This is a genomic window from Salibacterium sp. K-3 (genome assembly GCF_054052005.1).
This window is the reverse complement of record NZ_JBSVZE010000001.1, coordinates 401,460-516,802: the sequence shown is the minus strand read 5'-3', so window position 1 is coordinate 516,802 and position 115,343 is coordinate 401,460. Positions and strand designations below refer to the sequence as shown.

General features: G+C 47.1%; 99 protein-coding genes (2 of these 99 cut by a window edge). 31 read left to right on the top strand and 68 right to left on the bottom strand.

All coding sequences use genetic code 11. From position 1 onward, the window contains the following. Positions 1–507 carry the 5' portion of a nucleoside hydrolase gene (locus tag ACW9JV_RS02385; protein ID WP_457330979.1) on the bottom strand. It extends 447 nt beyond the left edge of the window, so the window shows 507 of its 954 coding nt (coding positions 1–507); it begins with the start codon at positions 505–507; its stop codon lies off the left edge, out of view. 111 nt (positions 508–618) lie between these two features. Between ACW9JV_RS02385 and ACW9JV_RS02380 the strand changes: the two genes are divergently transcribed. Continuing rightward, on the top strand, positions 619–1,236 hold the full coding sequence (locus tag ACW9JV_RS02380) for a Crp/Fnr family transcriptional regulator (protein ID WP_457330977.1): 618 nt from the start codon (positions 619–621) through the stop codon (positions 1,234–1,236). A gap of 967 nt (positions 1,237–2,203) precedes the next feature. Here the strand turns inward: ACW9JV_RS02380 and ACW9JV_RS02375 are convergent. The 5 genes from ACW9JV_RS02375 to ACW9JV_RS02355 all read right to left on the bottom strand — a co-directional run bounded on the left by ACW9JV_RS02375 (position 2,204) and on the right by ACW9JV_RS02355 (position 6,577). Then, on the bottom strand, positions 2,204–2,650 hold the full coding sequence (locus tag ACW9JV_RS02375) for a DUF2188 domain-containing protein (protein ID WP_457330975.1): 447 nt from the start codon (positions 2,648–2,650) through the stop codon (positions 2,204–2,206). Positions 2,651–2,761: 111 nt separating this feature from the next. Beyond that, positions 2,762–3,949, bottom strand: coding sequence for an S-layer homology domain-containing protein (locus ACW9JV_RS02370; RefSeq protein WP_457330974.1), 1,188 nt, complete (start codon positions 3,947–3,949; stop codon positions 2,762–2,764). Next, positions 3,939–4,814 (bottom strand): S-layer homology domain-containing protein, encoded by an 876-nt coding sequence (locus ACW9JV_RS02365; protein WP_457330972.1) that lies wholly within the window; start codon positions 4,812–4,814, stop codon positions 3,939–3,941. Before ACW9JV_RS02365 ends, ACW9JV_RS02370 begins: the two co-directional genes overlap by 11 nt. A gap of 54 nt (positions 4,815–4,868) precedes the next feature. Next, positions 4,869–6,311 (bottom strand): sodium/pantothenate symporter, encoded by a 1,443-nt coding sequence (gene panF, locus ACW9JV_RS02360; protein WP_457330971.1) that lies wholly within the window; start codon positions 6,309–6,311, stop codon positions 4,869–4,871. Then, complete coding sequence (locus tag ACW9JV_RS02355; protein ID WP_457330969.1) at positions 6,308–6,577, bottom strand: YhdT family protein; 270 nt, start codon at positions 6,575–6,577, stop codon at positions 6,308–6,310. The genes panF and ACW9JV_RS02355 overlap by 4 nt, the downstream gene beginning before the upstream one ends. 161 nt (positions 6,578–6,738) lie before the next feature. Between ACW9JV_RS02355 and ACW9JV_RS02350 the strand changes: the two genes are divergently transcribed. Beyond that, the gene (locus ACW9JV_RS02350; RefSeq protein ID WP_457330967.1) at positions 6,739–7,980 is read left to right on the top strand and encodes a hemolysin family protein; all 1,242 of its coding nucleotides are present in this window, start codon (positions 6,739–6,741) and stop codon (positions 7,978–7,980) included. A 220-nt stretch (positions 7,981–8,200) separates the two neighbouring features. On the opposite strand, the gene ACW9JV_RS02345 is transcribed toward ACW9JV_RS02350, so the two are convergent. Next, positions 8,201–9,376: an ROK family transcriptional regulator gene (locus tag ACW9JV_RS02345; RefSeq protein ID WP_457330965.1), complete on the bottom strand. Its 1,176-nt coding sequence runs from the start codon at positions 9,374–9,376 to the stop codon at positions 8,201–8,203. Positions 9,377–9,576: 200 nt separating this feature from the next. On the opposite strand from ACW9JV_RS02345, the gene xylF reads away from it, so the two are divergent. The 3 genes from xylF to ACW9JV_RS02330 are packed head-to-tail and all read left to right on the top strand — an operon-like array spanning position 9,577 to position 13,314. Further along, positions 9,577–10,650 (top strand): D-xylose ABC transporter substrate-binding protein, encoded by a 1,074-nt coding sequence (gene xylF, locus ACW9JV_RS02340; RefSeq protein ID WP_457330964.1) that lies wholly within the window; start codon positions 9,577–9,579, stop codon positions 10,648–10,650. 32 nt (positions 10,651–10,682) lie between these two features. Then, on the top strand, positions 10,683–12,197 hold the full coding sequence (locus ACW9JV_RS02335; protein WP_457334539.1) for a sugar ABC transporter ATP-binding protein: 1,515 nt from the start codon (positions 10,683–10,685) through the stop codon (positions 12,195–12,197). After that, positions 12,187–13,314: a sugar ABC transporter permease gene (locus tag ACW9JV_RS02330; RefSeq protein WP_457330962.1), complete on the top strand. Its 1,128-nt coding sequence runs from the start codon at positions 12,187–12,189 to the stop codon at positions 13,312–13,314. Before ACW9JV_RS02335 ends, ACW9JV_RS02330 begins: the two co-directional genes overlap by 11 nt. Positions 13,315–13,397: 83 nt before the next feature. Here the strand turns inward: ACW9JV_RS02330 and xylB are convergent, their stop codons facing one another. The 11 genes from xylB to gnd all read right to left on the bottom strand — a co-directional run bounded on the left by xylB (position 13,398) and on the right by gnd (position 26,127). Continuing rightward, the gene (xylB, locus tag ACW9JV_RS02325) at positions 13,398–14,897 is read right to left on the bottom strand and encodes a xylulokinase (RefSeq protein WP_457330960.1); all 1,500 of its coding nucleotides are present in this window, start codon (positions 14,895–14,897) and stop codon (positions 13,398–13,400) included. A gap of 13 nt (positions 14,898–14,910) precedes the next feature. Beyond that, on the bottom strand, positions 14,911–16,233 hold the full coding sequence (gene xylA, locus ACW9JV_RS02320; protein WP_457330958.1) for a xylose isomerase: 1,323 nt from the start codon (positions 16,231–16,233) through the stop codon (positions 14,911–14,913). Positions 16,234–16,381: 148 nt separating this feature from the next. Next, positions 16,382–17,950: a glycoside hydrolase family 43 protein gene (locus tag ACW9JV_RS02315; protein WP_457330956.1), complete on the bottom strand. Its 1,569-nt coding sequence runs from the start codon at positions 17,948–17,950 to the stop codon at positions 16,382–16,384. A gap of 21 nt (positions 17,951–17,971) precedes the next feature. Continuing rightward, on the bottom strand, positions 17,972–18,793 hold the full coding sequence (locus ACW9JV_RS02310) for a carbohydrate ABC transporter permease (protein WP_457330954.1): 822 nt from the start codon (positions 18,791–18,793) through the stop codon (positions 17,972–17,974). 1 nt (position 18,794) lies between these two features. Further along, positions 18,795–19,724 carry a carbohydrate ABC transporter permease gene (locus ACW9JV_RS02305; RefSeq protein WP_457334537.1) on the bottom strand — a complete coding sequence of 310 codons (930 nt, stop codon included), beginning with the start codon at positions 19,722–19,724 and terminating at the stop codon, positions 18,795–18,797. Positions 19,725–19,797: 73 nt separating this feature from the next. Further along, positions 19,798–21,108, bottom strand: coding sequence for an extracellular solute-binding protein (locus ACW9JV_RS02300; RefSeq protein ID WP_457330952.1), 1,311 nt, complete (start codon positions 21,106–21,108; stop codon positions 19,798–19,800). 610 nt (positions 21,109–21,718) lie between these two features. Continuing rightward, entirely contained in the window at positions 21,719–21,976 is a 258-nt protein-coding gene (locus tag ACW9JV_RS02295) for an HPr family phosphocarrier protein (RefSeq protein ID WP_457330950.1), read from the bottom strand. Between the two features lie 32 nt (positions 21,977–22,008). Next, positions 22,009–23,289 carry a TRAP transporter large permease gene (locus tag ACW9JV_RS02290; protein ID WP_457330949.1) on the bottom strand — a complete coding sequence of 427 codons (1,281 nt, stop codon included), beginning with the start codon at positions 23,287–23,289 and terminating at the stop codon, positions 22,009–22,011. Between the two features lie 11 nt (positions 23,290–23,300). Beyond that, a complete protein-coding gene (locus ACW9JV_RS02285) occupies positions 23,301–23,879 on the bottom strand; it encodes a TRAP transporter small permease (protein WP_457330947.1) in 579 nt (192 codons plus the stop codon). A gap of 142 nt (positions 23,880–24,021) precedes the next feature. Further along, positions 24,022–25,140 carry a DctP family TRAP transporter solute-binding subunit gene (locus ACW9JV_RS02280; RefSeq protein WP_457330945.1) on the bottom strand — a complete coding sequence of 373 codons (1,119 nt, stop codon included), beginning with the start codon at positions 25,138–25,140 and terminating at the stop codon, positions 24,022–24,024. Positions 25,141–25,227: 87 nt separating this feature from the next. Further along, positions 25,228–26,127: a phosphogluconate dehydrogenase (NAD(+)-dependent, decarboxylating) gene (gene gnd / locus ACW9JV_RS02275; protein WP_457330943.1), complete on the bottom strand. Its 900-nt coding sequence runs from the start codon at positions 26,125–26,127 to the stop codon at positions 25,228–25,230. Positions 26,128–26,313: 186 nt separating this feature from the next. Between gnd and ACW9JV_RS02270 the strand changes: the two genes are divergently transcribed. The 8 genes from ACW9JV_RS02270 to ACW9JV_RS02235 all read left to right on the top strand — a co-directional run bounded on the left by ACW9JV_RS02270 (position 26,314) and on the right by ACW9JV_RS02235 (position 34,511). Then, entirely contained in the window at positions 26,314–27,177 is an 864-nt protein-coding gene (locus ACW9JV_RS02270) for a MurR/RpiR family transcriptional regulator (RefSeq protein ID WP_457330942.1), read from the top strand. Between the two features lie 29 nt (positions 27,178–27,206). Next, a complete protein-coding gene (locus tag ACW9JV_RS02265; RefSeq protein WP_457330940.1) occupies positions 27,207–28,706 on the top strand; it encodes a gluconokinase in 1,500 nt (499 codons plus the stop codon). A 45-nt stretch (positions 28,707–28,751) separates the two neighbouring features. After that, on the top strand, positions 28,752–29,726 hold the full coding sequence (locus ACW9JV_RS02260) for a C-terminal binding protein (protein WP_457330938.1): 975 nt from the start codon (positions 28,752–28,754) through the stop codon (positions 29,724–29,726). Positions 29,727–29,741: 15 nt separating this feature from the next. After that, a complete protein-coding gene (gene rpiA / locus ACW9JV_RS02255; protein WP_457330936.1) occupies positions 29,742–30,437 on the top strand; it encodes a ribose 5-phosphate isomerase A in 696 nt (231 codons plus the stop codon). 106 nt (positions 30,438–30,543) lie between these two features. After that, the gene (locus tag ACW9JV_RS02250) at positions 30,544–31,689 is read left to right on the top strand and encodes a helix-turn-helix domain-containing protein (RefSeq protein ID WP_457330934.1); all 1,146 of its coding nucleotides are present in this window, start codon (positions 30,544–30,546) and stop codon (positions 31,687–31,689) included. Positions 31,690–32,083: 394 nt separating this feature from the next. Then, complete coding sequence (locus ACW9JV_RS02245) at positions 32,084–33,121, top strand: amidohydrolase family protein (RefSeq protein WP_457330932.1); 1,038 nt, start codon at positions 32,084–32,086, stop codon at positions 33,119–33,121. A 21-nt stretch (positions 33,122–33,142) separates the two neighbouring features. Beyond that, on the top strand, positions 33,143–33,499 hold the full coding sequence (locus tag ACW9JV_RS02240; RefSeq protein WP_457330930.1) for a Rieske (2Fe-2S) protein: 357 nt from the start codon (positions 33,143–33,145) through the stop codon (positions 33,497–33,499). Between the two features lie 16 nt (positions 33,500–33,515). Further along, the gene (locus ACW9JV_RS02235) at positions 33,516–34,511 is read left to right on the top strand and encodes an NAD(P)/FAD-dependent oxidoreductase (protein ID WP_457330928.1); all 996 of its coding nucleotides are present in this window, start codon (positions 33,516–33,518) and stop codon (positions 34,509–34,511) included. Positions 34,512–34,675: 164 nt separating this feature from the next. Here ACW9JV_RS02235 and ACW9JV_RS02230 read toward each other — a convergent pair whose 3' ends face one another. Next, positions 34,676–35,614, bottom strand: a complete 939-nt coding sequence (locus ACW9JV_RS02230) for a helix-turn-helix transcriptional regulator (RefSeq protein ID WP_457330926.1) — start codon at positions 35,612–35,614, stop codon at positions 34,676–34,678. Between the two features lie 87 nt (positions 35,615–35,701). Here ACW9JV_RS02230 and ACW9JV_RS02225 point away from each other — a divergent pair, with 87 nt between their 5' ends. After that, positions 35,702–36,145 (top strand): VOC family protein, encoded by a 444-nt coding sequence (locus tag ACW9JV_RS02225; protein WP_457330924.1) that lies wholly within the window; start codon positions 35,702–35,704, stop codon positions 36,143–36,145. Between the two features lie 63 nt (positions 36,146–36,208). On the opposite strand, the gene ACW9JV_RS02220 is transcribed toward ACW9JV_RS02225, so the two are convergent. The 4 genes from ACW9JV_RS02220 to ACW9JV_RS02205 form a co-directional block, all read right to left on the bottom strand. Continuing rightward, the gene (locus tag ACW9JV_RS02220; protein WP_457330922.1) at positions 36,209–36,619 is read right to left on the bottom strand and encodes a DUF6220 domain-containing protein; all 411 of its coding nucleotides are present in this window, start codon (positions 36,617–36,619) and stop codon (positions 36,209–36,211) included. Between the two features lie 18 nt (positions 36,620–36,637). Next, positions 36,638–37,147: a hypothetical protein gene (locus ACW9JV_RS02215; RefSeq protein WP_457330920.1), complete on the bottom strand. Its 510-nt coding sequence runs from the start codon at positions 37,145–37,147 to the stop codon at positions 36,638–36,640. A gap of 331 nt (positions 37,148–37,478) precedes the next feature. Further along, positions 37,479–38,165, bottom strand: a complete 687-nt coding sequence (locus ACW9JV_RS02210) for a response regulator transcription factor (RefSeq protein WP_457330918.1) — start codon at positions 38,163–38,165, stop codon at positions 37,479–37,481. After that, positions 38,143–39,594, bottom strand: a complete 1,452-nt coding sequence (locus ACW9JV_RS02205; protein WP_457330916.1) for a sensor histidine kinase — start codon at positions 39,592–39,594, stop codon at positions 38,143–38,145. Before ACW9JV_RS02205 ends, ACW9JV_RS02210 begins: the two co-directional genes overlap by 23 nt. Before the next feature lie 176 nt (positions 39,595–39,770). Between ACW9JV_RS02205 and ACW9JV_RS02200 the strand changes: the two genes are divergently transcribed. Next, on the top strand, positions 39,771–39,977 hold the full coding sequence (locus tag ACW9JV_RS02200) for a hypothetical protein (RefSeq protein WP_457330914.1): 207 nt from the start codon (positions 39,771–39,773) through the stop codon (positions 39,975–39,977). 179 nt (positions 39,978–40,156) lie between these two features. Here ACW9JV_RS02200 and ACW9JV_RS02195 read toward each other — a convergent pair whose 3' ends face one another. The 9 genes from ACW9JV_RS02195 to ACW9JV_RS02155 all read right to left on the bottom strand — a co-directional run bounded on the left by ACW9JV_RS02195 (position 40,157) and on the right by ACW9JV_RS02155 (position 48,442). Then, positions 40,157–40,711: a DJ-1/PfpI family protein gene (locus ACW9JV_RS02195; RefSeq protein WP_457330912.1), complete on the bottom strand. Its 555-nt coding sequence runs from the start codon at positions 40,709–40,711 to the stop codon at positions 40,157–40,159. An 89-nt stretch (positions 40,712–40,800) separates the two neighbouring features. Next, complete coding sequence (locus tag ACW9JV_RS02190; protein WP_457330910.1) at positions 40,801–41,478, bottom strand: YesL family protein; 678 nt, start codon at positions 41,476–41,478, stop codon at positions 40,801–40,803. Positions 41,479–41,511: 33 nt separating this feature from the next. Further along, positions 41,512–42,480 carry a sugar phosphate isomerase/epimerase family protein gene (locus ACW9JV_RS02185; protein ID WP_457330908.1) on the bottom strand — a complete coding sequence of 323 codons (969 nt, stop codon included), beginning with the start codon at positions 42,478–42,480 and terminating at the stop codon, positions 41,512–41,514. After that, positions 42,477–43,538, bottom strand: a complete 1,062-nt coding sequence (locus ACW9JV_RS02180) for a Gfo/Idh/MocA family protein (protein ID WP_457330906.1) — start codon at positions 43,536–43,538, stop codon at positions 42,477–42,479. The genes ACW9JV_RS02185 and ACW9JV_RS02180 overlap by 4 nt, the downstream gene beginning before the upstream one ends. Before the next feature lie 16 nt (positions 43,539–43,554). Further along, complete coding sequence (locus ACW9JV_RS02175; RefSeq protein WP_457334535.1) at positions 43,555–44,577, bottom strand: Gfo/Idh/MocA family protein; 1,023 nt, start codon at positions 44,575–44,577, stop codon at positions 43,555–43,557. 12 nt (positions 44,578–44,589) lie between these two features. Next, on the bottom strand, positions 44,590–45,309 hold the full coding sequence (locus tag ACW9JV_RS02170) for a ThuA domain-containing protein (protein WP_457330904.1): 720 nt from the start codon (positions 45,307–45,309) through the stop codon (positions 44,590–44,592). A gap of 42 nt (positions 45,310–45,351) precedes the next feature. Further along, positions 45,352–46,176 (bottom strand): carbohydrate ABC transporter permease, encoded by an 825-nt coding sequence (locus ACW9JV_RS02165; RefSeq protein WP_457330902.1) that lies wholly within the window; start codon positions 46,174–46,176, stop codon positions 45,352–45,354. Continuing rightward, positions 46,177–47,037, bottom strand: coding sequence for a carbohydrate ABC transporter permease (locus ACW9JV_RS02160; protein ID WP_457330900.1), 861 nt, complete (start codon positions 47,035–47,037; stop codon positions 46,177–46,179). Between the two features lie 94 nt (positions 47,038–47,131). Next, a complete protein-coding gene (locus tag ACW9JV_RS02155; RefSeq protein WP_457330898.1) occupies positions 47,132–48,442 on the bottom strand; it encodes an ABC transporter substrate-binding protein in 1,311 nt (436 codons plus the stop codon). 478 nt (positions 48,443–48,920) lie between these two features. On the opposite strand from ACW9JV_RS02155, the gene ACW9JV_RS02150 reads away from it, so the two are divergent. Next, positions 48,921–49,964, top strand: a complete 1,044-nt coding sequence (locus ACW9JV_RS02150; RefSeq protein ID WP_457330896.1) for a LacI family DNA-binding transcriptional regulator — start codon at positions 48,921–48,923, stop codon at positions 49,962–49,964. Between the two features lie 491 nt (positions 49,965–50,455). On the opposite strand, the gene ACW9JV_RS02145 is transcribed toward ACW9JV_RS02150, so the two are convergent. Further along, positions 50,456–52,483 carry a methyl-accepting chemotaxis protein gene (locus tag ACW9JV_RS02145; protein ID WP_457330894.1) on the bottom strand — a complete coding sequence of 676 codons (2,028 nt, stop codon included), beginning with the start codon at positions 52,481–52,483 and terminating at the stop codon, positions 50,456–50,458. A gap of 167 nt (positions 52,484–52,650) precedes the next feature. On the opposite strand from ACW9JV_RS02145, the gene ACW9JV_RS02140 reads away from it, so the two are divergent. The 11 genes from ACW9JV_RS02140 (at position 52,651) to ACW9JV_RS02090 (ending at position 65,781) form a co-directional block, all read left to right on the top strand. Continuing rightward, entirely contained in the window at positions 52,651–53,454 is an 804-nt protein-coding gene (locus ACW9JV_RS02140; protein ID WP_457330892.1) for a TIGR00266 family protein, read from the top strand. A 966-nt stretch (positions 53,455–54,420) separates the two neighbouring features. After that, positions 54,421–55,500, top strand: coding sequence for a TRAP transporter substrate-binding protein (locus ACW9JV_RS02135; protein ID WP_457330890.1), 1,080 nt, complete (start codon positions 54,421–54,423; stop codon positions 55,498–55,500). Between the two features lie 89 nt (positions 55,501–55,589). Beyond that, the gene (locus ACW9JV_RS02130; RefSeq protein WP_457330888.1) at positions 55,590–56,111 is read left to right on the top strand and encodes a TRAP transporter small permease; all 522 of its coding nucleotides are present in this window, start codon (positions 55,590–55,592) and stop codon (positions 56,109–56,111) included. Further along, positions 56,108–57,385 carry a TRAP transporter large permease gene (locus tag ACW9JV_RS02125; protein WP_457330886.1) on the top strand — a complete coding sequence of 426 codons (1,278 nt, stop codon included), beginning with the start codon at positions 56,108–56,110 and terminating at the stop codon, positions 57,383–57,385. The genes ACW9JV_RS02130 and ACW9JV_RS02125 overlap by 4 nt, the downstream gene beginning before the upstream one ends. A 22-nt stretch (positions 57,386–57,407) precedes the next feature. Continuing rightward, entirely contained in the window at positions 57,408–59,015 is a 1,608-nt protein-coding gene (locus ACW9JV_RS02120; protein ID WP_457330885.1) for a PucR family transcriptional regulator, read from the top strand. A 137-nt stretch (positions 59,016–59,152) separates the two neighbouring features. After that, positions 59,153–60,415, top strand: a complete 1,263-nt coding sequence (locus tag ACW9JV_RS02115; protein ID WP_457330883.1) for an allantoate amidohydrolase — start codon at positions 59,153–59,155, stop codon at positions 60,413–60,415. After that, a complete protein-coding gene (locus tag ACW9JV_RS02110) occupies positions 60,412–61,200 on the top strand; it encodes a dihydroorotate dehydrogenase electron transfer subunit (RefSeq protein ID WP_457330881.1) in 789 nt (262 codons plus the stop codon). Before ACW9JV_RS02115 ends, ACW9JV_RS02110 begins: the two co-directional genes overlap by 4 nt. After that, the gene (locus ACW9JV_RS02105; RefSeq protein ID WP_457330879.1) at positions 61,197–62,111 is read left to right on the top strand and encodes a dihydroorotate dehydrogenase; all 915 of its coding nucleotides are present in this window, start codon (positions 61,197–61,199) and stop codon (positions 62,109–62,111) included. The genes ACW9JV_RS02110 and ACW9JV_RS02105 overlap by 4 nt, the downstream gene beginning before the upstream one ends. A 200-nt stretch (positions 62,112–62,311) precedes the next feature. Beyond that, on the top strand, positions 62,312–63,736 hold the full coding sequence (gene allB / locus ACW9JV_RS02100) for an allantoinase AllB (RefSeq protein ID WP_457330877.1): 1,425 nt from the start codon (positions 62,312–62,314) through the stop codon (positions 63,734–63,736). Then, positions 63,723–64,469: an oxygen-insensitive NADPH nitroreductase gene (nfsA, locus tag ACW9JV_RS02095; RefSeq protein ID WP_457330875.1), complete on the top strand. Its 747-nt coding sequence runs from the start codon at positions 63,723–63,725 to the stop codon at positions 64,467–64,469. The genes allB and nfsA overlap by 14 nt, the downstream gene beginning before the upstream one ends. A 13-nt stretch (positions 64,470–64,482) precedes the next feature. After that, positions 64,483–65,781, top strand: a complete 1,299-nt coding sequence (locus tag ACW9JV_RS02090) for a CapA family protein (RefSeq protein WP_457330873.1) — start codon at positions 64,483–64,485, stop codon at positions 65,779–65,781. Between the two features lie 23 nt (positions 65,782–65,804). On the opposite strand, the gene ACW9JV_RS02085 is transcribed toward ACW9JV_RS02090, so the two are convergent. The 4 genes from ACW9JV_RS02085 to ACW9JV_RS02070 all read right to left on the bottom strand — a co-directional run bounded on the left by ACW9JV_RS02085 (position 65,805) and on the right by ACW9JV_RS02070 (position 70,288). Next, a complete protein-coding gene (locus tag ACW9JV_RS02085) occupies positions 65,805–65,996 on the bottom strand; it encodes a hypothetical protein (protein ID WP_457330871.1) in 192 nt (63 codons plus the stop codon). A 422-nt stretch (positions 65,997–66,418) separates the two neighbouring features. Further along, entirely contained in the window at positions 66,419–67,507 is a 1,089-nt protein-coding gene (locus ACW9JV_RS02080; protein WP_457330869.1) for an ABC transporter ATP-binding protein, read from the bottom strand. Then, on the bottom strand, positions 67,504–69,243 hold the full coding sequence (locus ACW9JV_RS02075) for an ABC transporter permease (RefSeq protein ID WP_457330868.1): 1,740 nt from the start codon (positions 69,241–69,243) through the stop codon (positions 67,504–67,506). Before ACW9JV_RS02075 ends, ACW9JV_RS02080 begins: the two co-directional genes overlap by 4 nt. A 13-nt stretch (positions 69,244–69,256) precedes the next feature. Further along, entirely contained in the window at positions 69,257–70,288 is a 1,032-nt protein-coding gene (locus ACW9JV_RS02070) for an ABC transporter substrate-binding protein (protein WP_457330865.1), read from the bottom strand. Positions 70,289–70,691: 403 nt separating this feature from the next. On the opposite strand from ACW9JV_RS02070, the gene ACW9JV_RS02065 reads away from it, so the two are divergent. Genes ACW9JV_RS02065 through ACW9JV_RS02055 form a run of 3 tightly spaced genes read left to right on the top strand, consistent with a single transcriptional unit; the run spans position 70,692 to position 74,196 of the window. Further along, a complete protein-coding gene (locus ACW9JV_RS02065; RefSeq protein WP_457330864.1) occupies positions 70,692–71,660 on the top strand; it encodes an AAA family ATPase in 969 nt (322 codons plus the stop codon). Continuing rightward, the gene (locus tag ACW9JV_RS02060; RefSeq protein ID WP_457330862.1) at positions 71,657–72,886 is read left to right on the top strand and encodes a DUF58 domain-containing protein; all 1,230 of its coding nucleotides are present in this window, start codon (positions 71,657–71,659) and stop codon (positions 72,884–72,886) included. The genes ACW9JV_RS02065 and ACW9JV_RS02060 overlap by 4 nt, the downstream gene beginning before the upstream one ends. Continuing rightward, the gene (locus ACW9JV_RS02055) at positions 72,883–74,196 is read left to right on the top strand and encodes a DUF4129 domain-containing protein (RefSeq protein ID WP_457330860.1); all 1,314 of its coding nucleotides are present in this window, start codon (positions 72,883–72,885) and stop codon (positions 74,194–74,196) included. The genes ACW9JV_RS02060 and ACW9JV_RS02055 overlap by 4 nt, the downstream gene beginning before the upstream one ends. A gap of 33 nt (positions 74,197–74,229) precedes the next feature. Here ACW9JV_RS02055 and ACW9JV_RS02050 read toward each other — a convergent pair whose 3' ends face one another. Next, a complete protein-coding gene (locus ACW9JV_RS02050) occupies positions 74,230–74,523 on the bottom strand; it encodes a hypothetical protein (protein ID WP_457330858.1) in 294 nt (97 codons plus the stop codon). On the opposite strand from ACW9JV_RS02050, the gene ACW9JV_RS02045 reads away from it, so the two are divergent. Continuing rightward, positions 74,498–74,947, top strand: a complete 450-nt coding sequence (locus ACW9JV_RS02045) for a putative holin-like toxin (RefSeq protein ID WP_457330856.1) — start codon at positions 74,498–74,500, stop codon at positions 74,945–74,947. The two genes, ACW9JV_RS02050 and ACW9JV_RS02045, sit on opposite strands and share 26 nt — an antisense overlap. A gap of 148 nt (positions 74,948–75,095) precedes the next feature. Here the strand turns inward: ACW9JV_RS02045 and ACW9JV_RS02040 are convergent, their stop codons facing one another. The 30 genes from ACW9JV_RS02040 to ACW9JV_RS01895 form a co-directional block, all read right to left on the bottom strand. After that, positions 75,096–76,019, bottom strand: a complete 924-nt coding sequence (locus tag ACW9JV_RS02040) for a SurA N-terminal domain-containing protein (protein ID WP_457330854.1) — start codon at positions 76,017–76,019, stop codon at positions 75,096–75,098. Between the two features lie 219 nt (positions 76,020–76,238). Continuing rightward, positions 76,239–79,001 carry an S-layer homology domain-containing protein gene (locus tag ACW9JV_RS02035; protein WP_457330852.1) on the bottom strand — a complete coding sequence of 921 codons (2,763 nt, stop codon included), beginning with the start codon at positions 78,999–79,001 and terminating at the stop codon, positions 76,239–76,241. 521 nt (positions 79,002–79,522) lie between these two features. Beyond that, positions 79,523–80,425: a nuclease-related domain-containing protein gene (locus ACW9JV_RS02030; RefSeq protein WP_457330850.1), complete on the bottom strand. Its 903-nt coding sequence runs from the start codon at positions 80,423–80,425 to the stop codon at positions 79,523–79,525. 383 nt (positions 80,426–80,808) lie between these two features. Then, positions 80,809–81,246: a hypothetical protein gene (locus tag ACW9JV_RS02025; protein ID WP_457330848.1), complete on the bottom strand. Its 438-nt coding sequence runs from the start codon at positions 81,244–81,246 to the stop codon at positions 80,809–80,811. Positions 81,247–81,328: 82 nt separating this feature from the next. Next, positions 81,329–84,466, bottom strand: a complete 3,138-nt coding sequence (locus tag ACW9JV_RS02020; protein ID WP_457330846.1) for an efflux RND transporter permease subunit — start codon at positions 84,464–84,466, stop codon at positions 81,329–81,331. Then, complete coding sequence (locus tag ACW9JV_RS02015; RefSeq protein ID WP_457330844.1) at positions 84,463–86,073, bottom strand: efflux RND transporter periplasmic adaptor subunit; 1,611 nt, start codon at positions 86,071–86,073, stop codon at positions 84,463–84,465. The genes ACW9JV_RS02020 and ACW9JV_RS02015 overlap by 4 nt, the downstream gene beginning before the upstream one ends. A 344-nt stretch (positions 86,074–86,417) precedes the next feature. Further along, entirely contained in the window at positions 86,418–87,728 is a 1,311-nt protein-coding gene (locus tag ACW9JV_RS02010; protein WP_457330842.1) for a TolC family protein, read from the bottom strand. 196 nt (positions 87,729–87,924) lie between these two features. Further along, a complete protein-coding gene (locus ACW9JV_RS02005) occupies positions 87,925–88,221 on the bottom strand; it encodes a DUF4282 domain-containing protein (RefSeq protein ID WP_457330840.1) in 297 nt (98 codons plus the stop codon). Between the two features lie 57 nt (positions 88,222–88,278). Then, the gene (locus ACW9JV_RS02000; RefSeq protein WP_457330838.1) at positions 88,279–89,787 is read right to left on the bottom strand and encodes an S-layer homology domain-containing protein; all 1,509 of its coding nucleotides are present in this window, start codon (positions 89,785–89,787) and stop codon (positions 88,279–88,281) included. A 180-nt stretch (positions 89,788–89,967) separates the two neighbouring features. Continuing rightward, the gene (locus ACW9JV_RS01995) at positions 89,968–90,915 is read right to left on the bottom strand and encodes a D-2-hydroxyacid dehydrogenase (protein WP_457330836.1); all 948 of its coding nucleotides are present in this window, start codon (positions 90,913–90,915) and stop codon (positions 89,968–89,970) included. Between the two features lie 48 nt (positions 90,916–90,963). Next, the gene (locus ACW9JV_RS01990) at positions 90,964–92,250 is read right to left on the bottom strand and encodes a TRAP transporter large permease (protein ID WP_457330834.1); all 1,287 of its coding nucleotides are present in this window, start codon (positions 92,248–92,250) and stop codon (positions 90,964–90,966) included. A 40-nt stretch (positions 92,251–92,290) separates the two neighbouring features. Continuing rightward, positions 92,291–92,683, bottom strand: coding sequence for a TRAP transporter small permease (locus tag ACW9JV_RS01985; protein ID WP_457334533.1), 393 nt, complete (start codon positions 92,681–92,683; stop codon positions 92,291–92,293). Between the two features lie 89 nt (positions 92,684–92,772). Beyond that, the gene (locus ACW9JV_RS01980; protein WP_457330832.1) at positions 92,773–93,792 is read right to left on the bottom strand and encodes a C4-dicarboxylate TRAP transporter substrate-binding protein; all 1,020 of its coding nucleotides are present in this window, start codon (positions 93,790–93,792) and stop codon (positions 92,773–92,775) included. Positions 93,793–93,817: 25 nt separating this feature from the next. Then, positions 93,818–95,074 carry an enolase C-terminal domain-like protein gene (locus tag ACW9JV_RS01975; protein WP_457330830.1) on the bottom strand — a complete coding sequence of 419 codons (1,257 nt, stop codon included), beginning with the start codon at positions 95,072–95,074 and terminating at the stop codon, positions 93,818–93,820. A gap of 27 nt (positions 95,075–95,101) precedes the next feature. Next, positions 95,102–95,854 carry an SDR family oxidoreductase gene (locus ACW9JV_RS01970; RefSeq protein WP_457330828.1) on the bottom strand — a complete coding sequence of 251 codons (753 nt, stop codon included), beginning with the start codon at positions 95,852–95,854 and terminating at the stop codon, positions 95,102–95,104. A 24-nt stretch (positions 95,855–95,878) separates the two neighbouring features. Then, positions 95,879–96,889, bottom strand: a complete 1,011-nt coding sequence (locus ACW9JV_RS01965; RefSeq protein WP_457330826.1) for a zinc-dependent alcohol dehydrogenase — start codon at positions 96,887–96,889, stop codon at positions 95,879–95,881. Between the two features lie 3 nt (positions 96,890–96,892). Next, positions 96,893–97,546 (bottom strand): GntR family transcriptional regulator, encoded by a 654-nt coding sequence (locus tag ACW9JV_RS01960; RefSeq protein ID WP_457334531.1) that lies wholly within the window; start codon positions 97,544–97,546, stop codon positions 96,893–96,895. A 420-nt stretch (positions 97,547–97,966) separates the two neighbouring features. Beyond that, positions 97,967–100,546 carry a cadherin domain-containing protein gene (locus ACW9JV_RS01955; protein WP_457330824.1) on the bottom strand — a complete coding sequence of 860 codons (2,580 nt, stop codon included), beginning with the start codon at positions 100,544–100,546 and terminating at the stop codon, positions 97,967–97,969. Beyond that, positions 100,543–101,592: a phage tail protein gene (locus tag ACW9JV_RS01950; protein ID WP_457330822.1), complete on the bottom strand. Its 1,050-nt coding sequence runs from the start codon at positions 101,590–101,592 to the stop codon at positions 100,543–100,545. The genes ACW9JV_RS01955 and ACW9JV_RS01950 overlap by 4 nt, the downstream gene beginning before the upstream one ends. Then, positions 101,582–102,124 (bottom strand): phage tail protein, encoded by a 543-nt coding sequence (locus ACW9JV_RS01945; protein WP_457330820.1) that lies wholly within the window; start codon positions 102,122–102,124, stop codon positions 101,582–101,584. The genes ACW9JV_RS01950 and ACW9JV_RS01945 overlap by 11 nt, the downstream gene beginning before the upstream one ends. Positions 102,125–102,828: 704 nt before the next feature. Then, the gene (locus ACW9JV_RS01940) at positions 102,829–108,987 is read right to left on the bottom strand and encodes an MSCRAMM family protein (protein WP_457330818.1); all 6,159 of its coding nucleotides are present in this window, start codon (positions 108,985–108,987) and stop codon (positions 102,829–102,831) included. A 183-nt stretch (positions 108,988–109,170) separates the two neighbouring features. Continuing rightward, positions 109,171–109,761 (bottom strand): class D sortase, encoded by a 591-nt coding sequence (locus ACW9JV_RS01935; RefSeq protein WP_457330816.1) that lies wholly within the window; start codon positions 109,759–109,761, stop codon positions 109,171–109,173. Between the two features lie 760 nt (positions 109,762–110,521). Beyond that, the gene (locus tag ACW9JV_RS01930) at positions 110,522–111,676 is read right to left on the bottom strand and encodes a helix-turn-helix domain-containing protein (protein WP_457330814.1); all 1,155 of its coding nucleotides are present in this window, start codon (positions 111,674–111,676) and stop codon (positions 110,522–110,524) included. 412 nt (positions 111,677–112,088) lie between these two features. Beyond that, positions 112,089–112,580 (bottom strand): sigma-70 family RNA polymerase sigma factor, encoded by a 492-nt coding sequence (locus ACW9JV_RS01925; protein WP_457330812.1) that lies wholly within the window; start codon positions 112,578–112,580, stop codon positions 112,089–112,091. Beyond that, positions 112,552–112,833 carry a hypothetical protein gene (locus ACW9JV_RS01920; protein ID WP_457330810.1) on the bottom strand — a complete coding sequence of 94 codons (282 nt, stop codon included), beginning with the start codon at positions 112,831–112,833 and terminating at the stop codon, positions 112,552–112,554. The genes ACW9JV_RS01925 and ACW9JV_RS01920 overlap by 29 nt, the downstream gene beginning before the upstream one ends. Before the next feature lie 418 nt (positions 112,834–113,251). Next, positions 113,252–113,329: a putative holin-like toxin gene (locus tag ACW9JV_RS01915; RefSeq protein ID WP_457334529.1), complete on the bottom strand. Its 78-nt coding sequence runs from the start codon at positions 113,327–113,329 to the stop codon at positions 113,252–113,254. A 133-nt stretch (positions 113,330–113,462) separates the two neighbouring features. Next, positions 113,463–114,224, bottom strand: a complete 762-nt coding sequence (locus ACW9JV_RS01910) for an SDR family oxidoreductase (RefSeq protein WP_457330808.1) — start codon at positions 114,222–114,224, stop codon at positions 113,463–113,465. Positions 114,225–114,286: 62 nt separating this feature from the next. Then, the gene (locus ACW9JV_RS01905; RefSeq protein ID WP_457330806.1) at positions 114,287–114,946 is read right to left on the bottom strand and encodes a GntR family transcriptional regulator; all 660 of its coding nucleotides are present in this window, start codon (positions 114,944–114,946) and stop codon (positions 114,287–114,289) included. Between the two features lie 64 nt (positions 114,947–115,010). Beyond that, entirely contained in the window at positions 115,011–115,310 is a 300-nt protein-coding gene (locus ACW9JV_RS01900) for a DUF899 family protein (RefSeq protein ID WP_457330804.1), read from the bottom strand. Positions 115,311–115,328: 18 nt separating this feature from the next. Beyond that, positions 115,329–115,343, bottom strand: partial view of a zinc metalloprotease HtpX gene (locus tag ACW9JV_RS01895; RefSeq protein WP_457330803.1) — the end only. The gene runs 840 nt beyond the window's last position; only the last 15 of its 855 coding nucleotides appear in the window; its start codon lies beyond the right edge, outside the window; its stop codon occupies positions 115,329–115,331.

Genomic DNA, 115,343 nt, shown 5'->3' with positions numbered 1-115,343 from the left:
TACATACACATTGAATTCAGCAACAGGTGTAGTGTTTCCGGGCCCAAATCCAGCAGTACCCATCGAATAAATACGCTTAACTTTTTTCATAGTGTCTGGCGCTTTTAATATGGCAAGTGCTATATTAGTAACAGGGCCTATGGTAACAATTTCTACCTCTTTTGGATATTTTTCTACTAATTCCAAGATCATGTCAACTGCGTGTCCTGGATCAGGATTAATGGTAGGATGAATTAAGTTATTATCTCCCATACCATCTTTACCATGTACATTAACTGCTGTTACGAGATCTCTCATTAGTGGTTTACCTGCTCCTGCATAGATAGGTGGCTTTTGCGCATTTGTTACTTCTATAGTCATTAAGGCATTTTTAGTTGCGAGTCCCAAAGGTACATTCCCACAAACAGTCGTAATAGCTAGAACATCAACTTCTGTTGATTTTAATGCCATCATTATCGCAACTGCATCGTCACTTCCTGTATCTGTATCAATAATTAATATCCTCATAACAAGACCTCCCAATTTATTCGGCCTTATTATATAATTCAATTTATAATAAATAATAGGTCAAATGACCAAAAGAAAAAAGAAGGTGAAAATATCAATTTAAAGGATATCGTGAATGATGCACCAATGCATATTAAGAATGAATTTATTTATAGAAGACATAAGAAAGGTAGTCTTATTATTCACCCATATGAACAAAATAATTACCTTTATATTCTATATAAAGGTACAGCAGAAGTGTATAGACAAAGTTATGCGGGAACGATGGTTTCCTTTTATATTTATGATTCATATAGTTGTTTTGGGGAGATAGAAATTTTTAATGAAAAAATTAAAACACTTGGTGTTATTGCAAAACAAAATTGTGAAACGATAGCTATCCATAAAACTAAGGTCTATGAATGGATGAAAATCGACTTTGATTTTAATTTTTACCTAATTAAACAACTTGCCTCAAAATTAATTTCAAGTTCAGATATAGCGGGGCAGTTATCACTGCTAAAAGTTAAGGATCGTATATTATTAAGTATACATAATCATTATAAGATTGGTGACTTAGATAACCTTACAAAGCAAATTTTGTCAAGTGAGGTTCGTGCACCAATTAGAAGTTTAAATCGTTCAATCGCTCAGTGTATAAATGAAGGTTTTATAGATTATAAAGATAAAAAGTTCTCTATAAATTCGATTGAAGGGATAGAAGCACACCTTGAAAAAATTTTTTATTAACACTGAAGTTCATAGATAAAATTCCAATAATATTTATAAAAAGACAGAACCTCCGTACCTGCGGTACGGTGAATGTGCTGACAAACACGTACACAGAGGGGTTCTGCCGTATGTCTACTGTAGCCCCGTTTATGCTCATCAATGGGTGACAACGATGATGGGAGTGCGCGGCTCCTTTCTTCCGTTTGCCATGACACCTTATGTGAAAGAAGAACGCTCGAAACTTGATATTGCTCGGGACCAAATGGATCAAATAAGATCAAATGCTGGCAAGGTACGCGGGACGTCTATGTCCTGACAGATAGCTGGTATGCCTCCACATCTTTGATTGACTATGTTCAAGAACGTGGATGGCATTTCATCGGCGTCTGAAAAGCAACCATGTTCTGCTGAACGGCCGTATTCCTCAACCCGTCAGAGAATGGGCGTATCAAAAGGAAGACCAGCTATCCTGCATCGTCACCGTAGGAGGCGCTTCCTACCACGTTCATCATGCAGCATTACCAGCAGAGATTCTCTACAGGATACTGGCGGGCTAACAAGGAAAAGCGTCGTTCCCACCTGTTCTATGTTTATCAGAAAGCCCAAAAGGGCGTACCTCTGCAGACTCTAGAAAAAGAGTTGATGATTGCCTAAGGAGATATGCAAGCTCCAAAGTAAAATATTCATTATATTGGATATTCCTGTTATCAATTATGCAACTTCAGAGTAAATATATAAAGCGAACAATACAACAACAGGAATGCAGCATAGAAACGGATGCCGATTCGATCCGGACCTCCTTTCCGTTACATATGAAAATGAGGGCGTTTAAAAAGGTGGAGCGGACATCCATGCCGCTATTCGGGCCTTTCGTCTTTAAAATGAACCGAAAAAGGTACAATAACGTACCAGACGTCCGCACGCCCCCTGTTTTACGTTTAAAAAGCAAAAAAAGCGGCACAAATGTCCGCATGAATGGCAGACCTTATTTGTGCCGGTACTCTTCCGTGCCGTCTTTTTTGTAGATGACGGCTTCTGTTCCTTTGTTTTCTGCAATGTCTTTTGCGCGCTGGATGGCATCGGACTTCTGCTCAAACACTTCCGCCGGTTTTTCAGCGCCGTCTGCCTGTACAGCCCATCCGTCTTCATGCGGGACGACCAATTCAGCCCGGTCAAGAAGTTCCGGCCTGTTTTTATACTGTTTGTCTTCTTCATCCCGATCTGCCGGGTCCGCCTCTTTCATAAAAGCATCTATTTCACCGGAAGATGCATTGTCGTACCATTCTTTCGCCTGTTCGGTGGCTATTGGAATGGCTGTGCCTTCCTCGTATCCTTCATCGAGCATGGCATTGGCAATATCGATCGCTTTTTTGCGTTCCGGCATATCCAGGTTTTTCAGCGACGAGGGATAATCATTCATCGTCCAGGGCATAAGAGTTCCTCCTTTGTCCCTGTATTATTACCGCTTTCCGCTCTCTTCAAACCATCATCCAAAGCTTCATCAAACGTTTGTTTAACCGGGCCCGTCTTCTCTGTATCGGTTCTATGGCGTTTCATCATAAAACACGAGCTGGTATGTTTCCTGTTCGGAGACAACCGGGTCGGTCAGTTCCAACACAGCCGTGTCTCCCTGCGGACGTGCTTCCTGCAGGTGAAGAACCACCGTGTTTTCTTCTGCCTGTATGTGCTCAACAGTGATTCTGCTGTCTCCCGTCGTGACCAGCCTGTAAGCTTCTCGGTCTGTCATGCCGCCTGTAGCAACGTCCTTATTGAATGTGATCGTGACCTGCTTCAAATCGGATGCCATAACATCTTCCACAACCGGGGCCGGAGGTGTCTCTATCGTTTCACTCGTCAATTTCCCCTGATAATAAAGAGAATAAGAGTTTTCATGCAACGTCTCTTCCACAGTCAGGCGGACGGTGTCGTTTTGAATCACTTCCGCCTCCCGGATATTCACGTCCGGTTCGAACGAAAACTGCCCGGCTGTTACGTCGGAAGGCATGTGATCAAACCGGACTTCGATGGTTTTATTGTCTGCTTTTTCAATCCCGGTGATTCCCTGTTCCTCTGTGTATTCTGCCGCGAGAGCTCTTTCCAGAAAAACGGCAAACTGAGCGCGGGTGACAGAGTCACGGGGATGAAAAAGATTGTCCGGTGTTTTGGTAATATGATGACCGGCCAGTGTTTCAATACTGTCACGGTGGGTGTTTGAAGCCTGGTCCAGATCCGAGAGCGTCCCACCCGTATTTTGCTGTGGTTCCAGATGGAAGGCACGGACCAAAATAGAAGCCATCTGCTCCCGGCTGAGATTCTGATCGGGGGCAAAGATCGTATTATTTTCTTTCCCTCCTATCAGCCCCGCTTCTTTGACAGCTTCTGCCGCCGGGGTGAAGTAACTGTTTTTATTTAAATCTTCAAACGTAGACTCGGGCTCACCTTCCGTTTCCAGGTCGAAAGCGCGGACCAGCATGGCAGCCGCCTGTCCGCGGTTGATGTTACTTCCGGGCGCAAACGTGCCGTCCGAATAGCCGCCCAGTACCCCCTGCTCCGAGAGACGCTGGATCGAACCGGAAGCCCAGTAGTCATCCGCCACATCTGTATATGATTCCGCTGCTTCTGCCTCCGGCGGCTGTGACATTAACCCTGCTGCGATCAAAAAGGCTGCGCCGGCAGCTTTCACATAGTTCATAGACAAAATGAGTGTGCCTCTCTGCTGGTTAAAATTCATTGTCTGTGCGTTCTCCTTTATAGTAAAGGTGGTGACCGCCGTTCTCGTGGTCCCCGGTGGTCAGGCGGACGACTGTTTCGGCTCCGCTGTTTCCGGAGAGGGAGTCGTCCGGATCGACAAACTCAACACTTAACACGCCGACAGACGGCTCAAACGAAAAATCATCAACACTGATCGCCGACAGCTGCCGGTTGAAACTGACGTCCACCGTGTTGGAGTCATAAGCACTCACCTCGATAATGCCCGAATTTCTTGAGTGTGCCGCTGCTTTGGCACGATCCAGAAATACTGCAAACTGGTCACGCGTCACCGTTTCATCCGGACGGAACATGCCATTGTCCGTCTGTGTGATACCATGCTGCGCGAGGACCTCGATATTCCCGCGGTGAGTGGCCGAAGCCTTGTCCAGATCCTGGACCGTTGTATCGTCCTCCACTGCTTCAAAATCGAAAGCCCGCACGAGAATCGTCGCCATCTGCTGTCTGGTCAAATCATCGCCGGCTGCGAAAACATCTCCGTTTCCTGTCATATATCCTGCATCATCAACGGCTTCAGCAAATGGTGTGTAGTAACTGCCATTATTAAGATCGCTGAACGATGAAGACGCATTATCTTCCACCTCCAGGCTGAATGCCGTCGTTAACAATTCCGCCACCTGCCCGCGTTTAATCTCTTCTCCCGGGTGATAGGTGCCGTCGTCATATCCATTTACAATGCCTTCCTCCGTCAGGCGTTGGATAGAATCGGAGGCCCAGTGGCTTCCGCTGACATCGGAAAAGGAGTCTGCCGCTGCTGCATGACCACTCCCAATTACTGCAGCCACCGCTGCAGAAAGCAGCAAACCGGCACGGTATCCTGTTCTCATGCTGTAAACCTCCTTTTTTCTTCTTTTTCATCATCATTCCCGGTCCATTTCTGCCTATAAACGTTGTTGGATGGAAGCGGCATTTCTGGCAATCAGACTTGCTGTCACATAACCGGCACCGGATAACAGCACCGGCAGTGTCACCGTGTGCATCCCGAACGGTTCCGGCCACAGATTATGAATCAGGCTGTACGCTCCCACACCAATCACAATCGAGGCCAGCGCTCCGTATTTATTTCCTTTCGACCAGTAAAGACCGAGCACCACCGGCCAGATGAAAGCCGACTCCAGGCCGCCGAAAGCAAATAAGTTCAGCCATATCAACAGGTCCGGCGGGCTGAGCGACATCGCAAACACGCTGATGCCAAGCACCGCCGTCACACCGAAACTGACACGTTTCACCTGCTTTCTTGCCGCATCGGGCTTTATGTAATTTAAATACACATCCTTCACAACCGTTGAACTGACAAGCAGCAGCAGGGAATCCACGGTGGACATGATGGCTGCCATCGGCGCAGCCAGTACAAGACCGGCAAGCCAGGCCGGCAGCACTTCCATCGCAATCCGCGGCATCACTGAATCCGGTGTTTCAATGCCCGGCAGAATCGGACGGGCCATCACGCCGACAAGGTGCATGCCAAACATCATAAAAGCCGTGACGACCGTTCCGATAATGAGAGCCCGGTGCATGCCTTTGGCGCTTTTGTAGGACATCGCGCGGACCGCGACCTGGGGAAGACCGACCACTCCGACACCTACCAGGATCCAGAACGAAGACACATAACGCGGCGTCAGACTGCCGTCGTGGCCGAACGGGGTTACCAGATTCGGATTTTCTGCAGCCAGATCTGCCATGATATTTCCCATACCGCCGCCTGCGATAATCGTACCGATTAATATTATCAAGGTACCGAAAAACATCACTATTCCCTGCAGTGCATCTGTCACTACCACCGCACGGAAGCCGCCGATCATAACGTATACAATGACCGAGACAGCAAAAATAAATAAAGCGGAAGTATACGAGAGGCCTGTTAACGATTCAATAAGGCGTGCTCCTCCCACCCATTGGGCCGCCATGGCAGAAAATAAAAAGATGATGATACTGGCGGCACTGAGCAGCACAACCGCAGTGCTTTCATAACGTCCTTTCAGGTAGTCAACGAGCGTCACCGCCCGATACTGCCGGGCTTTCACTGCAAATTTCTTCCCAAGAATCATCAACACAAAATAACCGGTTGCCACCTGGGACATAGCAAGCAGTACCCAGCCGAGCCCCTGGGTGTAGGCCGCCCCCGGACCTCCGACAAAACTGCTGGCGCTGCCGTAGGTGGCAATCATCGTCATCGCCAGGATCAACCCCCCGAGTTCGCGGCTCCCGAGAAAATACTCCTGCAGGAAATCTCTCTTAGCCGCCGTATGCCGGGATGCCCAAAATCCAATTCCGAATATGGCGAGGACAAATACGAGCAAAGGGATCGTTACTTCCCAGTTCATGAGGATCCCTCCTCGTCGTCAAGCGGCACTTCCTTAAAATATCGTTTCACCACAAGACTCACGAGTCCTATCATCACTACCGACCCGAGCGCGCAGCTGTAAAAAAACCAGGCCGGCATGCCGAGAATGTAAGTATATTCTTCCGGTTCGGCTGATCCCAGTCCGTACGCAAAACCGAACCACCACAGAAAATTGAAGGCAACCAGCCCCACCCCGAACCAGGCTTCTTTATGCGCGATACGGAAACGATGGTCCTCGTTTTTCATGTCTATCTCTCCTCACCCAAAGCCTCTTACGACAAATTGTACTATGACTGTCTGCTTTTTTACATACAAACGAGTGAAGAATCTCATGTTTCTGCTGATTGAATCAGGGTATAATGAGGACTAAAGGAAACGTGACACGTTCAGCCAACGGAGGATTATATATGATTGCTGCTATTATCATTTTACTATGTGTTTCCCTGTTTTTATCCGGCAGTGAAACCGCGCTGACTGCCGTCAACCAAATGAAAGTAAAGTCCCGGGCAGACAACGGGGACAAGGCCTCGCAAAAACTATTACATATGATTTCACGTCCAGACGAAATGATCACAGCGATCTTGATCGGCAACAACATATCCAACATCACCCTCCCCACACTCGTAACGATTGTCGCCCTTGATTACGGCATCAGCGTGGGAATCGCGTCGGCAGTGCTTACGGTAACCATCATTGTCTTTTCCGAGGTTCTTCCAAAGTCCACAGCTGCCACCTTTGCCGACCGGATCGCCTATCTCGTTGCTCCGGTGATCCGCTTCGTCATGATCCTGTTTAAACCGCTGACCAAACTTCTTTCTTTGTTCACAGGAGCTGTCATCCGCGTTATTTCCGGCGGGGAAAAAGAGCAGTCTTCGTTCTCCAAAGAAGAATTAAAAACCCTCGTCGACATCGGCTCCTCGGAAGGAACGTTTGAGAACGAAGAAACCCAGCGCATCAAAGGCGTGATCGACTTTTACAATAAGGATGTAAAAGATGCCCTGAAAACACCGCGCATTGACATCACCGGTATCCCTGCCGGCAGCACCTACGATGAAGTGGAAGCTGTCGTTCTTCAGAACAACCATACCCGTTTCCCGGTGTATGACGGCACGATGGATCACATTATCGGCATTTTCCACGCTACGCTGCTTCTCCACTGGGCGAAACAGCCGGAAAAAAGTCTGGAAGACTTCACCGATAACTATCCGTTATACATTGTAGAGACGACCAACATTGAAAAAGTCTTTAAAATGATGCTGAAAGAAAAAAAGCATTTAGCTGTTGTTCTCGATGAATACGGGGGAACAAGCGGCATTATAAGCCATGAAGACATTATCGAAGCGATGATCGGACAGGAAATTGCCGATGAAACGGATAACGAAGAGGACATGTTGATCGAAGAAATGTCGGAAACGCATATACTCTGCCACGGCAAACTCGGTATCCGCCGCCTGAATGACTTGTTCCGGGAAAATATCCCGGAAGACGAAGACATTATTGCGGGATTTCTCTATAAAGAACTGGGACGGATTCCCGACGAAGGCGCAACATTAACCTATGACTCTCTGCTCTTTGAAATCGTTAAGATGAACAAGAATCGTATTGAAAAAGTAAAAATGACAAAAATGCCGGAAGAAGAGGAAGAATAAAAAAATGGAGCAGGAAGGGCTGCCGTGCATTTGGCGGGTAAATCCCCTTTTTTGGCGTATAAATCATCTCATTTGGCTGGTAATACAACGTTTTTGGCCGGCAATGGATGATACGGCCGGTACGAGCCTTCATTTGACGGATAAATTCCCAAACTTGGCGGGTAAATGAAGTGTTCCGGCTGGTACATGTCCCGTCCAAACCGCCCATCTGCTTTTTTTATTATGAAACGGTTACCTTACTCTCGGCAAAAAAGGCTTCAATCGAAAAGGCAGCGGAGCCGAGCGCACAGGATTCAATGCCGAACTCGGAAAACGACAGCTCCAGTCCGTTATAAAAATAAGGCAGCAGCCGCTGTTCCAGTACATGATGAATCGGATTCTCCAGCCAGGGACGCAGTTTAGACAGGCGGTTGCCGATAATAATCTGTTCCGGATTAAAAGTATTGACCACATTCGTCAAGCCGATCCCGGCATACTCCCCTATGCGGCTGAACAAAGAAAGCACTTCGCTGTTGCCGGCCTCCGCTTCCTGGATTAACCGGCCCAGCGTAATGTCTCCGCCCTCGAGGGATGAAAGTTTCCCTGCCTGTTCCAGCAGCGTGCTTTCCGAACTGTACAATTCCCAGCATCCTTTGTTGCCGCAGCGGCATTTCTTCCCGTTGGCATCAATCGTGAAATGCCCCATTTCTCCCGATATCCCTTTTGCCCCTTTATACAATTTGTTATCAATGATAATTCCGGTTCCTATGCCAATTCCTAAGCTGATGTAGACAAAGTCAGAGCTTGCTTTTCCCGCTCCGTGAATGTTCTCTCCGTGGGCCCCGGCTTTTGCCTCATTTTCCACAACGACCGGCAGCTGAAAACTTTGCTCCAGATCCTGTTTTAAATCCACATGTTCCCAGTGCAGATTCGGTGCAAACAATATCGTGCCATTATTATCAGTAATACCGGGCACACCGATGCCGATCCCGACAACTCCATATGGACTGTACGGCTGACGTTCCATCAAGCCTGAAACAATTTCTTTCATCATCGGCAGTACAACATGCAGGGAACTGTCATCCAACGGTTCTTCCACTTTCTCGATCACATGACCCTGCAGATCTGTTAATACAGCTAAAATATAGTTTACTCCCAAATCGATACCTATCGCACATCCTGCCGCTTTATTAAAATACAGCATAACCGGCTTTCGTCCGCCGCTGGAGAGACCAGTTCCTATTTCCAGCACAAACTGCTCCTCCATCAATTCGCTGACCAGACCGGATACCGTGGCTTTATTCAAACCGGACTCCTTTGAGATCTGGGCTCTGGATATTGGACTTGATGCCTGGATGGTCTGCAGGACAATCGATTTATTTATTTTTTTCACTAATTCCTGATCGCCTGTTTTCATGTCAATCCTCCACTGTTTGTTTATTTATTAAACATAATAGCATAAAAACAATGCTTTTCATAAGCCCCTCCATTACATACTTATCGTAATAATGTTTATTTGACAGTGAAAGATAATACAAACAATATTGACAGCGCTTTCTTATTTGCATTATACTTTGTTTATCGATAAAACAATCTTTTTTGGGAGGGAACGCTGCAATGAAAATGGTACAGGGGCTCTTTATCTTTTCGATGGTCTTGTTTGTATCCGCCTGCGGTCAAGATGTCAGTAATGAAGGGGAAGGAAACTCAGACAGTGGAGATGACGCGTTAACCATCGGGCTGTCTGTTGCCGATTTAACACTGGAAAGGTGGCAGCATGACCGGGATATATTTGTTGAAAAAGCGGAAGAGCTTGGGGCGGATGAAGTCATCGTGCAATCTGCCGACGGAGATGATGCTGAACAGAACAGTCAGGTGGAAACCATGCTGACCCAAGGTGTAGACGTTATGGTCATTATCCCGGATAACTCTGACAGCATCGGAGCTGCCGCTTCCAAAGCACAGGAACAGGGAGTCCCCGTCATTGCTTATGACCGGATGATTAATGACACCGATATTGAAGCCTATGTTTCCTTTGACAATGAAAGGGTCGGGGAAATGCAGGCAGAATATTTACTCGACGAAGTACCGGAAGGGAAATATTTTTTAATGGGAGGTGCTCCTACAGACAGCAATGCCCAGGTTTTTCGAGACGGTCAGATGAATATCCTGCAGCCTGAAATCGATGCCGGCAATATTGAAGTGGTCGGTGATCAGTGGGCTGATGATTGGTCCGCGACAGAAGCCCTGAATATCATGGAAAATGCCCTCACCTCAAATAATAACAATATTGATGCTGTTGTCGCTTCCAATGACAATACAGCCGGTGGAGCGATCCAGGCTTTAAGCGCGCAGGATCTCGCCGGAGAAACAGCTGTTTCCGGACAGGACGCCGATCTGGCAGCAACACAGCGGATTGTAGAAGGTACCCAGACCATGACCGTCTACAAGCCGATTTCCGACATTGCCAGCCGCGCCGCTGAATTAGCAGTAAAAATTGGTAACGGCAAAGATTATGAAACAGATACGGAGATGGATAACGGCGAATTTCAGATCCCATCTGTCTTACTCGACCCTATCGCTGTGAATGAAGAAAATATGATAGATACTGTCATTGAAGATGGCTTTCATAGTTTTGAAGAAGTGTATGAAAATGTTCCTGAAGACAAACGACCGGATTACGAACAATAACCCCGTTATGCGGGAGGTGAATAAAAGTGGAAATGCTCTACATGGATAACATCTCAAAGTCATTCCCAGGCGTTCAAGCACTTGACCAGGTTAATTTTCAGGTGAAAGAGGGAGAAATTCACGCCCTGTGCGGTGAGAACGGGGCAGGAAAGTCGACCCTTATGAAAGTATTGAGCGGTGTCCATCCTTCTGCTTCCCATGAAGGAGATATTTATATCCATGGGAAGAAACAGAATTTTCATTCGATCAGTGACTCGGAAGCTGCCGGTATTACCATTATCTATCAAGAACTGGCGCTGGTGAAAGAATTATCGGTGGCTGAAAACATCTTTCTGGGCAATGAGCCTGCTTATCACGGCCGGATAGACTGGAGTACAATGCACTTCAGGACAAAACAACTACTGGACTATATCGGATTGAATGTCAGCTCCAATGAAAAGGTAAAACATCTGGGAGTCGGTCAGCAGCAATTAATAGAAATCGCTAAAGCACTGGAAAAACAAAGCAGCATTATTATTTTGGATGAGCCGACAGCAGCCCTAGCTGAAGGGGAAGTTGAGATTTTAATGTCGATATTAAAGGACTTAAAATCGAAAGGGATCACCTGTATTTATATCTCCCATAAATTAAAAGAAGTGCTAGAAATTGCTGATACCATCACTATTCTGCGGGATGGCAGAACCATCGAAACGATAAAGCAGGCGGAGGCTGACGAAAATAGAATTATTGCTTCGATGGTAGGCAGAGAACTCACAGATCTTTTCCCTTACCAAAATAACAGCACGGATACTACCGTGCTCTCTGCCGTTAACTATGCCTTCACACGCAAAGGGGACACCGAACCGATTGTTCATGATATCCATTTCGACCTGAAAAAAGGGGAAGTATTGGGAATAGGAGGATTAATGGGGGCCGGCAGAACCGAACTTGCGATGAGTCTTTTCGGCAGTTATGAAGGAACGGCATCAGGCTCTGTCTATCTCCATAACGAACCGGTGGTTTTCCATTCACCTAAAGAAGCTGTTCATCAGGGAGTCGGCTACGTCTCAGAGGATAGAAAACGATATGGATTGATCACCGGCATGGATGTTGCCAAAAATACAACCTTATCTTCCCTTTCCCATATTACTTCATTTGGAATCATGAACAAGGAACAGGAGGTATTTGATACCCGCCGCGTCATTCAAAAAATGAAAGTAAAAACACCCTCCCTCCAAACAAGGGTGAATAAACTCAGCGGCGGAAATCAACAGAAAGTTGTCCTCAGTAAATGGCTCTTAACTTCTCCTCAGGTGCTTATTCTGGATGAACCAACTAGAGGTATCGATGTTGGAGCAAAACAGGAAATTTACAACCTGATCAACGAACTTACCAATGAAGGTGTGGCCATTATGATGATCACCTCTGAACTTTCTGAACTCATTGGAATGTCCGACCGCATCATAGTGATGGCCGAAAATACGATAACAGGGGAATTGCAGAGAGAAGACGCACAACAGGAAAAAATTATGAAATTAGCTACAGGAGGATCCATCCATGCTGAATAAGTTATCCTTTAAAATGAATATAAGAGCCTATGCCCTCATTATAGCTTTCCTCCTTATCGTGGTTATCTTCACCATTTTGACAAACGGGGATTTTCTTACTTCCAGAAATATAACCAATCTAATGAGGCAGATGACAGTGATAGGCATACTCTCCGTTGGCATGACAATGGTTATCATATCAGGAAACATAGACCTTTCCGTAGGCTCTCTCCTTGGATTGACCGGCGGCATTGCCGCCATTCTTCAGGTTTGGTTCGACTGGAATACGTTCCCGGTCATTATTGCAACCATTGCTGCCGGGATCCTGCTCGGCCTCTGGCAGGGATGGTGGATTGCCTACGTAGGGATACCGGCATTTATTGTAACACTCGCAGGTATGATGATATTCAGGGGGATCCTGCTGGGCATCAGCGGCGGACAGACGATTGCTTCCCTTGAACCGGGATTTACCGCCATCGGTCAAAGTTATCTCCCTTATTCCATCGGCTATATCCTTACGGCGTTGTTCATTTTAAGCATATTTATACTGAAGTTTCGAAGCCGTCAAAAGAGCCACAGGCTGGACTTACACGTGACCGCTCCTGCGGCAGACTACGGAAGAATTGTCGTGTCTTCTGCCTTTGCTCTTCTTCTGGTTTATTACATCAGTCGTTATCAAGGTATTCCCATGCCGCTCCTTATCCTTACCTTTGCTGCCGTGTTTTTCATTTTTATATTAAATAATACAGCTTTCGGCCGCCATTTATATTCTATCGGAGGCAACCAGGAAGCCGCATTGTTATCCGGAATCAATATTAAACGCAACACCCTGATGGTGTTTATGTTAATGGGAGCTTTATCTGCTGTTGCTGGTATCATTTTGACGAGCAGGTTAAACGCCGCCACTATCGGTGCCGGAGAAATGTACGAACTGGATGCTATTGCCGCGGTTGTCATCGGCGGAACCAGCCTGATGGGAGGTACAGGAACCATAATCGGCTCTATTCTTGGAGCATTGATCATGACAAGCATTGATAACGGAATGAGCATGCTGAACGTGGAGACATTCTGGCAGAACATCGTAAAAGGATTGATCCTGATTCTCGCAGTCTGGCTCGATATTTCTTCAAAAAAATAACATTGGGGCGGCCTTCTCTTTCATAGGAAAGGGACCGCCCCTTTTTAGAGACAGCCCCGTAAGATAAATATCGTGATATGTTATTACGCTCGAAAGGATGTTAACTTCTTGTTCAAGTCTTTCGTCTGTTCATATACTTCCTGATACAATGCAAATAGTTCCCGGTATACGTCTTTACGTTCCGCATCAGGATAAAAGACGCGATCCGGTTTAATAAATGCCTCCGAACATTCCTCTAAATCTGCAAACACGCCGCTTCCGTAAGCTGCCAGCATCGCTGCGCCCACGCCGGGCCCCTGTTCGCTTTCCAGCTTTATGATATCCGCATCAAAAATGTCCGCCTGCATCTGCAGCCACGTATCATTTTTAGCACCGCCGCCGATCGAAATAATGGAGGAAACCTCTCTGCCGTGTTCACGCATGATCTCAACGGATTCTTTCAGGGAAAAGGTAATTCCTTCCATGACCGAACGGACAACGTCTTTTTTTGAGTGGGAACTGTCCATTCCTATGAAACTGGCACGAATATCGGCGTCGGCATGGGGGGTTCGTTCTCCGTCTAAATAAGGGGTGAAAAGCAGTCCGTTGGCGCCCGCCGGTACGTCCTCTACGCCCTGGACCATGTCATCGAAGGATTCTTCGGAAGCAAAAACATCCTTAAACCAGCGCAGGCTGTTTCCGGCAGAAAGCGTCACTCCCATCGTATAATAGCTTTCGGGGGCGGCATGATTGAAATAGTGGACCCTGCCGTCAAAATCTTTCGATCCCTCTTCTTCATAGGACAGCACCACGCCTGATGTACCGATGCTGCAGAACGTTTTTCCTTCTGATAATATTCCGGATCCTACAGCTCCGCAGGCGTTATCCGCACCGCCGGCAACCACCTGCATGCTTCCGGAAAGCCCTGTGCTTTCCGATACTTCTTCGGTGACCGGACCTACAGGCGCTGACGATTCCAGTAACGGGGGACAGAGCGAGGGCTCTATCCCAAACGTTTCACAGATTTCCCGGCTCCATTGCCGTTTGGAAATATCGAGTAACAGGGTACCGGCGGCATCGGAATAATCCATATGCAGCCGGCCGGTCAATGTATATCGCACATAATCTTTTGGCAGCAGAAATGTTTCCGCCCTGTCATAAATATCCGGTTCGTTTTCTTTTACCCAGAGAATTTTGGGCAGGGTGAAGCCTTCCAGGGCTGGATTTTTTGTAATCTCAAGGAGACGCTCCTCTCCCAGTCTATTCTCTATTTCTCTGCATTGTTTCGTGGTTCTCGTGTCATTCCATAGAATGGCGTTTCGAAGGACTTCATTCTGCTTATCCAGTAATACAAGGCCGTGCATCTGCCCGGAAAAACTCAGGCCTTTAATGTCTTCGGCGTCATAATCAAACCGCTGCATCAACTCTTTTAACGCGCGCAGCGTCTGCTCCGCCCATTCCTCCGGATTCTGTTCGCTGAACCCGTGCTGTGGCTGCATGAGAGAAATCGGTTTGGACACTTCGTCAGCGACTTCTCCTTTTTCATTTGCGAGCACCACTTTCACAGCACTCGTTCCAAGATCAACGCCGATGAAGTAATTCATAGTCAACGCCCCTTTATCCCGCAAATTCAGTCAGCAAATACTGATTAAGGATCGATCTTATCTGCTCAAGCCGGCCGGATTGATGTTCAATAGACGTTACGTCCAGTACATGGTTTTCCAACTGATGAAGGTTGGAATTGTTATGCACAATATCGGAGCCGATGCCTTCGGAGTAACTGCTGTACCGATCTTCGAGAATATGTTCGAGAACGTTGTCATCCAACAGACGCCGGGCCACTTTTAATCCAACCGCATAACTGTCCATGCCGGCAATATGGGCGTGGAAAAGATCTTCCGGTTTAAATGAACCTCTGCGGACTTTGGCGTCAAAATTCAGACCGCCTCTGCCCAGCCCTCCGTTTTTAAGAATTTCATACATTGCCATGGTCGTCGAGTACAGATCCGCAGGAAATTCATCCGTATCCCAGCCGAGAAGAAGATCTCCCTGATTGGCATCTACGGAACCGAGCATGTTATGAATACGGGCATAGTGCAGCTCATGTTCAAATGTGTGTCCGGCAAGCGTGGCGTGGTTCGCTTCAATATTAAATTTAAAATGATCCGTCAGCTCATAGTTCTGTAAGAACGCATACCCGGCTGCTACATCAAAATCATATAGATGTTTCATAGGTTCTTTCGGCTTAGGTTCGATCAGAAACTGCCCTTCATACCCAATCTCTTTCGCATAATCCACCACCATATGGAAAAAGCGCGCCAGATTATCAAGTTCCAGTTTCATATTGGTGTTCAAGAGTGTTTCATACCCTTCACGGCCGCCCCAGAACACGTAATTTTGTCCGCCAAGTTCCTTCCCGATTTCGAGGCCTTTTTTCACCTTTGCAGCCGTATACGCGAAAACGTCGGCATTGTTGGAGGTGGCCGCTCCATGGATGAAGCGCGGATGCGTGAAGTTATTGGCTGTATTCCACAACAACTTCGTTTTGCTGTCTTTCATATAGTCCTTGATCATATCAACGATAATATCCAGGTTTTTGTTGGTCTCTCTTAATGTATTTCCTTCCGGGGCAATATCGACATCATGAAAACAGAAATACGGGACGCCGAGCTTTTCAAACAATTCAAAGGCTGCTTCAACCCGGGCCTTTGCCTGATCCATCCCTGTGTATGCATCCCACGGCCTTTCCATGGTACCCGCTCCAAACGGATCCGATCCATCTTCTACAAAAGTGTGCCAGTAAGCGACAGCAAAACGGAGATGTTCCTCCATCGTTTTTCCGTGTATCATTTCTTCCGGATTGTAGTACTTAAAGGCAAATGAATGGGAAGACCTCGGTCCTTCATATTCGATTTTGTCTATGTTCTTGAAATATGCCATATCCATTCCTCCTCCAATTCATAACAAACGCTTTCATTATATTATACCTTCGAAACCTTACTTTGTCTATTAAATAAACTAAGTTAAAGAGTCAGTACAGCCTTCTCAGCGGATGCAGCTGGAAAGGCTGTGGTTGATGAAAATCATGTTACCGTCCGGGTGTATAGTGAAAATAACGGAAATCAGCAGGAGCAGCCGCTCCGCTTAAGTCCTGGCTGCACATTCCTGCGAATGCACCTGTAAAACGAACGTCCGCGGCACTATCATCAGACAAATGAGAGATATCCATCTCCTCCCCGACTCTCTGCCAGGATCCTTCTCCGGTACCGTAATAGAACTGAAGCCATTCCCGGTTCAGCACCCCTTTTAAATAAATGGCCCCTTCCTCGGGTATGGAGATGTTTTCCATTATCTCTTCATATTGGCCGAACGCTGTTCGTATTACTCCCAGGCACCGTCCCTTTTCTTCATCGTGACTGATACAAAGATAGACATGATCCTCTGTATCATAATAAAAGATCAGGCCGGCGAGCTGCTGGAAAGAATCAGGCTGAAACTCCACGCACGTCTCCACCTCCACCTGCAGCGTATCCAGCCTCCTGGCCAGCAGGCTCTGCCGGTGCAGGGACTGTAACGACTCTCCTCCCTTCAACCGCAGATATCCTTCGCGTTCTTTCAAAGAAACCCATTCTTCGGTCAACGGACGTCGTAACGATTTCCAGTAACGTTTCATGCGTTCTCCTGAAAAATCATCATGATGGTGTTCGTTGTGTGGTGTAAATGGAGAATAATCAGGAATATCCACTGTTGATTGAGGCGTACTGCCGCCTTCCACCCGGATCCAGTTATCTTCGGTCCAGTAACATTTCTGAAGAGCTGTTTCTCTGCCGAGCATACAGCGTCCGTTTTTGACCGGACGGCCGCAGAGGTGGGCTAGATACCAATGCCCTTCCCGGGTTTCCACAAGGCTTCCGTGACCGCCTTTCTGCAGGTAAGCATCTGTTCCTTTCGACGTGAGGACCGGATTGGCTGGATCGACTTCGTAAGGGCCAAACAAAGAAGTGGAGCGGGCAATCGTAACCGCGTGCTCATATTCCGTTCCTCCTTCCGCCGTGACCAGATAGTAATACCCATCCCGCTTATAGACGTGGGGCGCTTCCGTTACACCGAGAGAGGTGCCTTTGAATATGTTTTTTACCGGCCCGGTTAGCCTGCGCTTTTCAGGGGAGTACTGCTGAATCACAATGCCGGCAAAGGAGTGATTGCCCGAACGGTAATCCCACAGCATATTTAAGAGCCATTTCGTTCCGTCCTCTTCGTGATACAAGGATGGATCAAACCCGCTGCTGTTTAAATACACCGGTTCGGACCAGGGGCCTTCTATGTTTTCCGCGGTCACCAGATAATTGTGGGCATCCTTATAGGCTCCCGATCTGTTTTTCATGTCCGTGTAAATGAGATAAAACAATCCATCGGAATAACTGAGGCACGGGGCCCATATCCCCCCGGAGTCACAGTTTCCAATCATGTCCAGCTGAGAGCGCCTGTTCAGCGGGGCGGGAAGCATCTCCCAATGCTCGAGATCCCGCGAATGATAAAGCTCCACTCCGGGAAACCATTCAAACGTTGATGTGGCAATATAATAGTCATCTCCAACTCTCAGAATCGAAGGATCCGGATGAAAACCCGGAAGAATGGGATTTTCAATGTTTTTCATCATACATCCGCCTTTCTATTGTTACCCTTTCACCGAACCGGCTGCCAGGCCTTTAATAATTTTTTCCTGTGCGACAAAATAAACAAGCAGCAGAGGAACACTTGCCAGGGACAACGCCGCCATCAATCCTGGAATATTAACGGAAAATTCACCGTAAAATTCTCTTAATCCAATAGGCAGTGTGGCAGCTTCATCCGAGTTTGTCAGAACAAGGGCAAAAATGAACTCATTCCAAATGTGGATGAAATTATAAATAGCCACCGTCGATGTTGCCGGCACCAGGAGCGGGAACAAGATCCTCCAGAAAAGCTGAAAATGCCCGCACCCATCAATCTTCGCCGACTCTTCCAGTTCCTTGGGAAGCTCTGACATGAACTGTGTGTATATGACGACAGATATCGGCAGGGCGAACGCCACATAAGGACCGATCAATCCCCAGACCGTATCGTAGAGCCCCAGATTCTGGGTCAGCAGAAAGATCGGAATCAACGTGGTATGAATCGGAATCATCATTCCCACCATGAACAACAGCAGAAGCGGACGATTCAACTTAAATTTCATGCGGGATAACGGATAGCTTGCCATGGCTGAAAAAATAATCACCAGCACGACCGAGATAACGGAGACAAACAAGCTGTTACCGAAAAAATGAAAAAAATTGGTTTCAAACAAAGCTGTATAATTATCCAGGGAAAAACTCTCCGGCAGCGCCCACGGAGCGCTGCTGAATTCTCCCTGATCCTTAAAGGATGTATTCAGCATAATGAAAAACGGAAGACCGGTGAACAACAGGATCAGAATAGCAACGACATAGAGCGGAGTATTTTTTACTTTCTTCAGCATCCTAGTAATCCGCCTTTCGTTTATTATCTAATGTTATGATGATCACCGTGACAATAAAGGCTATGATGAACATCATGGAAGAAACGGTACTGCCGTACCCCATATTAAAATTGGTGAATGTCTGATCATACATATAGGTGGCCATTAGATCTGTCGCGTTATTCGGCCCGCCTCCGGTCATAATGTAAATGAGATCAAAATATTTCAGGGCCCCGATGATGGAAAGTATCGCTGATGTGACAATAATCGGCTTCAACAGCGGAAACGTGATACTTGCAAATCGTTTCCAGCCCGAGGCGCCGTCAATGTCAGCCGCTTCATAAAGCTCTTCCGGTATTCCGACAATCGCAGCGCGGAAAAGGATCATGTAAAAGGGAGCAAACTGCCAGCATATCGTCACAATGACTGCCCAGATTGCGGTATTCTCATTGCCAAGCCACCCCCGCTGTAATGATTCCAGACCTACGGCGCCCAGCAGTTGATTGACCAGACCGAAATTCGCATCAAAAATGTAAATGAAAAGAATCCCGATCGCTACCGTTGACATCAAAAAAGGCATGAAATATACAGTGCGGAATAATCGCATTCCTTTCACCGGACTGAATAAAAGCAAAGCCATAATCAGACCCAAAGGAATCTGAGTTAAAAGAGAAGCAGCAATCAGAAGTGTATTATTTTTCAGGGACTGCCAGAACGTCATATCCCTGAACAGCTCCATGTAATTCTGAAGCCCGATAAAATCCAGGTTGGCGTCAATTCCTGTCCAGTCAAACATGCTGTAGTAAAATGTCATGCCAATCGCATATACGACGTACAATCCATAAATGATAAGGGCCGGTGCCATAAAACCAAGGATGACGAGAACCTTTTTCCTCTTTTCTTTTTTCCTGAAAGCATTGATACCGGTTTGTAACTGCTGTGTTTGTTCCATTTCAGCCAAACGGGGTCACCTCTATTTAAGGGCTGCATCAGCATACACACCGCACCCTGATGCAGCAGCGTTGTTATTCCAGTGTTTCCTGCGCTGTTTCTTCTACTTCCTGCGCGGCTTCTTCTGGAGTAATCGACTGTCCAAACAAACCCTGGGTGGTATCTAAATGAACCTGAGCCAACTCCGGAGGAAGGGTCTGGTCATAGAACGTCTGAAGATAGTCCGCTTCGTTCAGGGTATTGCTCAGTCTTTCAACATAGCCATCCTCGTACTCTACTCCCTGAACAGCAGAGATATTGCCGCTCCTGTTCGACAGTCCCTGTGCGGTTTCCTTGCTGCTCAACTCTTTCAGCAGTTCCAGCGCCAGCTCAGGATGTTCTGTCTGTGACGAAATCGAAAAAGCAGGGCTGACTCCGCCGACCGCATGATCCTGGCTTCCTTCTCCGCCTTCTACTTCGGGGAATAAAAAGTAATCCAGCTTCTCTTCAAATTCAGGCATTTCGTCTCTGACGTTATTCAACATCGCGCCGCTGTTCATGATTTCCATCGCCGCATCCCCTGAATACATCAGCTGCCTGGACTGACCGTTATCATAGTTCATCCCGTTGACGCCGTCGGGGAAGGCTCCCATCTCGACGAGTTCCTGAATTTTTTCTCCAGCTTCAACATACGCTTCATCATCAAACGTCCGGCCCGAGCGGTTAAACGCTTCATTAAACAGATCCGGGCCGCCTGTTCGTTCTGCCAGGTACATCAGATAAAATGCTCCAGGCCACTGCGGCTGGTTCGCGAGGGCAAACGGTGTTATGTCATTGGCGTTCAACGTCTCTACAATATGGAGCAGATCGTCATACGTTTCCGGTACTTCAAGATCGTGTTCTTCAAAAATTTCTGTATTGTACCATACCGGCGTTAATTCCATGCCCACAGGTACACCATAAATCTCTTCATCAAAGGTGACAGTATCCAGGCCGGTTTGTAAAAAACGATCGGTGTCTACATCCTCTGTTATATTCATGACCTGATCCGAATTGACGAAGTTCTCCAGCCAGCCGCCTCCCCATGAATGGAAGATATCCGGAGGGGAATCACCGCCCATGGATGTAATAATCTGTTCTTTATAAGGATCATTCTGGTATTGATTCAACTCGACCGTGACGCCTTCGTGTTCCTCTTCAAAACGCTGGGCCGCCTCCTGAAGGACTGCTTCAGCATCTCCGGTTTCAATGTGCCAGATCGACAGTTCAGCCTCTTCTCCCCCGCCTGCTTCTTCAGAACCTCCCCCGGAATCACCGTCGGGAGTTTCCGTGTTTTCGGATGAAGGTTGACAGCCGGCAGCCAGCAGAGCCAATGCACCAATAAAAAGCATCATTACATGTTTCAATCATACAACCTCCTGTTTTTCATTTTTGATACCGCTTTCATCATGGACCAAAGAAAAAACCCCCTCTTTCTTTCCATCCCCCCTTTTTTCCATATAACCTTAGTTTGTTCATCCGATAAACTTAGTGGAGTTATTTATTATAGTAACGGATGATGTATAAAATGACAAGCAGATTTTTAAAATTACTTGTATCTTTTACAAAAGAGGCTGGTACGAAAGAATATGGGGTGTATCAAAACCTCAACGATAATCTATCAATATGTGGAAATAGCCGGCAAGGGATTAGTAGACACTGGATGTCCGCACGGCGCCTTTAGTATCCACAAGGGAAGTTCTTGAGGATACTGTGACTCTATCAAGAACGCTTAGTGGTTCCAGGCATCCGCATGAAACCACTATGGACCGATTTTAACACCGTAGTGTCCTCTGGACGACGTCCTGCGGACACTATTTCTTCATTTCAGGTTTATGGTGGGAAATACATCTGCTGGTTTCCACAAAAAGGATATCCTAAACAAAACGCTTCCGACCATCTTCAGGACAATCGGGAGCGTTATACTCTTCCGGAACCGTGATGGCCCGGTCTGGTCGGGATTTTTCACCGGACATGCTACGTCAAAAATTCAACGACTTTCATGGCGGCTTCCTCGGCATCTGATCCTACCGCCCGGACGGTGACCTGGTCTCCGTTCTGGATATGCATACTGACCAGACCAAGGAGGCTTTTCACATTCGCCTCCGTTACATGGCCCTCCGAGCGGTTTACAAGATACACCTCGGATTTGAAAGGATGGAGCACCTGGCTCAATTCAACAATCGTCTGTTTCTCATCGATCCGGATAACAATATCTTTTTTGAATTCCTCCATACGTTTCCTCCTCCCTCTGTTTTATTCCACGCTTACCCGCGCAGGGATGGTAAAAACATCGACAGCTGTGGAATAAATATAATAATAAACAAGGTAATCAGCATGGCGATAAAAAACGGAATAATGGCTTTGGACAGATTCTCCAGCGACAGTCCGGATATCCCCGACCCCACGAACAGGTTTACTCCCAGTGGAGGCGTGATAAAACCGATAGCCAGGTTGACGATCATAATAATGCCGAAATGGATTGGATTATAACCGATTTCCGCCGCAATGGGAAGAAGAAGCGGTGTCAGGATGATAATGGCCGCCAGCGTATCCATAAAGCAGCCGACAATCAACAGCAGCAGCGTAATCAGCATAATCAGCACGATAGGATTTTCAGAAATCGAGAGCATGCCATTCGCTACCTGGCTTGGAATCTGTTCTCTCGTTAACAGTTTACCAAAGGCTGTTGCTGTTCCGACAATGATTAGGACGGTGGCAGTCGTGAGTGCTCCTGCAGAGATGACGCCGGGGAGCTGCTTTATATGTAACTCCCGGTGCAGCACCATGCTCACAAACAGGCCGTAAACGACGGCGATAACCGCTGCTTCTGTCGGTGTGAAGACTCCCCCGTAAATACCTCCCAGAATAATAACAGGAATGAGGAGAGCCCACTTCGCATGCCAGGTCGTTCTTCCGAGCTTTTTCCAGGTGAATGGCTCATCAGAAGATTTATATCCCATTTTTCTTGAATAGAAATAGGCGTAAATGATTAAACCACCGGCCACGATTACTCCCGGAATAATCCCGGCGATAAACAGGTCACCGATGGACGTAGATCCAACGACACCGTAAATAACCATCGGAATACTCGGCGGTATGATGACACCGAGAGATCCTGCCGCTGCAACGGTTGCGGTCGCAAACCGTTTATCATATCCCATCCGCACCATCGCCGGAATCATAATTCCTCCAATGGCAGCCACTGTGGCCGGAGCAGAGCCGGATATAGCCGCAAAAAACATGCACGTAATAATCGTTGCGATGGCAAAACCACCTGTTTTATTCCCGACGAGCGTATTGGCCACCCCGAAAAGGCGATCGGTAATACCACCGCGTCCCATAATTTCACCGGCCAGAATGAAAAACGGTACCGCCATTAAAGGAAACGAATCCACCGACGTAATCAGGGCCTGCGACAAAAATTCAATCGGCATCGTGCCGGAGTATACAATGGAGATGAGTGTTGAGAGACCGAGGGCGATTCCCACCGGGACACTCAGTAATAACAGAACCGCAAAACTTATAAATAAAACCGCTGTTGTCATGGAAGTTCCTCCTATCCTTTAGGATCCGGGCGTTCATCCTGTTGTGATTCGTCTATCAGATCTTCCTGATCCTCCATTGCTTTTTCATGCTCCATGCCGACATCAAAGGTATCTTTGCCGAGAAGAGCTTTCACCTGCCTGAACAGCTGCTGCAGCAGCCGGAAGGCGGTCAGCCCCATCCCTACCGGTGTAGCAAGATAGACGACCCCCATCGGAACATGAAGCGCCGGAGACTGTTGTCCGAGCTCCCATATCCTAAGAGCAATGTCCTGACCATAATAAACAATGATAAGTGCAAATACGAGAAACAGAAGATTGGCAATCATGTTCATAACAATTTTTCCTTTTTGTTTAAAAAAGACGAGCATGGCATCCACCTTGATATGCCGCTGTTTTTTCACTCCGTAACTGATACCGATATACACGACCCAGATAAAGCAGAATCTTGCCAGTTCCTCCGACCATGAAAGGGAGTCTCCAATGACATAACGCATGAATACCTGCATGGCAATGACAACCACCATCACAGCAGAAAAAGCAACGAGCAGCACTTCTTCAAAATGCTCATCCAGCCATCGAACCACACGCATTTTCTCCACCTGCCTTCTTCTCGTTTGATTAAAAGATAAACAAAACAACTTTCATTCCGTCCTGTATGATAGTTCTTTTCCTTATCTTTTTTTATGTAAAAGGGGGAAGGAGCTGCACCAGACAGCCCCTTTCCCGGAACTCTTATTCCGTACTTTCCTGTGCGTCTTCTACAGCCTGGTATACTTCATCAACGAAATCTTCACCAAGCTGCTTGGAATACTCATCAATGACCGGCTGTACGATGTCAGCCATTTCCTGACGTGCTTCGTCGGACAGCTTTGTGATTTCCATTCCTTCTTCCTCAAGGTCTGCGAGCATTTCTTCATTGGCTTTCCGGTTCTGTTCGCGCTGATATTCTCCAGCTTCAACCGCTGCTTCTTTAACAATCGTCTGATAATCGTCCGGCAGGCTGTCATAGAACTGTTTACTCATCATAAAGACGAACGGGCTGTAAACGTGATGGGTATCGGTATAATAGTCCTGCACTTCATAGAAGCTTTCCAGATAAATGGTGGCAATCGGGTTTTCCTGCCCGTCTACCGTCCCCTGCTGCATAGCGGTGAAGAGTTCGCCAAATGCCATCGGTGTCGGGTTGGCACCCAGTTCTTCAAACGCGTCAATATGCATGTCGTTTTCCATCGTACGGAGGGTAAGGCCTTCGAAGTCCTCTGCCGATTCAATTGGACGGGTACTGTTGGTCACATCCCGGTAACCATTCTCCCAGTATGCCAGCCCCACTAAGTCTTCGTCTTTCAGCTTTTCAAGCAGCCGGGTGCCGATTTCTCCGTCCAGCACTTTATCTGCTACCTGCTCATTAGGGAATAAAAACGGAAAATCAAATACGGTGAATTCTTCCACAAAGTTGGCGACAGGGGCGGTCGAAGGAATCGTGACTTCCTGTGTATTTAACTGCAGCGCTTCCATCATTTCACGATCGTCTCCAAGCTGGCCGCTGTGATATGTGTCAACCTTAATGTCCCCATCTGTTTCTTCTTCCACAATTTCCTTAAATTTCAGCAGCCCTTCATACTGCGGATGTTTGTTATTTAGTCCTATACCGGCTTCAATGGTATAAGATGCTTCCCCGCCGGATGAACTTTCGCCGTCGGACTCTCCGCCGGAGTTTTCTGACTCTTCCCCGCCAGATTCATTTCCTGAAGCGCTTTCATTTTCGCTTCCATTTTCTTCTCCCCCGCCGCAGGCAGTTAAGCCGGCTATTAGTGCTAATGATGCTGCACTCTTCAATAATGTCTTTTTCATTTTTGTTTATCCCCCTTCAAAGGTAATAAAATTATTTATGGAAGAACCAGCGGAACCATCCCTTCAGACCGCCGGTCCGAACCAACGTTACTCGCTGTTGACGACAGAATGACCGCCGAATTCATTGCGAAGTGCTGAGACCACTTTTCCGGTAAATGTATCATTTTCCTGGGATCGGTACCGCATCATTAAGGAAAGAGCAATCACCGGAGCGGCTGTCTGCTGTTCCAATGCTGCTTCCACCGTCCATTTTCCTTCACCGGAAGAATTCATCACCCCCCTGATATTACTCAGATCCGCGTCTTTGGAAAACGCCTGCTCGGTCAGTTCCATTAACCAGGAACGAATGACGGAACCGTTATTCCAGAGACGGGCCACCGATTCGTAATCATAATCATAAGAACTCTTTTCAAGAAGTTCGAATCCTTCCGCGATCGCATGCATCATGCCGTATTCAATCCCGTTGTGAATCATCTTCAAATAATGGCCGCTTCCAGGTCCGCCGGCATGAAGATAACCGTCCGTGGTGGTGATATCTTCAAAAAGGGGGTCCACTTCATGGACTGCCCACGATTCACCGCCGGCCATGATGCAGGCACCGTGGCGGGCGCCTTCTGTGCCGCCGCTTGTTCCCGCATCAATGAGGGCAATGCCCTGTTCTTTCAATTCCTCTCCCCTGCGGAGAGTGTCTTTGTAATTGGAGTTTCCGGCATCTACAATAATATCTCCAGATGATAAGGAAGCAGCCAGGCTGTGGATCGACTGGTCCGTCGGATCACCGTCAGGAACCATCACCCATACTACCCGTGGTGTATCGAGCTGTTTCACGAGCTCATCATAATCAGCCGCTCCGGCTGCTCCTTCTTTTACCACTTCTTCTACAGCGCTTTCATTTACGTCATTAGCTACAACTTCGTGGCCGTGGTCCATGCAGTTGAGTGCTACATTATATCCCATTTTGCCAAGGCCAACGATTCCTATCTTCATGTCGGCAGCTCCTCTCTATCTTCGCGCAGTTCGTTTTACCATTCGTTTCAATGAAATGAAATTTTCTTTGGATTCATTATACAATAAAATTTTTTTCTATCAACCAATTATTCAAAAAAATTTTTTTGATAATTTTCCACCCATTTTGTAAGATGAAAGAAAGAATGTTCTACAAGGAGGATAATGATGAACACCACCGCGGAAAGCAAACAGTGTATCCCCCGCATTCAGGCACTTTATACTCAAATGAGCGCAAAAGAAAAACGAATTGCGGATTATATTATGGAAGATCCCCAGCGGATTATTCATTCCACCATCAATACGATTGCTGATGACCTTGACGTGGCGGATGCCACCGTCTTCCGCTTCTGCAAAACGATTGGATTCAAAGGGTACCAGGCGATGAAAATCGCGCTGGCCACCGAAAATACTTCTTCCACAGTGAAAGACATCCACGAAACGATTCAGGAAGAAGATACAAACCAGACGATTATTGAAAAAGTTTTTCATGCAAATACACGAACCATTGAAGATACGCTGCAGCTGCTCGATCCTTCACAGGTGGAAATGGCGGTACATGCCATGCTGAACGCCCGGCGCACTGAATTTTACGGCAACGGGGGATCAGGCGTTATCGCCGTCGACGCGCACCATAAATTTATGCGCACCGGGCTTGAAACCGCCGCATACCAGGACGCCCATTTTCAGCTGATGGCTGCTTCCCTTCTTACTCCGGAAGATGTTGTCTTTTTGATATCTCATTCCGGGACGAACAAGGATATACTGCTCGCGCTTGAAACAGCCCAGGAAAAAGGGGCAACAACGATTTCGATTACTTCCGTCCAAAAGTCCCCCTTGAGTAAGCAGGCGGATATTTCACTTCATACGGCTTCCCAGGAAACGGATTACCGATCCGAAGCGCTGTCTTCACGCCTGGCCCAGCTCAGCATTTTTGATGCGTTATATGTCTGTGTCAGCATGCAGCGTAAAGACGACATGCAGAGCTCCCTCCAGAATATAAGAGAGGCCATCTCCAAAAAGCGGATGTAGCACCGGCAGGAAAGAAAGGAAGATAGTTGATGAAAGCATCTTTAGGGATAGACTTGGGCACGACGAGCGCAAAAGCCGTCCTCTTTGCCCTCGATGGCACGGTTATAGCGGAAGCAGAAACGTTTTATCCAGTCCTTGAACCAGAGCCGGGATATATGGAACAGGACCCGTATGACATCGAGCAGGCCGTGATCCGTGCCATCCGGCAGGCAGTGGATACTTCCGGACTGCCATCCGAAGATATTGAGACAGGCGGGTTTTCTTCGGCGATGCACTCCCTGCTCTGTGTAGACGAAAACATGACAGCGCTTACGAACCTCTTGATCTGGTCGGACCGCCGAAGTGTCCCCCAAGCCGGCAGACTCTCCGACGAAAAGAAACAGGAACTGTATGAACGGACCGGCACCCCCATCCATCCGATGAGTCCGCTTCTTAAACTGCGGTGGATGTATGAAAACGAGTATCCTCCTTATCACCAAGCTGTTTTCTATGTATCCATGAAAGAATTCATTCTACAGCGGTGGTTTCAGGAGAAAGTGGTTGATTACGCCACGGCGTCTGCTTCCGGCCTGTTTAACATTCATAAGCTCCAGTGGGATACGGAAGCTCTTGCCTACGCCGGCATTTCTGCATCACGGCTTTTCACTCCGGTTCCCCCGACCTATACGATGAGCGGACTAACGAAAGAGATCGCGGAAAAAACCGCCCTCTCCATCCATATGCTGTTCGCAGCCGGCGCAAGCGACGGTCCACTTGCCAACCTTGGTGTAGGAGCCGTCGACAGCAGCAAAACAGTCATTACCGTCGGAACAAGCGGCGCTGTACGGCAGCTTGTCGATAAACCGATGCTGGACCCGGAACAACGAGTGTTCTGCTATGCGGTGAGCGAAAACCAGTGGGTCATGGGGGGACCGACCAATAACGGCGGCAATGTGCTGGAATGGCTCCGGCAGACACTGAAGGACCCCGGTGGCAGTGCCGGAGCTTCGGTTGAATCGTGGATGCAGATGGCCGATGAAACAGCTCCCGGTGCCGACGGTCTGTTATTTCTGCCTTTTTTAAATGGAGAACGGGCGCCTCACTGGGATGCTCAGTTAGCAGGCAGTTTTTTCGGGCTCCGACAGTCCCATACGAATGCCCACATGACAAGAGCAGGGCTTGAAGGGGTGATTTTTGAACTGTACAGCATCCAGGAGGCCATGGACACGCTCGGTTCCTCCTCCGACACGATTTATGCAAACGGCGGATTTGCCCGCTCCGGATTATGGCTTCAGATCCTGGCGGATGTGTTCGCACGTCCTGTCAAAGTGCCGGTCAGCCATCAGAGTTCAGCCTGGGGTGCGGCCTGTACTGCTCTCCTTGCTGCCGGCAAATATGAGTCATACGCCGAAGGAACAAAAGAAACCCGGTTTCATACCGCTGTGCCGTGCGATCAAACCAACACGGCGCGCTATGAAAGCATTTATCCTTTGTACAGGCGGCTCATTGAACAAACCCGGCAAGTCGCCCATGACCTGCAGGCACGATGACGGAGCTTCCGGCCACAGAATTTTTTTCAGAAGGAGTGTTTTGCCTTGAGCAGATGGAAAGTATTAATAACCGACTATACGTATGACACCCTGGCCCCCGAGCAGGAGGTGCTGGAGAATAAGGGGATCGAATGGATAACGGCACAGTGCCGCAGCGAAGAAGACGTTATTCAGGCGGCACAGGGTATGGATGGCATTATTAATCAGTATGCCCCCCTGTCCGCACGGGTCATCGATTCACTTGACCGCTGCCGAGTCATTTCCCGGTACGGGGTCGGGTTTGACACCATTGATGTCGACGCTGCAACAAAGAAGGGCATCATGGTGGCCAACGTCACCGATTACTGCGCGGAAGAAGTATCCAATCACGCCTTTGCCCTCCTCCTTGCCGGCGCAAGAAAGATAGTGCAGCTTCACGAGTCCGTAAGACAAGGCACGTGGGATCTTAACCGCATCAAGCCGATACACCGCATCAGTGAACAAAAGCTTGGGCTGGTCGGATTCGGAAACATTCCGCAGATGCTGGCCAAAAAAGCGCAGGCTTTCGGCCTGACCGTCTGCGCCTATGATCCATTTTCCTCTCCGGCAGCCGCTTCCTCTGCGGGTGTTGAACTAGTGGATCTGGAATCCCTGTGCCGCGAATCGGATTTCATTTCCGTCCATCCCCCCTTAAATGAACATACCAGAGGGATGCTGAGCGATGAACAGTTTGGGTGGATGAAGCCGAACGCCTTTGTGATTAACACCGCGCGTGGCGCTGTCATTGATGAGTCAGCGTTAATCCGGGCACTCCAGGCTGAAACCATTGGTGGAGCAGGGCTCGACGTCCTAGAAACGGAACCGGTTCCGGAGGATAATCCTTTACGTGAGATGGATCAGGTCATACTCACTCCGCATGCCGCTTATTACTCTGAGGCCTCGGAGCTCGAATTAAAACAAAAAACCGCCCGGAATGTGGCGGATGTTTTATCCGGCGGATACCCCGCCTATCTTGTAAATACATCTTTAAAACAATCCTGATCGGAGGGCTGAAAAATGGAAACATCAGACCATGAAAAGAAAACCGGCGGAGGGAAAGAAGCGGCCGGCAGACGTGCTGTCGACTTTATTGAAGACGGTATGACGATTGGGCTGGGATCCGGCTCCACCGTCTACTGGATGTTAAAAGAATTAAGCCTGCGAATAAAGGATGGTCTCCGGGTGCAGGGAATCCCCTCTTCCACGAGGACCGAAACATGGGCTCAGGAATGGGACATACCGCTGACAGGCTTTCATGACACGCAAACTCTTGATATAACCATTGACGGGGCGGACGAAATTGATCCCGGCCTGCAGCTGCTCAAAGGCGGCGGAGGCTCTCTGGTACGGGAAAAAATCGTCCATCATGCCTCAAAACAGGTCATCATTATCGCAGACTCCGGCAAGCTTTTTTCCCGTCTGGGCACCGTTCCACTGCCGGTGGAAGTGGTGCCTTTCGGCTGGGAAAGAACCGCCGCCCGGGCTGGCGACCTGGGGTGCAGCCCGCAGCTTCGGCACACCAACGGCGGGGTGTTTATCTCTGACAACGGGAACTACATCCTCGACTGCACGTTTCCCGGCATCCAGGAACCCGCTGTGCTTCATGATCAACTAAAAGCCATCACCGGCGTCGTGGATACAGGATTATTTCCGGACACCGCCGATTTCGCCATTATCGGCACAGACAACATCACTTCCATTTTTCGTCCATAACAGTGTTGTTTATTTTTCTTGTTTTACTTCATTTTAACCTCTCTCCTTCACAATGAGAGGAAACTGCAATTTTCTCATGTTTTTGGCAAAAGGAGAGGCATTACGAATGAATGAAGTCGAACATCATCGAAGAAAGCTGGAGCGGATGATGTGCCGTTTTTTCCATATTACCGGCATTCCGATCGGTTTTTTTCACCGTCACGCGTCTGTTTACCCGGAGCAGGAATACGACGGGGTTCTCACGTACCATCACCCGTGCATTCAGACGGTCTATCCGGATTATATCCGACCCGCAGGCAGCGGAACCATTTTCCGGGACAGCGGGGGCGGTTCTTACTTTCTTACCGCTGCGGACAGCTTGATAGAGAACGGTTGTTTTATCGCCGGACCCTTCTTTTTTGAAAGCGCGCATGAAACTGAACTGCCGGAGCAGCTGGCGCAGTGGGAATCGCCGGGATCCCTCCGGAATCTGCATACGTTGTATGATATTCGGCGGCTCCTGCAGCAGTTAATCGAGGAACATTTTTATATACCGGAGGAAGAAGAGATTGAACAGCTCCGTATCGAATACCGGAAAGAAGGGATGACCCATCACCCTTATGAACAGGAAAAAGTGTTTCTGGAAGCATTGAAAGACGGCAATCCTGCTGCGTTTGAATGGTTGGAGAATATCGAATCGCAATCCAGTGTACCGCTCGGGTCCCCGCATCCGGTCCGCGATTTTAAAAATAAGCTGATTATGGCCTGTGCGATTCTATCCCGGACTGCTATGGAAAAGGGAACGGATCCGGATGAAGCGATGACGATGAGCGACTACTTTCTGCGGGAAGTGGAGCGGAAACAGACAACGGAGGCACTGTCCGGCGTGGAAAAACAGATCTATGTCACCTTTTTTCATATGATGCAGCAGAAGGAAGCCTCCCATTACAGCGCCTTTGTCTGGAAAATCAGGGAACTTGTGAAAAACAATATTACCGGCGGTGTGGACCTTGCTTTCATTTCGGAATTTGTAAACCGGACCCCGGGCTACGTGTCCACGGTGTTTAAAAAAGAATGCGGCCTTACGCTGAAGCAGTTTATTCTGCAGGAAAAAATCAAGGAAGCCAAAAAATATCTCCTTCATACCGAGGACCCCATTCTCGACATCGCCGTGCAATTTCAATTCAAAGACCAGACCTATTTTACCAAAGTGTTTAAAAAACATACCGGGCAGACTCCCCATCAGTTCCGGCAGTACGGACCACAGATTTAAAAGGGATCTATTTTTGTGGATGAGGTAGAGATACTCCCTCTTGAAGACAGTATGAAGCTGAAACAAGGCCGTAGTAGTTTCCATCCATATGTCAGAGAATACTAACCTCCCGTGATAGAAACACAGTTTCTCCAAGACCCGCCCTTGAGGACACTAAACATACCACGCAGACCTCCAGTGTCCTCATTCCTTTCATCTAAACTTTTTTCCTGATTTTCTGAAAAAATGTCACTGCTTATCACTGAGCTTCACTGAAGCTCACTGACCATTCTAACTTTCAATGACCGGCAGTCATCCACTTTGGAGGAAAATAACGGCTGTGATAACATGTTTCCCAGTTGAGCAAAAAGAGGTTCCCCTTGTGACAGGGGTTCAACTGAGGAGGAGTTATACGATGTTAATTGATACGGACGTACACGAACGAGTCATGTATAAAGAATTGCTGCCTTATCTGGAGCAGCCGTGGAAAAGATATATTGAAGACTGCCACTGGATTCAGGAAAAGCATATGCCGTATACACAGCCGGCGGTAGCAGGTGTGGACCGCGCTGACGCCCGTATTCCGGACGGACGCCCGGCAGGTACGGATCTTTCATTCATGCAGCAGCAGCTGCTGGATGAAAACGGGCATGAAAAAGCCATCCTGACAGGGGCGTTGGATCCTTCCCCTTCTTCGATGCACGGATGGTACGAGATGGCAACCGCTCTTGCGACGGCCTACAACAACTGGCAGATTGATAAATGGCTTGATCAGGACGAGCGCCTTTACGGCTCGATTCATATTGCCGCCCAGGAACCTGAGAACGCCGTCAAAGAAATCGAGCGCCTTGGTTCCCATCCAAAAATGGTGCAGGTGCTGCTTCCCATCGATGACAAGTTATGGGGCGATCCATACTATCATCCTATCTTTGAAGCCGCTCAAAGGCATAACCTGGCCATCGGCATGCACCACAACGAGCCGCCGCTCTATTACGGAAAATGGCCGAAGTACTTCATCGAATGGCATACATTGATCCCGCTTTCTCACATGAACGTCATTACAAATATGATTTTCAACGGGGTATTCGATAAGTTTCCGGATCTGAAGCTTATCATGATCGAAGGCGGCTTTACGTACGTGCCATTTCTGATGGGCAAAATGGATCAACAGCACACGGACCTGCGCCATGAAGTACCATGGGTGCAGCGGAAACCGAGCGATATTGTACGCGAGAATATGCTGTTTACCACGCAGCCGCTGGAAAGCATGAAGAAAAAAGAATTCATGCAGATTGTCGATCAAATGGGGTCGGATGAAATCATTTCCTTCTCCACCGACTATCCACACTGGGATTACGATTCCCCGGTAGAGGCGCTTCCGCCGAATCTGGATGCCGACTTTAAACAGAAACTATTCACGGAAAACGCCCGCAAGTTTTATCCTAAATTTTAATCACTGCAGGAGGTGCTGATCATGGAACAGACAGTCTGTCATAAAGAAGACCTTGAACCCGGACAAATGATGGAAAGCACCCTCGGGAAACATTCCATCGTTGTGTGCCGCGCGTCTGACGGTCATTATTATGCCTTTTTGAACCGCTGTATTCACCAGGGCGCTCCGCTTTCGAAAGGAAAACTGTGCGGTGCCCCTGCTCCGACTGATGAAATCGGGGAATATAATTTTGAAAAAGAGGGAGACATTCTCCGCTGTCCTTGGCACGGCCGTGAATTTGACATTAAAAATGAAGGCCGGATGCTCGTGAATGAAAAATACAAGGTGAAAAATTTCAACGTAACAGTCGAAAATGATCAAGTAATTGTTTACAATTGAGAGTGGGTGATGTTAGATGATTAATGAAGAAGAGCTTTACGATATAGCGATCATCGGCGCCGGGCCGACCGGCCTGTTCGCCGCATTCTACGCAGGCATGCGCGGAATGAGTGTCAAATTGATCGACAGCCTGCCCCAGGTAGGAGGTCAATTGTCCACTCTCTATCCGGAAAAATATATTTATGATGTTGCCGGCTTCCCTGCCGTCCGGGCCCAGAAGCTGGTGGACGATCTTGCGGAACAGGCCTATGCATTTGATCCTGACGTGGTGCTCGAAGAAACGGTCCAGGAAATTGATAAAGATGCAGACGGCCGCTTCGAACTCTCCACAAATGAGAAAACCCACTATGCTAAAACCGTCGTTGTCACAGGCGGTATCGGTGCGTTTGAACCGCGACGCCTGAAATTGGAAGAAGCCCGTGAATTCGAAGGGAAAAACCTCCATTATTTCGTCAATGACCTTCAGGCATTCTCCGGGCATAACGTTCTTATCTCCGGCGGCGGCGACTCCGCACTCGACTGGGCTTTAATGCTCGAACCGATCGCGAAAAACGTCACGGTTGTCCACCGGCGCGAAAAATTCCGCGCCCACGAACACAGCGTGGAACAGCTTTTTCAGTCCGGCATGACCGTGAAAACACCGACGGAAATCTCAAGGTTTGAAAGTGAAGACGGCAGGATCAAAAGAGCGGTACTGAAAAACATCGGCAGCGAAGAAGAAGAAGACCTCGATGTTGATTCCGTCATTGTGAACCACGGTTTTATCTCTTCGATCGGGCCGATTAAAGAATGGGGCCTCGATATCCAGAAAAACTCCATCGTCGTCAATTCCCGGATGGAGACCAATATCGAAGGGCTGTATGCAGCCGGTGACATCTGCACGTACGAAGGGAAAGTCAAGCTGATTGCTACCGGGTTCGGCGAGGCGCCGATCGCCGTGAACAACGCGAAACACCTTATTGACCCGAAGGCCAAAGTCCAGCCGCAGCACAGCACCAGTCTTTTTTCCTAAAAAACGGATAGTGCACTCAGGGTCCCACCGCAAACGGGACCCTTTTTCTGCTTTCTGTGAACAGCTATGGGTTGAAAATTCGAGTTTCACAGAGTCCAACATAGGAATAATATTTAAAAATACTTTTCCTTGGTCTCTTGAAAAATGATCTCGATACCTCTCCTTTACAAATTATCTATTAAATCTAAGTAGTATTCTTTCAACTGTTCTTTTAACGAGGGAGGCTCAATAATTTTTATGGATTTTCCAAAACCGGCCAGGTAAGAAATCATAAAATGCAACTCAGCCGGCTCGTATGTTCCCTTCAAATACATAATCCCCTCTTCTGTTACCACTTCCATTGACGGATATTGCTCCTGATTGAATATCTCCACACCTGCTGGAGTGATAATGCATGTAAAAGGAACCGCCTGTTTTGTTGGTTCCCAAAGATTTTGTGCATTATGGATGTTCATCCCTTTTAAGTCTACAGAACCTTCATGATTCACTATTTCCAAAGAGGTTACACGATCACATCGGAATACACGGTAGGCTACTTTATCTAAATCATACGCCTGGCAGTACCACCAGCCTTTCATGGCGTATATTGCTATCGGCTGAATATAGCGAATCGTCGTTTGCTTCGGCGCTTCATAGCGTATTTTTATAACTTTGATCTGAGCAGCGGTAAGTAGAAGATCTTCCAGATAGCTACATTCATGCGTTTGTTCTCCAGGATAGAAAGCCACTCTTTCACGGAAGTTTTCAATTTGTCTGCGGAGTTCAGAAGGGACTCCTTCTAAAAATTTCTCATGAATGGAACGCAATGATATCTGGAAAGGAGTGCTTGCAAAGTTTTGGAGCACCTGCATCGCAAAATATAGAGCCAAAACTTCCTGGTTCGTAAAAGAAATCGGGGGTAATGTCATGGAGTCAACTAAACGATAGCCTCCGTGCCGCCCATACTCCACATAAAGCGGGACCCCGATATCTTCTAACGAGGCAATGTCACGAAGGGCGGTCCTTTTAGAAATGTGGAATTCACTCATTAGATCGTTCAAGGTGAACTGCTGTTTTTGATTGATAAACCGCAGCATTTGATTCAGTCGTTCCCCTTTTTTCATATAACTCTCCTTATAGGTGCCAATTATTGTCACCTTTTTACTGTATACTGTTCAGTGTAAGTTATTTAACAGGAAAGGGGCAATATAATGAGTTTTGAGATGATTCCTTTTTTATCAATGAACGGACAAGGTGCTGAAGCCATACGTTTTTATGAACAGTATTTAGGAGCAGAGGTTTTGTTTAAGAAAAACTACCAAGAGATGAAAGAAATGGACCCGCACTTTACGTATGAAGAAGGCCAGGAAGGATATATTACGCACTGCGTTTTAAAGATCGGCACGAACAAAATAATGATCGCTGAAGAGAAAATGGATAAAACCCGTCCCTGGCAGTTGAGTAACAGTTCTTCTTTATGTATCCAGTCTAAAGATTATTCCATCATTGAAACCATGTATAAAAATCTGATTACACATGATCAGGTTGATATCTTAACACCATTTGAAAGAAACGTATTCAGTCCCGGCTACGGTATCGTACGGGATCCATTTGGCATTGTTATGCAATTAACCGTCACCACCCATGATTTTTAATTCTCATTATTTTTTGAAGGGGGCTTTTTTTTGAGAGACCCCTTCCCAGATTATCCTGATGCTCTATAAATACTTCCATGATTGTTGCGCCGTGCTCAGCGATGCACCGAGCAACAGGAACGCAATGATTGGATGAAAGGCCCCCAACAAACCAAGGTTCGTGGAGAAAACCACCGTTACATACTGCAGAATAACCATTGCAACTAACATCAAATTCATCCAAATCAACTTTTTTGGCAGCCTTCCGACTATTCCAAATACAAGCACAAGCAAAGGCAAATACATAAACAGGGGTACAAAAGATATATGTAAACCCCAACTGACAGATCCCATAAAAAGCGCCATTCCCGCAAAAAATACCTGGACAATAATACAAGCTGCGAAAATGGAAGCCAGAACAGCAAATCCAATCCTAAAATATCGAATAGCTGGAGCCGATGGTTCAGATGTGACATTTGATTCTTGATTGCCCATGATGCAATCTCCTTTCGGTTAATATTTAAGTTCATGCTCCCTTCTGCCCCAAGGTTTAAATACGGAAACAATAATCATTGCTCCTAATGATACGATTTGAAGGATAATTCCAATAAACAGCTGCAGTCTGTTGGTTATAAATACAGGGCTGTCTAACGCGTTTAACCCCTCTGTCGCCGCTATCGAAAACGTCTGCAGCGTCCATACAGACATTCCAATGAAAGCTAGACCTATGGCTACTACTGTCAAAATTTCTTTAAAAATGATCCAATAAAATGTAAACAACCCCCACTTCGTCCATACCGACAGCAGAATACCTGTCACCACCGAACCGATTGTAGAGGCTCGTACTGAAGATGTAGCTAATACATACATGGCGGTATAGGCACCCTTTAGTATCGTTTCGTCCTGCGTGGCGGCTGCCGTTATACTAAGTATCAGAAAAACGACCATCGTTCCAAATAAAATCGCCACAAACAAAAGGTGAAGGGACAAAAGCCATCTTCTTGGCGCGGTAGATAACTGCATGACCAACACCTCCCTTCCTTATCACGTTTATATTCGTATTCTAGAGAAGATATCTAAAGCCGTTCAAAATAAAATCTAAAAATTATCTAAAGCATTATGGGTGTTGGGGACACTATTTTTATGGAAAACGCATATAGTGTCCTCCATCAGCAAATGGAAGACACTATTTTATTTCATACATGCTGTGCTGGTGCCCAAAACCAGAGGAAGACCAATCCCGACTCCTTTATCCTTCACGCTGTTCTCCACCAGGCAAGAGCATTCATATTGATAGTGGCAGCAGCAAAAATTAAAACCCGCCATAAGCGGGTTCATAAAAATGTCCAATTTTTTAGCCTTTGAAACGGTATCCGACACCCCATACCGTTTCAATATACTGGGGGTTGGCTGGATAGAGTTCTATTTTGTCGCGGATTTTACCAACGTGCACGGTGACGGTAGCGACATCTCCGACTGCTTCCATTCCCCATATCCTGTCGAAAAGATGGTCTTTGGTGAACACATGATTGGGGTGGTCAGCCATGAAGCACAATAAATCAAATTCCTTGGCCGTCATTGTCACTTCTGTTCCGTTCACAAACACTTTTCGAGAAGATTGATTAATTTGCAAACCGCGAATATCAATCGTATCAGTAGGATCGTCTTTATGAACCAATCGATCATAGCGTGATAGGTGGGCCTTCACTCTAGCTGTCAGTTCGCCGGGGCTGAAGGGTTTCACCATATAATCATCGGCTCCCGAGCCCAAGCCCCGGATCTTATCGGTGTCTTCTTTTTTCGCTGTAAGCATGATGATGGGAATGTTTTTGGCCTCTCGAATTCGTTTGCACACTTGAAATCCATCAAGATTGGGAAGCATAAGATCCAATACAATCAGATCATATGGTTCAGAAAGAGCGGCCTGCAGCCCTTGATCCCCAGTTTTAGCGATATTCGCGCTATACTCATTGATTTCTAAATAATCTTTCACTAATTCAGCCAGGCTAGGCTCATCCTCAATAATCAAGATATTTTTCATTCCCATTCTCTCCTTGATTTGACGCCTTTTTTATAGTAAAGCTAATGGTTGTTCCTTTATTTATTTCACTTTCTGCCCAAATGTCCCCGCCGTGACCCTTGATAATCTGTTCGGCAATCGCCAGCCCAAGACCACTGCCTCCGGTTTTTGTATTTCTGGAATGCTCCACACGGTAAAAACGGTTAAACAGATATGGTATGTCCTCCGGCTTGATGCCGGGACCATTATCCGTTATGTCCACTTTTATATACTCCTCTAGAGCCTTTAAATGAATGTGAATCTGCCGCTTTTCTTTATCCATATACTTCAGACTATTATTAACGATATTGGAGAGAACCCGCTTCATCTTATCTCTATCAATAACCCCCACATAAGATGCCGTCTGATCATAGTACAGGGCCACCTCCGTTTGATCAGTAAGCTGCATCTTCAACTCGTCTGCATAATCCTTTATATATTCTTTGATATCGATTTCTTCAAAATGAAACGGCAGACGATTCATATCTAATTTGGAATAAAGAAATAATTCCTCTATTAAGTGATCCAGTTCATTCGCTTTCGAATAAATCGTCTGTGTATAGCTGTCCAGCTTCTCCGGAGAATTAGCGACACCATCCCGAATTCCTTCCACATATCCTTTAATCGCCGATAAAGGAGTTTTGAGATCATGAGAGATGTTTGAAATTAATTCCTTTCGATTTTCCTCATACTGCATTTGCAGCTCCATCGATTCTTTCAGTTTTTTTCTCATGATTTCGAACGTACGCGATAACTGTCCAAGTTCATCTTTTCGGCGTGACTCTATGTGAAAGTTCAGGTCCCCCTGGCTAATCTTTTCCGAGGCGGCTCTTAACTCATTCACCGGCGTCAGAATTGTTTTTGAGACAAAATACGTAAGCAGCCCATTTGTAACGATCAGCGCAAAAAGGAGACATCCAAATAATATCGGCCCAAAACGTTTAACAAAGCTGGCAGCCTGCAGAAGAAACACAGTCCCTTCATTACCATCGGAATAATAAAAGTCCTTTTTTTGTAAAAAATAGAGCTGGTTTCCGAACCGGTGAATCGGCCGGCGCACTTCTTCAAAATCAAACGCGGGGAGCTCTGATACAGAGAAAGACATAGAAGGAGACGATTGATAGGTGATCTCCCCCTTTTCTCTTATAAGAATGGCCGCATCCTCCTGTGGAATCTCTGCCATTCTATTTGAAAGATATTCTTCCTCCCTCAGCTTATCCGGAGTACGTGCGGCTGTCTGCTTTAAATGCAGGTAATCTTCCGCGATTGGGGCACTGCCTTCCTCATGAGCAAAAAACGGCTGCTCTCCAAAAAATAGTTGGACAAGGATAAATAAAGAAAGAATAAAGAAAAAGATCGGCATCAGGATCATCGCTATATTGGACAAAATCAGACGTTTTCGTATGGACATGAATGAATCTTCCTTTTGGCAAAGTGTTTTCTGTAACCATTCTACCCTTTTTTTCTAAAATTTTTCTAAACTATCTTTTAAGAGCTTTTTTATACTTTTTTTATAGATCATTTAGGAGTGTTTTATAAAGAAGGGATACATTTGATAGTGACATAACAAGAAAGGAGGTCTTCACCATGCCGGAATGCGGTCATTTCTTTCCGTTTCTTCCATTCGGTTTCTTTTTCCTTTTCTTATTGATTTTCTGTCTATTCCTGTTCAAGGGACGCGGCGGCTGGAAGCAAAACAGATTTAATTCTGAATCTTTGCTGCAGCGGCGTTTGATCAATGGAGAAATCGATGAGAATGAATACGAAAGACTGCGGGAGATCATACATCGATAAAAACACAAAAAAGGACCCAATTCTGTTTCCGATGAAAAGAATTGGGTCAATTGATCTTTTTTTAATGGTTTTAAGATTCGCGGTCTTCCCGTCAATACCAGAAAAAATCATGGGCACCATCTCCCTGGACGGTGCCCATGATTTTCATATTAGTAATTTTACATACAGCCTGTCCTTGCCTATTTCAACTGCTTTACAAATTCACGCATGATGGCGGGAAGGTCCGGCCAGGCATGTCCGGAAACGAGATTGCCGTCGACGTAGTCCATTTCATTCACGTATTCCGCCCCGATGCTCTCCACTTCCGGCTTGCATGCGGTGTAAGCGGTCAGCTTCCGGCCTTTCACTTTTTCCGCAATTGGTGTGAGAACAAGACTGCCGTGGCACATGATGGCAATCGGCTTGTTTTCATCGAAAAAATGAACGACGATATCAAGCAGATTCTGATCCATACGGATATGTTCCGGTGCGCGGCCGCCCGGGATGATGAGTCCGTCATAGTCAGCCGCCTGCACATCAGCAAATGTCTTATTGGCGTCGATTCCGTACCCGCGTTTTTCCGTATACGTCTCCCAATCCTCAAAATCATGAATGACCGTATTCAGTTTCTTCTGGTGCGGCGCCGCAATGTCTGTTTCAAAGCCTTCCTCCAGGCAACGAAAATACGGATAATACACTTCCAACGCCTCCACTGCGTCGCCGGTTACAATAAGAATTTTCTTCGATTCTACCATCTTGCATCCCTCCCTTTTTCAATATTATACCATTGATAACGAATGAAATTAGAATTTTTAATATATTTCTTCTAGTCTTTACAAAAAGTTTATAATCGCTGTTGTTGTATTTTTAGAGACAATTTATAAAAAGCAGAAAAACATAAGAAGGAAAGAATGGCTCCAGTAAATAGAGGAATCAGCAAAGGGAATATACGGAGACTGATATAGAGCATCACGCCTGAACTAATGGCGACCGTTAAAAACAATATCGGACTTCCGATCGTAATGAAGAACGTTTGTTGAAGAAGTTTACGTACTTTCATATCATAGTGAACGGCTATAGAGAAAAAATTCATCATTCCCACAAATAATAAAATGCCCAACACTGCAAAGACATACGTAAGTTCATCACTGCGGGTGGAGAAATAATACATATCAGCTGCCCATACACCCCACAGCACAACAAACACCACTCCACCAAATAAGCTCGTTCTATAACTTACTTTATAATAATGGAAAAAGGATTGTGTCGAAGCTGTCACCTCATCATCTCTCACCCATTCCCGAGCTTTAGCAAACAGTGCAGTGGTTGCAGGAAAAAACAATATCGGCACCAAGAAAAAAAGAGGAAATACCAACAGAAAAGCACTGGCGTCCTCCTCCAGATACAGCATACTGAGAAGGATGAGTCCGATCGGCAGGTTACAGAACGCCCAAAGCAAATTTGCTATGGAAAACCGCATGATCCATTCACTTATTTTGTAAAAACCTCCCATTGTTCTCATCTGATGGCTCATCACTCGTTCCTCCAAAAAATATTACGCCCACCACATCTCTGCGGGAGCTTCTTCAATCTGAACCGCTTTCAGATTTTTTACAGCCTGCCGGAATCCTTCATCTATAGACATTATGGGATCTTCGTGTTCTATGCTGATTACATAATCATAGTCATGTGTACGAAGCGCACTCACCATATTAGACCATTCCTGACTCCCATGTCCGTATCCAACAGTTCGGAATGTCCAGGCTCTGGTTTTCACTTCTGAATACGGCTGCATATCGGTTAAACCGTACATGTTCACATTTTCCTGATCAATGTACGTATCTTTCGCATGAAAATGATGAATTGCATCAGCATTTCCTAATATTTTAATGGCAGCCACAGGATCAATGCCCTGCCACCACAAGTGACTTGGGTCAAGATTCGCCCCAATCGCGTCACTGGTTTCTTCGCGTAATTTTAACATCGTATGAGGCGTATGTACGAGAAATCCAGCGTGCAGTTCAATACCAATTTTCACACCATGTTCTTCCGCAAATTCCCCTTGCTTTTTCCAGTAAGGTATTAGTTTTTCATTCCACTGCCATTCCAGCACATCGGAATACTCTGCAGGCCACGGGGTTACCGGCCAATTGGGAGCGGTGTCGGTCTTAGAACCTCCCGGCGTTCCGGAAAAAGTGTTAACAACCGGTACACCCATGAGAGATGCCAGTTTCACCGTCTTCACGAACGCATCATGAGATTCGTCCGCAAAAGTTTTGTCTGGAGAAATAGGGTTGCCGTGACAGCTGAATGCACTTATCGTCAAACCGCGTTTATTTACTTCTTCCATATATGCCGTCCGTTTCTCTTCACTTTCAAGCAATTCATCTACGTTACAATGGGCATTACCGGGATACCCGCCTGTCCCGATTTCAACAGCTTTCAGTCCGGAATCTTTCACGTGATCGAGCATTTCTTCTAAAGGTTTATCACCAAAAAGTACTGTAAAAACACCTAATTTCATCGTTCACCCTCCACTTCAACGGAAGCCGGCTTTATGCCGGAACCCGTTTCACTGCTTTGATGAATGGCTTCCATAAGCTGCGATACTTTTAACGCCTGCTCTGCTGTGACGACAGGTTCTGCCCTCCCTAAACAGCACTCCACGAAATTTTTCGCCTGTGCCAGCTCTGGACTGAGCTCTTCTTCAGGCAGCCGAACTTTTGTATCCCACAACGTGCCGTATTTTGCCTGATACAGTTCAAACGGATATACATCCATTCCGCCATCCACACCGGAGATGCTTAATGTAGTGTGATCTTCTTTGATATTTGCTGCCCAGGAACATTCGAATTGCATCGACAAGCCATTATCAAATGTAATGTAACTAGTGACATGGTCATCAACATTAAACGTTTCCGGGTCAATCGAACCCCAATCATTCACAAGTCCCGGCGTTTTGCTTAGACGATTATACGTTTTCCCGATAACTTCCACTGGTGTTGGATTATCTAACAGCCATAGGGCTAGATCAAGCAGGTGACAGCCAAAATCTATCATGCTGCCGCCGCCTTGTAAGTCTTTGTTGGTAAACACGCCCCATCCCGGCACTTTGCGGCGCCGCATCGCCTGCACACGCGCTACTAACGGTTCTCCGATTTCCCCATTCTCCATCAATTCCTTCGCCGCTTGCGCTTCCCTGGTGTATCGATAATGATAACCAATCGATAAATGCCGGTCATTGCGCTCCGACGCTTCTAGCATCGCCTCGCATTCTGCTGTTGAAATCGCCATCGGCTTTTCACACAGAACATGAACGCCTGCGTCCATTGCCGCTACTGCTATTTCGGAATGAAATTTATTTGGGGTAGAGATGGTGACCGCATCCACCAATTCAAATAAGTCTGTATACTCCTCCACAACGTGAGGGATATCAAAGTCTAGCGCCACCTCATTAGCACGTTCGTTATCCAGATCCTGAACAACCGTCAATTCTACTCCTTCTGTATGTGCAAAAGAAGGAAGATGGCGGTCCTGCGCAATACCTCCAACACCGATAAAACCCATCTTTAATTGGCTCACCATTTTTTCTCCTCCATTATTTCAAGACTTTAGTCGCTTCCTCTGATTCTATTGCAGCTAAAATGACCTCAAGGGAACGTTTGCCTTCATAGCCATCAATCAACGGATGCGTATGATTCACCACAGATTCAACAAAGTGATCGATGACATGCGTATTCGTTTGACCGTTTGCGTCATTGGACTGAATTTGTCCAAGCTCATATTTTGTAACTTCCCCATTTTCATACTGCACGACAAGAGAGTGTTCCGGATCGTCTTCCAAACGAAGCGTTGCTTTTTCCGCGTATATAATCGTAGAATTATCTTCTTGTGGAACATACGCCCAGCTTGCAGCCATCGTGCCTATAATTCCTGATTCTGTTCGTAAAATGCAGACCGCATTATCATCAACTGTTATCCCTTCTTTTGCGTTATTTTCTATAAAACCAGCGACATTCACAAATTCTTCGCCCAGTAAATAACGCAGCAAGTCTGCTTTATGTACACCGAGATCTCCCATTGCACCAATGAAAGCTTTCTCTTTTTCGAAAAACCAGCTATTCTTCCCATCAGCACTCCAGGCTTCCGGACCGTCGTGGCCAAATGTCGTACGGAAGCTGTAAATTTTTCCGACTTCTCCAGAATGAATCAACCGATGTGCTTTTTGGTGGGAAGAAACAAACCTCTGATTATGTGCGATCATTAAAGTTTTACCACTTTGCTCTGCTGCGTCAATCATGGCTTGCGCTTCTTCGCTTGATGTTGCCATCGGCTTTTCACATAATACGTGAGCTCCAGCTTCTAAGGCCGCAATCGAGACCGGTGCATGCAGATCATTCGGCAGACACACACTTACAATATCTATGTTTTCCTTTTGTAAAAGCTCCTTATAATCCGTATACGCCGCGGCACCATATATGTCTGCCGTTTCTTGCGCACGGGCTTGAACGATGTCGCACACCGCTGTGATTTTCACTTGTTCCTTCGCGTCATACTCTAACAAATGACGATTTTTTGCTATGCTTCCACATCCTATTACTGCCGCCTTTAATACTGTCATCATGCACTCCTCCTATTTTTCAGAAATATTCTCAATCGGATGGGCGTTACCGTACACGTGTTTTGGCGTCCCCTCATTCTGCGCCCATTTCACACCGTTTTGAATAACCTGCCGCACTTCTTTGTTGTAATACGTTGGATATGTCTCATGACCTGGACGGAAATAAAAAATCTTCCCGCGCCCACGCTTAAATGTCGCACCACTCCGGAACACTTCGCCACCTTCAAACCAACTGATAAATATGAGTTCCTCTGGCGTTGGTATGTCAAAATGTTCGCCGTACATTTCTTCTTTTTCGATCTCAAGATACTGGCCAATCCCTTCTGAAATTGGATGCGCCGGATCGACTACCCACATCCGTTCCCGGTCATCAGCTTCACGCCACTTCAAATCACAAGTTGTGCCCATTAGTTTTCGGAAAACTTTAGAAAAATGGGCGGAATGCAGTACGACCAGTCCCATTCCGTCAAGAACACGCTGTTTCACTGCTTCAGCAATACCTTCTTCCACTTCATCGTGGGCTTTATGCCCCCACCAAACGAGTACATCTGTATGAGCGAGCACTTCTTCTGTCAAACCGTGATGTTCTTCATCCAGGGTAGCCGTCTTCACATCGTGACCACATTCTTCCAAAAAACCGCCAATGACTGTGTGAATGCCTTCCGGGTAAATGTCCGTAACGACGGGATTCTCTTTTTCATGGCGGTATTCATTCCATACGGTAATATTCATAGTTCTCTCCTTTTCTCTGATATATGACGAAAATGCAGTTCCTTATTTAACGGCTCCTTCTGCTACGCCTTTAATGATTTGTCTTTGCGCAAAGAAGTAACCGATTATGACAGGGATAATCGCTATCGTTAAGCCAGCGAGCGCTAAATGCCACTGTTTCGTGTATTGGCCGAAGAAATAGAACATTTTTAGAGGAATTGTTGCGTTGGATTCACTTAACACAAGGGACGGCAGCAAATAGTCGTTCCAAATCCAAATAACATTCAGGATTCCAACCGTCACACTTATTGGCTTAAGCAGTGGGAAAATTATATACCAGAATAACTGCAGGCGGTTCGCCCCATCAATAATGGCCGCTTCGTCCATCGTCCTGCTCACCCCAGTCATAGCTCCATGGTACAAAAAGATGGATAGACTGCAGCCAAACCCAAGATACATAAATATCAAGCCGCCGGCGTTCAGCATATCTACCATACCAAACAGGGATACGAGCGGAATCATCACAGATTGAAATGGAATTAACATCGCCGCAACGAAAATAAAGAACATGATGGCGCTCAGCTTACTTTTGTTACGGGCAAGCGCATATCCAGCCATCGAGGAAAACATAATGATAAAAAGAATACTAAAACCAGTGATTAACACAGAGTTAAACAACGATTTTAGAAACTCTAAATCGATAAACGCCTGGACGAAATTTTCAAATTGAAATGTTTCAGGAATTCCTAAAACACCTTCAAAAATAGCACGCTTTGATTTAAAAGCATTAACAATCATAAGATAAAAGGGAGAGATCCAAAGCAATCCAAGTACAATACCTAGAATTTCTATGGATATAAGATTTCGTTTCTCTTTATCTTTTTTCATTTATAAATCCACCTCCCGTTTCTTGTTATAGTAAACCTGTGTCAACGCTATGACGGCAACGATAAGGAAGAATATAACCGCTTTAGACTGAGCGTACGCCATTTGGTTATCAGTAAACGCCGTTCGTACAATTTCCATCGCAACCATTTGCGTTGAGTTAAACGGCCCTCCATTGGTCAACGACAAGTTCTGGTCGTAAATTTTGAACGCCATCGACAGGGTTAGAAACATACTAACCGTAAAAGCGGGAGCTACAAGAGGAAATGTTACATCTTTAAAACGTTGAAGCCCATTCGCACCATCAATTTTCGCGGATTCAATCAATTCTTTAGGGACATTTTCTAAGTAGGCGATATAGATGATCATAATATAACCGGCCATCTGCCAGGCTGTTAAAATAACAAGACCCCAGAATCCAGTGTTCGTTGTGGAAAGCCAGCCCTGCATACCTTCAATACCAAACCGGCTTCCAATATCCCCAAAAACACTGACAAAAATAAACTGCCAAATGAAACCCAGAATAAGTCCGCCAATTAAGTTAGGCATGAAAAATACCGTTCTCAGCAGGTTATTCGTTTTTATGTTTCGAGTTACAATTAAGGCAAGGCCCAATCCAAATACATTCAGTAGAATTACCGTGACGACAGCAAATTGAACCGTAAACACGATGGAATTCATAAATTCATCTTCTTGAAAAAGTTTAATGTAATTTTGTAATCCTATAAACTCTGTAGCAATAATCCCGTTCCAATTCGTAAACGAGAAAATGAATCCGTAAACGAATGGAATAACAACAACGATGCCAAGACCTAAAATGACAGGAGTTAGGAATAGCCAAAACCAAAGGCTGCGATTCTGCATAATGTGCTTCCTCCAATGCTGCATATTACATGTGGGTTCTAATGAATGGAGCTGACAAGAGCTGTAACAAGCTCTTGTCAGCTATTTCAGTTACCTATTGGCGAGCTTCTTCCCAGTCCGTTGTGGCTTTTTCTTCTACTTCTTCCCATGTAATATCACCAGCAATATATTCCTGCATAGCTACACCTAAGGAACCATCTGTCCAACCCGTAGGAGCTCCAGGAAATATCCATCCCAGCGTATTTCCTTCACTGGCATAATCATATATCTCTTGAGAAATAGGATCTGCAATTTCTAGATCCTCATAGCCTTCGTAAGCTGGAACAAACTTAAATTCTTCTGTCACAAACTGCTTTCCTGTTTCCGATGTATACATCCAATCCAAAAAGTCTTTACTGGCTTCGACTACATTATCTTCGGCCTTTTTATTAACACCCCAGTAGTTTGGCACACCGACAGGAATACTTCCCTCGTACCCTTCCACCGGAATAGGCAGCAATCCTACATTTTCTTCAGCAAATTCTGAATCCATTGACTCAATTGTATTATATACCCAGTTTCCTTGTTGGATCATTGCTACATTTCCAAGCGAAAAATGTTCTTCAACCTGTTGGGAATAGTCGAGGCTTAAGGTCGGTTGGACAGAATATTCATTTTGTAAATCAAGAAAACGCTGCATTTGATCGCCCATCTCAAATTCAACCGTATCCGCTTTATAAGCTTCCATTACATCGTTGTTAAATTCATCTGCTAAAAACGTGTTCGCAAGATGCATCCCTAACACCCATCGTACTTTTCCTGGTAACGCAAACGGGGCTTCAATACCTAATTCCTCTTTTTGAGAGTCTAATGTTTCTACCGCTTCTTCAAGCTCTTCGTAGGTTTGAATCTCATCAGCATTTATACCAGCTTCTTCAAACACTCGTTTATTGTAAAGGAGACCATATCCTTCTTGATTGTATGGAAGACCCAATGTTTGACCATTTCTAGAAACATTGGTAAGTGTTCCGTCCAATGCTGCGTCCGCAGCTTTTGTATCAGACACATCCGCTAAGTAGTCTTCATACTCATCAACGGCTGTTGGTCCATCTACATTGAATATATCAGGCTCTTCTCCTGATGACATCGATGATTTCAACGAAGCACCATAATCACTACCGCCACCTACCGTTTTTACGTTAATATCAACGTTTGGATTTTCCTCCTCGTACATTGCTACTAATTCTTCAAATTGATCTTTAAACTCTACTTTAAATTGAAAAACATCAACCGTTACCTGATTTCCACTATCCTCACTATTATTTGATGCTTCATCGCCACCGGAAGAAAACGAACACCCCGGCAGCATAATCGTTGCTGCAATCAATGTTATCCCAACACCGGAATAAAACTTTCGTCCTTTCATAAAACCCTCTCCTCTATAACATTTTATTGAACAACAATGAATGCGCTTCCAATATAAATAAAAAATATATGGAAGAACCCCTTGTCTCACAAACTCTGTCGGAAATCTGATGATTGATATTAGGTAATCAACAGATGTTTTGTAATCGATTACTAAGTAATTAAAATGGATAATTAGAATACAACAATACACCTCAACCCCTTCACTAAAAATCAGAGACTTACCATCACAGTACAAATATGTTTATCAGTAATTAATCCCTTCCGTTATGATAAGTAAACGATTACAACTGGTTGCAATAAAGATATTATATACCTTAATCTGAATTGTCAATCTTTTTTTCCGTGAAATTTTTATCCTTCCCATTATACTGCCATGTGGCACCGTTCAATTGACAAATAAAACGAAATAAAATAAGGTAAAATAAACGTCATATAGTAATCGTTTACATCATAAAGAAATGCGGGGACTGTGTCTTATGCCGACAATCAAAGATGTCGCCAAAGAAGCAAATGTTTCGGTAGCAACCGTTTCAAGGGTTTTAAGTAAAGCGGACACCGTTTCAGAAAAAAATACACAAATCGTTTTAGCTGCCGTAGAGAAACTAAATTATAAGCCAAATGCGCTGGGACGATATTTAAGAACAGCTCATACCAAATCGATTTTGGTCGTTGTTCCAGATATAACGAATCCTTTTTTCTCCAATGTAATGAAAGGCATTCAAACCATGGCACATGAGCAAGGTTATGATGTCCTGGTTATGGATGCTGAGCACACTTATTTTGACAGTATGAAATGCTTCGATATGCTTGAACAAAAACAAGTAGATGGGTTAATCATGCTCACTTCCCGTGTAGATAGAAGCGTTCTATTGGAGCTTGAAAAGAAACATGCCATTGTAATCGCATGTGAGTATCTTGAAGGAACAACCCTGCCTACAGTTTCGATTGATAATATCAGCGCCGCACGAAAAATGACTGAATATCTGCTTTATCTGCAATATAAAAATATTGCCCACATCACCGGTCCGATGGATACCGTCCTTGGGATCGACCGCCTCCGAGGGTTTAAACAAGGCCTTCAGGCCAAAGGTATAGAAGTAAAGACTTCTAATATCCAAGAAGGAGACTTCAGCGTTGAATCCGGTTATAACATCATGGTAAAGCTTTTGTCTTTAGAAGATCGACCTGAAGCTGTGTTCGCAGCAAATGATGAAATGGCAATGGGAGCCGTCAATGCTGCAAAGGCTTCTGGACTAAAAGTACCCGGAGATATAGCGGTAACAGGTTTTGATGATATAAAAATGGCCTCCATGTTTACGCCGCAGTTGACCACCATTTCCCAGCCGACATTTGAAATCGGCCGAAAATCAATGGATTTGCTTTTTAATCTATTGAATAAAGACTCCATCATTCAATCACAATTTGTACTAGAAGACACGTTAATAATCCGGGAATCATGCAGCCAGCAGAAGGATAAAGAAGCCCAGTATAACAACAATGCAGCCGGACTAACTTTTTAGCATTCAAAAAGAATACGGGAAACGAAACGACCCTGCCCACCGAAAAGAGCCCGGCAGTCACAGCCCGGGAAGAGTAAAAACGCTCCCGATTATCTTATTGGATAGTCGGGAGCATGTTATTCAGGGGACCCTTTTGGCGGAAATCAGTATGCACCGTTCAGGCTGCACCCACCAGCAGCCTGAACGGCGGACGTAGTGTCCTTTAGACGACGTCTTGGGGATACTACGGTGGCAACATCGGACTATAGTGGTTTCCAGCCGATACTTGGAGCCACTAATTGCACGTGATCGAAACACAGTGTCTCCAAGGGCCTCTCTTGCAGCCACTGCCAGCACTACTCAAGCATCCAGTGTCCTCCGTATTTTGTTTGTCGTGCAATGATACACTCGCTTCGTCAAAACACTTCGCTTTCCCTGGGTACGCTCGAATAAAGAAGGACCGGCTGTAAAGAGGCTCTTCTACTTGTTAACAAACTTTCATTTCATCTACTTTAAAATTTAAACTTATTCACTGCGGTCTGCAGTTCTTCCGCGAGTGAACTCAGGGACTGTGCGGACGAATCGATTTCTTCGCTCGAGGCGAGCTGCTCTTCGGATGCGGCCGCCACACTCTGCGTCCGTCCCGCGTTATCTTTGGAAATCTGAGCAATACCCTGGAACGAGTCCGATACCTGCTGGGAACTGGCTGCAATCTCTTCAGATGTCGCTGCCATGTTTTCAATCTGCTCGGCCACGAGACCTGTATAATGCTGAATTTCTTCAAAACTTTTCTGGGAGCCGTCCGCCAGCGTCAGTCCTTCCTTCACTTCGCTGCTTACCTGTTCGATCGACTGCGTAGAGTTCTCGATATCGTGCTGGATATCCTGAATAATATTGGTGATCTGCTGGGATGACGACTGGGATTCTTCCGCGAGCTTCCTGACTTCTTCGGCGACGACGGCAAATCCTTTTCCGCTCTCACCGGCCCGGGCCGCTTCAATAGCCGCGTTCAGCGCGAGCAGATTCGTTTGCTCGGCAATGCTGGTAATCACCTGGAGAATATTTTCAATCTCCTGCGAGCGTTGGTTTAAGGAACCATTCACTTCATTCGAGGACTGGACCGATTCATCAATGGAGCGCATCTTTTCCAGCGTCTCTTTGACGTTTTCCCCGCCGTCTTTACTCTTCTGCATGGCGGCAGCGGCCTTTTCAGAAACAGATGTCGCGCTTTCCGCCACTTCCTGAACGCCTCTGGATACTTCCTCCATGGAACTGACACTTTCGTTAATGCTTTCGGTCTGGGATTCCGATCCGGAGGCCACCTCCTGAATCGACTGTGATATCTCTTCCGACGAGCGGCTTGCCTCTTCCGAACTGGCCTGCAGTTCCTCTGAGGAAGCACTCACCATTTCCGCACTTTCCCGCACCTGGGACAGCAGACCTTTCAGCTGTTCTTTCATTGTGTTGACATTGTCGGCGAGCCGGCCGACTTCGTCTTTGGATTTCACCTGAAGATCTTTGCCGGTGAGATCCCCGTCGGCAACGAGCTCTACCTGCTCACTCACGTTCTGCAGCGGACGGCTGATCCTGCCGGCAATGAACCGTGCCAGCACGGTGATGATTACGGCAGTCACTGCGATCATCAACACCGCATGCATCCGCAGGGAATCCGTCACATGAAGCACCGTACTCATCGGTACCCCGAAATACACGCCGTATCCCGCCGAATCCAGCGGAGCATGGGCCAGAACTTTATCCTGGCTCTGAAGCACTTCCGAGCCGGTATTCGTTCGTCCTTCTTCCAGTCTCTTCCGGTATTCCTCACTAATATCCGCTTCTCCGAGAGATTGTCCGATCAGGTCTTCGTTTGGGTGCAGCTGAATCGTATTGCTTTCATCCACCAGAATCGGCTGCATCCCTTCTTTATTCAGGTTTTCTTCGGATAAAAATTGATCAATCATTGTTTGAAAGTTTGCGACCGCGCTTAGCACCCCGATCACATTGTCTTCCGTGTCATAGACAGGTGTCGCAAGTACCATAATGCGATTACCGCCGTCTTTGGATTTCAGTACATCAGAAATCGCATCTTCACCCTCTATTGCCTGCTGGTAATATTTCCGATCGCTCAGATTAAGCTGACCGATATTTCCCTCGTTCGTATCGGCGCGTACGACTCCTTCTGTATCTATAAAGATAACACTTTCATACGCCTCGTCGTTTTCCTGCAGAATCCGGATCATACGCATCTGCCGGTCCTCTTCTTCCGACATGATTTCTTCCGACTGTGCCATCAGGTGCAGCTGCGACATCCGTTTATCGATCCACTGTTCCATACCTGCCGATGTACTTTCCGCCAGCGATTCCAGGCTTTCCCGTTCTTTAGCGACAATTTCATCTGTGCTTGTCTGGTAAATGAAAAAACCGATCAATATGGTAGGAATCAATCCGACCAGCAGCAGATAAAGCGTCAATTTGTTTTTCATGGATCCCTTCAAGCCTAAACGTCCCAATCGTGCTGCCTGCTTTTCTCTCTTCTTCATTCTTTTCCCCCTGTAATATAATCGAATAAAATTTCTATCCATTTTATCGACATAATATCCTAAGATTAAAGTCTTATAATTAGTGAATGAAACAAAAAAGGAATTTTTCGTTTTTTGTAGAATAAATACAGGTAACAGCGGAATATAAAGAAAAGGGGCAGAACGATATGAATAATCATGAGATCGATTATACGATCCACGGCGACGACATGCAGTTTGTGGAAGTGGAGCTCGATCCCGAAGAAACGGTGATTGCAGAAGCGGGCGCGCTGATGATGATGGATGAGGCCGTTGAGATGGAAACGATCTTCGGGGACGGATCGGAAGACAGTGACGGAGGATTTGTCGGAAAACTGTTCGGCGCCGGCAAACGGATCATCAGCGGAGAAAGCCTGTTTATGACGACGTTCACCAATACCGGGACGGGAAAGAAACATGTGTCGTTTGCCTCCCCCTATCCAGGAAAGATTATGGCTATGGATCTGAGTGAGCTGGACGGAAAAATTATCTGCCAGAAAGAAGCTTTTCTCGCTGCAGCGAAAGGGATTTCGGTCGGCATTGATTTTCAGAAGAAGATTGGAACCGGATTTTTCGGCGGGGAAGGTTTCATTATGCAGAAAGTGGAAGGAGACGGCATTGCCTTCGTACATGCTGGCGGGACGGTGCTGAAAAAAGAACTGGAAGCCGGTCAGACACTGCGGGTAGATACCGGATGCCTTGTCGCGATGACGCAGGAGGTGGATTATGATATCCAGTTTACCGGCGGCATCCGCACGGCTCTCTTCGGCGGGGAAGGGGTCTTTTTTGCAACACTCCGCGGTCCGGGAACTGTCTGGATTCAGTCCCTGCCGTTCAGCCGTCTGGCGAGCCGCGTCTTTGCCGCCGCTCCACAGGGTGAAGGAGAACAGAAAGGAGAAGGAAGCGTCGCCGGCAGCCTGTTCAACAACTTCTTCGGCGGCGACCGCAGATAAAGGATTGTTTTTATATTGGGATCAAGGGGCTGGGACAAAACCTTTATAAGACAGAAAATGCCGAACGATTTCCTGAAATCGTTCGGCATTTTCCGTTCCTAAGATATACCGCTGCGCCAAAATCCTTCGCTTTCCGCGGGCACGGCTCGAGCCTCCTCGGCAGAAACCCGCTGCCTGCGGGGTCTCGAGACACGTGCTGTTCCCGCAGGAGACGAAGCATTTTGACTCCGCTAATTTACTGTTCTTGAACAGCGCCACAAGTCGTTCGTGTCCTCATTCCCTATTTTTCTTTTGTCCTACTCTCTTTCCTGTGATAAAGAAAATATAACCGAGGCAGAAGCGGAAGGCGGCGACTATTTGTTGTTCGCCGGCTAAAAACGGTCACGTCCTGTGGCGGGCGCCGGCACTAGAACATCCTGTTCGTCGAAGCAGCAGCCGAAGATCCCATCAAACGGTGTTTGGGCCCGCAGGATGCGGGTCAGATCGGCGTTGGCACAGGACGTACTTCCACAGGATGTGGTGGCTTCTACGTTGCGCACAGGACGTGCGCGGTCTTAGTAGAAGGTCCTCATCGTAGCCGATCTTCCTTCATTGATGTAGCTGAGGCGCTGCCCGCGGCAAGCGTCCGCCTGCAGCGGATGCCTCAGAATGTAACGGACTTTTGATACAACTCCTTTTTTTCGTCAAAAAATATAACAAACCGCATTGTTTCTGCGCCTGGTGGTCCTTCCCCGAAAGAAATGTTTTCCATATGTTGAAAACACCGATATATCAATCATAATTCTATGTTAATATGAGGATACTACCCAATGAATGTTTCACTTTCTCTTTGTATTATGTCTTTATAAACAAAAAATATTGTCTAAAATTGTTGATTCGGACAAAGAAAAAAAGATGTCTAAATTGTACGATAAATCTAACGATGATCTTTCATCATCTTCTTTCAATATTATAGGGGGGAAAAACATGAAATTACCAGCAAAACTTGCAGGAACGACGGCCTTTGCAGTCATGCTTACATTATCCGCCTGCGGCGGCGGAGACAGCGGTGGAGAAAGCAGCGGCTCCTCTTCCGAAGAATCAGCAGACTCCGGCAGCGGCGGTTATGAGGATATCACCATTACATTCAGTCACAACCAGCCGGAAGACAGTCCGGAACATACCGGCGCCGTTGCCTTTAAAGATCATATCGAAGAAGCAACCGACGGCAGTGTTACCGTAGATCTCTACCCGGCATCACAGATGGGAAGCCTCCGCGAACAAGTGGAAGGTACCCAGCTTGGCGAGATTGACATCACGATGCAGCCTTCCGCCGTGGTTACACCATTTGTAGATGCGGTAAAACTCGTCGATCTCCCTTATCTGTGGCCGGCCAGCAACGAACAGAAATATGAAGTGCTGGATTCCGACGTCGGCGAAGAACTCCTCGGCACGCTAAATGAAGGCGGTTTCGAAGGACTCGGTTACTGGCCGGGAGGGTTCAAACTTTTTACGACAAACGGTACAGAGATTCATGAACCGTCCGATTTCGAGGGGCTCACTATGAGAACGATGGAATCCCCCGCCCTCATCACACAGTATGAAATGTGGGGCGGCAACGCTGAACCGGTTGCTTACGCCGAAGTATACAACGCGCTGCAGCAAGGCGTTGTTGACGGTCAGGAAAACCCACTTCAGACGATCTACCTGAATGACTTTCATAAGGTCCAGGATTATGTGGTCGAAAGCTATCACGGCACCATGACCTATCTCTTGATGGCCAACCAAAGCTGGTTCAGCGGCCTGAATGAGCAGACTCAGGAAGCCATTAAAGAAGCGGAGGCAGCAGGTGTTGAAGCTGCCCGCGAAGATCTTGCCGCCACGGAAGATGAATACCGTCAGAAGATCAAGGATTCAGAGGCAGAGTACTACAAACTGACCGAAGAGGAAATTGCGGACTTCCGTGAAGCTTCCCAGCCGATCCATGACGAGATCGTACAGGATGAAGAACAGCAGGAAATTCTCAGCAATCTGAAAGACAAAATCGAAGAAGTACAGAGCGAATAGCATCAGCCCGGCAGGGAACCAGCACGTTGATATTCTGCTGGTTCCCTGTTCCATTTTTCAGCTTTCTTACAGGCGAAAGGAGATCTGTCATGAACGCGTTGCGCAAAGGCCTTCATCTTTTTTATAAAGCAGAGGAAATCATTATCGGCCTTCTCATTATCACAGCGACGGCTATTTTATTTTTTAATGTGGTTCTGCGGTACGGGTTTGCGGCCAATACCAGCTGGGCCAACGAACTGATCCGGTATATGATGATCTGGATCACCTTTATCGGCATGGCCATCTGTTTCCGCCGGGGGCTTCACGTCGGCATCGATTTTATTCTGGATTATTTATCCAAAAGGGTGACCAGAATCGTACAGCTGGTTGTGAACGTGCTGTCCATTCTGTTTTTAGTTTTTCTCGGGTATTTCGGTATGGAACTGGTGCTGTTTTCCATGAATACCGGCCAGATCACCCCGTCTCTGGAAATAGCAATCTACTGGATTTATCTGATTATTCCAATCGGCTGTCTTCTTTCCATCGTTCATATCATCACACTTTCCATTCAGCTTCTGCTTGGGAAAGAAGAGACGTCCGTCAACAACATGCCTGAAGGAGATTCGCTATGATTACCTTACTGATCACCCTTATTATAGTACTGTTGTTCATCAGCGCCCCGATTTTTGTTGCGCTGGGGCTGGCTTCGTTTTTGAGCGTCCTGCTTCTCAGCGACACCGAGCCGATGATTCTCGTGCAGCGTATGTTTGCAGGACTTGACCAGTTTGCTCTGATGGCGCTGCCGTTTTTCATTTTTGCTGCCAACATCATGGAGGGCGGCGGTCTTTCCGACCGGCTGCTCCGCTGGGCCCGGGCCCTTGTCGGCCACCTTGCCGGAGGCGTGGCCATGACAACCCAGGTATCCAGTATGTTTTTCGGCGCCCTGTCCGGATCCAGTCCGGCGACTGTCGTGGCTATCGGCAAAATCATGTACCCCGAATTACTGCGCCGCCAATACGAGCCTTCCTTCGCAGCAGGACTGCTCGCTTCCGCCGGTGCTGTTTCGTTGATTATACCGCCGAGCATCACCCTGATCGTCCTTGCTTCTGTCGTCACTACCTTATCAGTAGGTGAATTGTTTACTGCCGGAATCGGAGCAGGCCTGATCTTCGGGATTGTCACCATTGCCTATATTTATTTCTATTCCAAAAAACAGAACCTGCCGCGCGATAAGAAAGCAACATTTCGGGAGCTGATTCAGGCGACAGTCCATGCGTTTTGGGCACTCCTTATTCCTGTCATTATTCTCGGGGGGATTTACGCCGGTATTTTCACACCGACCGAAGCCGCCGGTATATCCGCCGTATACGCTTTGGTCATCAGTGCTTTTGTGTACAAAGAAATGTCCTGGAAGAAGTTTTATAACGTCTGTGTCGAATCGGCTGTCACCTCCGCTCAGGTTCTGGTACTTGTCGCTTCCGCACAGATTCTCGGCTGGCTTTTGACGAGATCGGGCATCCCACAGCAGATTGCCGGGTATGTCACCGAACACGTCGGATCTGTTCTTTTATTCCTTCTTTTCATCAACATTGCGCTGCTCGTAATGGGTATGTTCATGGAAGGAATCGCCGCCATTATTATTGTGGCGCCACTGATTTTCCCGGCCGCTTCCAGTCTTGGCGTAGACCCGATCCATCTAGGTATTGTCATGATTTCCAACCTCGCCATCGGCATGTATACACCACCGTTTGGCATCAATATTTTCGTCACCCAGACGATTTCAAAATTGAACATGGTGGAAATGCTGCCCGGATTGAAAAAATTCCTTCTTGTTCAGATCGCGGCGCTCTTAATTATCACCTACATCCCGGAATCCGCGCTGTTTCTGCTCCATTTCTTCGAATAAGACATGAATTGGTGGGAGTAAAATGACCATATCACTACAGGATGCCATGAAAATCGGGGGACTCCGGGAATGCCGGGTTATCGCCGGATATCAGGGGCTCGATGCCGACATTAATTATGTGACGATTATGGAGGTCCCGGATATTGTACGTTGGCTCAAAGGAAAAGAATTGATGCTGACGAGCCTGTACCCTATCAAGGATGATCCTGAAGCCCAGAAGCAGCTGATCAAACAGCTGCACGAAAAAGGAACGTCCGCTTTGGCTATAAAGCCGAACCGTTTCGTGGAGGATATACCGATGCCTGTTCTTGAGGAAGCGGAAAGATACGGGTTTCCTATTATTGAAATACCAGAGCGGATCAGTTATCTCGATATCCTTTCCCCTGTCATGAACACGATATTCGACCGAAAAGTGGTCCTTCAGGAAGACCTGGAGGAAGCTTACCGGCTGTTAAATGAAGTTTCGCTGAATGAGCCGGGGATTCATTCCCTTATTGATATTTTGACGCATTTGACAAAACATAATATTGCAATTGAAAGCCTCGTTTCCTTCGTCGACACTCCGCTGCTGGACAGTCCATTTCAGGATTTTAAATACCAGCAGATTGAAGAACTCGAGCATGTCCAGCGCCCGATCCGGCTGAAACGCAGACATAGGGAAGCCGGAACGGTCAGCTGCATTACCGCCCCCATCATTGTGGACGGCACCTTGTACGGCGCCATTTCCAGCTGGGATGACACAAATGAACACATTGAAGCAGACCTTGCTATTCTGGAACGCGCCTCCTCTGTTCTTGCGCTCGAATTCATGCGGCGCAAAGTCCGCTATGAAGTGGAACTGCAGTACAAAAGTGATTTTTTCCGGGCGTTGTTCAAAGGGAGCACGTCCCAGACCAAAGACCTCGAGGAAAAGGCACGGGGCTATAATATCCTGCCGGAGCGCTGTTATATGTGCTGTGCCGTTTACTTTGAAAAGGCGGACACGGCGGAAGCTTTTTTAACCGGCCATATGACGAAGCTCGAAATGATTATTCATCAGATCGAACCGCACGCGGTCGTTGGTATGATGCACCACGTGCTTTATATTCTCTATCCGACAAAGGGAAAAGGTGAAGACAAGGCGCTGGTTGATTTGAACCGGTTTATCCGGGAATTCGAAAAAATGTTTGCCCAAACGCCGTTTGCCGGGGCCGGAAGAGTCAGCAGCAACAGTTTTACCGAACTCCAGGAAACATTTGAACAGGCCGAACTCGCCCTGTCGATCAGCCGCACGCTGCACCTGCAGGACAGCCGCCTTGTTCATTACGATGATCTTGGCGTGTACCGCCTGCTTGCCCAGGTAAACGAACAGGAAGAGCTCAGCAGGTTTTACAGAGAAACCGTAGGCATCCTCGCCGATTACGACAGCAAACACAACCTCGAACTGATTCGCAGCGTCGAGGAATACTTTTATCATAACGAATCCGTATCGGCAGCGGCGGAAAGTCTTTATATCCACGTAAATACGCTGAAATACAGGCTCCAGAAAATTAAAACATTAACAGGTTACAGCTTTCAGGATTCCGAGGGAAAATTAATGATCCAGCTCGGTTTAAAAATCGGGCATTATATCAACCATAATTATCGATGACACCGAAAAAACACCTTATATTATGTCCCGGAAGCCGACGCCGTCCAAACCGTCAGAATATTAAAATGTAGGTATAGACAAACAAAGGACGAACAGCACCGGTATTAACGGTATACTGATAATAAGAGGTGGAATAAATGAGTGTAGAACGTATCGATGAGTGGCTGGACCAACTGAATCAGATTGGACAGAGTTCTGTTCCCGGCCTGTACCGTCTCGCTTATTCAAAAGAGGAGCAGCAGGCAATGGATCTATTCCGCGGACTCTGTGAAAAAGAAGGAATGAGTGTGCGCGAAGACGCAGCCGGGAATCTGATTGCCCGCCGGGACGGGACATCCCCGCTCCCTGCCGTTGCGATAGGCTCTCATCTGGACACGGTCTACGCCGGCGGACGCTTTGACGGGACGCTCGGTGTTCTCGCCGGACTGGAAGTCATCCACCGCTTGAACGAGGAAGATATTTTGACAAAACATCCACTTGAAATCATTGTTTTCCGCGCGGAAGAGTCTTCCCGATTCGGCACATCCACCATTGGAAGCAAACTGATGAGCGGAAGTGCGGATTTGAAGCAGCTGGCCGCCCTGAAGGATAAAGACGGCATCTCTTTTCCCGAAGCAGTCGAACAGGCCGGCTTCTCCTTCGAACAGATGGCCGGCGCCAAACGTCCGGAAACAGATCTTAAAACATTTTTGGAACTTCATATTGAGCAGGGACCTGTCCTTGAAAACAGCCGGCTTCCGGTCGGCGTTGTTACAGGGATCGCGGCACCGCTTCGGCTGCGCGTGCACGTCGAAGGTAAAGCCTCCCACTCGGGAACAACCAGCATGGATATGAGAAAAGATGCCCTGACAGGCGCGTCCGAACTCATTCTGGAACTCGAAACCGATGCGCAGGAAGAAAAAGAATATAATACGGTAGCTACCGTCGGAAGAATTGAAGCATCCCCGGGGGCTATGAATGTCATCCCGGGAGACTGCCGCTTCGATGTCGACATCCGGAGCACCGAGCCGGATTCACGCGGACGGGTATACCGGCAGTTTATCGAGGCAGCCAGGCGTCTTGAACAAAAACGGGGACTCTCCATTCAGGTCGAGACCCTGGCAGAGGAAACGCCGGTTCCGCTTTCTCCTTCCATTCAGGAAGCTTTAACTAGAACGTGCAGAGCGCTGGATCTTGACCCGGTCTTTCTCCCGAGCGGCGCGGGGCATGATGTGATGAACATGGCCAAAAAGTGGCCGTGCGGACTTCTCTTTGTTCCATCCGTCGACGGGCTGAGCCATCATCCGGATGAATTCACCACACTGACCGATATGGTGGCAGCTGTGGATGTTCTGGAGCATACCGTGCGTTCTCTGGCAAATGAAGACTGTTCAAAAACAAGAATGGAGGTGAAATCATGATGAAGCAGCACCTCCTGCCGATTCTTACCAATGTGCAGGTATCCGAACGTTACTGGCATATGACGATCGATACGTCCGGCATGAACGAGGATATCGAACCCGGACAGTTTTTTCACATCCGCTGTTCTGACGGAGCGTTCCCGTTTCTGCGGCGTCCGTTCAGCATTTACCGGATCAACCGGGAAGAAGATACGATTGAATTTCTGTATCTCGTCAAAGGGGAAGGAACGAAAGATTTAACGAAAAAGATGCCCGGGGAGACGGCCGACCTGCTCGGCCCGCTCGGCTACGGGTTTAAACTGGACCCGGTGTATGATGAGATCCTTCTTACCGCCCGCGGTGTCGGCATTGCCACGCTGGCAGCGCTTGCTCAGGAAGCCGGACGGAAAGGCGTCCGCTGTACTGCGATTTTAAGCGCCCGTTCCAGAAACGACCTTCTGGCGGCCGAAACCCTGCAGGATTTCGGAGCCGAAGTTCATCATGTCACCGAAGAAGAAGGATCGAGCGATGTGGAATCAGTGGAAGCGCAGATGCGTGATATTATCGAACGAAAAGACGTAGACGCGCTGTATACGTGTGGTTCGCGCCGGCTTTCCCGGCTGAACCAACGGCTGGCCGCCGAATACGGCCTGCCCGGAGAGATTGCGCTGGAAGAACAGATGGGCTGCGCGATGGGCGCCTGCTTCGCCTGCGTCTGTGACCTGGAGGAAGAAGGAAAGCACCGCTCTGTGCGGGTCTGCCTGGAAGGACCGGTCTTTCCGTTGGAAAAGGTAGTGATTTCATGATTGCACAACGAAAAATGGGTATATCCATCGGCTCCCTCACCCTGCCGAATCCTGTGATGCCGGCTTCCGGTGCGTTCGGCCCGGAAATGCACGAAGCGCTCGACTTCAACAAAATCGGTGCCATCGTTCCGAAAAGCATCACGAAACATCCACAGCCTGGCAATGATACGCCGAGAGTATGCGAAACTTACGCCGGCATGATTAATTCGATAGGCATCCAGTCCAAAGGTCTGGAGGCCTATCTGGCAAAAACCATCCCGAAGTTCTCCGCCTATGATGTGCCGCTGATTTCAAGCATTTCGGCGGAATCCATTGATGAATTTGTGGAGATGTCGGATGTGCTCGGCAGCCACCCTGACATTGACGCGCTCGAGCTGAATATTTCCTGTCCAAACCTGAAAGGCGACGGCCTTGCCTTCGGTATGGATGCGGACGTGACGTATGAGTTGATGCAGCGGGTCCGGAAGGTAACGGATGTCCCGCTCATAGCTAAACTTACTCCGAATGTAACGAGCATACAGGAAATCGCTAAAGCCGCCGACGCAGGCGGCGCCGATGCGCTGACCGTCGCCAACACGATTCTTGCGATGTCCATTGATACCGAGTCGAAAAAACCGATGGTCGGTAATGTCATGGGAGGGTTGTCCGGGCCGGCTGTGAAGCCGATCATGGTACGGATGATTTATCAGACAGCCCAGGTTACGGACCTCCCGATTATCGGCTGCGGCGGCGTGATGAACGGAAACGACGCCATCGAGATGATGATTGCCGGCGCTTCCGCCGTACAGGTCGGCACCGCAAGCTTCATTACTCCGACCGCCCTGACGGATGTTATCGAAGACATTCGTGATTATATGGAACGCCATGATATCATGGATATTAACGATCTCACGGGCACCGTGGAGATTTAAAAATACCCGCTCCCTTACAAAGAACAAGCTGCATTCAAGGTGGATCGTCCAGCAATGAAGGCATACGTTACAGGCGGAGTCGCCACCTTCCGCTCCTGCCTGACTTTTTTATTCCGTTTTGATCCCTTGATACAGCTCGTCTTCTCTTTGAAACAGGGAGGCATGGATTCTTAACCATTCCGATCAAGAAAGGATGATACATGTTGGCATGGCAGCAGCGTATTAAAAACGGAACCATTGTAACAGGAAACGAAACATACCAGGCTGATATTTATGTGGAGGATGGCAGAATAGCAGCCATTACCACAGAAGAGCTCCCGGGAGAGATCGAGGAAGACATCGATGCATCCGGAAAGCACGTATTTTCCGGATTTATGGACACCCATATTCATTCCCGTGATCCAGGCCCCACCCACAAGGAAGATTTCACCCACTCCACGAAGGCCGCGGCCGCGGGAGGACTGACGACGGTATTTGAAATGCCGAACACGAACCCGCCGGTCAATCACGCCGGCAATTTCGACCGGCAGCATGAACATCTTGGTTCACAGGCCAGCATCGACTTTGGGCTGTGGGGCATCTGCCTCGGCCACCTGAACGAAGATCACATTCCGGACCTGCATGATAAAGGGGTCATTGCATTTAAATTCTTCTGGGGCTATGCCGTTCATGAAGAGACATATCAGCTGATGTACAACTACAAACCCGGCATGGAAAAAGTCATTCCGCCGTTTCACGACGGAGAAGTCTATAAAATGATGGAAAACGTCGCCAAAACCGGCCAGGTGTTTGCGGTTCACGCGGAAAATAACGACCTGATCCAGACGCTCACCTCAAGGGTGGAAGAGCGGGGCGGCTCCACATACGAAGATCTGCTCGAAGGCCGGCCGGCACTTGCAGAAGTATTGACCGTTCAGACCGGCATCGAAATGGCAAAGGCTACCGGGGTCCGCTTTCATGTGCTCCATGTCAGCGCCGGCGAATCCGTCCGCCTGATCCGCAAAGCCCAGCAGGAAGGACTCCCGGTCACCGTCGAAACATGCCCGCACTTTCTGTTTTTATCAGCCGAAGACTTCGACCGGGTCGGCCCGAAAATGAAAGTGTACCCTCCGGTCAAGCATAAATCGGATCAGGACGAGATCTGGAAAGGCATCGCCGACGGCACCATTTCTCATGTGTGCTCCGACCACGCCCCGCATACACAGGAAGAAAAAGACGGCAGCCTCTGGTCGATACCGGCCGGGATGTGCGGCGTCGAAACGCTTGCTCCGTTAATGCTGAATGCCGTAAGCGAAGGACGGCTTTCCCTGCAGCGCGCCGCCCAGCTTCTCTCTGAAAATCCAGCCCGCCTGTTCGGCATCGCTCCGCAGAAAGGTACGATGCAGGCCGGGTCGGATGCGGACTTTACGATTGTTGATATGGAGAAGAAAGGCACCATCAAGCAGGACAACCTCCACAGCAAAAGCAAAGTCACCGCCTATGACGGCTTTTCTGTGAAAGGATGGCCGGTCCGGACGATTGTCCGGGGCCGCACGGTCATGAAAGACGGCGATATCGTGACGGAGGGACACGGTACGCTGATTCAACCTTCAAGCACGGGACAGACAGTCTATGGAACATCGTAATCCAACGTCCGAATTGATTCAGAACCACCGCTCCATCCGACGTTTTAAAGAAGAACCGGTGCCCCGTGACGTGCTGGAAGATATTATCCGGTCCGCACAGTGGGCCCCGACGTCTCATAATGTGCAGGCATACACGATTATTTCTGTCACCGATCCCAGTATTCGAAGCCGTCTGGAGGAATTGTGCGGGCCCCAGCGCTACGTCGGCTCCGCACCCGTCTTTCTTGTCTTTACCGCTGATTTTCACAAACATGAATTCATCAGCAGAGAGCAAGGAACAAGGTTTGAGATGGAAGAGTCCGAGAATGTTCTTGTCGGAGCGGTGGATGCCGCTCTCGCCGCCCAGAACGCTTTTATTACCGCGAAATCATACGGGCTCGGCGGCGTCATGATCGGCGGTATCCGCAATCACCCCTATGACGTGGCCCGCCTTCTTGATCTGCCGAAATGGACGTTTCCGGTCATGGGAATGTGTCTTGGCACCCCGGACCATCTTCCCGGGCAGAAACCGCGTTTCCCGCTGGAAGGCGTGTGGCATGAAAACCACTATGACAGGCAGCGCATCCAGGAAGCGCTCCCCGTTTTTGAAGACACTACCCGCGCGTATTACCAGAACCGGGCCTCGAACCCGAAATCCGAAAGCTGGACAGAACAGATGGCTTCTTATCTGGCAGCGCCGCGCCGCCCGCAGATGACGACCTTTCTAAAGGATCAGGGATTCACTTTAAAATAAAGGAGAGCCCAGCATGACCGGACCAATCACCTTTACCGCAGCAGGAGACTGCTTTATCACAAGGCGTCTCCCGGAAAAAGCACCGCAGGCCGAAGCGCTTCAGCGATTTTTAGAACAGGCGGACGTACGCTTTGCCAACCTGGAGGTTACCGCCCACAACCGGGAAGGCGTCCCGTCCCCTGTCAGCGGCGGTACGTGGGCGATGGCTGACCCCGGTGTGCTGGATGATCTCGCGTATTACGGCTTTAATATGCTGAACGGCGCCACCAATCATGCCCTCGATTACCTGTACGGCGGACTTGCTTCCACAGAGGAGAACGTCAAAAAACGCGGCTTTGTATATGCCGGTACAGGGCCGAATCTTGCCGATGCCTCGGCGCCGGTCTACCTCGAAACACCGAAGGGAAGGGTCGCCCTGATCGCCTGCACGTCCACCTTTTTTGATTTCTGGGCGGCAGGCGAACAAGGCCGTGATCTTTCCGGACGTCCGGGAGTGAACCCACTCCGCTATCAAACCGTACACAGAGTCAGCCGGGAAGATATGGACGCGCTCCGCCGGATCGCCGGAAAAACGGATGTGAACGCCGACACCAACCTGGCGGTGAAAGAGGGGTTTCTCCCGCCCCCGGATGATAAACGGCTGAATGTGGGGCCGCTTGCGTTTGAAGAAGGCGGAGCCGCCGGAACGAGACGCACCCCTCATCCAGTTGATAAAGACCGCCTTCTCCGGAAAGTGAAGGAGGCCAAACGGCAGGCGGATGTCGTCCTTGTCAGCATCCATTCCCACGAGATGGACGGCGAGGATAAAGCCGCCCCTGCCGATTTTCACCAGGAGATCGCGCATGCGCTGGTCGATGCCGGCGCAGACAGCATTATCAGCCACGGTCCCCACATTCTCCGCGGCATTGAACTGTATCAGGGAAAACCAATCTTTTACAGCATCGGGAACTTTATTTTCCAGAATGATACTGTTACGCATCTGCCGACGGATTTTTATGAAAAATATTCCCTCGACGACGACGCAGGCATCGCGGATGCACTCGATGTCCGGAGTGACTACGGACGGAAGGGGCTCGGCGTAAATCCGGAAGTATGGCGTTCGGTCGTACCTTACTGGGAAATGGAAGACGGCGAATTGACAAAGCTTACGCTCCACCCGATTGAACTCGGGTATCACCTTCCCCGTTACCGGAAAGGATGGCCCGCATTTTCCGGAGACCGGAGCACCCTGGAGCATCTCCAGGCCCTGTCCGCTCCGTTTGGAACGACCATTTCCATCAATAAAAATGGAGCCGGAGAAGTTCAGGTGTAACCCTGCTTCCCCGGCTCGTTTTGTTACAGCTCCTGCTTCAGGTCGAATTCTTCCACGAATTCGTCGTAATCGATACCGATAATGCCGCAGTACCGCTTCACATTTCCGAAAAAATCAAAATCCCCGTCCACCGGCTTATCCCGGTTTTCAGAATAATACAACAACAATTCATATAACTCCTTAAAGGCCTGGGCTTTCGTCAACTGTTCGCTCATCGGGCGTCCCTCCTTCTATGAATATGAAAAAAATCCTGATGGTTTATGTTATCTCACTCTATCCCCCGGTAAGAGAGAGATGGAAAGAAGGGATAGAGATTACATTATAACATAAACATCAGGACCCATGACACAAACCTATGGAAGGGGTTATGTTTGTATCATCTCACACAGAAAGCCCTTTCTATATGTTATGTTGGCTGAAAAATTTGGACATTCGTTGTTTTCCGGTACATACACGGTATTGGCGGCGCGTGTTCCATCGGGGCTTTCCGGTTTATGCATCGATTCTGCTGCTTTATCTATTGATTCTCTTTTTTCTCTATCGATTCTCGACCGATCCTCCATTTTCTGCATCGATTCTCCGCATTTATGAATCGATTCTCCTTCCCGCTGCATTGATCCTTCGATTTTTTCTATTGTCACGAATGAACGAGTGCATGGTCGGCTGCATCGGTACGACGGTTAATGAGTGGCGTATCCTTTAACGTCAGAAAGACTTCATCTCCAATCGATACGGCATCCTCCACCGGAGCGTGAACCGTCCAATGATACCCGTTCACTTCTACGATATAATGCATTTCTTTTCCATGATATTGGCAGCTGATGATCTCTCCTTTCAACCCTTCCCCTCTTTCATTTAACTGAAATTGTTCCGGGCGCACCGGCATCTTTCCATTTTTCATAAACGTCGAAGCAACCTCCCGGCACGTCCACAAAACAGCTTCGTCTTCAAACGGGTGGAAGCCATCTTCAACCCAGATACCAGGAACTATATTTGCTTTTCCAACAAATCCGGCTGTAAATTCCGTCTGTGGAAACCTGTAAATATCCTGAGGCTGCCCGATTTGTTCTATCGTCCCATGATTCATGACAAGAATACGGTCGGCCATCGCCAGGGCTTCCGCTTGATCATGGGTGACGTATACGATCGATGTCCCGGTTTTTCGATGGATGGCCTGAATTTCTTTACGCATTTCCAGACGTAGCCCGGCATCCAGACTACTTAACGGTTCATCCATCAGCAGCAGAGAGGGTTCTGCTGCAATGGCTCTGGCAAGTGCCACCCGTTGTTTCTGTCCGCCTGAGAGAGCATTCGGCATTCGTTCCGCGTAATCCTGAAGTCCAACCATAGCCAGCACTTCATTCACACGGTCTTTCTTCCGTTTCTTTAATCCTTTGGAGACATATTTATGATGATCCAAAGGAAAAGACAGCTGTTCTCTTACCTTCATATGAGGCCACAAGGCAAAGGACTGGAACACCATACCGATGTTACGTTTTTCCGGAGGAACAATGTGACCCGGCGCTGCTGTTTCTACATGATCAATCTCTATGCTGCCGCATGTAGGAGTTTCAAATCCAGCAAGCAGCCGGAGCAGAGTTGTTTTACCACAGCCGGACGGCCCGAGAATAGCAAGGAATTCCCCGTCCTTCACCTCTAGATCAACGGAAGAAAGCGCAGTCGTCTCTCCAAACAGTTTCTTTACATCCCGTAACGTTGCACTCATGTCTTCACCACTTTCTTTTTCCAAATCTGATAAGCCAGCATGACAACACCTATAACCGTTAGCATCAGAAGAACCACCATGGTGGAAAAGGCGGTGGAATAATGCGTATAACCCGCTTGTTCAAAATCAAAAATCGTTACTCCTATCGTTTCATTTCCTGTCGACATCAAGAGGGAAGACACGGTCAGTTCAGTAAATGATGTTAAAAAAACAAGCAGTGTACCGCTGATTAACCCGGGCAGAAGAAGGGGAACCATGATTTTTCTCCACTTAGTGAATCCTTTGGCACCTGAGACGTGAGATGCTTCCTCCATGGAAACATCCACCTGCATAAATGCAGTCATGCTGCCACGCACTTGTAACATCATAAAACGGGTAATATAGGCAATCATTAATATACCAACACTTCCATAGATTCCTGGATTCCAGCCCGGTACCGGTTCCATCCAGGCAAAGATCATCGCAAGAGCCAGTACAATACCGGGCAGTGCATATGGCAGACCAACGACCAGCTCGGCACTTCTTGTGAGCAGGGACGGTTTACGCACCCGGTAATATGCCAGAACAGTACCTGCAATCAAGGCGGTACCCGCTGTCCATAAAGCCAGCATCAGACTGTTTCCAATCGCGCCCTGTGCTTTTTCATTGTCAAACAGCAGAAATTCATAATTTTCAAGGGTTATCGTCTCCAGACTGAAATCCACACCATACGCAGAAAGCAGGGAGGATGACATCATCGATGATAATGGGACGAAGCTGATGAAAAGAAGAAAACCCCAGACAGCCATTTCTACCGGAAGACGCCACGGTCCGAGATAAAAACGGGGACCCGCTTCTTCATGGGTGGTTTCCAGCTGCTTCGATTTTCGCAGCAGCAGCCATTGCAGGAGTGTGCCGAGCAGAGCGATGATTCCAAGCAGTACCGATAATACCGCCGCCCGGGAAAAAGCAGAGGGCCCAAATCCTACTACTTCCTGATAAATGGCTGTACTCAAAACGGTAATATTACCTGGAATGCCAAGAAATGCAGGAATTCCAAAGTTATCAAGGTTAGCTAAAAAGGCGATCAAACCGCCTCCGGCAATACCAGGAAGGGCAAGAGGGAGCGTAACCTTTCGGAAGACAGTCCACCTCCGTGCCCCGGAAGCCCGCGCCGCAAATAATAAGTCCTGCGGAATTTTACGCAGGACAGCTGCCGTAAAAAGATAAACAAGCGGATAATGGGAAAGCCCCAGCATGAATATCATACCGGGCATCGTATATAGATCGAGCGCCGGCATATTTCCCGGCAGGCCCTCCAGCAGCCCGGTAAACCAGCTGGAACTTCTCAACAGCTGTGCCCATGACAATGTGATGATATAGGACGGAATAATAAAGGGCAGGAGCACCAACACGTGAATAACCTGTTTTGCACGTATATCACTGTACGTTACGAGCCATGCCATGAAGACACCGAGAAGTAAAGCTATGATGGTGGATCCTGTTACCATCCAAAACGTGTTCTGCATGACTGTCCACGTGGATGCGTCCGACAACACCCCGCTGTAGTGGCTCCACGTCGGGACCGCTTCCTCTGTGGCACTGAGCCACACTAGACGAAGAATCGGAAGGACAAAGAACAGAAATAAAAGCAGCAAGCTTACTGTCATCCACACCCGTTTCTGCCGAAACAAGGCGGACAATACGAAAAACCAGGAAGCAGAACCTTGCCGGTTTATGTTCGCTGATTCTTCCATGTGCAGGACACTCCTATTCCTGCCCACCAACGATATCAGAGAATTGCTGTTTATCTTCCTCACGGGTTTCCAGCAGTTCTTCGACATCATGGGACAGGACATTCATTTCATCCGCTGTTTTCAATCCTTCCGGAGCCTCGATTCCCTCCCGGATCGGTGTATAGCCAACATCCGCTGAAATGGTCTGACCTTCCTCAGACAGGACAAAATCCACAAATGCTTTAGCTGCTTCTTCGTTTTCGGTATTCTCCATAATTCCAATCGGTTCCGTAATAACAGGTACGCCTTCATCCGGGTAAACCAATTCTACCGGCGACCCTTCTGCTGCCGCTCTTGCTACAATGAAATCGACGACCATTCCGTAAGATTTTTCACCGGATGCCACTGCTTCCAGTACACCACCGTTCCCCTGAACCACCGATATGCCATTATCACTGAGGCTTTCGAAATACTCCCAGCCAAAATCATCTTTACGACTCATCACTCCTACATTATAAGCAGCTGCCCCTGAATACAGCGGACTGGGCATGATGCTGTCGCCGGCTGCTGTTTCTTCTGTAAGTACCTTCCAGGAATCCGGCGTTTCATCCACTTCCTCCGTATTAACTGCCAGGATCGTGGACATGATTTTTGTACCGTAGTACTGATGATCCGGATCGATAAATTCTTCTGAAATGCCGTCGGCTTCCGGCGACTCATAGGACATCAGCATATCTTCTTTTTTCAGGGATTCAAATGTTACAGAGTCCGCTACGAGCATGACATCCGCCTCAACATCCCCCGCTTCTTTCTCAGCTTCCACCTTGCTGATGACTTCTTCTGTTCCGGATCGAAAGACGTCTACATTGACATCAGGATATTGTTCATTAAAAGCGGATACGAGAGTGGAAGCATCTTCATCCGGCTGTGACGTATAGAAGCTCAATTCACCTTCTAAACCGTTCGCCTGTGCATCCGCTCCTTCGGAACTTTCCCCGTCTTCTCCGCAAGCTGCCAATATTCCCATGATTACTGTTCCAAGCAATAATGCGCTTAAATGTCTCATTCTATCTCTCCTCTTTTGTTAACATGCGTTACTCTAAACCAGTGTTTCAACTTGTTTCTGCTTATTTGAGTATGTCAGGTGACAATACAGCAGCCCTTCTCCATGACCTAGATGTATCACTTAAATGGTCTTTATTCATGCGGTTCATCCACTTCCTTTGTTTTTCTCTTCGAAGTATGTTTCATCTCCGTTTCTTACTCTACAAGAAGAACGTTAACCTTTTGTAAAACCGTTCCTAGTTTTCTGTAAATAATTATGAAGGAAGGTTAATAATGAAATCGTCAGCTTTATTTCACCTTCGATGCAGACGCTGTCTGTATGAATAAGAAATTGAGCTATACGTCGACAAATACAGGCAGGGTGCGTTATGCTGAACATAACTAGTTGGAAGATGGAGGAAATAATGATGGATGGCACCGATATACATACCGTGCTGGAAGACATTCATACAGAACTGAAACATGTCGTCATCGGAAGGCAGAAAGAATGCCGCCTGTTTCTGACAGCTCTGCTCGCAAACGGTCACATTCTCCTGGAAGATCTGCCGGGAATGGGGAAAACAACACTGGTGAAAGCATTCGCGGCGGTTCTGGATTGTTCCTGGCAGCGGGTGCAGTGTACTCCGGACCTGCTCCCTTCCGATATCACCGGGAGCTCTGTCTTTGACCCAAAAACATCGGCGTTCACCTTCCGCAAAGGACCGGTGTTCACTCAAATGCTTCTCGTGGACGAAATCAACCGGGCACTGCCGCGTACCCAATCCAGCCTGCTCGAGAGTATGGAAGAACGGCAGGTATCGGTGGATAGTCATACCTACCGCCTGGAAGAGCCGTTTATGGTAGTCGCCACCCAGAACCCTGTGGAAACGGAAGGAACCTTTCCGCTTCCGGAAGCCCAGCTCGACCGCTTTCTTATAAAGATTGGCATGGATTATCTGGAACCGGAACAGGAAGAAGCGATGCTCGCTCAACTCGGTCATTCCCTACCGTTTGAGCGCATCACGGCCGTTCTCGATGCTTCCATGATTGCATCGTTTCGAAAACAGTGTGAAAACGTACAGGTTCATCCCGATATCCGCTCCTATATTGTGAACCTTGCCAATGCAACAAGAGATCACTCCCATATCGAAATCGGCATCAGCCCCCGTGCTGTCAAAGCGTTGTACCAGGCAGTAAAAGCATGGGCTTTTCTCGACGGCCGTGACTTTGTCGAGCCGGATGATGTGAAAACGCTGCTTCCTTATGTATGGAGCCACCGCCTGATTCTTGCTTCCGAAGCGGCTTTTCAGGATTGGACACCGGAAACCGTGTTGCAGGAAGACATTCTAAAAAACACCCCGCTGCCGGCAGAAAAGGTGGAACGGCAGTCATGACGGACAGCGATCTGGGTTACCGCACCCATGACCACCGGCCGCAGAGCCTTTTCTTCGCCGACTATATGGGATGGGTACTGCTGGTATTCATCGGGACGGCGTTATGGTTTCAGATCATCCCTTTGATCGCCATCAGTGCCTTCCTGTATATTCTCCATTTATTTATTCATTTCTGGAAAAAATCGATATGGAACGGGATCTCCCCTGCTCTTCATTTACCACGGACCCGGGTCTTTAACGGCGGTACATTTACAGCACATGCTTCTCTTTCCAATAAGAAATGGCTTCCGATCACCTGGGTCGAATGGGAGCAGTGGACCGACAGCGGGATTCAATGGAAGGAATCAACAGAACATTCCTTCCGCCTCCGAGTGCTGTGGCTGCTGCAGTATCAGCAGGTCAGCTGGGATATGGAAGGGACAGCGGTCCGCCGCGGAGTGTATTCGATTGGGGATATCCACCTTCATTCCGGGGATCCGTTTCGTTTCACAGAAGAAATGAAAACATGGCATCTGAACCGCGTCCTCTATGTGTACCCTGCACTGCTGTCCGTCACGCCACCTGCTCTTTCCGCCTCGATGTCCTGGGAAATGAAAGGCACTCATGGTGGGTTCATCGAAGATCCTTTGCTCATTCAGGGAATCCGCGAGTATGAAGCAGGGGATGAATGGAGCCGGATCGACCAGCGCGCCACTGCCAGAACCGGGAGTTGGAAAACGCGCATATTCCAGCCGGTCATGACAAAAGAGTGGTACGGGGTGCTGGACATGACCGGCTTCCGGGAAGATGACAACAGCATTCCGTCCGACCCCCTGGAAAAAGTTCTTTCGATCATGGCTTCAACGGCCCTTTATTACAACAGACGGAATATACATACTGGGCAGATCATGAACGCTCTGAACCACAACACCCTACTGCTTCCTCCTATCCCTGCGCAGAAAAATGCCACACCGTTTCTCGATAACCTTGCCAAACTGATACCTCATGCCGGTATGTCGTCTCTTCGTCTGCTGGAGGAGGTCTCCCGCCGCGTCCAATCCGGGAGCCCTGTATATGTATTCTGTGACACAGTCTCAGAAACACATTTCCGGTGGTTTCAAAGCCAAAGAAAAGACCGGCACCGGCTGACCTTTTACTATCTCCATGAGTCCAAATGGGCCCGGCAGCTTGGACATTCCGCCCAGCCGGTGGAAGGGCTCATGTCCGAACAGGAGGAAGAACCATGAACAATGGAAGCAGCTTGGGAAAAACAGCTGTCATGATGTTCTGTGACAGCGTGTGGATATATTTCATTATTATGCTTTTTGCCGCTCCAGAGCAGTGGCTGGAGTCGTACGCTTCTCACCCTCTGCTCTGGACAGGGATACCTTGTCTGGCACTGCTTATCAGTCTGAGTGCGGGTAAACTACCGCCCCGTGCTGCTTTTGTTGTTCATGTCCTGGTTCTTGCCGTTGTGCTGCTGCCCTTGTGGAAGAACGGATATGACGCCAACTGGAGCTATTCCTTTATCATCTCGGCCGCTATCGCCTATTTGTATATTCGGACAAGCCTGCACACTTTTTCCCCACCTTCAAGGCTGCAGATGCTGCTGCGGTTTGAAGGAACGGTTGCGCTCTACTTCTTTTTAGTCATTGTGAATGAAGTACGGGATGTGTTCCCATGGTTTTTTCATCTTCTTTTTGGTGCCGCTCTTTTACTGAGCCTTAGCGGCATGTTATTTACATTATATGAAAACGAAGAAGATAACGGGCAGGAAATACTGACAAAAACATCCGGTTCACCGGGATCTCTGCCTGTGATTTTCGGCGTGATAGGAGGCGGTGCGGGGCTCTTGTTTGTGCTGCTTTTCATCCCCGGCATCCAGCACGCCTTTACGGCTCTGCTTACCGTCATATGGGAAGGCCTCGTATGGATCGGAACAGGGATTTCCAATGGTTTCATGCAGCTCATGAATCTGCTTCCCCGTTCGGAGACGGAAGGAGGGCTCCCTTCTGCTCCGGAAACCCCGGAGGTATCAGATGCAGAACGGCCCTCTTCCTACATCCAGCTTCCGATTCCGTTGATCCTGACGATCTCCGCCATTCTTATCGGGATCATGGCGCTCTGGCTGACGTCCCGTCTTCTGAAAAAACGCAGGCCTTCCAGCCGTGTAACCATGCAGCGCACCCGGATCCCGGGAGAACCTTTGACCCGAATGCTGCTGCGGTGGCTGCGGCGTCTATTTGCCCGTCTTCGACATCGATGGCTGCGGAGGTTTCCGGCGTTTTACTCCTTTTATGTGTATTGGGAATTCCACCAATTCCGCCGCTGGGCAGGACGCCGCGGGATTCACCGCCAGGCCGGTGAGACAGCGCTGGAGTTCGCTGAGCGGTCCCGTGCTGCTTTATCGATGGAAGACACGGCCGCTCAAAGTCTCCAGCAGCTTGCTCTGACGTATTCCGCTGTCTATTACAGCGAAGGGCGGACGGCACCGGATTACAATCCAGACCCACTGAAACAGTTTATGAAACAAAATAAATATTGGTCTCGAGGATAAATAAAAACAGCCTGCCGCGGCAGACTGTTTCATTTATCCTCTTCGCATGTCGGTTACAGCGTTGACGATCAACCATATGGCAGCGATCGTATGCAGCAGCCAGCCGATCACAGGGATCCAGGCCAAAACCGATGTGATCATGCCGAAAATATTGGGCGCCTTCGACGTGCGGTACACATACGCAATGACGACGGCGATAAGATGAAGAATAAAAGCTGTTCCCAGCGCACCATACCCGGTGGACACAACAATCGTTCCTCCGATAAAGGGGATCGCAAGCATTGCTTCGTACCCGCCGGTGATGAACTTGGCAATCGCAGAAATCATCGACAAAAACCTCCTTTTGTACAAATCGCTCCTCTTCTTCTACCATTCCCGAAACACTCGAGGTTCACGCATCTATTTTATGCAGACAGCATCGAATTGGTCTCCTTTTTATGAAAGGAATCCGCTTAAAGTCATAAGGCATTTCGGCGCATTGTGTAGAACCATCCGGGAAAAAGTCGCGGGATGGGGTTGGAGCCTCCGCACAGTAGGAAAAACCGCCCCATACGTTATCACCTGTTTTCGTAAAATGTACAAGAAACGCTATGATTCTTACAATTTATGGTATACTAAACATGCTGGTCCTCACGCAGAATGGGTGATCCTCTGGCAGGAGGAGGTGATCCCCTTGAGTCCGTTTGAAGCACTGAGCCTGATGGTAAGCTTCGGGATGCTGATAGCGGTTCTTGTGGCACGACGAAACTAATGATTTGGATTACACTCATTCTGCCGCTGCCCGGGCTGTAAAACTCTCTCTGGTAACCAGACTCTGATATGAAGATCATTCCCGGGCAGTATGAACACCTCATGTCATAAAAACCCCTGAGCTTTATACTCAGGGGTTTGAGGGGAAGTTACAGATTGATCGATACATCGGCTTCTTCACGAAGCTTTTTAACCAACGTCTGGGTTGCTTGAGATTCCTTCTGGTTTTTCACCTGGGTCTTCAGGTCCGGTTTCATTTCTTCAAAGGAAGGAATGCTGGATTCACTGCTGCTTTCTCCTCCGCTTTCACTTCCTTCGCTATTTTCACTTCCACTGCTGTCTTCGCTGCTGCTGTCTCCGCTGCCTCCGCTGTTTGCCGCCTGCTGCTGAGCCTTTATCTTCTCATATGCCTGTTTCAATTCTTCTTCTGTCGGTTCAATGTCGCCAGCTTCTTCCGAAATAAGCTGATCAACTTTCACCTGGTTTGCAACCTGATTTCTGACTTCTTCTTCACTCATTCCCTGTTGTTCTTTCAAGGTGGACATGAGCTTATCCTGGGATTCCAGGTTATTCTGTTTCACGAGGTCGCTCAGTGTGCTGTTGATCTGCTCTTCGGATGCTTCAATGCCCCGGTTATCAGCTTCCTGGCTTAACAGCTCGGCTCCTACCATACTATCAGCCACCTGCTGTTTCAGCTCGTCCTGATTCATCTCCTTCCCGGTCATCTGATACTGCATGGCCATCCGCTGGAAACGGCTCTTGTACGTCGATGTAAACTCTTCACCGGAGATTTCTTCCCCATTCACTGTCGCTACAACGTCTGGAATGTTTTCTGTTTCAGGTTCAGGCATGGAAGACTGCTGCGAGCTGTCGCTGCTCTCAGATTCCGAACCGCTGTCTTCAGAGTCTTCACTGTTCCCGCTCTTTTCGCTGTCACCGCTTTCCTCGGACTGCTGTTCTTCCGATCCTGCGTTCTCTCCGCTGTTTTCTCCGGATGAATCACTACATGCTGCAATCATGGAAACAAACACAGCCAGGGCAAAACTTACTAATACTTTTTTAAACAATGTCATTCTCCTTTTTCGTTAAACTTCTGTTATTATCATGTGAAATACCGCTGCATCGGTTGCTGTAAACCGTCATGGTATCAACCCTGCATCTTTATCCCCCCAAAATGATGACACATCCTCCTTATTATGATTCTAATCTATCATCGCAATGTATCAGGAATGTGTCAAAACGAAAAAACCCTGCAGAGAAAATTTCTCTGCAGGGCAGATACAGTGTTTTGCTCATGAAGTGGTATTCGCTTCAACAACGAAGCTTGCGCCGCCGTAAGCTTCTTTTAGTTCAACGACAGCCTGTTCGTCGTTCGGGGAATACGTAACGCTTGCAATCATCTCGGTACTAAGTTCTGCATCGGAGGACACCAGCTGATTGATGTCATCAATCTGCCAATTTCCTTCCGTATCCTCGGATACATCCAGTGCATCCACATCGTCGGCGAGTTCCAGATTGTCAATCTGGGAAATGCTGTTTTCCACTTCGACCTCAACCTGTGCAAGGGTTGTCGTGAAGTCGCCTTCGACATGTTCGAGATAAATCTCAGCTGTTCCTTCGGATTCACCGGAAACGTTAAACTCCAGCGCTTCTTGTGCGGTGACGTCCATGGTTTCGCCGTCCGCAACCGTTGCTACCTCTTCATCGCTCGTGCGCACCTGAAGGTCTCCGGAGTCATTGAGATTGGAAAGTGCACTTTCGATCTCGCTGTCACTCAGGTTAATGTCTTCGTACATCGCGCTGGTGCTGACGGTGAAATCAAGTTCTTCCGAATCCTGATTGATCGTACCATTTTCGAGCGCATCCTGCAGATCAACGGATTCCGGATCGGCGGAAAGACTGAACTCGTCCACATCTTCGGAATCAAGCTGCACGAATTCAAGAGTTGTCGTACCGATGGCTTCGCTACTGTGGGTGAATTCAATCTGATATTCGCCTTCCAGATCTTCCGGATACGACACGTTGATTTTTCCTTCACTGTCGACATCCGCCTGACCGGAAGTTACCTGACTGCCGTTTTCATCTGAGATTGTGTAATTGACCGTTTCTCCTTCGCCGTACGGCTGGTCGTACTGATCCAGGACGGTGAATGTATCAGCGGTAGCATTTGTTGTATAACGCTTGGTTGATTCGTCAGCTTCCATGCTGGTGATTTCCTGGTTGGCGACCACTTCTACGTCATACTCCACCGGATTATCCATGCCTTCAAAATGAACGCTCAGTGTGACCTCACCCTCACCGGTTACCTGAAGACCGTCGTCGTTGTAATAGGCAATCGAAGCATCACTGGATGTCACACTTTCAATGCCCGGGAAGGACGCTTCATCGGCATCCACTTCTTCTCCGAAATCATTCACGCCGGCAACAGGCTCGAAGGTATACCCTTCATGGTCCGGTGTCACAAAGTCATTATCGTGACGTTCACCGTCATTAAAGAGACCAACCTCTGTCACTTCGCTCACGTCACTTTCTGCGCTGACGTTGACTTCCATTTCTTCAGACTCGACTTCATTGCCGTCTTCATCCGTAATGGATACCGCATAACGGAATGTATCTGGAATGTCACTGTTTGTCCCGTCGATGATGCCTTCCTGCTGCGCTGCATCGGTATCAAACGGAGCTTCGTTGGAATTATACAGGAATTCCACTTCATATCCGGCATCCTCGAGTTCTTCCACGGACAGGTTGCGGATACCGTTAACCGTGAAGCTGAGCTCCTGGTCTTCTGCCTCACGGATCTGGTCGGTTGTAGCTTCTACAGATTCCACGTTAATTTCGGAATAGTCAAAATCCGCTTCAAAGCCGTTCACCATCAACGTGCCGGCCATGCCTTCCAGATCGTTGTCTCCATGATCGACGACGATAGACTCTCTGTCTTCACCAATTTCCACATTGGTCGGATCAACATTGATTTCTTCATCGTCTTCGGTCATGACAGAGATGTCGAGCTTCTCTTCCACATCCGAGCTGTCCCAGTCTTCATTCAACTGCTCATCAAGCATGATTTCAAAAGAAGATGTTGACTGAACGGAAATATCATCAACGGCGATATCACCCTGGGTGCCTCCGCCGGTAAAGACCATGCCGGTATCCTGCCCATCATACGAAAGGCTGTATTCTTCATCATCGGTCTGTTCCTCCGTTGTCAGGCGGACGACCGTGCCATCTGCATCCTGACTGGCTTCAGAGTCTTCCGGTGCGATCGTTTCGGCATCCACCACATCCAGATTCGGATCGATGGAGAAGTGGTCCGCTTCGATATCTCCTTCCACACTGCCGTTAAAACTTACTTCTACCGTTGTGTTGTTCACTGCCTGCACGTTTGCAACTTCCGCTTCCGCGTCTTGATCAACCTGCATGGCACGGTCAAGAAAGACCGCAAACTGTGCTCTTGTTACCGTTTCATCCGGACGGAACATGTTATTGGCCGTATCGGTAATATCATACTGCGCCAGGATACGCACATTATCGCGGTGGCTTTCGTGTACTTCATTAATATCCTCTACGTCTGCTTCCACGTCTTCTCTCGGCTCGAGATCAAAAGCTCTTACCATAATCGTGGCCATCTGTTCACGGGATAGATCCATTCCCGCCGCAAACATGGTATTATCCTGGCGGCCGCGGATTAATCCAGCTTCTTTTACTGCCGCCGCAACAGGGGTGAAATAACTGTCATCTGTCAAATCTTCAAAAGGAGCCTCGGCATCTTCATTTACATCAAGGTTAAACGCTGCCGACAGCATCGCAGCCACCTGGCCGCGGTTGATTTTTTCGCCCGGACGGTATTCCCCATCCGGATAACCGCTGATAACACCGTCTTCAGCCAGTTTCTGGATAGAGTCTGAGGCCCAGTAGTCGTTGTCGACATCAGGGAATGACTCCGCTGCGTCTGCCTGCTGTACGTCTGCCGGTGTCACAGCACCTGCTGCTGCCACCATGGCTGCTGATACGGATCCTGCTAGAAATTTGCGATAAGTTCTAGGTTGATATGCCACACTATCTCCTCCTTCAGGAAAATTGGTTGCTTCCATTTTCGGACCCTGGCATGCTATATACCTGAATCTTCTAAGTATTAAACACAGAACCCAAAAATGGTTGGGGATGTAAACCTATTCCGGTCATTCCCTATTTTCACTTTAGAAGAAACCTCTATCTTTGAAAATCATTCCTCCGTATCATTTCCACGCCGCACCTGAAGGTCTACATACAACGACGCAGGCGGTTCTTCGTTATTTTCTTCCAAATCTATCAGCTGGTGGTGCTGTTATCTATTTATATCCTTGTTTATCCACCAAAACTGTGGGCGCGGTGCAAGAAGGTTTAGAGGAAACTGAATGAAGCAGAAAAAATAACAGTGGACACCACCCCCTGCCCGGAGGACACTACGTCTTGGAAATCGAGAACTAATGGTTTCAAGCGGCTGCAAGGGACCGTTACAACCAGTGACATAGTCATTAGTGTTCTCCAGACCAGAATCTGAGGACATTGCAGACACACTTCAAGCAGCCAGGGTCCCTTACTTGTAATAAGAATGTCTCCCGAACCCAAACCGGGTATGATGTTTACTTAAAATCCGCGCAATCCGCTTTTTATCTATTTCCAACCCGCACCATTCATGCACCATGTTAGTCGTCAGCGGTTCTTCCGGAAATAGCAGCTTCCATTCTTCCACATTCCGCATTACACCCATTTCCAATGATTCTGACCTGCTACATGAAGGACAGACCAGCGTGCGTTGTGAAAGTTTAAGAAAAGAAGAACACTCCCGGCACCGGACGCCTTTTTTTAATTGTTGGAATGTATATTCCGGCAGTTGAGAAAACGGGGAGGATTCCATGTGAAGGGTCTGAAGCTTTTCTGCCAGCAAGGTGGTCTCATAAGAAGAATGGGACAGCTCGTTTTTCCATTGGGAAACAAATCGTTCGATATGGGGCGGGAAAATGACAGGAAGATCATAGGAAGCCTGATATAAATAAAAGCTCCTGTTGGTAAAGACGAGGTAAGCTTTGATGGGATAAGAGAGGCGATACTTCTGGAATAGCTGCCGGAGCAGGGAATGATTCCTTTTTAGCTGCAGAAGAGGACTTTTTATTTCATATTCTGTTGAGGTATACCATTCTTCCTTGTCTATTAGAAAGTCTCCTTCATAGTTTTTCACCTCAAATAGATACACAGTCTCATGGGAGATAAGCAGGGTATCGATCTGAAAGTAGGTGTTGTTTATTTCAAAAAGAAGGTCGCATAAAATAACGGATTCCTTCGGCAGGGTTTTCAGCTGCTCATCAAAGTACGTTTCTCCTTCCCATCCTTTTTCCAGATTGATCAGCTGTTGTTTGTATTTCGATGGGAGCTTCATCCGCAGGGCAAGGGAGCGTAGACAGAGGAGTTCGTGCGAGGGGAATCGGGGTTTGAGGAACATGTTCGACCGCCTGTCTTTATGGTTTTGAACTAATCTTATAGTACATAAAGGAAGAAAGCAAGATTAATCAAACAAATTTTTCCTATGCCGCTCAAGATGTGCTCTTCCAAGTATGAAGCCATTAATAGAAATGGGAAGATGATTAACATCCTCCAGTTAAAGCCTTGAGCATACTATGCCGCAGCAATGAAGTGTTAGTGGTTTCAAGCTGGGCTTAGAGGATACTAAGTGGTGCCGCTATCGCTATATTTTCCTCCAGCCTTTTTCTAAAGGAAACTACGTCGATAGATCAAACAACTAGTGTCCTCGACAAGCCGAGTCACCAAAAAGAACCCCCGTTCCGCCCAAATAAGGGGGAACGGGGGTTCTACTGTATGACAGGGTTATTCAAGCGTCGTTTGTTCGAGCATTTCGCCGCCTTCCTGGGCGTAAATGACGCTCACACTCTGGTCCGGATAGACTTCGCGGATCATATCGGAATACGTTGTTTTCAGTTCATCGGAGAGCTCCTGGCCGGAAGCAAGCGTAATATCAATGTTTACCTGCTGGCCGTCTTCTCCGTCAGCCTCCTGCACCATCGCTTTCATGACACTGTCTTCGCCTTCAAGCTGCGACTTCAGTTCTTCATTGGAACTCAGTTCTGTGGAAGCTTCCTGATTTTCTGCCTCTTGTTCGCTGTTGTCAGCTGCTTCTTCAGATGATTCCTGATTATCTTCAGGGGCGCTCTGATCTTCAGCGTCATCGCCCGAAGAGCAGGCAGCCGCTGTTGCCACCCCTGCCGTCAGGATGCCTGTGAGAAACAGTTTCCGTATCTTAGTCATAGCCTGGGTCCTCTCCTTTTCTGTTCTATCTAAGGTAGTATAGGCAATTCTTCCAATTCTGTACAGGGATTTTATACCTATTTTATTCCATCTGCTCTCCCTGATTTTTCTTCATCTTCTTCATCCTCTTCTTCTCTCTCCTGTTTTCTTTCCTGCGCCGGAACCAAAGGATGATATTATCGGATGACGCATAAACGACAGGAATTAAAATCAAGGTGAACAACGTCGAGAAAGCCAGACCGAAGATAATGACAATGGCCATCGGCGCCTGGGATTCCGCGCCTTCCCCAAGCCCGAGTGCAATCGGGAACATCGCAAGAACCGTCGTCAACACGGTCATCATGATCGGACGCAGACGTGCCGGACCGGCTTCCATAATCGCGTCATCGCGTTCGAGACCGTCGGCACGCTTCTGGTTAATATAGTCCACCAGTACGATCGCATTGTTCACCACAATCCCGGACAGCATAATCAGGCCTATAAAGGCGGTAATGCTGAGCGGTGTTCCGGTGATAAACAGACCGAGCAATACGCCGATGAGCGTCGCCGGAATCGAGAACATGATAACGAGCGGCTGAATAAAGGATTCAAACTGAATCGCCATCACAGCGTACACGAGGAAGATGGAGGCAACGAGTGCGAGTCCGAGATCCCCGAAGGCTTCCTGCATATCCTGTGATTCACCACCGTAATCCACGGTGTACCCGCTCGGCATATTCATCTGATTCATTTCGTCCTGCACTTCCGCGGATACACTGCCAAGTGCATACCCAGGAGCAACATCACTCGTAATATCCACCTGGCGCTGCTGGTCTTCCCGGCTAATCTGCGTCGGGCCGGTTGTCTCATTCAATTCGGCCACTGCAGCAAGGGGAACACCTGCACCTTCCGCCCCGGTCAGGGTCAGATTGCGGACATCAGACAGCTGCTCTCTCGCACTTCCGGGAAGGATGACTTCCACCGAGATTTCCTCTCCTTCTTCCCGGTATTCCGTCGCAACCTGCCCGTTAAACGACGTCATCACCTGTCCCATAATATTCTGGTAGGTTAACCCATACTGCGCGGCCTGCTGGCGGTCGATATCCAGTTCAAGCTGTGGATTGCCGTCTCCCGAAGAACTGTCTACATTCATAGTACCCGGAATGTTTTCCATCTCAAACATGGCCTGTTCGGCAAGATCGTCCAGCACTTCTGTTTCCTGCCCGCTGATACTGACCGTAATCGGGGTGCCGCTGCCGGCCGCGCCGGATGCGACATTCTGTACAGAAATGTCAGCCCCCGGAATGCGCTCGGCCTGGTCGGACAACTCTGAAATCAGGCCGGTCGTCTGGATTTCCCGTTCACCCGAATCCACGAGGGAAATGTTTACCTGCGCCTGATTGTCGCCGCTTCCACCACCTGCTGCGGCACTGGCACCACCGCCGCCTCCTATCGTGGAATACGTAGAGGCGATGCTTTCTTCGTAAGGTTCAAGCATGCTCCAAACCTGTTCTACGGCACGCTGGGTCTCTTCTTTTGTGGATGCTTCCGGCGTTTCGACACTGACCATGATCTCGCCTTCATCAGATTCCGGAATAAAGACGGCGCCGATCGCCGGAACAAGCGCCAGAGAACCGATGATGAGCACGAAGGTGAGCAGGATGACGGTCTTGCGGAAACGAAGTGACCACCGCAGCATCCGTAAATACCGTTCATTTACCGCCCGGCCGAATTTGTTAAAACGGCTGTCTTCCTGCGGCTGCATCGCTTCCTCTTTAATGAACTGGGACGCAAACATCGGTACAATCGTGAGTGCCGCAAGCAGGGATGCGATCAGAGCAAACGACACCGTTAAGGCAAGCGGCGTGAACAGTTCGGAAGATATCCCCTGCACAAACACAAGCGGCAGAAATACCACAAGGGTCGTACTTGTCGAGGCGACGACCGCACTGCCGAGCTCTTGCGCTCCCGCTATGGCGGCTTCTTTTCTTGTTTTGCCGTATTCAATATGCTTGTAGATGCTCTCCAGAATGACGATGGCGCTGTCCACCATCATCCCGACCCCGAGCGCAAGTCCCCCCATCGTGAGAATGTTCAGGGATTCACCCGTGAAATACATTAACGTGAAGGTAGCCACGATCGAGATCGGAATCGAAATGCCGATAACAAGCGTCGCCCGCACATTACGCAGAAACGCAAACAATACCAGGACGGCAAAGAGTGCCCCAAACAGCAGATTGTTAAACACGCTGTTAATGGAAGACTCTATGTAATCCGCCGCGTCATAGACGATTTCAAGCTGTACATCGTCTCCCAGTTCACTGTTTAAATCGTCGACAATAGAATGGAGGGATTGGGATACCTCCACCGTATTTGCTTCGGATTGTTTCATCATGGAAAACATGAGGGATGAACTGCCGTTCACATACGTATCCGACGAGCCATCTGCGACCGTGTCCACAATGTCTGCCACATCGCTCAGCTGGACATTTCCTCCATCCGGAAGCGGAATAAGGGTACTTGAAATATCATCAACGGAAGCGAATTCTCCGTCCACACGAAGCTGCAGATCCTGCCCGCCGCTTTCCACTTCACCGACGGAGCCGGAATCATTTTCGGCATTTAAGGCATTCACCACATCATCGGCCGTTAACTGATACCGGTTCAGGTCCTCAATCCGGAGCTGGGCTTCAATTTCTCTTTCTTCCAGCCCTTCAATACCGGCACTGGCCACTCCCGCTCCCTGCTCCAGCTGCGGCTGGATCCGCTCCTCGGCGAGCTGCTGCATATTCACATTTTCGGTATTTCCGGAAATGCCGATCCACATCATCGCCTGCTGATCGGGATCAAACTCAAGGACGGAAGGCTCATCCGCACCGTCCGGAAGCTGCGCAGACGCGCCGTCTATCGACTCCCGGATATCGAGCATCGCCTGATCAAGATCCGTCCCGAATTCAAACTGAATCTGGATCAGGGAGGAACCCGAAGAGGACTGGGACGAAATCGTATCCAGCCCTTCCAACGTGCTCAGAGAATCCTCCAGCGGCTGGGTGACGGTTTCTTCTATATCTTCCGGAGCCGTCCCTTCGTAGCTCGTAGTCACAATCGCAAACGGAAGTTCCATGTCCGGATAAAGGTCGATCGCCAGATTCCGAAATGAAACGAGACCGAGCACCAGTACCATGGCAATGGCCATAAAAATACCGACGGGACGTCTTACAGACCAACTGGAAAGATTCATGATGTCATGCCTCCATCATCTGAGGAGGAAGTACGGGCAACATCGGCCCGCTTCATATAATCCGGTGACATAGAAGCTGTCTCTTCAGAACCGGATCCACTCTCATCTGATTCCTCAGACTCCCCTTCCTCTGATTCTTCGGTGGATTCCGAGGAATCCTGCGTCTCTTCCTGCGGTTCCTGCACCGACGCTCCGTCTTCGAGGAAGTACTGGCCGCGGGTGATGACCGGCGTACCTGTCTCTATATCGGCATCGATGGCTGTGACATCTGACTCTTCCCGGATCACTTCAACCGGCACGAGCACCGCCTGGTTCTCTTCGCGGATAAAAATGGAGGGCTCTCCTTTGACATTAATGACAGCATCGGTCGGAACGAGCAGTCCATCTGAAACGTAGGTTTCATACAGGAGGATCTCGCTGTACACACCGGAACGGAGTTCACTGTCAGGGTTATCCACCTGTACTTCCACCTCAAACATGCCGTTGTCATTGGAAGCATCTGCAATATGGGTCACCGTACCCGTGCGTGTCTCTTCAATGGAAGGGAAACGGACTTCCTTTTCGCCGCCTTCCTCGAAACTCGACAGCTGCTCAGCTGTCACGGAAGCCGTTACGTTCAACGTATTCATTTCGCCAAGGGTTATCATCGCATCCTGCTGCGAATAATATTCGCCCGGTTCCACAGCTACTGTCATGACTTTTCCGGAACTTGGTGCTGTCACAACGGCATCCTGCAGGTTATTCTCCGCCTGCTGTACAGCCTGCTGCTGCTGCTCCACATTGGCCTGGGCGTTGTCAATGTTGCCCGCCGCTTCATCCACCGACGCGTTCGATGATTCAATTCTTGCCCGGATTTCCTCTTTCGAATCACGGGCTTCCTGAAGCGCGGACCGGGCCGTTTCCACCTGGGACTGCAGCTGCTGGATATTATACTCCTGTCTTGTCTGTTCCAGGCTGTTTTCGGCTTCCGTCACGCTGTCCTGCGCGTCTTCCACCGCATTCTCCGCGTTTTCCAGCTCCTGTTCTGAAACCAGACCTTCGTCATAAAGCTGTTGGCTGCGGTCGCGTTCATTCTTTGCTGTTTGAAGATTCCGCTCCGCGGTCTGCAGCGCCTGTTCCGCGTTTTCGATTTCATTTCCGCGGTTTTCACGGGCCTGTTCAAGGTCAATCTTAGCCCTCTCATACTGTTCACTTGCCTGTGTGATTGCATGGTCGGCGTTCTCAAGCGCAACCTGGGTCTCCTGCACCCCGGCTTCCGCTCCGCGCTGACCGGCCTGAGAAATCGCCACGTTGCTCTCGGCTGCCCGGAGAGCGGCGCGTTCCTGCTCCAGCGCATTACGAAGCTCGGAATCATCCAGCCGGGCCAGTACCTGACCCTGCTCCACCTGATCGCCCTCTTCAACGAGCACCTCCGTGACATCCGCTGTCACTTCAGGCATTAACGACACTTCGGACAAAGCCTGCGTCGTTGCATTAACAATACGTTCTCCTTCCAGATCACCTGTTTCTGCTTCTTCTGTTTCCACCACGACTGCTTCTTCTTCCGTATCGACTTCCGCCGACTGGCATCCTGTGATGCCAAAGAAGAGAAGAAGTCCTGCTGCCAAGTGCCATCTATGTGATAGTCGTGTTTTCGAACTGCGGCTGTTGTACAATTCCCCGTTTCCCCCATTCCTTCCAAAGTTTCAAAGATTGCTGGACGTTTTCCATCTATGTCATACGATATCATAGATCTTCCGTTTCATCGCTGTTGAAAAAAGTACCCCTGCTTTCCTTGAAAAATAATTATGTTTCATAACTATTAATAAACTAAACTATAATTCAATATAAGGCAGAAGAACTATACGGTCAACTGTTTTGATGAAAAATCAAAAACTCTTCACATCATTGCCGCATCATTCCATAATGTTCAAATAAAAACTGCAGGGAACCCTGTCCCTGCAGCGTAAGATTATTGCTGCGCGGCTGCCTGTTGTCCTGCAGAAGAACCTCCGGACTGCTGCACGAGACCATCGCGCATCGCTTTAATCTGTTCATTGATCATAAACAGATTCGATCGGGCAGCGGCCAGTTCCTGCTCGGCCTGATCCACCTGCAGGCCGGCCAGTTCATATTCCGCCTGAGGGATGACGCCGATTTCCGCCTGAATCCGCAGATCCTCCACATCTTCCCGGGCGTAGCTTACTTCATTCTGAGCCTGAAGCACCGCCTGATACTGCGTCTCGGCATCCTGGAACGTATTGGAAATGGATGTCGTCAAATCCTGCCGCAGCTGAACGATATTTTCTTCTTCCGTTTCCACGTTAATGTCGGCCTGTTCCTCATCAAACCGGTCAGCATCTTCGTCATTATATACCTGCTCGCGGTTGTATTCAGCAAGCTCCAGCGTTTCCTGTGCGTTCTGCATGCTGAAGGACTGTTCAATCAGTGTTTTGGTATCTGTCTTCTGCTGAAGCGGAGAAAGCTCTCCCAGCTCCGGTTCTTCCAGCGTCAGATCTTCGTGATAGACAATACCGATATCAAGAGCGAACATCGCCAGATCATGTTCATACTGGGCGCGTGCTTCATAAAGACTGTCTTCAGTCCGCTGCACTTCCCGCTGTGCCGACTGATATTCGCTTGCAGGAGCCGTGCCGATTTCCACCTGCCGCTTTGTGTTGGCCGCCTGCTGCTTCTGATTCTCGAGCGACGCTTTTGTGGTTTCCATCTGATCTTTCTGCGTCAGAAGCTGAATAAAGGTGGACTTTGCGGATAGTTCAGCGCTCCGGTGCGCCTGCTTCCGGTCGTAGCGGAGCTGAATGTCATTGGACTCAAGTTCCCGGATGGAATCTTCCATCGTTTCCAGGTTATCCTCCAGACTCTCTATCTGATTCTGCAGTTCCAGGCGCGTCTGGAATGTCCGCTTCCCTGTTTCATCCTGTACATCACGCAGTTCATCCATCTGATCTTCCAGATCCTCGAGGTCATCCTGCAGATCGCTGTATTCGTCTTCCGTGCCCTCAAGCTGGCTGTCGATATTATCAATCCGGTAGTTCAGCAGGATCAGCGATGATTTGTCATCGAGCGCATAATCGACCGCCTCTTCCATCGTTAAGGATTCGATCAGGTCTTCTGATTCACCGCTGTCCTCTGTTTCTTCAGAAGCCGTTTCCTCTGTTCCGCCGGAGTTCTGTTCATCTTCTGTTTCTGCTGCCGATACCGCAGTTGTCAGGCCGGATGAAGCTATAAGCGCCGCCATTCCCGCCGAAAAAATCCGCTTCATGTTTTCCTCCCCTATCTGTATGAAGAAATAATTTAATGTCTTAATAGTTTCCTTTCCTTATCAATTAATACTATAACGGATTATAACGTATTTTTCCAGCGGGAGAAATGAAAAAGATAATATGTTTTTGCTGAGGGGAAGGGATGCAACTAACGAAAAAGTGCCGCGGGCTTTACTTCCGCCGCGGCACTCGTTATCAGTTTTCATGAGAAGATGATTCTTTCAGAGTATCCAGCTTTCCATTGATTTGATGCAAAGACTCCTGCATTTTGAAAAAGATAATTAATAGTTCGCAGTAGATGCGGGTGAACAACGGTCCAAGGACAATCGTTAAGAGTCCTAGGAATACCTGGCCGCCGCCTCCGAAATCAGCTGTCATTCCAATAAAAAACTGAATGAGACCTCCAATAATGGAAAGTACCACACCAATCCAGAAAATCACTTTAATGATTACCGGCGTGATCATTGTGTTGAAGTTCAGAAAATTATTCAATACCTTCACCCCCTCCCCTTTTCAATAATGAATATTTTAACATAAATGGGATTATTATCAATAATCTTCTCTCGCATAGCTTTCCGCGTAATACGGGGCGCCTGCATCATAGGTGACGCCAACGCCGAGAGCCTGTACGGAGGTGCGGAGAATATTTTCCCGATGTCCCGGGGAGTTCATCAACGCGCGGTGAGCCCGGCGTGCGTCCCGCTGCCCCGTTGCCAGGTTTTCGCCGCCGAACATGTATCCGTCGATATCAGCGTCTTCGAAACGATCCATCGGTGTGCGGCCGTCCTGACTATTATGGGCAAAGTAATCATTGGCCGCCATATCATCACTGTGCGCTTCCGCTACTTCGGCTGCTTCTTCATTCCATTCCAGCGGCTCGATATCATGCATGGTCCGCGCCGCATTCACAAGCTCGAACTGCTGCAGCGCCATACTTTCTTCGATGGCCGCCACGCGGCTGCTGTCCTCAGCGATGTCTTCCCGGTATTCCATGCTCGTATCGATGTCTTCATGATAGACGGTGAAATCTATCAATTCGGGGGCATCACCGTCTGTACCCTGTTCGATGCCGAAGTTCACCTCCGGCGACAGCCCGGATTCTTCTATAAACGTGTTCATATGATCCACCACTGTCTCCGGATCCATCCCAAGAGCTATATCCATCGGTGCCTCAAACGATTCTCCGTAAGAGAAAAAGGCAACGACACGCTCCTCCTGCACCCCGAACATGACGAAGTCTTCGTACTCGTCATGATATGTGTACCAATCAAACCCGTAGATACTAGGAAGAACCCGCTCCGGTTCCCCTTTTTCCTCACGCAGTGCTGCTTCGCTGTCCTCAAGAGCCACCCCGTGCAGCGAAAATTCCGTCATGATATTTTCCACGGTATCCGATTCTTCCGTCTCTTCTTCCGGCGCATTCACCGGCTCTTCGGGAACGTCATCTTCCTGATCGTCCGCGGCATTTTCTTCCTTTTTAAATGCTTCATGGAGGATCACGGCCATCTGCGCGCGGGTCAGTTCTTCACCCGGGCGGAACGTACCGTCCTCATACCCGTCGGCAAAACCCGCCTGTACAACGGCACTGATGCCGGACCAGGCCCAGTACTCCCTGTCCACATCAGCAAATACAGCCTGACCTTCCTCCAGATCAAACGCTTCTTTTATCATTTCCGCCATCTGTGCCCGGTTAACCGTTTCTCCGGGACGGAACCCTTCCGCACTTCCGGTCATCCAGCCTTTTTCGTAAACGGCACTGATGGCACCTGCATATGGGTGATCTTCCGGGATGCCAGCCTCTTCCGGCAGTTCTCCGGAAGCTTCCAGCTCAAACGCCCGGCTCAGCATCACTGCCATATGCTGCCGCTGTACGGGATCATTCGGACGAAAATCTCCATTTTCGTATCCTGTCATGATCTCTTCTTCCACCATATACTCTACCGCATCCTGCGCCCAGAACCCGTCGCTGATATCCTGGAATTCTGTCTCCGCCGATGCTGTCACCGGTCCTGCGATCAAGCCGCCCGTAAGTATGCATGCTGTGATTCTTGTTTTCATAACTTTCACTCCTTATCTCTCGTTATAATACCCTTGTTCACACCACAACCCCTTTAACTTTCCTTAATATCGGAAGTTCGAAGAAAACTTTTATGTAGAAATTAAAAACGTGCTGCCGAAGCAATTCGTGAATTCTTCGTCAACAGCACGTTACTTTTCACACAAAGAAGCATAATTATATTAGTAACCCTTCGTTACATCTACAACGTTTATCAGGTCCTGATTGTCTTTATATTTTTGAAAGTTTTGCTTAAAAATTTCCAGTGCTCGATCATGATAATAAGGGGAAACTCCTGATAAATGTGTGGTAACTGTAATACTTTCTTCTTCCCAAAATACATGTTCAGCGGGTAACGGTTCTTCTTCAAAAACATCCAAAACCGCATGATAAATTTCATTGTTCTGAATAGCCTTAAGAATATCTTGTCCCTTCACCACATTCCCTCTTCCCAAATTTATGAACACGGCATGTTCCGGTAATGTCCTGAAATGTTCATAATTAAAAAAGTTATCGGTTTTTGAAGTGCTTGGAAGAACGGAAACAACAAAGTCCACTTCAGGAAGCATGTCATTCATTTCACCGTACGTTATATTTTCATCAAATTCATTCAAGCTGCTTCCACTTCGAGAAACTCCAATCGTTTTCATTTGAAAAGCGTTTGCAACTCTTGCTATTTCCCGGCCAATTACTCCTGTTCCTGCTATCAGCATCGTTCTTCCCGTTATTTCATCCATATAAATATCACGGGTCCATACTTTATTTTTTTCGTTTTCTATTAGTTGTTTACCTTGTCTATATACCATCATCAACATAAAAAACACATACTCTGACATAGGAGCCTTATGAATTCCTTTTGCGCTTGTAACAGCAATATTACGCCGACTTAACTCATGAAATGGCAGTTTGTCGATTCCTGCAGCAATAACCATAATCCACTTTAAACTTTGAGCTTCCTCCAAAACATGTCTATCGAGGTCTTCCCCATACGTTATAATAATATCCGCCTCAGGTATTCTAGTTTTTGCTTCTGTTATAGAATCATAAAACAAAAAATGATCTCCCGGAAATGTTTCCTTGAGGTTGTTCTGATTTTTTAACGGTAATGCTGCTGTTGATAGTATATTCACGTTTTTCCTCCTCCATTATGCTAAGAATATGAGTGGTTCACTATTTTACTAGGTTCCGGATAACGCTTCCGGCAGAAATAAAATAATCTGTGGAAAAAATGCCATGATTATTATTAATGCCAATACTGCAAATAAAAAGGGATAGGCGCCTTTTGTGAACTGTGCCACTGATGTCTTTGTAATCGAGCATACGGCAAACATTGTAACTCCCAGTGGCGGGGTCATGCCTCCTAAAGTAATTAATACGATCATTAATACTCCAAAATGAACTGGGTCCACCCCGGCTTGTTCCGCAATTGGAAGAAAAATGGGCGTTAATAACAGGGTGTTTGCTGTTGCTTCCATAAACAATCCTGCGAGAAACACTATTAATAAAATTAGTAACAGTACCAAAATGGAATTACTTGTTAAATTTGTGAGAAATTCTGAGAAAGACCTGGGCACATTTTCAAAAGCAATGACATAGCTGAATATAGATGCAGAAGCTATGATCAACATAATCATACTATTATCTTCAACTGCATCAATGATAGCTTTTTTGAAATTCTGCCAAGTAAGATCCTTATATATAAACTTCCCCACCAATAATGCGTATACTACTGCGACTGCTCCTCCTTCTGAAGCGGAAAATATCCCGAATCGTATTCCCACCAGTAAGATGACTGGAAATAAAAGTGCCCATATACATTCTTTAAAACTTATCATTAAATTTTTAAATGAGGGCTTTTGAAAATTCAAGTCTGAATCATACCCTCGTTTTTTTGCGACAAAATACGTTGTTAACATTAAAGTGAAACACATCAAAATCCCCGGTACTATTCCAGCTATAAATAAATCACCTATAGAAACTCCTCCTATAAATCCATAGAGAATTAATCCGATACTAGGAGGGATAGTTGAAGTAATTAGAGAACTTACCCCAATAACACCAATAGAAAATCCTTTAGAATAGCCTCTTTTCACCATATCGTTGGTAAGAATACGACTCTGCATCGCTGCATCTGCTGTTGCTGATCCAGAAATTCCTCCTAACATGGTGCTTAATACAATGGATACGTGAGCTAATCCTCCCTTTAAATGACCCGTCAGCAAATTAGAAAATTCAATCAATCTACTTGTGATGCCGGACACATTTAAAATGTGCCCGGCTAATACGAAGAACGGAACGGCCAGCAGCGGAAATGATTGAGTACCTGTAGTAAACTGCTGGACAGCTACCATGTTAGCCAGATCCGGTGTTGTTATAAAAAAGACAAAGCCTGCAATGCCGATGGCAAACGCAATCGGAACATTTGCAAATAATAATATAAAAAACACAATCAACATTATTGTCATTTAAAAACCACCCATATCTTCACAATCTACTGTAGAGTATTCATTTTAAATCTTTAATCATGAACCCTGCCTGACTGACTGCGGTAAACAGCATCAGTATAGCTCCCACCGGAATGGCCAGTGTCACCGTATAATAACCAAGAGACGTTCCGGTAATAAGTCGGCCGGTGTTGGCAAACGTCATCTCAAAACCGTATACAATTAAAATAAACAAGAAAATCACTATGATTAGTTGAACCATCAATTGTATATACTTCTGTAACTGATCAGGCAATAAATTTGTGAAGACATCAATTCCAATATGCGAATGATTTCTAAAAGCTCTATTTGCCCCTAGAAATATAACCCACATAAAAATCAGTTGAGCAATTCCAACAGACCATGTGGTAGGATTATCAAAAAAACGAACGATCACCTCCATAAATACCAACATTACTAATAAGAGGAGCAATGTAATCAATACTGAGGTTTCCAACTTAATATAGACATTCTTACATGTCCTTAAGACAGCTCTTGAAGCCATCATTCAGCCAGCACCTCGTCCACCTGATTTTTCACGTCTTCCAAACCGATATCGGAGTAAGCTTCTTGAGCTCTTTCTTTAAATTTCTCCCGGTCTACTTCGTTAAATTCCACCCCTGCTTCATTCATAGCTTTTTCGTATTCTTCTGATTTTTCTGAAGCGATTTCTGAGGCTGTATTCCCAGCTTTTTGTGCTTCATCTACTAATATATCCTGGTATTCTTCAGGTAGTTCATTAAACCATTCTGCGCTGACAACCAATCCTGAAACCAATTGAAAGTGATTGGTTCTTGCAATATTATCTACTACTTCATGAATGCTCGATTCATAGATAGCCAGATTGTGTGCCTCGACCCCATCTATAACACCTTGTTCTAATCCAGGATAGGCTTCTGTCCAAGGCATACCGCTTGGTGAACCTCCCATAGCGGAAATAGTCGCGTTAACTATTTGAGAATCATTTGTTCTGATAACTACGCCATCAAGATCTTCAGGAGTCTCTATCTTTTTATTGGTTGCCAGATTCCTTTGACCTAATTTCCAATTAAAGGATAGTAATCTTAATCCTTGGTCGCTGAATTCCTGCACCCATTTCTGGTAGAGGTCCGATTCTAGAAATTTGTCAATCTCATTATAGTCTTCAAACATATAGGGAGATTGTAAAATATAAAATTCATTTTTCAGATCTCCCATCTGACCAGCGTCTGTTATTGTCCCAACATTAGTACCGGTAGAAGCTTGTTCTATCAAATCAGGAATGCTGGCTAACTGGTCACTGTGATAAGTCTCCACGGTTATAGCACCATCTGTTCTTTCTTCTACTCCTTCTTTAAATTGCTGAATGCCGGTATATTCTGCATTTTCATCATTTTGAGTGATTCCCACTCTTACCGTGTATTCGCTTTCATTTGATTCGCTGCTATTTTCTCCATTTGTCCCCGATTCAGAAGTTTCTCCCTGACAAGCTCCAAGAATCATCAAAAAAACGACAAACAGCAATGAAAAAAATTTGGTTTTCATGTACATCTACTCCTTTTATTAGGGTTTAAGGTTTAACCGAAGTACCGTCAAACACTCTTGCTAACGTCCATTCCGGCAATTTATTACGTGCAGGATAAGCTGATGCTTCCTCTTCACAAAAATCAATTCCAAGCCCTGGAGCATCAGTTAAATATGCAAAACCTTCTTTTATTTCAATTCCACTCGGAAATACTTTATTTAATGCTTCATTCATTGGTGTCCACTCTTGAATACCAAAGTTGGATATACTAAAATCTAAATGAAGATTGGCAGCTATACCAATTGGAGATAGATCCCCGGGTCCATGCCAAGCAGTCCTTATCCCAAAGTTTTCTCCCAATACTGCTAGTTTTTTGGCCGGGGTAATACCTCCAATCGCGCTGATATGAGCCCTTATAAAATCAATTTGCTGACTGGTAATTAAGGTTGTCCAGTCATTGGGGTGAGAAAACAGCTCTCCCATCGCAATAGGTGTACTAGTTTGTTCTCTTATCATTTTCAACCAATTAGTCTGTTCAGGGGGAAATGGATCTTCTAAATAATATAAATTAAATTTTTCAACTTGTTTTGCTAAATGAACAGCATCAATAGGTGAAACCCTTTCGTGAATATCATGAATTAGTTCAATACTTTCTCCCAACTCGCTTCTGATATATCCAAATAAATCTATGACACTCTTTACATATGCATCTTTATCGAAGTACTGCCCTTCTCGAAGTCTTTCGGGATGTCGTTTTTTATTTAAAATCTCTGCCTCTTTCATTTTTTTAGAGATTAACCCAGTATCTTCGGTACCCGCTCCTCCATACATCCCCAGTTGACACCGAACATATTGAAATCCTTCCTGGACTGCTTTCTTTATATCTTCTGTAACTTCTTCTTTAGTAGCGCCATCAGTATGTCTATACAATGCTACACCATCTCTTGATTTCCCTCCTAAAAGTTCAAATACCGGTAAATCTGCAACTTTTCCTTTAATATCCCATAAAGCCATATCTACTCCAGACAAAGCATTGTTAATAACCGGGCCGTTTCTCCAATAACCACTTACATTTAAAGTCTGCCAAATATCTTCAATTTCCATTGGGTTACTACCTATCAATAGAGGCTTCATATATTCTAATATGGTTGTTTTTACCACTTCTGCCCGCTGTGTAAAGGTAGCACATCCCAATCCATATAAATCGTTTTTATTTGTTCTTACCTTTACGATGACTAAGTCAATATTTGCAGGAGCTGTAATAAAAACTTCTACATCTGTTATTACCAATTTGTTTTTCACTAGACCGATGAGCCCTCCTTTCCATTTTTATCTCCCGAGCCAACCCCCGTCGACTGCTAATAGGTGACCGTGAACATATTTCGAAAGATCTGTAGCTAAAAATAATGCCGGTCCTTTAAAATCATCTGGTTCCCCCCATCTTCCGGCCGGTATTCTTTCTAATATCTGCCTGCTTCGTGCGGAGTCATTAATCAAAGCCGTATTCATTTCCGTATCAATGTATCCTGGAACCAATGCGTTTACATTAACTCCTTTAGATGCCCATTCATTGGCTAATGCTTTTGTTAATTGGCTCACAGCACCTTTTGCAGAAGCATAGGCAGGCACTGTAATCCCACCTTGAAACGAAACTAAAGACGCAATATTAATAATCTTCCCATAATTATTGTCAGTCATAATCTTTCCGGCTTCCTGACATAAAATCCATACCGCTTTTAAGTTTATATCCATCACTTGATCCCAATCGTTCTCCGGAAATTCCACTGCAGGATGCCGTTTTTGTATTCCTGCATTATTTACCAGTATATCGATAGAGCCCATTTCATCATTTATTTTGGGAACAACAGTGCGTACCTGTTCCATATCATTCAAATCACAATAGTAAATTTTAGCTTTTACACCCAACTGCTCAATTTCTTTCTTGGTTTGATCGTTGGAGGAACGCTGAACCAACGCAATGTCAGCTCTTGCTTCTGCAAAAGCCAATGCTATTGCCTTCCCTATCCCCCGGGTGGTCCCTGTGACAACAGCTACTTTGTTTTCCAAAGAACAATTTAACAATTTATACCTGCCTCCTCTTTACGTTCAATTCTGAAAAAGTACTTTCAATGATTCATTCGTATTTTTCATTAATTCAAACCCTTCTTTAAAATTTGATAGTGGTATTTTATGGGATATTATTTCTTGAACATTTATTTCTTTATTTTTTAATAAAAGGACAGCTTTTTTAAAATCATCATTTGAAAAACATCTTGTTGTTTTTAACGAAATTTCTCTAAAATGCATTTTTGCCAAATTAATTTGAGGGGGCATCTTATAAACACTAATCACCAGGATTTCTCCCTGAGGTTTTATGGCTTCAATCGTTTGGTCTGCGGTACTTTGATTTCCTGCCGCTTCAAAAACCACATCAGCCCCCACCCCTTCTGTATTGTCTTTCGTTTCATTTACCACGTCTGTTGTTTCTGCATTGACTGTACGGAACCCTAGTTTTTCAGCAGCTCTTAACCGAAAGTCACTCACATCTGAAATGATTACTTTAGAAGCTCCCGCTTTTTGGGAAAGCATGGCAATCAATATACCAATAGGACCTGCCCCTAAAACTAAGACGACATCTCCAAAACGTAGTTGGGATTTCCTGATCGAATGAACTGCTACTGCAAGCGGTTCTATTAAAGCTGCTTCGTCATCACTCACACCTTTTTCCAACGGGTGTAAATTTTCTTCTGGTACATTAACGTAATCTGCAAATCCACCATCTGTATCAATACCTATATATTGAAGATTTGCACATATATGATTCTGTCCTCGCACACAGGCATAACAATATCCACAACTTATTAACGGGTTCACGGCAACCCTGGCTCCTTTTTCAACAGAAGAAGAGCTGCCGATTTTTTCAACTCGACCTGAAAACTCGTGCCCCATAATAAGACCTGTTTCAGCTCTGGGATGCAAACCAGCATAAATCATCATATCTGTTCCGCAAATACCTGCAAATGCAACTTTTATTAAAGCTTCATTGCTACCTGGCGCAGGAATTTCTTTATCGATAACTCTTACACTCTCTTTGTCTTTAAATATTCCTGCTTTCATTAACTACTCCTTTTTACTGCGGTTGTTAATAAATACACTGTTTTTCACAGTGGTTCTGGTGTCTATAAAGTGTTCCTGCAAGTTTTCTTCAATTTCATCAAAGTCCCCTTTCATTATGGCCTCTACAATATTTAAATGGCTTTCCACGAGAAACTCTTTATAGGTGCCTTCTGTTTCCGTAGTAAACCTGTTCTCTGTAGCGATTAAAAGGGCTGTAATAATTAACTTTTCAATGTTAGTCCATAAATGGTAAATTCTTTTGTGATCACTGGCTTTAATAATGGCTTGATGAAACGCTGTATCCTGAATGGCTAATTCTGTAGCATCTTTATTATTTATTGCAATTTTCATTTTTTCTACGGTGAACTGCAGAAATGCGATAAGTTCCTCATTGTTTCGCTTCGCACATTCTTTCATTGCAAAGCTTTCAATTAAGTAGCGGATATCATTTAATTCTTCGATATCTTTTTGCGATACACCAGTGATTTCAGCCCCCATTCTCTTTAATTCCAGTAATCCTTCATTTTGGAGTATCCGCAAAGCTTCTCTTGAAGGGGAGCGACTTGAGTTGTACTTATTTGCCAATGAATTCTCTGAAACCACTTCACCTGGCTTTAACTCACCGGCAATGATCTCATATCGCATCAATCCCGCGATCTCTTCTCCTTTAGAAGCTGGGTTTAGTTTCTCAACCGGGAAATGAATTATAATCCCTCCCTTCTTTTATAAAAATACAATGTATACCTTGTATACAACTTACTGCGTATCTTACAATAAAAAATTTTATTTGTAAACGCTTTATTTTGTTTTTTTGAAATTTTCTACTGAAGCTTGATTGTAAAATGAAATGCAACGGCTAAAGGCATAGTAAAAGCCATCGTTATTCCGTTATGATGAAAGTAACCAAACACCCAGCATAACAGGAGGAATAACGATGAGCCCTTCCCATGAAAATACAGAACAACGGTGCTTTTCTCATCTTTCGGCATTTGATCGCTAACAGCCAAGCGCTTCACTGGGAAGGACTATTCATTCAGGCCATTGCAATTCAAGCAATTTTCTTTTCATCACCGCATCCTATTGAATCATAGGTAAAAACCGAAGAGTAAACGATCTCAGTTTATCAAAATACTGTTCTTCCGGCGCAGAAGCCTGCACAGCCACAATAGCAGCTTCATTGGTTTTTCCGGTAACTTCCCCTTCTTCTATTTGAATGATACTATCGTCAAGTTCCGTCCATTCTTCGTTTTCATTCCATGCATAGAGACTGACTTTCTGTCGAAGAGGGTGGGCTTTGTCCTGATCAAACGGAATCGAAATAGTCACCGGCTCTTCAAAAGGCCCTTCTGATTCTTTTTTCAGCTGAAAAACGTCACTGATTATAATCTGTTCTTCCGGCTTTTGTTCGTCTGCCAGCTCTTCTGTGACCCGTTCTACCGTCACTTCTTCTTCCTCTCTCAACGCATTTTCCGGAAGGGACAGAGACATTCCATCCATTTTTACAGAGCCGCCTTCCCGTCCGATCTTCTCAGACTCATTTTCCGAGCCGTCGGTACTGCTGCCGGAGGATCCTCCGCTTCCGCCTGTACTTCCACCGCTGGATTCATCTTCGTCGTCATTCTCCGAGACAGCCCGGGCGACAGAAAGCTCATACGTTGTTTTTGTTCCGTTCTCTCCTGTCACGTCGATTGTGATCATATTTTCCCCGGGATCGAGTGGGATACCGTCACTTTGCCGGCTGCTTTCCACGTTGCTCCCATTCACAGATATCGTTACATCGTTTGCTGAAGCATACGGCGTTACCGTCAGCTCCGTCACATCCTCTGCAACCTGAAGAGAATAATCCGTCGTCTCCGGTTCAAACGATAGATCTCCGTTACTTACCTCCAGGTTCTCAAGATAAACACTGCCTGCATCTGTTTGGATGGTTATATCCGCCTGCGTCTGATGCTTTCCGTCCCCGGCTTCCACGGTTAAAGTGTAAGAAGAGGCAGGTTGCAGTGCAGCTGTATTCAACACCGTGAGCGCGCCGGTTGATTCATCGACAGAAAAGATATTTCCGTTATTTCCCGCAGCAATGGAGTAATGGATTTCGTCTCCATCCGGATCGGAACCATTTATCGTCCCGATCACGGTTCCGTTTGTTACATCATTCTTTATTTGAAAGGTTTCTTCTCCTATTTCCGGAGGATGATCATTTTTGTCGGTTATCATAACCGTCACCTGCTGGGTGGTTTGGTGCTCTCCATCAGCTGCTTCGACTTCCACTTTATACTCATTATCTCCATTCTCATCGGCAGGCTCCTCAAAATCCGGGGATTCGTTAAAACGAAGCTCGCCGGTTTTGGCATCCATATCAAAATAAGAGGCATCCGCACCGCCGGTAATAGAATAGGTCAGCAGATCTCCTTCCGGATCATCGGCTTCCACTATTATCACGTCAGATTTATTTTCCTGCATAACTATAGTGTCTTCCGATGTGATTTCCGGAGCTTCATTTTTGTCGGTTACCGTTACCGTCAGCTTTCGTGTTGTCTGGTGCTTTCCATCAGCAGCTCCTACTTCCACCTCATACCTGTTATCGCCGTTCTCATCGCCTGGTCCCTCAAAATCCGGTGCTTCGTTGAAACGAAGTTCACCGGTTTCTGAATCTACCGCAAAACGGGAGGCATCTGAACCACCGGCCACTTCATAGGTCAACGAATCTTCATCTGCATCTTCAGCCGTGACGGTCATCACATCGGTTGTCCCTTCCAATGAAGACACATCCGCTCCCGATGTGATAACCGGAGCGTTATCATTAACATTCAGCACTTCTATCACTATATGCTGGTCGATTGTACGTTCCCCGTCATCTGCTGTAACTACTGCTTCAAACGTATTATCTCCATTTTCATCAGACGGTTCTTCAAAATCCGGCTGGTCACGGAAAGTGAGTTCACCGGTTTCCGGATCTATATCAAAATGGGAGGCATCCGTTCCGGAAACACCAAACGTCACATCATCTCCGTCAGGATCTTCAGCTTTAACTGTTGTCACGGCTGTCTCGTTCTCATCAACGCTCACCGTGTCATCCGAAGTGATCACCGGCGGTTCATTTGTCACCGGATCGAATGTGAAGTTGTCGAAAATAACAGTGTTTGACGAACCTTCAGGAAACGTTATATGCTCAATCCTTATTTCATCTACTTCATTAGAAGTTCCCGGCAGACTGTATTCTTTCATCTCCATATAGGCATCAATAGTAACAGTTTCCGACACCTGTTCCCCGTCTTTATACCCTTTCAGGACAAATGTATGATCTTCCCCTGCCCACGTACCGGCTGCTAAACTTTTAAACATAAAGGGCTCTTGATTATCCCGGCGGATAGAAAGTTCATCTCCCAGAGAATTATTGAACCTACCTAGATTCTTATATTCCGATATAAAATCCTTGCTATAATTTGCTAATTTAAGATTATCACTCACATCCCCATTTGTTATTATCTCATAAACAAATTCATGTCCATCCACATTTATCGTTACCGGACTATCATCCCCGGGAAACGGCTCATCATTGTAATCATGAGTAATGTTATCCGCATCAGCTGCACCTTCCAGGCTGATTATCCCTAAAAGAATCATGATGCACCCTGTCAGTATCCGTAACGTTCTCATATAGAATCCTCCTCTGCTGCAGAGCGGGGCGGCACGTCCCCTTGGACCGCAATGATAAAATGGACACCGAGAAAAGGCTGTCTGTTGTTATGAGGTCTGCCGGATCCGCTCGATGCCAGACCCTCCTCTTTCATCTGTGTATCCGGAGCATCGGTCGTATATCTATCCGGCGAAAATCCTCCTGCATCGGCCCACACGGCCCCTGATGGGTCAGACGTGTCCGCCCACCCCTGATAACATTGGATATCATGGCTGTGCCCGGGCATTTCCCCGACGGTCAAGCTTACATCCGGCGAGCCTCCCCGGTCTCCCAATTTCCGTGGTGACAACTCTTCACCGCTTCCTGCGTGAATCGGCGTCCGGTCCCGCAGATCCGGGATCTGGAATTCATGGCGGCCATCTCCTCCGTAAGTTGTTTTAATCACCGAATACAAAGAAAAATAGTTCATCACGGATAGATACTGTCCATCACAAGACTTCCAGCCTGCCGGGGCAAACGTTCCGGCAAACATCCGAATGTCTCCTGCCATCGCCCGAAAAGCCGGCGTATCTCTGGAAGGGTATATGCCTTCCACCGCCATACAATAATTAGAAACAAGATACGGTTGCATGTTCGAGTGGGGGCTCCCTCCCCCTTCCTCTGCCACAGCATCGTCTCGCATCCAGCTGTCCGAAGAAGAAGCATACGGAGAGCCGTTGTTGTCTCCCCAGACATGACCGGACACTTGAGCTGTATCCGCGTTTGCAGTACTTGCTGACACACGATGATGATGCTCCGGCATCTCGCCGGTGGTCAGCGTATGCGTTTCTTCTCCGGCACGTTCACCAAAAGACACATCCCGGCCTGTATGAACCATCGCCCGGCCGCGCAGATCAGGAAGGGCAAACGTGCTTGTTCCATCTCCGCCGAACGTTGCACCTAAAATGGTATAAAGGTTGTAATACGTCGAAATCGAGAGCAGTCTTCCATCACAGTACATCCATCCTTTAGGTTCAAACGGAAAAGCAAAGCACCTGATTTCTCCGATAAACGTGTTATCCTCCATGTTTTTCTCCCTCCTCCTGATCATTTCGGGGCGGGTACATACCGGTTAACGCGATGATATAGTGGACAGCAGCATACGGCATCATATTGTGATGCGCGCCAAAGTCTCCTTCAGTGGAAACAATCGCGTTATTCATTGTGCCGTCCGGTTCGGAATCGGAATACTGGGGATACTGTGCGTCCGCCCATACAGCCCCTTCTGGATTCGAAGTGGTCCCGCTGGATGAAGAAGCCTTCGCTTTGTGGGTGTGGCTGGGAAGATGGTCTGTCTGAAGAACAACTTCTTCCCGTCCTCCCGCGCCTCCCACCGTAAACGCCGTACCGCTCTCAGGCGCCTGCCCTTGATGAATACCAACCCTCCCGCGAAAATCCGGAAGAGCAAAAGTCTGCCGGCCATCCCCACCGTATTGGGTGCCTATCAAGTAATACAGGGCTTCATTTCCGTTCACCGAAAGCAGCTGTCCATCACAGAACGCCCAGCCTTCCGGAACGTAATCCCCGGCAAATAAACGGATCTCTCCGATAAACGGCATAACAAGATCATCCTTTCCTTTCCTTCCCTTTTCCAATATTCATTGTTAACTATAGTGAACGAACCGCTGACAATATTTAACGTAACAAGAAAAGGTTAAAATGAGGTAAAATCACAAAAAATTCTAATTACCAGGCGATTGAATGAAAAAGTAAAAGCCATGGACATCATCTCCCTGGATGATGTCCATGGCTTTTCAAAGAGGTTCTGACATAGTTTACAACTCCAACATTTCATCCTTTGAGGTGAATAGAATCAATGTCTCCTTCTCCTTTTTTACATATATAGTTTCCATTACCTTTTCGTCAGGGAGAGGAAGGCGGTAGCCTTTACACCTTGACGGACTATCCTGACTCCTGATGACGAATTGCTCATTATGATCACTGAAAAATTCGAACTTTTCCCGTTCATTTTCAAAAGGGTCTGTCGTAACAATATGTACAACGAATTCAACCAAGTCTCTGTTTAACTTCCTTTGACCGTGCTGATTTACGTTAATGGAAAAAACAGGGTGTTGCATAACGTATCTCCTTCTTCCTATAAAAGACTACATATATTTTAGTAATATCTTGTTATATGTATGGTATATTATTGATAATAATAGTAATATTGTTATACTCATTAAAAGTATTTGTCACAAGAAAGGACTCCTGTTTGATGAACAGGAGTCCTGCTTGCATTTCTTCACCTATAAACAAACTGCTCTTACTCTTTCTTTCTGCTTCTCCAGCGGGCGAAGACCCCGACTGTCAGGAGTAAAAATCCTGCCAGGCCATAATTGAAGATAGCAGTGGATGTGTCCGGTAGTCGTTCGTGCTGCTGCTCATTTTCCACTGTTAGTTCAACTGCCTGTGTCCGGCCGTCTTCTATTTGGAAAGAGACAGGTGCATCATCTGTTATATAACCAGCCGGCGCCTGGGTTTCAACGAACTGATAGGTACCTGGACTCAGCTCCTTGATTCTGATTTCACCTGATTCATCAGTAGTCAATCCGGAATCTATAGTGTTACCGGATGCATCCTGAAGTTCGAATTCCGCTCCTTCCAACAGACGATTATGATTCTCTTCATCGACTTTCGTCAACACTACTGCGCTCTCTTCCTCGACGGGTGGATTATCCTCTTCAGGCTGAGGTTTATTTTCAAAGGTGACTTCCACCGTCTCTGCCTGTCCTTCCTCAATGTGGAAAGATAACGGCTCTTCGTCCAATTCATACCCAGCCGGCGCATCGGTCTCGATAAATTGATAGCTGCCCGGCTCCAGGTTATTCACGAATATTTTACCGGAGTCATTGGTAGCAAGGCCTTCTTCAATTACCGTACCGTCTTCGGTCTGAAGGGTGAATTGGGCTCCTTCCAGCAGCTGATCCGTGTCCGTTGCGTCCACCTTCGTCAGGGCCACTGATCCTTCCGGTTCTGCCGGCGGCGTGATTTCCTCATTTTCTTTCGTTACTGTCACCAGACTCGTTTCATCCGCTTCAATGTCAAACTCGACCGGTGTTTCTGTTTGTTCATAACCTTCCGGTGCCTCGGTTTCCACAAACTGATAACTTCCGGGCTCGAGACCAGTAACCGTAATGGTTCCATTTGTTCCAGTAGTTAGGCCGTCCTGGACGACAGTGCCATCAGACTGTTCAAGAGTAAACTCAGCACCTTCCAGAACCTCATCTGTATTCCCTGCAGCTGTCTTCGTTAACTGAACAGCTCCCGGCTTCACTTCATTTTCGGCCGTCAATGTTACCATTTCCTGCTGGTCTTCCTCGATGGTAAATTCTATCGGTTCCTCCCGTAACTGATAACCGTCCGGTGCTTCCGTCTCCACAAACCGGTAATCGCCGGGGGCGAGATCCGTTATCTCCATTTCTCCATTTTTGTCGGTATTCAGGTTTTCTTCAACCATGTCACCGTCGTCTGTTTCGAGATCGAAAACGGCGTCTTCAAGGTATCTGTTTCCTTCCCCGTTTACTTTTGTCAGCAGAACAGATCCCTTAATCTCTTCATTTTCCACCGTAATGGTGGTTCTCTCATCTTCATCAATCTCTACTGCTGCCGGTGCCGGATCCAGCTGATACCCGTCAGGGGCTTCGGTTTCAACAAACTGGTAGTTACCGGGCTCCAGATCGGTTACAGTGATTTCCCCATTCTCGTCCGTGGTTAAGTCCTCTTTCACTACATCTCCATCGGCTTGTTCGAGGTTGAACACCGCTCCTTCAAGCGTTTGATCCGTTTCTTCCTCCGATACTTTTGTCAGCGTGACGGAGCCATCATCGTCCGGAGGCGGTGGAGTTCCGCCAGTCGGAGGATCGTCATTTTCCACCGTTACACTTACAGCTTCCTGTTGATTTCTCTCAATTTCAAAAGAAACAGGGGCACTGTTCAACTCATAGCCGGACGGGGCCTGGGTCTCGACAAACTGATAGGCTCCCGGAGTTAGATCGTCCACTATAAGTTTTCCTGTGCTGTCGGTTGTGAGATTCTCTTTCAGAACCTCTCCTTCTTCGTTCTGAAGCTCAAACTCGGCTCCTTCCAGTACATTTTCGGGATCATCTTCATCCACTTTCGTTAATTCGACCGATCCAGGTAGTAATTCATTACTTACTTCCAGTTGCGACCGTGATTCACCTGTTCCTATTTCAAAAGGAATCGGGGTGTCATCGAGCTGATATCCTTCCAACGTTTCTGTTTCTACCAGCTGGTAGGATCCCGGTGTTAGTTCATCAAAAACGAGTTTCCCATTTTCATCTGTGGTCAACCCTTCCTGCAGCGTAGTCCCGGAACCATCCTGCAGTTCAAAGACGACTCCTTCCAGTACTTCACCATCTGCTCCGGTTTTCGTTAATTCCAGTGTCCCCGGAATAAGGCTGTTGTCCTCTGTGATTTGCAGTGTTTCCTGCTGGTTAAAAGCTATCTCAAAGGATATTGGGTCTTCGGCCAATTGATAGCCGTCCGGAGCCTGGGTCTCGACAAACTGATAGTCCCCAGGCTGCAGATCATGAACGATCAGTGTACCATCGCTTCCTGTCGTCAGCCCGGTCTCCAATGTTTTTTCATTGCTGTCCTGAAGCTCAAACTCAGCCCCTTCCAGCGTCTCTCCTTCTTCATCAACCTTCGTTAATTCGACAGATCCCGGAAGCGGAGAGTTGGGCATTTCAACTTCCTTGTTGACAGTCTGGTTGGTCCCTATTTCAAATTCGAACGGGGTGTCATCCAGCTGGTAACCTTCCAGCGTTTCTGTTTCAACCAGCTGGTAGGAACCAGGCTGCAGGTCATCAAGAATCAGCTGTCCGTTCTCATCTGTCGTCAAGCCTTCTTGTATGACTGCGCCGGATTGATACTGGAGCTCAAACACAACACCTTCCAGCACTTCGCCGTCCATTCCGGTTTTCGTTAATTCAAGCGTCCCTGGAATCAGGCTGTTTTCTTTCGTTACTTCAAGGGTGTCCTCCTGATTGGGGACAATGTCAAAGGTTAAGGGTTCCTCGTCCAATTCATAGTCTTCCGGGGCCTCCGTCTCCACAAACTGATACGTGCCCGGCGCCAGGTCATTGACAGTCAGCGTCCCGTCGCTTCCTGTCGTAAGGCCCGTCTGCAGCGTAGTTCCACTGCTGTCCTGAAGTTCAAAGACTGCTCCTTCAAGCGTCTCCCCTTCTTTGTTCGTTTTTGTCAGCTCAACAGAACCAAGATCTAAACTATTCTCTTTTGTGAGTTGCAGTGTCTCCGTTTGATCAGTAGTCACGGTGAACTCTACAGGAGTTTTGTCCAGTGTATAATTCTCAGGTGCTGCGGTTTCCACAAATTGATAGTCGCCCGGCTGCAGGTTCTCAACCGTGATCGTTCCGTCTTCTCCGGTGGTTAAACCGGTTTGAATATCATTTCCATCTGCATCCTGCAGCGCAAACTCCGCACCGGCAAGTGGATCCCCATTTTCATCCACTTTTGTCAGTTCGACCGTATTATCAACATTCATAAATACACCGACACGGGAAGGTTCGACAGGCTGTCCTTCATCCGTTGCCAGAGCAAATGAATTCCACGCTGCCCGTGATGTCGGGTCAATTGAAGGATCAAGCACATCTTCCGATACTTCTGACTCAGACGGTGCCTGCATGGAGAACTCCACGGTGATATCTTCTCCTGCAATCCACTGCGTGTCATCCGCCAGCTCTATTTTAAAAGAGTGAATGGAATTCCAGTCCCCAACTTCTCCGGCCGTCATCCAGTTTGGTGCTTCTGCTTCAGACGGATTGCTGAGGGGTTCAGTCGTTTCCGGATAATCGGTGTTTCTCGTTAAATCATTCCGCTCCGGCGTTTCAGCCGTACTGTATGAAACATTTACTTTGTTCTGCCATTGTGCAGGCATAGTGATAGGCCCAGTGAGTTCCGGCGTAAACTCACTGCCTCTGTCTACATTATCTGTGATACCAAGATCACCGACAGAGGGCATAACATCCATGAATGTCATATAGGAAATATCTGTTCCGGACGTGTTTGTAAGATTTAACCTGTAATCAATGGACCCGCCCGGTACGGTTTCTCCAAATGCACCAAAGCTGTCATCCAGTTCACCTTTTACCAGCTTTTTGGTCTGAACATCATACTGCCCTTGAATAATATAATGGTTCCCGGATTTCAGACGTGGTTCCTCCGTTGCTCCATCCCCATTTAAATCGTCTGTATCTGTCTGCAGCGTCGTATCTGTCACTGCCGTTCCACTGCTGTCAGGAGCTTCCAATGCCTGATCTCCTGAAAAACCGTACACATCAAACGGCAGCGAAGTCGGAGCACTCTCAGCAATAGTTACATCCAGTTCAGCAGTCAAGCCGTTCCCCGGCCGCAGGAGATCATCATCCCAGCTCACTTTAACAAGCTGGCGTCCGCTTCCATTATAGTTGTCGCTTAATACCTCGTACGATCCATTATCGGCACTCGTTCTTCCATCCATATTGGTATATGCTGCGTTTGGATTGTCGTTCAATGTTATTCCCGGAGGCAGCAGCGTCACCGTTTCAAGAGGAGCATCCATCGCAAGTGTGGATGTATCGATCGTATTCAGGTTTACTTTCATACGATTCTGACCGCGAACTACTTCCCCATTTTCTTCATCAAGCAGTTCCACCCCGACATAACCCGTGGGCGGCTGGTCTGTAGGTTCGGGTGCAATATTTGCCGTTCTAGGTCCGGCAATATGATCAACATCTTCCTGATGATAGGTATAGTTAAAGCTGTTTCCCGCTCCGTCTGTTCCATATACGTTAAAAGTGTTCTCCACTTCTCCCGTATAGCCGGGTTCGACATCAAAATAGTATTTAGCCATATTTCCATTCAGCATACCAGACGGCGCATTGGTAAACTGATACCTTATCCGCTCCACCTTGTCTCCAGGATTTAAACCTAACTCTTCACGTGTGTAAACCTGACCTTTTCCTGCATCCGTCACAACGGTATTTGCACTTGAATCACTTTCGGTTTTCACAAGAATATTGAATACCGGTTCTTCATCTAAAGGAATATTATTTGGGTAATTGGAATTTGGCCGGTATTTAAAGTTGTCCGGTGTGATGAGTTCATCAAATGTCAGGTTCTCGTCCACTCTGTAAAGGGTGTTGTACTTCTGGAAGTCTCCCTCCTCACTTTCCGGCAGAGGGGCGATTCCATGACGGAATCCCAGCAACGCATCGTCATATACCGTAGGATTGGGATTTTTATTGCTGAAGGTTCCCTGGTTTCCCGTTCCATCGGCCGGGCCGATATGGGCCGGTACATAATAGCTTCCATCCAATTCGCCATTAGCTGCTTCTGAATCCGAGATTTGGACCTGGTCGGAACCATTTGAGGTTTGTGTCGAATCGTCAATAAACGTAGCACTGGCAGAAACATTGTTCTCTTGTGTCGTACCAACTGTACCATCATCTACAGTCAGCCATACTCTGACTGTTTCCGAAAAAAGCTCCGTATCCGCATTCTGCTGTTCATTCAATGTCGGTGCATCGAAATTCCACGTTAATGTTTTGCCGTTTTGCTGCGGAGCAGGACCTGTTTCCATGCCATCGAAGGTCAGCCCGGAAGGTATGGTATCTTCCAGAACAACCTGCGATCCTTCTTTCATGTACATCTGCCCTTTATCATTTTTCGGAAGATCAACCTGAATCTCCCATAACGTTCTGGCTCCGGGGGATGGTATATTTAAATCATTATTCTCTACTTCCAAGAAACTTTTAGATACATCCACTGCACTTGATGTCGTAATGTTTACCACTGCGTTATCAGTAATAGGAGTCTGCTGATCGGCGGAAAACGACGCTTCCGCCTCCAATGCTGCATTATTCGGAGAGGTACCGTTCGCCGTATCCACCTCCAGCATCGTTTCATACGTCTGACCTGTTTCAATAGACTCAAACTGATAGATTAATTGGTCTGTGCTTTCCTCATAGACCGGTGTAACCCCTGCAATAGCCAATTCACTTGTATCCTGGGTAAAAGCCGTGTAGTCCCTTAGCGGAAGATCTACTGTGATTACTGCATTGGTATACTCGGCTTTTGAACCAGTTACTTTCACAGCCAGTTCATAAGCGGCAGCTTCCCCTGAAATCGTTGTGTCTGTATGAGGAGAAATATCGACATCAACATTCAAGTTTCCCGCAAACGGGGTGATTTCATTGTCATTTTGTGTCTCATACACATCATCTGTTGTTCCGTTTTCATATGTTGCTTCGGTTGTACTAACCTTTTTCCCGTTAATGTCCTCATTCATAGCAGCATTAACATGTTCCTGTCCAGCATTGGCAGATTGCATAAAGAGTGCTGATTGTCCAGATTGAGAAAATAATAGAACAAATAATAACAGTAGTGTAAACGTTTTTCGCATTCAGAAGCCTCCTCTAATCAAGTTAAATCGTGCTTCCGCTTCAAATATGGTTCTTTTTGCTTCCCTCCTCATTTAGGGTTCATAGAATTAGACTAAGTAATGGGTCGAAATTTATGAATTTGCAGAATATTATATCACATAATGGAATATTATTGAACAAATTTTAAAAATTGTAATATGATGTTATACTGGATAGGCATATGTCACATAACGTTCCGGTGCAAAACCTACATAATCAAAAGGATAGCAGGTGCTTACCACCAGTACTTCTTCGGATCTTTGTCCAATCACAGAAGTGTCGTCGGCCGACACAATCTCCTCTTTTTTTATCTCATATTCAAAGGTCCCATAAGGCATTTCAATAATATAACGGTCTCCTGTTTCCAGTTTCCCGAAGTCACGGAATACCGTATCCCTGTGACCGGATAGAACAATCTGATGTTCCTGGCCCGGAAATGACGTCTGAGCTACGTGTCCCACGCCGCTCTTCAACGATTCTTCATCGGCTCCTTCTACAATAGGTATCGTCCGATCCAATGTCGGTATTTCAAGTGTTCCAAATGCTTGTTTATCTTCAGGCTGATATTCCTCTATATTTATATCCCTTTGTTGTTTACTTTCTTTAGCAGCGGCTTCCACCGTTCCATCCCGAAGCTGTTCTTCTGCCTGATTCATGGCCTGTTTCCGGGCCTGATGGTGGTCCCAGTACTGATAGGTAAAAACCCCGATGAGTACGATGCCTAAAATGATGAGAAGATTGCCGATCTTTTTCATATTGCCCCTCCTGGCCTTTGACATTCACGGAAGATAGAAGAATAGGCCGCCAAAAGCACTAAACATACTTGGCCGCCTATGGTTTTTCTCCCTATGCTTTTCGTCTTCTGCGGACAACCTGTTCCGCAGTCGCAGCCATGAAACCGGTGGTATCGGATTGAATTTCACCTTCTGCAGTAGACAAGAATTAAAAAATGTACAGATTTATTATTCATTTTCTTAGATTATGCTCATTCTGTATGGTGATTTTATTGATAATTTGGTCATAATTAACAATCAAATATATGCACTTTTCATATTACATTTAAGACGTACATTAAACAGGCAATACAATTAATCATGAAAGAAACGCAATCTACTGATATTCCCCTCCTTTTAGGCACATATTTGCTTATGATACTTCGATTTCTTCGCTAAGTATGGTGTTTATATCTATGAACTAGTAAAAATTAAGATTAAATTACATAAAAACAAAAGAGGCTGGGACAAAACCTTTATAAAATAGAAAAATGCCGAACGATTTTTTTAAAATCGTTCGGCATTTTTCGTTACTAAGATAAACCGCTACGCCAAAACACTTCGCTTTCCGCGGGCACGGCTCAAGCCTCCTCGGAAGAAAAGCCCTTCCTGCGGGGTCTTGAGACTCGTGCTGTTCCCGCAGGAGTCGAAGCATTTTGGCTCCGCTACGATGTGGCTTCTAAATAGCGATACAAGACATTCGTGTTTTCTTCTGCCTATTTTACTTTTGTCCCAGACTCTTTTACGAAATAGGGGGACGTTCCTTCCTGAATTGTTTCGGAGTCCTGCCTTTAATTCTTTTAAATACTTTTGTGAAATACGTCTGATCATTAAAACACAGCATGACAGCAATATCTGAAAGCTTCTTATCCGAGTAGAGCACCAGTCTTTCCGCTTCTTCTACTTTAAGTTCCAGTATGTATCTCTTTAACGAGACACCATATTCTCTTTTAAATACCGTTGATATATATCCGGGTGTCAAATTCATATGTTCTGCGACCATTTTGACATCCAGCGGCTTACGGAGGCGGCAGTGGACAAATTCACGAATCTGCCGGACCATGGGAGTATATTTTTTGTCACTCTCTTTTTTCATTAAATAATAGAAAGAGTCCAGAATCTCCTTTTTCAGCTGATTCAGCTGGTACATGCTGTCTTTATTCTCAATCGCTGATAAAAAGTGTTTATTCAACGTCATCACTTCAGAAGAGGTTATTCCTGTTTCAATTAACGGCCTGGCCAGAATGGAGCACAAAACTATCAGTTGATTTTTCGCATCCCGGATAGAATTATCTGCTCCAAATGTCATATCCGAGTTCTCTTCCAGTTCCTGCAGCATCTCAAAACCTTCCGTGTCCATTTTTTTAAAATAGTCCAGAAACTCTTTTTCTTTCTCGTAAGGATGATAAACGTAGTCCATCCCCTCTTCTTCCATTAATCTGGTTATCCAGTCATATCCGTTAATGCCCCCCGGATAGTAGTAAAAATAATGACGAACCATACTGTTAGTCATCGTCCGTACATAGTTGTGCCTTTCTTTAAAAGGGATTCCTTTCTCTTGGTAATGGAGGGAAGCTTCCAGTTCTACGATGCATTTAGACGGTACTGTATCCAAAGTGTAGTAAGCCCCTGTAATGAAAAAGCCTTTCAACGTATGAATCCATAGAGAAAAATAGTAGCACTCCTTCTTCTTGTCATACAGAAAACATTCGACCGATCCCACCCTGCTGTATAAACAATCAAAAGGTGTCTCCCTTTGTTCAGACAGCATCTTTGACTGAAACTGCGACGTTGTGCTGAAATCCCTGGAATAAAAGCCTGCTGAAAGACCCGTCATATCTGTCAAAATTCTAAGAAGTTCGGTTATTTTAACTTGATTCATACTTGGTACTGTCATTGATGCCCCCTATACTCATGACATGAAACTTATGAATGAACGAGAGCTCATCATATATTATATACTAAAACCTCAAGCAATGTTATTTTTTTGTACATAATAACAAAAAATTCAATAAAAGTACTAAATTATGTTAGATACTAGGGGGGATAATAATTTCATGATGGGGTTTGCACCTTTATTTTCAAGCATGATTATTTTGTCTGTATCTTAATTCATTACAGCAAATCAATTAGCGACGAAAATAAACCACTCCGGGATTAGCCGCAAAAGTTTCATAATACACAGACACACCCCACATATTAACGATTCTGGCATTCACGGTAAGGCTTCACAACGAACCCTCGAGCAGATACGACATTATGTAAACGGAAGAACCCTGCGGCAACTGGTGTGACCGCAGGGTCTTGTGTTACGTACGCAACTTCTTCAGCGCGGACCGGCGCCAGTCTTTCACGGTATAGGGCGAGACATGATAACGCTCAGCGATGGCTGTAATTCCGCGACCGTGGATGCTGTACTCGATGACCCAGTCCTGCTCACGCGGGCTGAGCTGTTTGAGATACGGAGCAAGGCTGTCCAGTTCCATGAACAGGCTCTCCGTATCCGGTGCCGGCGGTTCCAGGGTGTGTTCAAAATCACTCGGTGTATAGCGTTCATCATAAACAGAATCTTTGCGCAGCTGTTCCTGCATCTCGCCTTTCACCGTAATATAAGCGTAAGAGGAAAACGGAACGTTCTTCGTCTCATCAAAGCGTTCATATGCTTTCCACAAGGCAATAAAACCGACCTGCATAAATTCCTCCTGATTCTTATAAATCCGAAGCCGCTTTATCATGCCTGTCACAAGCGGGGTGAAGTCCTCCGCCACTTCTTCAAACGGAATGCCTAATTCCTGATTCACTTTGCTGTTCCTTTTTCGGCCGGCGCGCCGCCGCTGTATTCCATGGTAGTTCCAGCGTAAGCAAAAGGCCGGCAGAGCGCATCCCGCTGATTCCCGGCAACCTGTCCTGCCCGGCATGCCGAACGCTGCCGCGCTTGTCGATCTGCTTTAATGAAATCAAGACATTGAAACAACCGTGCACCAAAAACGGGCAGGCTTCGATGTTTTCTGCTATAGGTGTTTTATGAGAAAAGAGAAAATTTGTTATAGCCACATCGTCCTGCCGGGGCTTAGTGACGTTTAACCACTGCCATTCAGGATAAAACGCACCATGAGTGGTTCATACGTACATTAGAGAGACGCAGATGGATGAAAACGTAAGTATGAGCGAACCATACTTACGTTTTTCTTCTGTGGACGAGAAAAAAAGGCAGTATGAGCCCTCTTATGTGACATTTTCTCCGATCCCCGGAGGAAAAACGACACCATGCTTTAAGGGGATAACTGTTTACGTTTTTGTTTCCTGTGTTATAATTCAAGTAACCATGCATACTTTAGCTACAAACAACGTAGAACTAAAAACGGATCGCAGGTGCGGGTACACCTGCGGTCCTGTACAACAGCCGCTTTAAGAGCGGAGGGCTTTCCAGGAAAGTCTGAATGAATAGACCGTTATCCTTGGTGGGGGCGGTCTATTTCTTTTGGGACATGATGAGCGCAATAAGCGTTCCAAACATCACCATTAAAGATAATGTTTGATACACGTCCATAGGCATCACCTCCCTCCTCCGGGAGATTAGCCGACCGCCCTTGAAAGCCTGTCTGTCATACAACTTATATTTTATCATAAGCCCTCTCGTCCCCCGAGGGTATTTTTATATCTGCATCTGCATTCCCTTCCGGTTATCTGCCCATCCAGCCACCGTCTACGGATAATAAGTGACCGTTCACGTAGTTGGATGCCTGGGAGGCTAAAAAGACGACGGCTCCTTTGAAATCTTCCGGATCTCCCCACCGGTCCGCCGGGATTCGTTCGAGAATCTGGCGGTTCCGCGTCGCGTCTTGGACAAGCGCGGTGTTCATGTCGGTGGCGATATAACCGGGGACAATGGCGTTTACGTTTACATTGTCTTTCGCCCATTCGTTCGCCAGTGCTTTCGTGACCTGTGCCACGCCTCCTTTGGCCGCTGCATAGGCCGGCACTATTAATCCGCCTTGATAGGAAAGCAGGGATCCCATGTTGATGATTTTGCCGGATTTCTGTTCGACCATATACCGGCCGGCCTGCTGGGACAGAGTCCACACGGTTTTCAAATTAATATCGATGACCTCGTCCCAATCCTCCTCCGAAAAATCGACAGATGGGGAACGCCGCTGAATCCCGGCATTATTGACGAGAATATCAATCCTGCCAAACGCATCAACGACCTTCGGAACCGCTTCTTTCACCTGGGTTTTATCTTCCAGGTCACAAGGAATAATCTCGCACCGTACACCCAGCTTCTCTATGTCTTTTTTCACTTCGGTTTGTTCCGTATTCCGCTGCAAGAGCGCCACGTCTGCGCCTGCCTCCGCCAATGCAACTGCCATTGCATAGCCGATCCCTCTCGTCGCTCCGCTGATCGCGGTAGTTTTTCCCGTTAGATCAAATAAATGGTTTTCCATTATCATAGACTCCTCCCTCTTGTATTCTTGTCGACAAGTTTGAACAAACCATCACCCCCTCCCTATAAAAGGGAGCGGATGGAATGGTAGGTGTCTTCATAATGTTTGTTTAATACGGCCTCCACCTGCTCTTTTTCCCCGGACTGGATGTTCTGCGCGATTTCCCGGTGCTGCGCGATCATCCCGGTCATATCTTCGTTTTTCCGGAACCTCTTTTCCGTCGTAAGCAGGAGGACCGCAAAGATGATGTGTTTCATACCGTCCCACACATATTGGATCCGGGTGTGGTGAATGCTTAGAATGATCGATTCATGAAACGCGTAATCAAGCGCAGCAAATTCCTCATGATCTCCGTATCGATACGCTACTTCCATTTTCTCGAGGGTGATTTCAAGCTGTTTCACCAAGTCTGCCGTGTCCATCGTGATGAGTCTCTTTAAAGCAAACGACTCGATCAGGTTTCGGACTTCATACAGCTCCTCCACCTCTGTCTCGCTCAGTCCGTTAACGACAGCCCCCATCCGCTCCAACCGAATCAGCCCTTCGACGGAAAGCGTTTTCAACGCTTCCCTTACCGGAGACCGGCTCGTGCCAAACCTCTCGGAGATTTGATTTTCCGACAGTCTTTCCCCCGCGGGAATGTCACCGCTGATAATGCTCAACCGTAACGAAAACGATATCTGACTCCCGAGGGAATCATGATATGTACGCTGAAGATTCATACCTGCACCTTCTTATTCAAATCAGTATACTTGTCGACAACTTTATAAAAAAAGGATACCCCTGTTAAGGGTATCTGTCAATGATGCAGCTTGTTACGGCAACAGTGCAGAGCGGCAGCCTAGGTGCCGAGATCGTCGGAACGTCCGGCTGCCCGGCGGGACCACTGGGCGGTCGGACGGCCGTCCAGCTGAAACTGACCACCTTTGGACCCCCAATGCTGCGGCCAGCCCTCGGGCGAATCTTCCCAGAACTCCTGCCGGCCGTAGGGGTCAGGTCCAGCAGTCCGTACGATGGTGGCATTCGTTCGTTGCCACGGCCGGTGGTCCAATAGGTCTCATAGACTTTGTCACCGTCCCGGAACATAAAAACTTATGTGAACTTTTAACCAACAGGCTG

Excerpts from the sequence above, each read along its gene's own strand:
- ACW9JV_RS01945 (WP_457330820.1), bottom strand. The coding sequence starts at position 102,124 with ATGCCGTTTATCGGAGAGATCCGTTTATTTGCCGGGGATTACGTTCCG.
- ACW9JV_RS02025 (WP_457330848.1), bottom strand. The coding sequence starts at position 81,246 with ATGACTAAGATACGGAAACTGTTTCTCACAGGCATCCTGACGGCAGGG.
- ACW9JV_RS02090 (WP_457330873.1), top strand. The coding sequence starts at position 64,483 with ATGACCGGACCAATCACCTTTACCGCAGCAGGAGACTGCTTTATCACA.
- ACW9JV_RS02165 (WP_457330902.1), bottom strand. The coding sequence starts at position 46,176 with ATGAAAAAAGATAAAGAGAAACGAAATCTTATATCCATAGAAATTCTA.
- ACW9JV_RS02355 (WP_457330969.1), bottom strand. The coding sequence starts at position 6,577 with ATGAAAAACGAGGACCATCGTTTCCGTATCGCGCATAAAGAAGCCTGG.
- ACW9JV_RS02375 (WP_457330975.1), bottom strand. The coding sequence starts at position 2,650 with ATGCCCTGGACGATGAATGATTATCCCTCGTCGCTGAAAAACCTGGAT.
- ACW9JV_RS02305 (WP_457334537.1), bottom strand. The coding sequence starts at position 19,724 with ATGGAACAAACACAGCAGTTACAAACCGGTATCAATGCTTTCAGGAAA.
- ACW9JV_RS02295 (WP_457330950.1), bottom strand. The coding sequence starts at position 21,976 with ATGGAGGAATTCAAAAAAGATATTGTTATCCGGATCGATGAGAAACAG.
- ACW9JV_RS01985 (WP_457334533.1), bottom strand. The coding sequence starts at position 92,683 with ATGTTGGTATTTATGGAGGTGATCGTTCGTTTTTTTGATAATCCTACC.
- ACW9JV_RS02280 (WP_457330945.1), bottom strand. The coding sequence starts at position 25,140 with ATGAAAAAGACATTATTGAAGAGTGCAGCATCATTAGCACTAATAGCC.
- ACW9JV_RS02370 (WP_457330974.1), bottom strand. The coding sequence starts at position 3,949 with ATGAATTTTAACCAGCAGAGAGGCACACTCATTTTGTCTATGAACTAT.
- ACW9JV_RS02225 (WP_457330924.1), top strand. The coding sequence starts at position 35,702 with ATGAGTTTTGAGATGATTCCTTTTTTATCAATGAACGGACAAGGTGCT.
- ACW9JV_RS02125 (WP_457330886.1), top strand. The coding sequence starts at position 56,108 with ATGATTACCTTACTGATCACCCTTATTATAGTACTGTTGTTCATCAGC.
- ACW9JV_RS02000 (WP_457330838.1), bottom strand. The coding sequence starts at position 89,787 with ATGAAAACAAGAATCACAGCATGCATACTTACGGGCGGCTTGATCGCA.
- xylB (WP_457330960.1), bottom strand. The coding sequence starts at position 14,897 with ATGAATTACTTCATCGGCGTTGATCTTGGAACGAGTGCTGTGAAAGTG.
- ACW9JV_RS02075 (WP_457330868.1), bottom strand. The coding sequence starts at position 69,243 with ATGGAAGAATCAGCGAACATAAACCGGCAAGGTTCTGCTTCCTGGTTT.
- ACW9JV_RS02140 (WP_457330892.1), top strand. The coding sequence starts at position 52,651 with ATGAATAATCATGAGATCGATTATACGATCCACGGCGACGACATGCAG.
- ACW9JV_RS02045 (WP_457330856.1), top strand. The coding sequence starts at position 74,498 with ATGAACTTGGCAATCGCAGAAATCATCGACAAAAACCTCCTTTTGTAC.
- ACW9JV_RS01965 (WP_457330826.1), bottom strand. The coding sequence starts at position 96,889 with ATGAAAGCAGGAATATTTAAAGACAAAGAGAGTGTAAGAGTTATCGAT.
- ACW9JV_RS02120 (WP_457330885.1), top strand. The coding sequence starts at position 57,408 with ATGACCATATCACTACAGGATGCCATGAAAATCGGGGGACTCCGGGAA.
- ACW9JV_RS02060 (WP_457330862.1), top strand. The coding sequence starts at position 71,657 with ATGACGGACAGCGATCTGGGTTACCGCACCCATGACCACCGGCCGCAG.
- ACW9JV_RS02175 (WP_457334535.1), bottom strand. The coding sequence starts at position 44,577 with ATGACAGTATTAAAGGCGGCAGTAATAGGATGTGGAAGCATAGCAAAA.
- ACW9JV_RS02185 (WP_457330908.1), bottom strand. The coding sequence starts at position 42,480 with ATGAAATTAGGTGTTTTTACAGTACTTTTTGGTGATAAACCTTTAGAA.
- ACW9JV_RS02020 (WP_457330846.1), bottom strand. The coding sequence starts at position 84,466 with ATGAATCTTTCCAGTTGGTCTGTAAGACGTCCCGTCGGTATTTTTATG.
- ACW9JV_RS02070 (WP_457330865.1), bottom strand. The coding sequence starts at position 70,288 with ATGAGACATTTAAGCGCATTATTGCTTGGAACAGTAATCATGGGAATA.
- ACW9JV_RS02350 (WP_457330967.1), top strand. The coding sequence starts at position 6,739 with ATGATTGCTGCTATTATCATTTTACTATGTGTTTCCCTGTTTTTATCC.
- ACW9JV_RS02150 (WP_457330896.1), top strand. The coding sequence starts at position 48,921 with ATGCCGACAATCAAAGATGTCGCCAAAGAAGCAAATGTTTCGGTAGCA.
- ACW9JV_RS01990 (WP_457330834.1), bottom strand. The coding sequence starts at position 92,250 with ATGACAATAATGTTGATTGTGTTTTTTATATTATTATTTGCAAATGTT.
- ACW9JV_RS02040 (WP_457330854.1), bottom strand. The coding sequence starts at position 76,019 with ATGACATTGTTTAAAAAAGTATTAGTAAGTTTTGCCCTGGCTGTGTTT.
- ACW9JV_RS01910 (WP_457330808.1), bottom strand. The coding sequence starts at position 114,224 with ATGGAAAACCATTTATTTGATCTAACGGGAAAAACTACCGCGATCAGC.
- ACW9JV_RS02115 (WP_457330883.1), top strand. The coding sequence starts at position 59,153 with ATGAGTGTAGAACGTATCGATGAGTGGCTGGACCAACTGAATCAGATT.
- ACW9JV_RS02310 (WP_457330954.1), bottom strand. The coding sequence starts at position 18,793 with ATGCTGAAGAAAGTAAAAAATACTCCGCTCTATGTCGTTGCTATTCTG.
- ACW9JV_RS02200 (WP_457330914.1), top strand. The coding sequence starts at position 39,771 with ATGCCGGAATGCGGTCATTTCTTTCCGTTTCTTCCATTCGGTTTCTTT.
- ACW9JV_RS02055 (WP_457330860.1), top strand. The coding sequence starts at position 72,883 with ATGAACAATGGAAGCAGCTTGGGAAAAACAGCTGTCATGATGTTCTGT.
- ACW9JV_RS01935 (WP_457330816.1), bottom strand. The coding sequence starts at position 109,761 with ATGAAAAAGATCGGCAATCTTCTCATCATTTTAGGCATCGTACTCATC.
- ACW9JV_RS02250 (WP_457330934.1), top strand. The coding sequence starts at position 30,544 with ATGAATGAAGTCGAACATCATCGAAGAAAGCTGGAGCGGATGATGTGC.
- ACW9JV_RS02110 (WP_457330881.1), top strand. The coding sequence starts at position 60,412 with ATGATGAAGCAGCACCTCCTGCCGATTCTTACCAATGTGCAGGTATCC.
- ACW9JV_RS02315 (WP_457330956.1), bottom strand. The coding sequence starts at position 17,950 with ATGAAAAACATTGAAAATCCCATTCTTCCGGGTTTTCATCCGGATCCT.
- xylF (WP_457330964.1), top strand. The coding sequence starts at position 9,577 with ATGAAAATGGTACAGGGGCTCTTTATCTTTTCGATGGTCTTGTTTGTA.
- ACW9JV_RS02205 (WP_457330916.1), bottom strand. The coding sequence starts at position 39,594 with ATGTCCATACGAAAACGTCTGATTTTGTCCAATATAGCGATGATCCTG.
- ACW9JV_RS02010 (WP_457330842.1), bottom strand. The coding sequence starts at position 87,728 with ATGAAGCGGATTTTTTCGGCGGGAATGGCGGCGCTTATAGCTTCATCC.
- ACW9JV_RS02190 (WP_457330910.1), bottom strand. The coding sequence starts at position 41,478 with ATGAGAACAATGGGAGGTTTTTACAAAATAAGTGAATGGATCATGCGG.
- ACW9JV_RS02155 (WP_457330898.1), bottom strand. The coding sequence starts at position 48,442 with ATGAAAGGACGAAAGTTTTATTCCGGTGTTGGGATAACATTGATTGCA.
- ACW9JV_RS02220 (WP_457330922.1), bottom strand. The coding sequence starts at position 36,619 with ATGGGCAATCAAGAATCAAATGTCACATCTGAACCATCGGCTCCAGCT.
- ACW9JV_RS02330 (WP_457330962.1), top strand. The coding sequence starts at position 12,187 with ATGCTGAATAAGTTATCCTTTAAAATGAATATAAGAGCCTATGCCCTC.
- ACW9JV_RS02145 (WP_457330894.1), bottom strand. The coding sequence starts at position 52,483 with ATGAAGAAGAGAGAAAAGCAGGCAGCACGATTGGGACGTTTAGGCTTG.
- ACW9JV_RS02210 (WP_457330918.1), bottom strand. The coding sequence starts at position 38,165 with ATGAAAAATATCTTGATTATTGAGGATGAGCCTAGCCTGGCTGAATTA.
- ACW9JV_RS02065 (WP_457330864.1), top strand. The coding sequence starts at position 70,692 with ATGATGGATGGCACCGATATACATACCGTGCTGGAAGACATTCATACA.
- xylA (WP_457330958.1), bottom strand. The coding sequence starts at position 16,233 with ATGGCATATTTCAAGAACATAGACAAAATCGAATATGAAGGACCGAGG.
- ACW9JV_RS02270 (WP_457330942.1), top strand. The coding sequence starts at position 26,314 with ATGAACACCACCGCGGAAAGCAAACAGTGTATCCCCCGCATTCAGGCA.
- ACW9JV_RS02240 (WP_457330930.1), top strand. The coding sequence starts at position 33,143 with ATGGAACAGACAGTCTGTCATAAAGAAGACCTTGAACCCGGACAAATG.
- rpiA (WP_457330936.1), top strand. The coding sequence starts at position 29,742 with ATGGAAACATCAGACCATGAAAAGAAAACCGGCGGAGGGAAAGAAGCG.
- ACW9JV_RS01915 (WP_457334529.1), bottom strand. The coding sequence starts at position 113,329 with ATGGACGTGTATCAAACATTATCTTTAATGGTGATGTTTGGAACGCTT.
- ACW9JV_RS01940 (WP_457330818.1), bottom strand. The coding sequence starts at position 108,987 with ATGCGAAAAACGTTTACACTACTGTTATTATTTGTTCTATTATTTTCT.
- ACW9JV_RS02245 (WP_457330932.1), top strand. The coding sequence starts at position 32,084 with ATGTTAATTGATACGGACGTACACGAACGAGTCATGTATAAAGAATTG.
- ACW9JV_RS02235 (WP_457330928.1), top strand. The coding sequence starts at position 33,516 with ATGATTAATGAAGAAGAGCTTTACGATATAGCGATCATCGGCGCCGGG.
- ACW9JV_RS01950 (WP_457330822.1), bottom strand. The coding sequence starts at position 101,592 with ATGGAGGATAACACGTTTATCGGAGAAATCAGGTGCTTTGCTTTTCCG.
- ACW9JV_RS02170 (WP_457330904.1), bottom strand. The coding sequence starts at position 45,309 with ATGAATATTACCGTATGGAATGAATACCGCCATGAAAAAGAGAATCCC.
- ACW9JV_RS02345 (WP_457330965.1), bottom strand. The coding sequence starts at position 9,376 with ATGAAAACAGGCGATCAGGAATTAGTGAAAAAAATAAATAAATCGATT.
- ACW9JV_RS02080 (WP_457330869.1), bottom strand. The coding sequence starts at position 67,507 with ATGAGTGCAACGTTACGGGATGTAAAGAAACTGTTTGGAGAGACGACT.
- nfsA (WP_457330875.1), top strand. The coding sequence starts at position 63,723 with ATGGAACATCGTAATCCAACGTCCGAATTGATTCAGAACCACCGCTCC.
- ACW9JV_RS02160 (WP_457330900.1), bottom strand. The coding sequence starts at position 47,037 with ATGCAGAATCGCAGCCTTTGGTTTTGGCTATTCCTAACTCCTGTCATT.
- ACW9JV_RS02050 (WP_457330858.1), bottom strand. The coding sequence starts at position 74,523 with ATGATTTCTGCGATTGCCAAGTTCATCACCGGCGGGTACGAAGCAATG.
- ACW9JV_RS02285 (WP_457330947.1), bottom strand. The coding sequence starts at position 23,879 with ATGCGTGTGGTTCGATGGCTGGATGAGCATTTTGAAGAAGTGCTGCTC.
- ACW9JV_RS01980 (WP_457330832.1), bottom strand. The coding sequence starts at position 93,792 with ATGAAAACCAAATTTTTTTCATTGCTGTTTGTCGTTTTTTTGATGATT.
- ACW9JV_RS02230 (WP_457330926.1), bottom strand. The coding sequence starts at position 35,614 with ATGAAAAAAGGGGAACGACTGAATCAAATGCTGCGGTTTATCAATCAA.
- ACW9JV_RS02105 (WP_457330879.1), top strand. The coding sequence starts at position 61,197 with ATGATTGCACAACGAAAAATGGGTATATCCATCGGCTCCCTCACCCTG.
- allB (WP_457330877.1), top strand. The coding sequence starts at position 62,312 with ATGTTGGCATGGCAGCAGCGTATTAAAAACGGAACCATTGTAACAGGA.
- ACW9JV_RS02290 (WP_457330949.1), bottom strand. The coding sequence starts at position 23,289 with ATGACAACAGCGGTTTTATTTATAAGTTTTGCGGTTCTGTTATTACTG.
- ACW9JV_RS02135 (WP_457330890.1), top strand. The coding sequence starts at position 54,421 with ATGAAATTACCAGCAAAACTTGCAGGAACGACGGCCTTTGCAGTCATG.
- panF (WP_457330971.1), bottom strand. The coding sequence starts at position 6,311 with ATGAACTGGGAAGTAACGATCCCTTTGCTCGTATTTGTCCTCGCCATA.
- ACW9JV_RS02335 (WP_457334539.1), top strand. The coding sequence starts at position 10,683 with ATGCTCTACATGGATAACATCTCAAAGTCATTCCCAGGCGTTCAAGCA.
- ACW9JV_RS02365 (WP_457330972.1), bottom strand. The coding sequence starts at position 4,814 with ATGAGAACAGGATACCGTGCCGGTTTGCTGCTTTCTGCAGCGGTGGCT.
- ACW9JV_RS01930 (WP_457330814.1), bottom strand. The coding sequence starts at position 111,676 with ATGACAGTACCAAGTATGAATCAAGTTAAAATAACCGAACTTCTTAGA.
- ACW9JV_RS02130 (WP_457330888.1), top strand. The coding sequence starts at position 55,590 with ATGAACGCGTTGCGCAAAGGCCTTCATCTTTTTTATAAAGCAGAGGAA.
- ACW9JV_RS01900 (WP_457330804.1), bottom strand. The coding sequence starts at position 115,310 with ATGTTCCGGGACGGTGACAAAGTCTATGAGACCTATTGGACCACCGGC.
- ACW9JV_RS02030 (WP_457330850.1), bottom strand. The coding sequence starts at position 80,425 with ATGTTCCTCAAACCCCGATTCCCCTCGCACGAACTCCTCTGTCTACGC.
- ACW9JV_RS01955 (WP_457330824.1), bottom strand. The coding sequence starts at position 100,546 with ATGAGAACGTTACGGATACTGACAGGGTGCATCATGATTCTTTTAGGG.
- ACW9JV_RS02215 (WP_457330920.1), bottom strand. The coding sequence starts at position 37,147 with ATGCAGTTATCTACCGCGCCAAGAAGATGGCTTTTGTCCCTTCACCTT.
- ACW9JV_RS01905 (WP_457330806.1), bottom strand. The coding sequence starts at position 114,946 with ATGAATCTTCAGCGTACATATCATGATTCCCTCGGGAGTCAGATATCG.
- gnd (WP_457330943.1), bottom strand. The coding sequence starts at position 26,127 with ATGAAGATAGGAATCGTTGGCCTTGGCAAAATGGGATATAATGTAGCA.
- ACW9JV_RS02085 (WP_457330871.1), bottom strand. The coding sequence starts at position 65,996 with ATGAGCGAACAGTTGACGAAAGCCCAGGCCTTTAAGGAGTTATATGAA.
- ACW9JV_RS02265 (WP_457330940.1), top strand. The coding sequence starts at position 27,207 with ATGAAAGCATCTTTAGGGATAGACTTGGGCACGACGAGCGCAAAAGCC.
- ACW9JV_RS02195 (WP_457330912.1), bottom strand. The coding sequence starts at position 40,711 with ATGGTAGAATCGAAGAAAATTCTTATTGTAACCGGCGACGCAGTGGAG.